The sequence below is a fragment of the Butyrivibrio sp. ob235 genome (genome assembly GCF_900109475.1).
GTDB lineage: Bacteria > Bacillota > Clostridia > Lachnospirales > Lachnospiraceae > Butyrivibrio.
Genome location: NZ_FOBE01000008.1, coordinates 1 through 115,343, shown reverse-complemented (window position 1 = coordinate 115,343; position 115,343 = coordinate 1). Strand labels below are relative to the sequence as shown.

Here is a 115,343-nt window from a genome sequence, read left to right as displayed (position 1 = left end):
AAAACTGATACCTTCAGCTCTGACATCTGTAAGGATTACCATAGACATTACCTGCTGTCCATTATTGATGAAGAGCTCCATGCTGTATCTGTCAAGAACAAGTCTAAGTGAAATCTCACCCTTATTTCCTGCAACCTTACATCTTCTCTGATGAACAATGGCTCTTCTGCTTCCTGAATGCTTTCTGTCTATCTTAACAATATTGTCAACAGGATCATATTCAATCGCTGAATAAGCCTTGCCATTATCAGCAAAACGAATTTCAAATTTTTTATATGAAAGTTCTGCCTGTGTAGATCTGACTCTTACTGTCATATCTACGCATCTGCCCTCAATACTTGAAAGTGAAGCACTATCAGAAATAAGTACATTCTGTCTGCTGATTCTTTTGCCGTAATAATTCTCTATCTCTCTGGCAGGCCACTGAATAAGTCTGTTATCCTTAATAGTTATTTCCCTTGGAATACTCATCTGGCCAAACCATGGGAAGTCATCGCGCCTGATTCCGCATGTATCCCAGTTCTGCATCCAGCCGATCATGACTCTTCGTCCATCAGGAGTCTTGATTGTCTGTGGCGCATAAAAATCAATACCATAGTCAACAGCCTGACAGTTTTCTTCGCAGAATTCTCCATTTTCATCGATACTTCCTATCACACACAAGGTTCCGTTTCCGTTGTGGAACTCAAGCTCTTCAGGGAGCATATCCTGCGGGCTTGTGAGAAGGACCTGTTTACCATCGTGGTTAAAGTAATCAGGGCACTCCCACATTACACCGAATCTGTGGTTGTTCTTGATAACAGTCTTATCATAGGACCAGTTAATACCGTCATCACTTACATACTGAAGTATCTGTCCGTCCTTATCAATGGTCTTGTTGCCAACAACCATGTAATACTTACCGTTTTCCTTCCACACCTTGGGATCTCTGAAGTCGAATTTTCCGGCTCCTTCAGGAAGGCTGTCTGCATTAATTACAGGGTTATTCTCGTATTTCTCATAATCAACACCATCACCTATAGCGATACATTGTGTCTGATACTCGCGGATTTCGCCGTTTTCATCCTCTTCTTTTCTAACGCCTGTATATACGAGAAGCTGCTTGCCGTCTTCCATCTCAATGGCACTTCCTGAAAAGCATCCAAACCCGTCATATTTTCCATCAGGCGCCATTGCACAGGGAAGATACTTCCAGCTGATAAGGTCAGTACTTTCTGCATGTCCCCAGTGCATAGGTCCCCATACTGTCTCATAGGGATAATACTGGTAAAACATATGATATTTTCCCTTATAGATGCTAAAGCCGTTAGGATCGTTCATCCAGCCGCATCTGGGTGTTAAATGAAAGAGGGGACGCTGCTCCTCAGGTATCTTTGCTTCCTTTTTTACTTCATATTCTCTTGCTTTATTTAACTTATCACTCATAATATTCCTCATTTACCATAAATCTTTATATCACTTGCGTCTGCATTTTCCATATTCAGCTTCCAGGTAGCTCCAACTGCTGAATAAATGCGGTTTGACAGTGCCTTTTGCCCGTCTACATAGATAACCACTATGTCTTTTTCAACTACAACATCAACCCGATATTGTCTGCCTTCCTCCAGCTTCATAGCCTGATAGTTGGGAAAAGCATTGTATGAAATGTTGTCCTCTTTATTATTTACAGAGATCTTGTACTCTTCTCCCTTTTCAGCATTGGAAAATACGAGATCGCATATTCCATCTGCCTGCATCGTAAGTTTATAGCTTAAATGACAGGTATCGGGTACATCTCCCAAATCAAGTGAACTATCTGCAGCTGCCTCAGATAGTATCTCCTTATTAAAATACTCATTATATTTCTCAGGCATGCACACCCCCAGTGTGCCATCCTGCAATTGTCTAAGCTCATATACCAGTACGCTTCCTGCCCATGTGTACATGAGGCCATCGCTTTCTCTCTTTTTGCGATCAAGAAAGCCGATCAGATATCTTTTACCTTCGTACTCACATGTTTTTGCTGCATAGAAGCCATTGCCGTCAAATGTGTCAATCTCCGGTTTCTCCCAGGGTCCGAAAAAATCAGACGCTGTTCTGTAGTAAACTACATTGTTCCAGCTAAAGACGAGATAGTATTTATCTCCAAGCTTGAACACATCCGGACATTCCATAAAATTAAGTTCTTTGCTTGTATAAAAATCACCCTTAAAAGTCCAGTTCTCTAAATCCTGCGATTCATAATATATGATCGCACTTTCATCTTCTGCTTCTTTTCTGGCGCCAACCAGCATGATATAGCCGTCATCCATCTTAATAACCTGAGGATCACGGAAATCATTGGTACTGTAGCCATTAGGAGCATGAATTATTTCATCATAATTCTTCTCATATTTTTTGTTGTCTTTACTTGTTGCGTGCATTAAGCACTCTTTATCAAGTCCGTAGGTGTCATAATAGTCATTATGACCTGTGTAAAAACAGTGATATTTCCCACTGTCATCCCTGATAAAGGAACCCGTTCCTATAGCAAGATCCTGAACTTCAGAATCCTCTGCGAATTTCAGAACCTCTCCCTTATCTTCATATGTAGTAAAATCCTTGGTAAAAAACTGATGAAGCGGGTGATAACCTACGCCATTGTGATCAGTTTCATATAAATAATTCAGATATACGCCTTTATCAGTTGAAAGAGCCATTACATCCCCAACGTAGCTGTCCTCTGCTCTTGGGAAAAGGCATTGCTCGCCCTTTTTATCAGCGCATCCGGTTAATAAACATAACATAATACCAAATAAAGCTATTGTTTTTCTTTTCATCTCTTATAAAAGAGGGAGGAGATAACTCCTCCCTCACCTTTCGCTTATCAAGCTAATCCCATAAGATGTAACAATGTGTATTACTTGTAGAACTCATCAAGGTACTTCTGATAGATTGCAAGGTAATCCTCAAGACCATAAGCATTAACCTGCTTGATGTACTCATCCCAATCTGCATCTGTAAGGCCGTTCATAACGAAGTTACTTCTGCTGGAGTTGATGAAGCTGATAAGATCAGTCTGGATTGTTGTAAGCTTCTCTGTGTCATCAGCTGTCATGAATACGTTAGGATATACATACTGGCAATGCATATCATCTGTGTAGTACTCTTTGATCCAGTCAAGACGATACTGAGCATCATCAGGACATGTTACATATACACCATAGTACTCATCAAGGATTGCAAGAGGTCCGCCAACTGCCTCAGCCTCACGAACTTCTACAGGTGAAGCATCGCCAAGAGGAGCATGCTTAAGCATCTTCTCACCCTTTTCGTTTTCGCCAAGCTCGAAGATATCGAACTCATCGTCCTCACCATATGTTCCCCAGTTGTTCTGAGGTGACTGGAAAGGATCATACATACGATCAAGCCATGCACATACGAATGCAGGGTTGTCGCACTTAGCTGTAACTACGCATCTGCCGCGGTCAAAACCTGATGTGAATGAACCGTTCATAGGTGTTACGTTCTTGGTATCAGCCTGAAGAGCTGCAAGAGGCTCATAGTCCTCAAGGTTGTCGATGTTAGCAACGTCCCATGTGAAGCATACGCCGTATCTGTGAGATTTTCCCTTAGCAACGTATGTTGACCAATCCTGTGTGAAGCACTCGGGATCGATAAGTCCCTCATCATAGAGATTATGAAGCCACTGCATACCTGACTTGAAGCCGTCCTGAGTAGCTGTGCAGATAACCTTCTTGTCATCTGTTACAGCGATGTGCTGTCCTATATCGTTATCACCATAACCTTCACCAAAACCGTTGATAAGAAGGCTGGGATCCTGATCGTTCATGATGCATGACATAGGGATGATATCACCCTCGATGCCAAACTCTGCCTGAAGCTCTGAAGCGTGATCCTTGAATGCCTTAAGTACTTCTTCGAACTCGTCTACTGTTGTAGGCTTCTCAAGTCCTAGGAAATCAAGCCACTTCTTGTTGATGTAAGTAAAGTTGTTACCTACTGTCTGGATAGCTGTCTTGTTGGAACCAAGCTGCTCGATCCAGGGAAGAGCCCAGATATGGCCCTCTGAATCCTCACACATTGTGCGATATTCAGGATACTTATCGAATACAGCCTTAAGATTAGGCATGTTTTTGTCAATATATTCTTCAACAGGAAGAATAACGCCCTGGTCTGCATATCTGATAAGATCAGAGTTACTGAATCCTGCATTGAATACGAAATCTGTAAGCATGTCCTTGTTAGCCATTGTCAGCTGAATCTTGTCTCCCCACTGATCGTTTGAAATAGCTGTCCAATCTACATGTACATTGGTCTCCTCTTCAAGTCTCTTGAAGATTGTTCTGTTGTTAGGCTCAGCCTCTGTTCCTGAAGGATAGCTGATTGTACCTGTGATAGTAACCTTCTCTTCAAGAGGAAAAGTGATGTTCTCAGCATCTACCTTAGCTGCACCACTGCCAGTTGAAGTCCCCTTGCCACAACCTGTGAGCGCACTTGCTGACATAGCAATGACAAGCGCTGTAGACAGTAACTTTGTTGTTTTCTTTTTCATTGTCCTCTCCTTTTCATTAGAAACTATTCAAACCTGTATAACAGGTGAATTAACGTTAGCCTTTAACTGAACCAACCATAATTCCCGAATCAAAATACTTCTGGAAGAACGGATACATAACTATCAAAGGCAAGCTTGAAATGATGATAGTTGCATATTTCAAAAGCTCTGCAAGCTGTGCTCTTTGTGCAGTACTCTGCATATCTGCAATCATACCCGGATCTGGCTCATTCTGAATAAGGATTGCTCTAAGAACGAGCTGCAAAGGCTGCTTACTTGCTGAATTCAGATAGATCATTGCATCGAAATAGCTGTTCCACATTCCTACGAACTGCCAGAGGATAAGCACTGCGATAAGTGGTGTACATACAGGAAGCAATATTCTAAAGAAGAACACCAATTCATTAGCTCCGTCCACATCAGCAGCTTCTCTAAGTTCGCTTGGAACACCTTTGTAGTAAGTTCTTGCGATGATCATGTTCCATACGCTAAATGATCCCGGAAGAATTACAGCCCACATGGAATCAAGAAGTCCCATGTTACTGATAAGAAGGTATGTAGGGATAAGTCCGCCTCCGAAGAACATTGTTATGATGAAAATCGTGTTGAAGATTGATTTTCCCTTAAAATCATCTCTTGACATAGGATAAGCACACAAAAGAGTTATAAATACTGAAATTACTGCAAACAGTACGGAATAAAGAATCGCATTGAAAAATCCCGTCCATATCTGTGAGTTGGTCATAACTCTCTCATAAGCTGTCAGTGTCCACTTACTGAAATCAAAAACAATACCTTTATTCTGAAGTGTTATCGGATCCATAAATGAAGCAACGATGATATAAACCACAGGTCCGATTATAGCCAGCACGAAAGCTGCAAGAATGATATATCCTACAAGAAGGAATATTTTATCTCCAAGAGAAGCTCTTGCGAACTCGCTCTTTTTATTTGATGTCTTAATCATTTTCTTTTTCCCCTTATAATCCCTGTCCATCGTTAAGCTTCTCAACTATCTTGTTAACCGCAATGAGAAGTATTACGTTTACAATTGTATTAAAAAGTCCTACTGCTGTTGAATAACTGTAGTCACCATTCAAAAGACCCTTCTTATATACATAAGTAGCTATGATCTCGGATGATGCAAGGTTCATGTCAGACTGAAGTGCATACGCTTTTTCAAAACCGATACTCATGATGTTACCTGCCTGAAGAATGAACTGGATAACTACCATATCCTTGATGGCCGGCCACTCAACTGCCTTGATCTGTTGCCAGATGTTAGCTCCATCAATCTGTGCTGCTTCCTTAAGCTCCTTACTTGCATTGGAAAGAGCTGCTGTGTACATGATTGATGCCCAACCGGCTCCCTGCCAGATTCCGCTGACGATGTAGATCGGTCTGAACGCTTCCGGAATTGTAAGGAAGTTGATGTTCGTTCCAAGCATCATGTTAAGCGGTCCTGTAACTGAAAGAAGGATTCTGACCATACCGCAAAGTACGATGACTGAAATGAAGTTCGGCATGTACAGTACAAGCTGTATCTTCTGCTTGATCTTGCTGCTCGATACTCTGTTAAGAAGGAGTGCTAAGATAATCGGCATCGGGAAACCCCAGAGAAGACCAAATACACTAAGCTTCAATGTATTTATGAGATACTGCATAAAGTCCGGTGACGATAAAAACTGTTGGAAATATTTAAGACCTACCCATTCGCTTCCAAGTATTCCTTTAAACGGGTTGTACTTTTGGAATGCGATCAGAATTCCTCCCATAGGAAGATACCTGAAGACGATTGTAAGAAGTAGTGCCGGTCCTAAGAAGAACACGTAAAGCTGCCAATGCTGCTTAACATATACCAGGGTGTTATGCATCGAATTATCTTTTACCTTTGTGTTCATGTAGTCCCTCCCAAGTTTTACATTTGCAAAATTCTCATTTGCATATGTAAAATATAGCACCCATATTTTCAGCTGTCAACATAATTATTTTACATTTGCACAATTAATATTTACATTTGACACTTTAATTTTTACATTTTATAATGATATAGGTGTCAAAAAGTCATAAATACCTACTATCTGGGGCACACCCATCTTTTGACACATTCATCTTTTATTTAGAAAGTGGAGACTACATTATGCCAGCAAAAGTCACCTTACAGGATATAGCAGATGCTCTTGGAGTATCCAGAAATACCGTATCCAAGGCTATAAATAACACCGGAGTTTTAGCTGAAGCTACCAGACAGAAAGTTTTAGAGAAGGCTATCGAAATGGGGTACAAGCAATTTTCTTATGCCAATTCCATTTCAGACATTACAAATCCTTTCAGTTCCCAGCCCAAGGCTTCAGGAGAGATTGCTCTCTTTTCAGGCAATTTCCTTAATAATTCTCACTTTGCTTCTACCATGCTGGATAAATTTCAATATGAAATTTCTATGCTTGGCTATAGCCTGACAATGCACCGGGTTGATCATCAGAATATAGAGTCAAGAACTCTTCCTCTCTCATACAGACCGGATAACACCAAGGCTATTGTATGCATCGAAATGTTTGATCACTCCTATTGTGAAATGTTGTGCAGCCTAGGATTACCTGTTCTCATGATAGATGCTCCCGTTGCAAGCTACTGGAGACCATTAAACGCAGATGTTCTGCTCATGGATAATTTTTCCAATATATATACAGTCGTTAATGACATGAGCAAAAAGGGAATTACCAAGATAGGATTTGTAGGCCAGGTCACACATTGCCGTTCTTTCTACGAGCGATTCATAGCCTTTAGGGAGGCAATGTATATCAATAATCTGAACTTTGACGAAAAATATTGTCTTACAGAGGTTCATCCTCACGGATTAGAATATAGAGAATACTTATTCGAAGCTCTTACGAAGATTCAAGAAATGCCCGAACTCTTTATTTGTGCCAACGATTTTGTAGCTCTCGATCTGATATCCGGCCTCAAGAGAATGGGAATAGAATGTCCACGTGATATCAAGATATTCGGTTTTGATGATTCCCCCGAGTCCAAGATCATGTCTCCTTCTCTCTCAACCAGCCACATACACAGCCAGATAATCGGTTATTCAGCTGCCAACCTTGTAATCTCAAGGATTGAGCAGCCTGATCTCAATTACAGGATAACCTATACAGAGACTGATCTTATTTACAGAGAATCAACACAGATGTAATAAAATGAAAGAAACAATGTCGCTTGCGACATTCTCGCGCCGTTGCAAGATGTCCGGGGGACATCTGCTTTGCAACGACCGAAGTGGAACGTAGACGCGATTGCTGAAGGCAACATATTCCTATCGCGCGATGTGCAGATCACTTGGCGAGGTTTTTTCGAGCCTAGTGAAATGTCATACACAGTAGTGCGCATCCATAGCGGAGCGCTTTTTATGATATAGGAATTTCGGAGAAATTTCCTATATCACAAAAAAGCTGGCCAATAAGCCAGCTAAAAAGTATCTTTTATGATATGTTCAAACATGTCAGCATCTGTTATAGTGATCAGAGACAGTCGAGAGCCTGGGATCTATTCTAGATGTGATCCCCTAACCGAGCCAAACGGCTGTCTTTTTAATTTGTTTTATCTATTGTCTTGACATAATGTGTTGCATACAGCTTCTCTATGTATTCATTTCCGGTTTTGCTAAACCTTAGCTGTACTATAGATTTGTTTTTCCTTCCCCACTGCTTATAAAAAGTAAAGCTTGGTTTCAGGTCATTCTTCCCAGAGTAGCGCTTCATTTCTTCAAGAACACCTGCTAACTTTTTCAGGTTGATCTTACAGACTTTTTCAAGATACGGGATCTGGCCATTACGCCATCTCTCATAATCCTCTTTTGACAGGATATCCAGATCCATAAGAGTCTGTACTGCTGTAGCGTAGCCTGTATTATTTACCTGCTGATACATAGAGCTGTTTACTCTGCTAATGAGTTGTGACTGATTCATTGTTTTTCACCAAGATACTTCATAAGAGTGTCAAGCCCCTCCATCGGAACACAGAATGTTCCATCTCAATCCAATCATCTATATATTGTAGTCGATTGGTTCTTTTGATGGAATATCTGGTATAAATATTCCAATTATTCCACTCATTCCACGGCTTTTTAGAAGTTTTTGTTGACATTTTGTTGATATTATCCGGTAGCAACCACTTGTTATGAATGTGGTTACATAAGTCATTTTTTCAAAAACTTATCTGCTATCTTCTCTAACTCTGCAAACTTAGAAGATCTCTTCACCAAATTTCTATTTTTATCTGGCTTGTTTGTCACCAGATCATACACTTTGTTTGCCCTATTCTCGATCGTATCAGCATGATCTCTGCACCATTTTAGCTGCTTTTGCATAAGTTCTTTATGATTTTTAATCTCGACAGCATCATTCTTGTGTATTGTTAAATCCACTTTCTGTATAACGCTATCTATAACAGGAATCATATTATTGATGTTAAGAACACCTATAAGTTTACTTGTTCCATCCTCATTTTTCTTACTATCATCAAAAATTTTGATAAAATCAACCTGACTTTTCTTGTTCTGGAATTTAGGTTTTGGCGAAGTAAGTGGTATACAGTAATGCCTGCCATTGAGAAGTACAACAACTCCAACAAATGGCCTGTTCTCCTTTCCTCTCTGCGGAGATATAGACATAACATTATCATCCGCATTGGACAAATCCCTGATATATTTTAAGTCAATGTAGTAAAAGTTCAGTTTCCTCAAGTAATCATGCTCCTTAATAACAAATAACGAGCTACGTCGCATGACGCAGCTCGTAAAATTCCTTTTCGCCGGTAGGGCTCCCGTCTTAATAAAGTTCCCATTTGTTTTATATGGTAGGGCTCCCATCTGATAAAGCTCCCGATTATTTTATATGGTGGGGCTCCCATCTGATAAAGTTCCCATTTCGCTTGGTAAGGAAACCAATACATCTCTTCGATGTAACTAAATACTAACATCTCCAAACATATGTTGCAATATCAAAAATACACAAATAATTTTCATTATAGTTAGACGTGATTACATTCCCCTATTGTCGTTAAACGGCTATGCGCTAACTTTGTGTATGCATCAATCCAGCCACGTTCTTCAGCAGTAGTATCAAGCTGACTTGAACAATAATCCAGGAATTCTTGATATCCCTGCATTGCCGATCTGTAATCCCCTGCATGATAGTAATTATCAGCCACCTCAAATAAAGCCTTAAAGCGCAGAGGATGAACATCGTTGTTCTCCCAAAACTGCTTATATAATTTACATGAATATGTATAATCGCCGGCCTTTTGGAGTTCCTGGGCTCGGATTAGTATGTCTGGAATATCTTTATTCATATTTCTTTCCACGCTATTTACCATTATTTCTTCGAATATCAGCAGTGTCCTGAACTGCCTTAGGCAGCCAATCTTCTTTGACATAATCAAGCGGAATAACCAACTCTTGAATTTTGTCATCCTTGCCAGGCCTCTTGATATCGTCTGGCAAATAATCCAGCCCGACCTCCCTTAAGCTCATAACACTATCATAAATCCATCCAACAGCTTGGTTATCACAATACAAGCAATAGCACCCAAACATCTTTTTTACCTTTACATCAAGCTCTATGAGTGCATCTAACCATTCTTGAACTATTTGCGGATCTTCATAAGCCATCTTATTCCCTCCGTAACGGTAACGCTATTACAGTTCTTTTCATAAATATTATATACTTTTACGCAACTGAAAACAGTGGTATATTGCGAGAGCATCAAATCTCACTATACGATATAGGAATTAGATTCTACCGACCATTACTTGCAGAAATGCTTCAAAAAAGGCATCATATAATTAGTATGTGGTTTTCATAAAATGAAATCAGGAGTAAAAGATGATCAAGCTTATTAAATCTGAGCTGTTCAGGCTCGGAAAATCTTTTTACAAGCATTTCATAATTGCATAAACCTTAGGTTCTATTCTTGTAATTGATTCCAACTAAATCCTCCAATCTATATGTGGATTATTTCCATCACTAAAGAAGAGCGGCACTAACTGGCAAATGTTATAGTTTCTTTGATACAAGATGCAGGATACAATAGCTTTCATCCTTGAACACTATATCCATTCTTTAAGAAAAAATCCAAATCACCGTTAGGAAATACTCCCTTTTCATCGGTTATCGCGATTACTTCTGAATACTCTCCGCGCAGATGCTGCTCCAGCGCTCGTAACGGTGCTGTCTTATAATCATATTCCGAATCTGACCTGTATATACATGTTATCTTTTCCCACACATCTTTTCTATCATAATAATGCCGGAACAATATGATTTTTGCTCAAATCTTACCTGAGGAAACGATTTCTTGATTTCCTCCACAACAAAATATATCTCATCATCATCCCAGTCACTGCCTTCTTCTGCCTTGCATTTTTCAAGATCTTCCCTTGTTTCAAATGCTACATCTCCAATAAGGATCTTTCCGTATTCATTTAACCTGTCTATTAGTTCTGAAAAGAAGCCTATCTTCTGTTCATCTGTAAGATGATGTAGGGAATAAGTTCCAATGATGAAATCAAACTTACAATCCTTAAGCTCTTGGACTAATCCTTTTGAAAAGTCTCCTTGATACAGATTCGCATCCGGCATTTTCTCCTTGGCCAGCTCAATCATTCGCTCAGAGAAGTCTTGACCATATATCACGCACCCATTCTCATAAAGCTTTGTAGTAAGTGTACCGGTTCCAAAACCAATATCTAAAACACAGGCATTCTCCTTGGTCATAACCTCTTGAAAAATACCGCCTAAAACATTCTTATATCCTGCAAACGGATACCTATCTTCTTCATCAGAAAGCCCTACAGCTGCATCATATCCATCTGCCCATAAATCAAAACCTCTATTATCTAGCATATACCCTCCGTAGATTCAGTTTCACCTATCTTGAATTCATACCACTCTTCATCTGTTTTCTTAAATCCTATCGATTCAAACATGCACTGACTCTGTGTATTAAAGGAATAGATATTAGCCTTGACTGTTTGCATGCCTTTTTCTTTCGCCAATCTCAGCATATCCTGAATGCAACTTCTTAGACTGGTATCTTTCCCTGTACATCTTTATCTGCTTTGTCAGGATATCCCTGTCAGCATCCCCATAGCATACAATTATGTTCGCGTATCTGTTGTCTTTCATTATCCTATCAGCCGTTTGATTATATCTTTTGTATCATCACTGAAATCCCTAAGATCATCCATGGTTATGACCTTGTACCTTAAAAGAGATACAAGATGATTGTAAAAGTTTGATCTGCTTATATCTGTGATCACAACTCCAGGATTCCTCTTGTCCGCTTTTAGACGCCCTTCAAGTGCCCAGTATTTATCAGACGAAAGCTTATCGCTGTTGAGGATTTCCTTATATTCCTCAACAAGCTTCCCCATATATGCTTCCTGCCACTCAGGAAGGTTCTTTCTAAAAAGTTTCCAGTCTTTTTCAGACAATCCTACCATATTTCAAGTCTCCATTTTTCTAAATTATTACTTACAATTTTAAGGTTGTAGTATGCGTTTTACAATAATGAAGCCATGAACAATTGATGAACGAAACCTCATAAAATCAAGGAAACTTATTCACAAAATGCGACATAAGGCGTAAAATGAGACCAACCAGGGCGCATAAGCCCGCAACTACACATTCTTATGGAGGTGAAAAAGTATGAATAAGCCAGAACTCGTTGAAGCTATGGCTAAAGAGACTGGCCTTAGCAAGAAGGACACAGAGAAGGCTTTAAAGGCTTTCATCGATGTTGTTTCAAAACAGCTCAAGAAGAAAGACAAGGTTCAGCTCGTTGGCTTTGGTACTTTCGAGACAGCTAAGAGAGCAGCAAGAAAGGGTAAGAACCCTCAGACTGGTGCCGAGATCAAGATCCCTGCTTCTATCGCTCCTAAGTTTAAAGCTGGTAAGGCTCTTAAGGACCTTGTAAACAAGAAGTAATCTGATTATTAACCAGTAACTATTAATAAAGCAAATTTAATCATTACAAATTCAGGCTGTTCACGAAAAAGTGGACAGCCTTTAATTTTGTTCTGATTTTAGTGCCTGTTGCCCGATCCAGAGCATATGAAATGGTCGAAAATTTTCTATATTTGCAACCGCTCTATTTTTTAATTAGATATGCCATTTTTAAGAATAAGCATGCTATTTAATTTCAATTTAGATAAGCACAAAATATACTTTTCGGCAACATTAAAAAGGCTGTTAAGCGGCTATTTTATGCGATTCTATAAAATTTAGATACACACTTTTTAAAAGAAAGTGCTATAATTATCTTGAATTTAGATAAAGCATTTTTTCTAAAAGGAGCATATTTAAATGGGAGAAATGGAACTAAAAAAAATAGCTATTCAGAACTTTAAGTCATTATATGATGTTACATTTGAACCGGGCAGAGTAAACGTATTTATTGGCACCAATGGTTCAGGAAAGTCTTCTGTTCTGGAAGCCATAGGCGTCCTCAGTGCTGCTATGACAGACAGAGTCAATTCAAATAGTTTGCAGAGAAAGGGTGTCCGCCTTAGCACTTCATCTTTGTATAAATCTAAATTTTTGTCTGTTGAGAAAGAATCAAAAACAGTGGATTTTTCTCTGGAATGGCAGCTGGATGGACATGATTATAATTATATAAGTCATCTTACGGTTCCTAATGATGATGATTCATGGAAGTATTTTGCAGAAAGCGTGTCTTGTGACGGGGATGCTGTCTATGGTCGTAGTAACAGAACCAGCGCCCAGCTTAATAACAAGATCGGTTATTTTACAATTTCTGAGTCACTTGCAGCAAAGGAATATACTACAGCGGCCAAATATATTGGAAACTATGGCATATATCAACCGGATACATTAACTCTTAGAGGAACAGTTGCGGATCCTGCACAGGCTAATCCCATTGGACTTAATGGAGGAAGACTTGCTGAGGCAATACAGGATCTTCTCCATGAGGATGGTGAGGAGTATATGTTTGGAAGCATGTTCATGGAAGACATGCTTGAACTGATTGACTGGGCATCGGAATTTAAAGTCAGTAAGCCTAAAAAAACAATATTGAATCCAGGGGTTCCGACCACTCAGCAAATAATAGAGTTTAAGGATAAGTACCTGAAAGATACTGCATCATTCACTGGCTACGATGCCAGCGAAGGTGCGCTTTATGTCTTATTTATGCTTGCACTTGCTATGCATGAAAAGGCACCAAAAATGTTTGCAATCGATAGTTTTGATCATGCCATGAATCCAAGACTTGCAAGAAAAGTTACGGAAATATTCAGTCAGAAAATAATCGAAGAAAATAAGACTGTATTTATAACAACCCATAACCCGCTCGTTCTTGATGGACTGGACCTATCCAACGATGCCATACGATTATTTACTACGGAAAGGAATAGACAGGGTCATGTTGAGATAAGGAGAATTCAGGTATCTGATAAACTTCTTGAGATGAACCAGCCATTATCCAGGCTTTGGATCAATGGAGTATTGGGAGGCGTTCCAGAGTTATTATGAGCAAAGTTATAGGAATTGTCTCTGAGGGTCCAACAGATTACCTTGTCCTAAAAGCGGTTATCGATAAGATTACCGGCGAAACCAACAGATATCTTTCCCTCCAACCGGAGCGGGATATGCTTGGTCGATTTGGCAATGGCTGGAAGGGCGTATGGAGATGGTGTGAGGAAACAGAAGAAATTAATACGCTGATGAAAGCGGTGCAACCTCAGATAGATGCCATTGTTATACAGATGGATGGTGACGTAATCCGCAAGGAAAAAGAGATTCACTGCCTTTGTGATTCAACAGCATGTAAATACAAAGGTACAGTTTTTCCCCTGTATTGCGATAAACACGATATAGAATGCCCTGCTGTAGTTCCGTGCAAAGATCATGTGGATGGAAGCATAGGCATAATGGAACATGGAGAAAATGTTCTTGCGCTAGCGCTCAAAGCTGATGATATGAGCCATATAGCAATCACTATACCATGTGACAGTACAGATGCATGGGTAGTCGCAGCATATGATGATTTGGATAATATTGAGGATTATGAGGATCCATGGAAGACAATTATAGCAAAAAAGAAATATTATCACGGAATACGTGTAAGAGGTGATAAGAAAAATGTACTTACATACGCTATTTTCAGTAATATGGTCGCTGAACGTTGGAATGAAGTGACTCAAAAATGCATATCTGCTATGAAATTGGATCAAGAAGTTAAAAGAATTCTTCTTAATGAAAATAAGTAAATCATTTGAAAAATTTAACGTGTGCGTTTTTGACCTTTTACATATACCTACGGCATATTCTTTTTTGACTATAATAAGTAATCATAGCCTTAGCATTACGCCAAGGCTATTGTCAAATTCCGTATAAAGCTGCAAACCCTTTATTTCCTACATTTATTATTGGCGCGCAAACTGGTACTTGCTCCAACAATTCACCCTCACGACCTCAGACATTACTATTCTGTCTCGATTATAAATCCTGATGATACATATCTGAGACAGGACACCTTTTCGTATAGCCCGATTTGATTTCATGGACAATAACAGTACTTGCATCCTCTATGAATATTGCCTCATCATACTGTTTTTCTTCAGCATACTCAATATCATCCTGTTCCTTTTCAGAAATAATATTTGCTTCTTTATGATGTGCAATATAGTCGCCTTGCAATGCCTTAGCTATATCACAGTACTCAGGCATGTAATAAATCAAAGTCCGCCACATATTAGTCAAACCTCTTTCAAAACAGTCTCTACGCATATCTGAATTCCTTTGGCGATTTCATCTATGCCAAGCTCAGATTTTGTTTCCGCATCAGATTCAGCTGGATTAGGTACATGGATAAATCCTGCAGAGATATCAAGAGTCTTTGCTTTTAAGTGATTCATTATCCTATAAAAGAGATCATTACATACATAAGCACCGGCTGAGTATGAAAGCTCAGAAGGTATTCCTTCTTTAGTCATGTTCTCTACCATCTTTGCTACAGGAATCGTTGAAAAAATGCCATCTGCACCTACAGAATCTATCTTCTCGAACTTAGGACTGTTTCCCTGATTATCCGGTATCCTTGCATCATCGATGTTAACGGCAATGACTTCAGGTGTGATCTTTGTCCTTGTACCTGCAACTCCAAGCATTATTATGGCGTCAGGTCTGATCTCATCTATTCTTTTTTCAAGTATCGATGCAGCCTCTCCAAATACTACCGGTAACCTGATTAACTCAATATCAGCTTCGCCTATTCTCTTAGGAAGCTGCTTTGCTGCCTCATATGAGGGATTTACCTCTGCTTTATCAAATGGCTCAAAAGCCGTAACGATTACCTTTTTCATAACTCAGCCTCAATATCCTTATTTTCCGTCCTCTTTCTGGTCTATCCGTCTTTTGTAATCAGAAAGCTCCTCTTCATCTGTAATATCATACGTAGCATCCGCTACTATGGCTGTAATCTTACCCCACTCTTTTTCAAGGCAGATCCCATCTACAGACTCTGTCTGATACAGCTCCATAATGGAATCATAGTTATATTCGCCGCTGCCATCGCTTGCTCCGTATCTCTGGAAAGATACATGATCGTCATACTTAATTATCATGTAGGTTTTATCTGTATCTGAGAAGAAAAACTCATATTCCTCTTCCCATCTCGTACGTTGTGATGTTTGCTGGCTGTTGGGGCATACAAGCCCAGTCAAGATCTTCATACTCCTGGTATTTTGTCTCGATCTCAGCGATTTCATTTTGGATGGAAGCAGTAGTATCACTATCAGATGATTCCGTTTCTTCCTTCGGGATAACTTTTTTGTTCAATCCAATTTCTTCGGCGTATTCACCAAGACGGGCCTGGATCTCGTCATCTGTGTTTTCATCTGCAATCACTTCAGATTCTGCAACATTTGCTACATCCGCTGCAGGCTCATCATTCTGATTGGTTTCTTCAACAGTTTTCTCTTCCGCATCAGCAGGCTTTTCCTTTTTGTCTATAGCACTACATCCATTCAAAAACATGCATGTTGTCAGCATTATCAATACAGTTCTTCTCAAAGTACGCATAATTCCCTTAATGTTTATCTCTTTCATTTCTCAAGTTGCCTTTCCTTATGATATGCCTCCCTCCGTGCTTAATTTATTTCCTATTCTTATAACAGATAAACCAGCACTTTTGTTGCAGGTATTAAAAAAAATATTCTTGTGACAAAGCTATAGGTTTTGATATAATGAGTGCCTTAGGGGACGCTGCAGTAATGCAGTTTGAAGAAAAGTTAAAGGGGAATATCAAAAATGAAGAAATATTTGGGAAATCTTTTATTTTTCATCACAGTGTTTGTAATGATTCTTTTTGGATGTACATCCATGACTTCAAAAGCAGCAACCACAATGAAACCTGCAGAAGATGTAAAGTTTGTTAAGGATCATGTTCATTTCAAAGCAGCTGAAGATGGCTACTACACTGTAATCCTTGAGTGCTTTCATGAAAATGGTGAGTACGGAAAAGCCGGATATTTTAAAGGTGTTACATGTGAAGCAAGAAAAGTGAACCAATTTTACAAAGCAAACGAAATTGTGGATTACTCTACATTTTTGTTTAATGAGCGTAATTACAACGTTTATCAAATCAACCTCCATGTAGTTTCCAGCAAAGAAAAAAAAGTAGGCTATGAATATATCAATAAATACAAAAATAATCCAAATTATGTTATTTCCACTTATACTACTCCAATTATCTCAAAAAGAATGGCAAAGCCACAAAATGTCGAGGTGAAATATTTAGACCCGGTGCAACATACCGACTATTTCAGATATAAAGTAAGTTGGAAAAATGACGGATGTTATCATATTGTAGAGACACCATACAACAGATGCAGTGTTGACCCCAGATTTAATTCTGTAAACGTCATAACAAAAACACCTATCTTTAGGGTAAGAACTTGCTCCAGCGATTTTAATGTATATAAGACTTCAGATCCTGCCATAGTTGATTTCACTGTTCCTTCTAATAGCAGTAATAGCAGTGATTCCGATAAGACTGCTCCAAAAGTGGAACGTGAGTCTGCCCTTCCAACAACAGTAACTGTCGATAACATCACCTATTATATTGATGTTAACGGACAGGCCACAGCAACAAAAATAGATTCCAAAAAGAAGGCTTCCCTTGATACCGTTACAGTCGACGTAAAAACCTATCCTGTTGTAGCCATTGCTGATAACGCATGCAAGAACAACAAGAAGATAACGACCATCACAATCGGCTCAAACGTTTCTTCTATCGGTAAAAAGGCATTTTTCAAATGCAAAAAGCTGAAAAAGGTAACCATAAAGGCTAATAAGAACCTTAAGATCGGCAAGAGTGCTTTCAAAAAGATCAACAAAGGCGCTACCATTAAGATTAAAGGTGTAAAAGGAAATACCAAGAAAAAGCTAGTTAAAGCAATCAATACGTAAATTGGTGTATGCTCAGCAACCGGCTGTTTTTCAGCCGATGCTTTCGCATAAAAAATAACAACAATTGTACCTTGAAAATATCAAAATCAGTTTTTGCAAAAAACTCAACCGACTGATTCATCCTTCTAAAAAACCATTCTTTAAGTCATTCCTGCAATGGCGCTCAGGTATCCTGTCAGCATTCGGGCATGATCCATTGAGTTGTCCCAAATGCAATAGCACCATGAAATTTCTCGAATTGCGCTTTAACCACAAACGTGTTTCTCTCGAAGACTTATATGAAAAGGCAATGGGAAAATGCCGTCCCAAGAGCAGAGCTCCATCTTCAAAAATCAGCAATGTTCCCTCGTATTCTTGTGCATGATAAAATCATGCTACAGGAGGAACAACCATGGCCAGTAAAGAACTAATTGCAAAGCTTAGAGAGAAATACATCCAAAATCCGCCAGAAGGCATGTTGGCGAATGAAATCCGCGAGATGGATGATGAAGACCTTCTCGACATGGATTACTTTATGCATGAAGATGATGAATTCTTTGACGAGGTAGATTGGTAATTAAAACCAACATACCTCCGCTTTGCGTGGCCCGGTCTTGTCCGGGCCTATTAATTCAAGGTTTCGCCGCAAGGCGAAATTTCCTATTAAACAAAAAAGCAGCCCCAAGATTACACTCATTTGGGGCTGTTTTTCACTAATTTTCATTATTTCATTCTTTACACAGTTTCGCACATTAGATATGAGTTCTTTTCTTAGCCAAAACAAATCTCGGTCCTTCTTTACCTGTTTCACCATTAGGAATAAAGCCCGCTTTTGACAGTACATTCATAGAAGGCTTATTGTCAGGATCTGTTTCAGCCTCAACTCGAGATACTTTATTCTGCGAAATAGCCTTTCAGTCTCAATTTTTATCATAATCTTTTTCGCCTTCCTTCTTAAACCAAAATGAATAATGATGCTTCTTTCTAAAGCCGAGCCTCTCATAGAATTCCATATCGGAAATGACGTAAGCTCTTTTTGCTCCAAGCTTTTTGGCTCTGCCCAGCGCTTCAAAGATAATAGCCTTAGCAACGCCTCTTCCTCTATATGGGGGAATAGTACATACAGGCTCAACATAAACATAGTCAGTCCCTGCCATATACCATAGCAGACAACATGCCACCATTTCTCCCTTTTCATTGACCGCAACAACACCTAAATCCTTGTTAAAATGCTTCCTGATCCTTGGAATGATTTCTTCTTCACGCTCGAATTCAACTTTATCATCTCCATGGTCAAATCCCTGCCAGAAGAGCCATTGAAGTTCATAAGCATTTTCCATCGGATCCGGGCAAAAGAATTTAAGCCCGTCCGGAAGTTTCGCTTCAAGCGCATCATCAAGCTTTCTCTCCATTATGATCTCATCCTGATCGGCAATTTTAAATCCCAGTTCTTGAACCATCTCTATCTCAGTGGGATTTTCATCACAGATTGCCATTCCAAAACCGGAATCGTCTTTAAGCTCATTGCAGGCATATTCCAGAACGGCCTGATATAAATCTTTATACTCCGGAAGAACTCCGCTAAAACCCTCGCCAAAATACATATCGTAAATTGCAGCGCCAACAATTTTGTCATCCACAATCCAAAGGCCAATGGAGTTCTTTAAGCTCTTATCAAATTCAGGATGTTCAATCATCCATTCAAGTCTCGCCCAGTTCCAGTTAATGTGGCTATCATCTTTCTCATTTAATGCGATGAGAAAACCACATAATGCATCATACTTGTCATCTGTGTAGTTCTTGAATTTAATATCAGTTCTCATTCTTTTTTACATCCTCTTTGATCTTTCCAAGGTAAATGCAATAGACAATTGCTACAACAATTGTAACCAGCACCTTTACTGCTCCATCAGGCAGAAAACCAATGTGTTCCTGATCAGCTATAATATAATACATTCCATCTGAAGATCATATGGCTCATCTTCCACATAGGATGAAATTGGGTCAGAACTGAGACGGAAACCCATAGCGGAATAGAAGTTTATCGTTTCCTCAGAAGAACAACAGGATGCATACAAGTCCCACTGGTCTGGATGCGCAAGGCACCCATCAAGCATTTCACCATATGCCTTCTTAAGTTCATCATCCTTTTCTGCCAGGATGCTGCTCTCCATCTGCTCTCTGCTGGCAGGATAAACCCTTATTCTATCTGTTTCCATTTTAATTCTCCAATTGTTAAACAAAAATCTGTCCGGGAAGCTTTAATTTCTCCTTCGGAGGGAATGTCTTGTCAAACTCCTCAACATCTGCATCTTCGACATAGTATCCCTTAGGGGTCTGATATACCCCTGTGATGCCATCAAGATATCCCGGGGTCAATTCTCTGCACAGGAAAAATGACGCATCCTCGCCCTCCGGAAGGTCATGGTATCTGATTCCAAACTTGCTTGCATAGTCAAATCCGCAGTGGCTGTAGAATCCGATATTTCCTTCAAAAAGAACTGCTCCAAATCCCATCTCTGTAGCCTTTTCAAGGGAATAATCCAAGATAGCCTTACCATAGCCTTTTCTCTTTAATTCCGGTGTGATTCCTATAGGTCCCATGGTAAGCACATCTATAGTTCTTCCATCATCTGCCTCAATAACAGTTTTCATGAACATGTTCTGCCCGATCAGCTTCCCATCCTGTTCCATAACAAAGTCAAGCTCAGAGATAAATGCTGGATCATCTCTGAGCACATGAATTACATAGTGCTCACTGCATCCGGGACGATAAACGTTCCAAAATGACTCTCTTACTAAGTTTTCAACGTCTCTATAATCTTTCTTTTCTTCTAATCTAATTGTGTAATTACTCATATTTTTTCTCTCTATTTTTCATCGTTAAGAAATTAAAAGCTCACCAATTTCTATATGGGGGTTTCTATATCTGGCAGAACTTTTCTCTCTATTATGGTGGATAGCATTATTAGGGCAGTTCTGGATACATGCTCCGCAGCTTATACAGCTCTTTGAAAAGAGTGGACGACCATTTTCAATATGTATATTTCCCATTGGACAAAGTCTTGAACATGTGCCACATCCCGTACACGCATCATTCACGGTAACTTCTTCTGTAATACCAATTCCTATAGGAAACTCATACTTTTTCTTGTGACTGCTTGTAATAAGTTTGCTTAAAAGCGAATTCCTTTTAACGTACTTTTTCTTTTCAACTATATCGCCCACTATCTGGTCAATTGCGTCCTGCTGCTTTTTGCTATCGCCTTCCTGTTTTTTCATGTCAGCAAAAGTAATGCAGTTCTCGCCCATTAAAACTGAATTAATATAGTCGAACTTTCTTCCATTTGCCAGAGTAATCTTGTTTACATCGTTGCAAACAGATCCGGCAAAACATCCGTAAGTTGCTATGGCGAAGAGATAGTTGCACTCCACCTTCAGTTTCTGCAAAAACTCCTCAATATATGGTGGTATACAAAGCCCGTAAACCGGAAATACTATACCTACAACATCATCTTTTATCTCATAGGTCCCCTGTTTGATCAGCTTGGGAATAGATAAACACTCTCCTCCCAAGCACTTGGCCACATACAAGCAATTTCCAGTTGAGCTGAAATACAAGGTTTTCATTCAATATCCTCCAAATGTGTAAAACATAAACTGTATAGTAACTATACCCTTTGGAGAAAAGAAAACATGAATTACACTGATTATTTTGCTTTTTACACGGATTTTGCTCTATTGATCCATGATTGCTAAAATCCATTACTGCGTAGCAGTGTACATACTTTTACAGCTTCAAAAAAATCTTCTTCTGAAATCCCAAGCGCATGAATATCTGGCCAGACTGCGTTTTTGTAGAACCCCAGTGCTTCTTTTACAAACTCATTGAAAAGCGCATAGGTTCTGGCGTAGTCGAAAACCGGAGGAGCAACTCTTGTGTTCATCCAATCTATAATTATGAAATTGTTTTTATCTGCGACAAGCTCGGTGTTATTTGGAATCATGATATTCAAGAAATGCATATCAAGATGACAGATGCAACTTTTTGTATTTTTTAGACAGGTATTCAATTACAGAAAGCGCTTGTGATCTTTCTTCGCCAGAAAGCATGTGGTCTGCCGTAACGCTAAGAGGAAGAATTGTTGTATCGCTGATATCTGCTTCGTGTACAAAGCGGAAGGCTTTTGCTAAAAGCATAAAGCCCTGCTCCGGAGCATTTTTAACAGATTTTTCCAACGGCTCGCCTTCAACCAAATCCATCTTGATTATATGTGGATCATCTGTGTCGTAATATTTTACCTGACAAATGCCAGCCCTATTCACGGCCTGCTGCTGTTGTTTTTCAAAAGCAATCCATTCAGCAGGATAGGATTGCTTATAAACCTTGTAAGCAAAACCATAATACAGAAAAACCTCTGCCTGGGCACCTTTACCAATAATTATTTGAGAACCATCAAAAGTCATTTACTAATTTTTCAACCTCTATCTCCGGCATTAACGATGTCTTTTTTCATATTGTCAGGAAAATCAGCAAGAATCTCGGTGTATTCACCGATGCCTGCTGCATAGATTCGCATTTTCACACCGGTTTTTCTGAATACGTAATTCAGCAGTGCTTTTCCGTTTTTTGGAGAGTTGTATGATGTCACAAAGCCGCTCTTTGCAGATTTTATTGTCCGATTACTGCCTTTCTCAGTGAGATATTTATCGAGTTCCAAAACAAACTCCTGATATTCAGCAGGTATATCATTCAAAAATAGCATAAATGTCTCGTGCATTCTAATCCTCCCCACTTGTCCAGGTCAGTTCTCCTCTATGTTTTGAATAGAATACAAACTCCTTATCGCGCTTTATTTCTTTATAGCCAAGCTTAGTATAAAAGCTATTTGTCCTGACATTCCAAACAGGAGTATCCAGTGTATACTCCTTTACTTCCGGGAACATATTCTCCACTTCCCGCATAATAAAGAGCCCATACCCTTTTCGAAAATGCTCCGGTGCAACGAATATCCTGCCAACATTTAAAACATCATTTTCCAAAAAAAGGATTGCTCCGCCAACAATGAGTCCATCATCTGTCAATTTATACAAATGCCCCTGCCGTGCCATTTTCGTATGAAATTGTAATGACATATATCCGGGAGGTCCTCCCGGTGATTCCGCACCGATCAGTACATCACTGTCAAATGCGCGCTTCGATATTCCATTCAATGAAAGCGCATCAGAAGTACTTGCCTTTAATAACTGTAAACTCATATTGACTCCTTAACTGACCAACATTCTGACTTTGAAGGTCTTTTCTTCAGCTATATATCTTATCTCGCTATCAGTCTGATTTATGAAATTCAGAACACTTCTGGTTCCTATTCCATGATTCTCCTCATTACTAAATGGGTGTCCTTCTGCATCCAGGACGATTTTATCTGCACATGAGTTGCTGATTTCTATCAAGAGCTGACTCTTATATCTGGCATTGATGTCGATTCTTCTCTCATTCTCTGGAACTTTTTCGCAGGCATGAATAGCGTTTTCAATAAGGTTGCTGATCACTATGGCAAGCTGCATCTCATCCACATTCAAATCAGCAGGTATAGTAGCAGATATATTTACTTTAATGCTCTTTTCTTCAGCAACTGCTACATAGTGTGTTATTGCTGCATTAAGCGTGGTATTTTCACAATATTTTTTTACTCCATGCGGTTCTTGACTTAGCCTTTCATTAAGACATTTAAGGGCTTCCTGTGTATTACCTTCCTGCAAAAGAGTTTGCAGAAGAGTCTCAAAATGTCTTCTGTCATGACGCATAACCCTGTCCTGTTGCATGATATTTTCTAAAACAGCAATATGCTCTTTCATAGCTATTGTTAATGTGTCTGGATTTGACAAAACATCCGTCATGAGAATCCCCCCTTTCACTATGAATTGCATTAAACTATATACTGATCCATCCCTGCTATCAGTACATTCATTGATATCTCCAGGCTTTCATCTATAGAAATCGGATTGCCAAAAGAATTGTGGATCTGAAGCATAACAAACCCCTCAAGGAAAGCTCTGTAGGTTCTAAGCAGATGATTGGCCACATCTCTTTCAATTCCCATGCTATCTGTCTGCCTAAAGAAAAATGAATACAAACCTTCTGTAGCTTCAAGTAAGGACTCATCCAAATACTTGTTATACCAAAGCATTGCCTCGAATACGCCGGGATTCTCCAAAGCAAACTTATGAAATGCCCTTCCGAAATTCGCGATGTTTTCTCTTGGATCATCCGAATCAATTCCTGCCACAACCTCCTCGGAAATCTTCTTCCAACCATAAATCATAAGCTTACGATGCACATCATCTATCGTCTTTACGTGGTTATATAAAGAGGGTTTTTTGATACCTAAATAATCCGAAAGTGTTGTAACGGTCAAATATTGTAGACCCTTTTCATTTGCTAATTCAGCAGCTTTTTCTATTATTTCTTCCTTAGACAATCCTGTTCTTGGCATATTTACTCCCATCCCATTTTACTAACAATGTTAGTTATCATTATACTAACATTGTTAGTTTTGTCAACCAAAAAACAGCGGGCATAAGGATTTTCTCCCTATTCCCGCAGATCAAGTTTAATGTCCTTTATAATTTTCTCTTTTCAATTATTCGCAATACATACATATTGTTCCATTTGATAACTTAAATCCGTTCTTTTCGTAAAACTTAGCCGCTGGTGCATACTCACTTGTATAAAGAACAATGCCTGCAAGGCCTTTTTCTTTACTGTAATCTTTAACCGCATTTAATAGTTGTTTACCTATTCCATGCCCTTGTCGTTCGGGAAGTACCGCCATCTCATTAATGTATATCTCTTCTTTGCTTCCGGAAATTTTACAAAGTGCGAATATACAACCTAACACTTCATCATTTTCTTCATAAACATATCCAACAAATCTTTTCTGTTCAAAAAAATCGCGAAGATATTCTGTTGCATTTTCTGCTGTCCAATCTATTCCCCAATGTTCCATGGGGAATGCTTTTGCATAAATCATGCCACATTGTGCTAAGTCAATGTTCTTCATAACTCTAATCATTTTGTTGTCCCACCATCAAGTTCTAATTTGTCTTAACCTATCATCAAAAATTCTTTATTACCATTGCTGAATAGTTTTCTTTTCCTGAAGTTCTGTTTCTGTTGTGCCAGCCCAGGCAATGAAGCTGATATATTTTGACTTTTCCAAATATTTCTTTTATCACCATATCCACCGTATCCTCCGTTAATCACCGCAACAATTCATTTACTTCATCCTTTCCTCCGGCTTTTTCTTTGAAAACCATCCACGGAATATTCCACCCTTTACTATGGAAATCACTGTAAAGAATATATCCGCAGCCAGAATGAACAGGAACGAAGGCAGCATTATTCTCGTGTAATGCTTTCCATATTCCTTCCCTCGATTAATATAGGAGGCTATCCAGATATCAAAGGTAATAATTCCACATCCAAAGAACAGAACCTCTGCTACATTCTTTAGAAAATTCAGCAAAATATTTCTGTCTAAAAAGTTTCCTGAATCAATCCCTGTAAGAATAAGGTTCAGTATCGTGACTGCAAAAACTACAACAATCATGATCCGCATCACATTCATCATGACTCCGCCGCCTATTCCTAAGCCACCGCACCACTTAATTTTACTCCTTATACAGAAGTTCTCCATGATCTGCATAAGTGGCTCATTCTGTCTGCCCTCTATAAAGCCATTATTTGCAATTGTATATACCCTGATCTTCGGGTTATTGCTTTTGCACCAGACTTCCATCTCCCTTAGAAATGGAAGTACATGAGATGGGACTCCGTCCACATAAAGCGGCATTGCAAAAACAACTGCATCCGCATCCTCAAGTTCTTTTAAGATATTCTCATAATCAGCCTTTGTACGGAGCTTCATTCTCTTTTTTGTTCCGGAAACAAAAATGCTTGTCATGCCGACGATAAAACCTGATGCAGAAAGCCTATTCTTGGGGCTGCAATCAATAAAAACCGTCTTCATATCTTCGATACCTCCAGGTCAGTGATATCATCCATAAATATAATTTCAGCAGACTGATATCCGTGGTTGATCCTGTTTCTCTCCACCATCAATTCCCACGTACTCTTTTCATTATCACTAATATCACCGTAGACTATTACCTTCCATGTGCCCTTTCTTCCGTACCTTAAAGTATGATGCATCTCCCCTCCGCGATATGTGCTCATGGGAGTTGATGCCCCAATTGACCTGTCAAGAATGTTCTTAACCTCCGGGCTGTATCCGCCGTAGCAATTCTCAGTGATGATCACAAGGTCATCAGCCTGTCCGATTACCCTGCACATTTGATGAAGAGAATCCATCATGCCACAGGTTGCCGGGTGTCTTGTCCAGCAGTCAAAGCACCCCTGGCAAGGTGCATACTTACCATCAGCCCATATCACATCCGAAAGCTTTGTGCTGACTTGCTTATGAAAATTCTCGTCAAGATCATGAATTATCATCCTCATATTTGTTCCTTCTTCACAACCTGATTATCTTCTGTTTTAACCTTTCAAAAATTCAAGAACAGCCTGATTAAACCTCCCTGGTTGCTTATTAGCTATAAAGTGATTGCGAAACTGGTATCATGTTTGTTAATGAGAGAAGAATCGGTCGCCCGATTCTTCTCTCCAAGACATGCATCAGTTATTTCCATCTTTCTTCTTCACGGGGATCCAGATTGCACTGTGATAATCCTTATCCGTCATTTCGCCATTTACACAGTCATACCATTCTGCAGATGCATTCCCGCAAAGTTCATAGTCCGGATTACCCGGAAGCCACTCATTGAAAATCTGTGTATTCAGGCTCTGCAGTGCCTCAGGAATAGGGCCGACGCAGTCAAATACTGCCCAGTCACCCATCGGAAACTCATAGACCACCATTCCTTCAGGAACTTCCCCTCCGACATACTTCCCAGCCACAAGATACCTAAACTTTCCCTCTCCGATATCATCGATGCAGACTCCATACTCTCCAATGCAGTTCTCTACGATAGCCTTCTCATAAGAATTGCCCGGAGCATTCCCGGCATAAACATTTGCTGCATACTTCTCGCAAATCTCATCCCAGAACTTTGGGATCTCCTGATAAGCAGTATCATTATCAAATATCTTTTGAAAACCGATAACCTTAAACTGGAACATTTTTGTAATTTTACAATTCATTTGATCGCCTCCTTGAACCTGTAGTTTTACAGTCAGTGGAAGGAACGTCCTCACAGCCGCCCCATCACGGACCTGTGATGGTGTTACACCGTGAAAGCGAGAAAATGCCTTTGTGAAGCTCTCAGGCGTCTCATAGCAATAAGCGTATGCGATATCGATTACCTTATCATCCGTATTCTTCAGATCCAATGCTGCCTGATACAGCCTGCGGTTTCTGATATACTCCCCGATTCCGTATCCGGTCATCAAGGAGAATCCCTTCTGAAGAAAGAACGGAGAAATATACACCTGATCTGCCACATCCTGCGCACTGATGTTGTCTTTCAGATGTTCTTCCATATAATCAATTGCTGTGCGAATGCTGGTAAGCCACTCCATCTTATACAATCTCCTACTCCGTTCCGGCCGTTGCTAAACATACACCAACGACTCGAAACAGCCTTTCCTTTACCCTGACACGATTAGTATATCTGGTCAGTAAGTACTCATCCTGTCATTTTCTGTTCAAATCTGTCCTATTTTCAGTCCGATTAACTTAAAATTGCTGATTTCTTTGTGCCAAATAGAAACGGTATAGCTTTATTGCTTCTGAAGCGTATCCATTATTTCGAAAATCTGCTCCGATAAAATAAGTAATGCCCACTTTCTCCAAATCTTCATAAAATGTACATCCTACAGCTCCGGCAGGCGAACCTGTTATTTTATCTTCAATCACATAAGCAAGATAATTCTTTCGAGGATCGTCCTCTCGCGCCAGATTTTGTGCTTCTATAATCCAGTCATCCATCCAGTAACTGCAATCTTTGCCAAAGCCTACATCATTCAAGCTCCCATCCAAAGCCATATGAATAAACGCCTCTCCATCCGGCAGTTCTATATCTCTAATTATCAATCTATCCGTTTCTATTACCATGTCGCTCACCTATAACTCCCTCATATCAAGCTCTTTCCGTATTCGTTCACATACTTGATCACATCATTCTTTTTATTAATTTTCTCAATTATTGACGTGTCCAATAAATTAAAAAAATCTTTAAACTGAATCTGCGAATTACTTCTTATTTTCTTAAGCATTTCAGTATCTTTCAGTTTTCTTTCCGCTTCGCTCCTAGGATATCCCTGCCCAAACGGTTCAGAAAAGAGCGCTTTTATTGTTTTATCAAAGTTTTCAACACTTGCCCAAGTATAATCTTCGCCCAATGGAAGTGAAATAGCATTACCATTATTGATCTGTGCAAACAGATAAGCGTCCTTTGGAGTAGGCGCATATCCACAAATTACTCCAGGCATACTGTTACACGCCAGCATCATTCCCTGTCCGGATGAACAACCGGTTACAATGAAATCAACAGCGCCGCTTGAAAGTAGCAAACCAACAAGAACCGAAACATCTATATAGGAGTACTTTTCCTGCTCATATAAAGTACAGCCAAAGTTTATGACTTCAGCATCTTCAGGGGCATATTTTTTTACAGTATTGAAAATAAGCTCATTTTTTTCAGCCTGAGAGCTCGCTTGAATTATTCCTATTCTCATAACGTCATCCTTAATGTATTTTGTGTTTACTTTTCACCTGCAATTCTGCAACAGATACATATCCTTTCTTAAGTATATCAATTATTTAAGGTATTGACGCTCTCTATAACTATTTCCGGTTCCGTCAGGTGAATATAATGAGTGCTTTTCTTAGCCTGGATCCATATTGCTCTTCTCGAATACCCTAAATACTCTTTCATGATCTCCTGCCACAGTTGTTCGATCCTGGCGGCAAAAGGACGGCTGTTTCCACCAAATTCCATGTTTTCCTTGATTGCTTCCTCAGATGAATGAGTCACAAGAATGATCGGAATATCAGGATATTTTTCCTTAGATACCATATTTTTTAACGATGCCTCATCGTGAGCTAGCCTATACTCTTCCCTGCATGTGCGTAGATGCGTGGTATTTACAAGCGAATTAAGGATATCCTCATTTTGCTCCTTGGAAAAATTGGCGTAATAAAAAGGCGGTGCCTGACACATCACTTTCTTTACAAAGCCTTTCATTCCAAGCTTAGTAAGCGTTTCTAAAAAAATAAAGTTTTTACTCTTATCTACTCCGGATTTTTTAAACTCCTTCGCAGTTAATTCCTTCTTAAATCTATTGTCTTCTGTAGTTAATGGGTCCAAAAGAATTAGTCCCTTTACCATCTCCGGATAGAGACCACAGAACTCGCTGGCATACAGTCCTCCCTGCGAGTGTCCTATTATCACCAGCTTTTCATCATGCGGGATTTCATCTAGGAGATTCATTAATTCTTTAGCAATATTCGTAGGCGTTCTTTCTTTATCACTCTTATCACTGTGATTTATCCCGGCTCTTTCATAGACAAGCACACCGTGATTCTCTCCAAGCTCTCTTGCAAGCGCTTCCCATTCAGCTATGCATGCTCCAAGGCCCATTTCTATTACGATATCTACAGTTTTACTTCCAAAAATCTTATAATTCATGATAGCATTCCTCTTTCCGATTCATCCTACCCTTATGCCCCACGCAGAAGACTTGCCTAATGCATTTCTCCCATCATTCTCAGTACTTTACCTGCACTCTGCAAGTGTTAATACATCACAGCCCTTTTTGGCATAATAATCATACATCTCAGGCAACTTCTTCAGATCATAGCTTGTCACACAATCAGATATTACATGCACAGTGTATCCGCATTTTGCAAGGTTATAGCTTGTAGATTTCACACACCCCGTTGCATCAGCTCCAGCGATATAGAACTCTTTTATTTCATTATTTTCAATAAAGTTCGAAAACGCCTCACAGGTGAGTGCACTTGCTTTTGATTTTTCAAAAATATTCTCTGATACTACATTTAATTCCGGGACCAGCTCAGCTCCCTTGCTGCCGGGTTTAAAGGTTCTTGTTTTCTCAGACAGATTAAAATGTTTTATATAGATTACGCGCATGTCATTTTCAGATGCCCAGTTAATAGCTGCATTTACACGCTCTATGATCAGTTTGTAGTTCTTCGTGATGTCGTTCTGAAGGTCTATAACAACCAATGCCTTGTTTTCCATAAATAATTTCCTCCTGATCTAATGGCTTATTTTTATACAGCATAACAAACAAACAGCTGTATCTTGCTCTTTTCACCAATTTGTATAAGTTTTACACTGATTTATTGCAAAAAAATGCACTGTGGGTTGTGCTCCACAGTGCATATTGTCTCTCAAATTCTTATATTTATTTCAACGTTTACAGAACACTAAATGCCATGTCGTACATTTCTCTTGCGTCATTTGTGTTTCTTATGTAGATTGGCTCATCCGGCTCATATCTTACATATTTTTCAACTTCCTCAATAAGAGCCAGGTAACATACTGCTAATGCATATCGTATTTCAGTCTCTTTTGAAAGAACTATCCTTTCTGTTGCAGTTTCATTATAGATATCCAGCTCTTTCTGTTTAGTTGACAACGGTGCTTTTTGCCCGCTACCAAGGGTTATGAAATCTGCTACAGGATCACCCCAAAAGCCTCGCTCAGGATCAATCCAGCAGATCTTGCCATCGTGATAAAGGACATTACTGTCCCACAGATCAAAATTCACCATTCGGCAAGGTATACTCATAAGGAGCTTTGCATGTTTATCAATATATGAAATAAACTTCTCCCCATCAGGGGTCTCGTATCCAAGAGCCTTACAATCCTTAACAAGATTACCCGCCATGGACTTTAGCGCATCATACCATGTATCGTGAAGTCCGGATTGTATGTAGCCAAATCTGTCATTTTTGATCCTGTGTATCTTGGCAAGCATTTCTATTTTCTGCTTCTGAACATTTTCATATTCATGATCCGAGAAATTCACAGCCCACAAAGGCTCTCCTTCCATCATCTGCATGATGAAGCAGTTACTCTTTACGATGCTTTTTGAAAAATCAGACACATATACTTCCGGGCAAAGAATATCTGTGTTTTCATGCATTTTCTCATACCAGAACACTTCTGATCCCATCATGTTTTTCTCATATGAAAGAACCGTAGCCCCCTCCGGAGGAGCTATCTTGAGGGCAAAACTCTTTCCGTCATCAAGCATTACCTTATATGCAGAATTGAACTCTCCATTACCAAGTGGTGCTATATCTGACACATTCCCAAGTTTATGGAATGCGAAAAGCTCCTTTATTTCTTCTAGGGTTGCTTCATATTTCGTTTTACTCTTGATCATTATTCAGCCCTCTCTCTTTTTCCCACTCTGTACGCGTAATAGCATATGCGTAAGATATTTCATTCTTTGGATCAGGGTATTCTTTCACTTTTTTCATACCATTGGCCATAGCTGTTGAGTAGGAGCCAATATTGGTATACTTCATATAAGAGTAAATCTTATCATAATCTGTATTCTTAAATGCCCAGTCTCTGCATGCGCGCGCAGCTTCTTTTGCAAATCCCTGTCTCCAGAATTTCTTGTTAATGTGGTAGCCTATTTCAGGTAGCAATTCTCCATCAATATTCTGGATTGTAATACCACAATCGCCTATGAATTCCCCTGTATTTTTAAGTGTGACTGCCCAAAGGCCAAATCCATAGGTTTTGTAATTATCAAGATTCCAGGTTATCCATCCCATTGTCTTCTCTTTATCAAACGGGGCCGGATAATGCTGCATAGTCTCAGGATCAGATAATATTTCATACCAGGAATCAAAATCATCTACTGTGAATTCTCTGAGGATCAATCTTTCCGTTTCTATTTTCATGGTAGCCTCCCTGATTATTCATGCTAATCAATTATTTTTTTGGCCATTTACAGATTCCCACCTCAAGAGCTCTTTCTTCCTTCAGATGAAAATCTGCATATTTACAATACCAGCAGCCTTTCAAGCTTGGAATTGCATCCTCTCTTGGAGTGTATGCAGGGCAGATATCTTCTGGCCACACACTTCCGTCTCTCTTAAGAATATCATAATTGTTTGCTTTATTATCCATTGCATAGCAGCAAAGAAATATATTCCCAGCCTCAAAACCTTAGTCTTAAGATTCTGAGAAGCCACGCAGCCGCCATGCTGAGCCAGTCATATCCCGGATAGACAAGGGGCGAAAACACGACCATAGCCGTATATGATAGCAGACTGATTATTCCGCATATACCAAGCTTTGTTAATTTCATAATGTGGCTCCTGTTCTGGGTTTTGTCTTAGTAGGGTGTGCATTTGAAACAAATATCATGGCATCATATGATTCATGTGGATTTCTCCATTCCCTGTAGGTATAAGGGATAGCTTTCATTACTATTCTATTAAGTCCTCCAACGGACTGATCTCCCAGGTTTCCCAAGAATATATATCCATTAATCTGAGCTGCAATGCGTGAATCATCCGGAACCTTCGAAAAGTCAAGCAAACATACGTCATTCCCACTCTTATATGCTGCTTTTGCCAGGGGATCATGCGAATATGCTGTGAAGGTTGTACGCTGCTTCTCATTCTTTGGCATATTGCAGGTTGTTTTATAAAAATCTGTTCCTATGCTGAAATATGCATCCCTGCCAATCTCATCCGCAAGAATGTTTCCCATAACCTTATCTTCTCCGCCACGGAATGTTCCAAATTGTTCCATATGTCCGTTATGTCCGGACAGGAAGACCATCTTGTTGCCAAGCTGTTCTTCCTGATCCAAAATCCACATCGCATTCTCTGCCATAAAGCTGTCACGAAGTCCAAATGAGCCTGTAGGATTTTTTTCATATTCATCAAAAAGCCTGCTGTTTTGTATAAGCACATCTGCATAATGCGCTGCTGCCTGATAATGATTTTCTAACAAAAGGTCTCGTACTTCTGTAAGAATCTTTTCTCTGTCTTCCAATCTAAACTCATCCGAATATTCAGTTCCATCCATTAGCTGTTCAAGCTTGGTGGTACTGATTCCACATTCTGTCAGCGCTTCAATGACATATTTAAACTCATATTCTTTATCCTGCATGTCGAATCCATAGAATCGTATATCCTGTCCTTCTACAGCCGTCTCATTGTAAGATCTCATCCAGGATATGAGATCTGCCATCTCATCTGTTCTGTAAATCTGAAATCCAAGAGTTTCGGTTGCTTCTTCCAAAGTTCCCTCCCCTCCATGGATGTAACGGTTTATAGCTTCACAGCCACCGGTGTCTGCCTCCAGAACAAATGCTCTTATTCCTTTGTTTTCTACCATGTCCTGAAATACAAGTTTCTTTAGTTCCTGAAACTCCTTGTTACCGTGTGTTGCTTCACCAAGCGCAACAATACGAGTACCTTCAGGAACATCTATACTGGGAAGTTTATCACCTGTGATTTTCTCTGCATACTTTGCAAATTCATCTATATCCGCGCTTTTCCCTGTGCTAAATCCTCCAAAATGGCTATACACAAGACCGCAGACTACCATTACCAGCAACACAGTAGTCGTAATGATCACTCCAATAGGTTTCTTTTTTCTCTTTTTCAACTCAGTCACCTCCATTCCAAAAAATACACTACTACAGAGAAAAACAGACCTTATCAATTACACTGATAAAGGTCTGTTTTACACTTACTTTTTTGTACGAAATAGGCAAAAAACTCTTTTGTTCAGCTTAGTATTTTCGCTAGCTATTTTCCTATAACCCACTACATATCATATTGAAACATCGATCGAACCCCCATCTGAAACCGGAGCTGCCATTGCAGGCATTGATACGGTTGCCCCCTGCACTACCGGGCTTCCAACCGCTGCAGAAGCTGACTGTCCACCTCCCATACCGGGAATACTTCCGGCTTTTCCAAGCTCATGCTTGATCATATCTTTAAGATATTCCATATTTGCTTTTACTATAGCCTTGTTTTCTGAAGCCCTGTGCTTTCTCTTTAGATCCTCAAAATCCTCTTTGCTCATATGCGGATCTACCACTTCCATATCTTCAAGCATCTCCATGGTTTCTTCCAACTCTTCCAGTTCTTCCTCACCAAATTCAGAGATCATCTTGTTCAGGTCTGCCATCATTTCATCCGAAACATCAGCCCCACTCTCTTCTATCTGCGAGAGGACATCCTCCAACATCTCCTCGCGCTCATCGAAGATTTGGTCTTCTTTCTCAGTGATCTTTTCTTCCTCTGCCTGTGTTATGGCACTCTGAATACCCCGAACAGCATCTTCCTGTTCGTCAAGGCGCTCATCCTGCTTCTGCGCACGGGCCACCATCTCTTCCAGTTCCAGATGATGTTTCTTTTTTCTTGCCACCATTTCCATGCGCTTTGCATGGGTTAAAGCAAACTGTAGTTCCTCAGGATCACCATCCCCCGCAGAAATCTTTCTCTTTATCTGCGTCACAACTCTTTTTGCTGCCAGTACTGCCTGCCCGGCACTGTTTGATGTCTTGGCACTCTGTATTTTGGATGCAACCTCTTTATAATTATAGGTCGGCTTAGGCGCTGTCTCTTCCTCTGCTGCATCCGGGGAACCGGATGATGTCAGAAAATCATTTATTTTTTTATTATTCTGATCTTGCTGAGAATCCTGCTTCAGTGAGCGTATCATCTGACGCATCTGCTGTGATAATCCTTTTCTATCATCAACCTCATTGTCTGTTCTTTTGTCAAGGCTTGATACAAAAGAATTTACCGGCATCTTTCCCATAATTGTATTCTTCATGGCTCCGTCAGTCTTCTGAGCATAGAGATTCCCCTGGGCATTCTTCATGTACTGTGAACTATATAGATTATTCGCAATAAATGATATATTCATGCCGTACCTCATAACATGTAGGAATCGTATTTATACGATTCCTCTCGCGCCAGCCGCACGCTGCATAGCAGCAATTTCCACCGTGCGGCTGTGTGCATAAAACATCAGCCTCTGAAATCTATCTTTGTTCCTACCATCTGCTCGGCCTGAGTCATAACTTTTCCGGATGCATTATTGTATGAGTATGTCTGCACCTTGGAGAGAAGTTCATCCATGGAATCTGCTTCGAATGTTACATATTCCTCGTTATCTGTGATCTCAGTTTCTTCTTTATCAGTATCTGCTTTTTCTGCTTTTTTATCCCTGGCTTTTTGGATACGTTCCTCCTGTGCCTTCTTTTCTGCTTTCTTCCTTTCCTGCAGTTTTGCAGCCTTTTTCTCTGCAGCTTTCTTCTCGGTGCGCTTCTTCTGAAGGTCAGAAGTCTTATTTACTGTAGCAAAGAAATTCTCTTTTCCATTGGAATCAACACTCATTCCAAAGTTCTTTACACTAGCTCCGCTGCTTGTAAGTCCCATCTTAGCCTCTGACATCTTTGTCTGTGCCATGGCAATGATTCCCTCATATTTTTTGCGATATGATTCATCCGTCGCCATCCGCTCAAGCTTCTCTTCATCTATAAGGACTACCATTTTGTTGGCATTGCCATAGGAGGCAGCATTCTGCTGGACCTGTGCTTTCATGTCCTTGCTTACGGCAATGAACTCCATATTATGATATTTTGATTTCAGCGAATTATAGTAGTCCTTTGCCTTATCGGAAAGCTGCACATCTCCAATAGTCATCCCATATTCAGTTTTTCTGGGCACAAGTGAACTCGTGGTATCTATCGGACTCCACGCTTTTGTTTCTACTTTAGCCTGCTGAGAATTTTTTGCTGAACCAGCCTGATCTGCCCTACCTGTATCAGGAGTCTTAGATACTCCTGATTTCTCGTTATAGACACTCTGATTTATCTGCTGATATGCAGAAATACCATTAATTCCTGTCATACTGATCTACCTCCTTGTAAAAAAGCCGACATCCATTTCATTCATATATATCTAAAAACGCATAGTAAGACACTTATCCATTTCTTATATTTTTTATCGTCTTAACTACTGCTTGAATGTACCCTTAAATTATTAAAAAAGTATAAAGTTCTTTGTACCCTCATTGTTGTACGAAAAAAGGCCTTCAGAAAACAAATCCTGAAGGTCTTCCATCCAAGAGCTGATTTTCAGCTTCGTTTATCATTCCCTGATCAATCATCATTAGGAAATCCTCAAGCTTTTTCCCTGAAACTTCATATCCATTATCTTTTTCCATTTCTACCGCAACATATTTTTTGCCAAGCATCAATGAGAAGAGGACTCTTGCTACTTCTTTGATAATCCTCATGATATAGTCTTTTTCATCATCAAATGTCATAGGTCACCTCCGTTAATAATCGGAGCTGCATTACTTGGTATGCTTTGACGATATTGATGATAACAGCCTCAGAACTCCTAATGAAACTGCAAATATTACAATAAAGAATAACAGAGAGTACTTCAGTTCCTGCCCGGGAATAGCCTTACTTAACATAAAGAAAAATGCAACGGTAAAAACTATCGTGCATGCTAAGCTACTGATAAGGTCTTTTTTTAATGTATCCCCGTTGCTCTTAGGATAATTCCATGCCCCTGCTCTTACTATCAGCATCAGGTAAGCCATCCCGCCAAGTAGCACTGCAACCGTCTCTCCTATAACCAGTTTCATATCCATATAGGCAATCATCTGAATCAATATGGCTATCGCACTTATGATAAAGATGGTAACAAATCCATAATTACTTGCTTTTACGGCTGCCTTTTTCTGTTCATCAGTATACTCTGCTACAGTTTTAAGTGTTTCCTTTAATTCTTTATCCATCTCGCTTTTCCTTTCTCCATTTAGAAGCTCCTTGACATCGATATCATAATAATCTGCAAGCTCTATCATGATAGAAAGATCCGGCATGTTTGTTCCAGTCTCCCACCGTGATACAGTCCTGCCAGAAACATTTAATATTTCAGCAAGCTGCTCCTGTGTTAAGTTTTTCTCCTTACGAAGTACCCGTAAGAACGCTCCAATTTTCTGTGAATCCATTAGCTCCTCCTTTCACTCACAGAATATAGAAAGCTGTCTAATACAAACACGACACAAAGCGAGAAATGCCGTTTTTATGCTATTAGACAGACTTGTCTAATACATTATAGCCATAAAAATAGCAGTACACAATTTAATAAATCATGTACTGCCATACGTTCACTTCATGCCTGAGCTTTTCTTATATCAGCAGTATCCTGAACTGCCTTCGGAAGCCAATCTGCTTTGACATAATCAAGCGGAATGACCAATTCTTGGATTTTGTCATCCTTACCAGGTCTCTTAATATCGTCTGGTAAGTAATCCAGCCCAACTTCCCTTAAACTCATGACACTATCATAAATCCAGCCAACAGCTTGGTTATCGCAATACAAGCAATAGCACCCAAACATCTTTTTTACTTTTACAGTGTCATGATCTCATTAAACATTGTATTTCCTCCTTACTATTTGTCCGAGAAACAGGCGCAAATACCATTGCTGTACTTTTTTTCCAAAGAAGAAATGCCAAAGGCATTCCCAGAAGCTCAGCAATTATAAAGCTCATCCACACCATATTCAGATTACCAAAACTACTTGCCACTAATGCAAATATTAAAGGAAGCAGTGCCTGTCTAAGCATAGTCAGATACATGCTCTTTGTACCTAGAGATAACCCCTGAAGCGCAGCTGCAATGACAAGATTGATAATTGATAAAAGATATGCTACTGCGAGAAGCCTGATTGCAGGCACTCCTATAGTCAGCATATTTGAAGATGCATCAAAAATCTCCAGTACTTTTACAGGTAGTATTTCCAGTATCAGAAAGAATACTGCATAAAACAGCAGTCCATATCCAAATGCCCATTTAACTGCGTCGTTTACCCTGTCTTTCTTGCTTGCTCCATAGTTATAAGCAACTATCGGAATTAGCCCATTGTTTATGCCATGTACTCCCACAGTTACAACGCCGTACATGCGCGTGCAGACACCGTAAACGGCAACAGCTGTAGATGAGAACCCAAGGAGTATTGAATTCATTCCAACATTCACGAATGAAGTAAGTATCTGTACTACTGTAGACGGTATTCCCACACTCAGAATCGCACGAATGCTTTCTTTGTCCGGACGAAGCGTGAATGCAAATGGTATTTCCTTATTCCATTTCCTGTTTATAAGGACACCTGCAATGAGCCCAACGCACTGCCCTATTACTGTTGCTATAGCAGCACCCGTAGTTTCCAGACGTGGAATTCCAAACATTCCAAAAATAAAGATCGGATCCAGAATCAGATTTGTTATAGATGCAGCAGATAATGTGAAAATAAACAGAGTAGACTTACCGCTTGCTATTACAAAACGATCAAACACCCACTGTCCCATCTGCCCAAATGAGAACAGCATACAGATGGTAAGATACTGTCTTCCATAAGAAGCAATGGCTGCGTTTCCACCAGACTGCCAATCATAATATGCATTAACAAAAAGCATACATACAACCGCATTTATTATCCAGGAGCATATTGCAATGAAAATTGCAGCACTGGCCGTCTTTTTTACCTTATCAGGTCTTTTTTCTCCAAGAGCTTTTGATATTACTGCATTCAGACCAACAGCGTTTCCAAGCCCCAAAGATGATACGATCATCTGCACGGGAGCAGCTAATGAAAGCGCAGTAAGTGCATCCTCTGATATTCTGGAAACAAAAATCGAATCAACAAAGTTGTAAAGTGAGTTTATAAGAAGGCTGAGCATAAGCGGGATTCCGGTTCCAAGAAGAAGTCTGCTCATCTTCTGCGTTCCCATGATATTTTCTGTTTTATTTGAAATTTTGCTCATACGGCACCTCCTTTGTGTTCTCCTAATGCAATCATATTATGGCCATTTGCTATAATCAAATACTTGTATTGGATATCTTGCTATAATAATATTGAATAGGAAATACTTTTTAGGAGGCTCACATTATGGATATCCGGATTATGCAATATTTTCTTGCGGTAATAAGAGAAGGAACTATTTCAGGAGCTGCAGAAGCTTTGCATGTGGCGCAGCCATCACTTTCAAGACAAATGCGGGAATTGGAAGAGGAGCTGGATGTAATATTATTCGAAAGAGGAAACCGTAGAATAACGCTGACAGAAGAAGGTTTAGTCTTAAGAAAACGTGCTGAGGAGATGATAAGTCTCATGCAGCAAACAGAGGATGAACTTTCACAGGTAAAGAATAATACCACCGGAACAATCAGGATAGGTGCAGGTGAGTCCTGGGCATTTCAATATATTGCCCAGGTTGCCACAGAACTCACACATGAATATCCCGGTATAAAATTTAATGTAAAAAGTGGAGACTCTATTGATCTTATGGATGAACTCGGAAAAGGGCTCCTTGATTTCGCACTTGTTTTTTCTGATCCTGATCCGAGCATCTATCAGTTTGTAACGCTTCCGGGAGCAGATATGTACGGAGTACTAATGCGAAAAGACAGCCCTCTCGCCAAAAAGAAAACACTCACTATGCAGGATCTCCTAAGTGAACCGGTTATCATTTCCAGAGGGGCACAAAGACATTTTTCCTCAGATGAAGTGTTGTCAAAATTGAATATAACAGCCACCTACAATCTTGTATACAACGCTTCAGTAATGGTAAAGGAAGGAATGGGCTATGCCATCACTTTTGACCGGCTGATAAATACTTCCGGAGAATCGGAACTTACCTTTGTTCCTCTAAATCCAAAGATTAAGATTCATGGCAAGCTGATATGGAAGAAGTATCAGATATTATCACCATCAATAAAAAAATTCATTGAAAAAATGAATGTCATATTATGATTGGCGCGCATTGTATGAACCCCGCCATCTATTCAGCTGCCACCCTCTCACCCTAATCCTACATCCAGCGCCATCATGAGTATGAATCCCAGGGCAAAAGAAATTGTTCCAATATTCGAATGCTCACCCTCGGACATTTCCGGGATTAGTTCCTCTACTACGACATATATCATGGCTCCTGCTGCAAAGCTCAAAAGATATGGCATCAGAGGAATAAAAAATCCTGATGCAGCAATGACCAAAAGCGCACCTATCGGTTCAACAATTCCGGACAGAACGCCATAAAGAAACGTCTTTCCCTTAGGAACACCCTCACCTAAAAGCGGCATTGAAACAATTGCTCCCTCTGGAAAGTTCTGTATAGCAATACCGATTGCCAGCGCCAGAGCTCCTGTAAAAGAGATCGTGCTGTTTCCGTAAAGCCAGCCAGCACATACTATTCCTACTGCCATTCCTTCAGGAAGATTATGGAGAGTGACCGCCAGGACAAGCTTTGTTGTTCTCTTTAGCCCGCTCTTTGGACCTTCCTCGTTTTTATCCAGATGCATGTGAGGCGTCACCATATCCATTACCAGAAGGAAAAGCATTCCTATCCCGAATCCGACAGATACAGGAACAAACCCAAGCTTTCCCATATCTGCTGTCTGATCAAGTGCAGGAAGCAGGAGGCTGAAAAAAGATGCGGACACCATCACCCCCGAAGCAAAGCCTGTCAGCGCACGTTGCATCTGCTGGCTCATCTCTTTTTTAAACAAAAATACACTGGCAGCGCCAAGCGCCGTTCCAAGGAATGGAATGATGATTATATTCCACATATCTTGTAGCTCCTTTCCTTTAGTAATGTCATATTTAAGTCTTATCAGGCCAGGGAACAACAATTTCAGCATTGGGTGGGTAATCTCTTTCTTGTTCCATTGTCCCCTGTTTCCCACTTACTATATTATGCCTTTTTGCGGCACATTCGTAAAATTACATAAAATCCATAATTCTTATTGAGGTATCCCCCAAAAAAACAAAATATATATTCTCTTTAAAATCACTATATATCTCGGCTTTTACTACCTGTTCCGAAGACTCTTCTTTTTTCACAACCTTGCCAAGCACAAGTAATTTATAAGACTATTCTCGCTAAAACCAGAGTTCACCTTTCCAACATCACGATATATTCCGGTGTTCCTTCCTCTGGTTGTCTCTTCCCGTTGAGTTTAAATCCATGTGTCTCATAAAACCTGACGGCATCTACATTCTTTTCCAAAGTCCACACAAATTTTACATCAAACTTCTCTTCCGCAAACTCTAGCAGCTTAGAGCCGATGCCTTGTCCCCAAAAGAAGTAATCCACATATAATTCAACGATCTCTTTTCCTTCCAGATGGATCATTCCTTTAACTATGCCATCATCATATACCCAGACTTTATCCAGTAGTTCAGGAGCTCTGAATTCATCAGCGACCCTGAATACTTGCAACTCGTTAAAAGAGTAATCGTCGTTATGAAAGATTGATCTGTACTTTATTCTCTTTGTAAACACCAGGATTTCGGCAATCCTGGATAAATCCCTGAGTTCTGCTTTTCTTATCACGTTTCTGTATCCCCCTTACCGATAGATTGCCTGGTCAATGTCCATTTTCAATTGAGCATCTGATGTCATGACATCAACATCGACATACCTTCCAAGCTCAATGGCATCACCAAGGTCGAGCTTCTCGGAATACTGCCAGATTACAAAGTCCTGCACCGGAAAAAAGAAGGTATTTCTGATCCACAGCGGATTTTCTCCGATTTCTCCTCTTAAATACTTGAAATAAAAAGTCTGCGTGGTGTAAATTACGGGCTTTGTTCCATACTCCTCTTCCATGAGTGCTGAGAGTTCTTTTAGCTTTGATATAACCAGTTCTTTCTGAGGTGGATTCTTTCGCATATCACCGTACCACTCTACGTCAATTGCTGGGATCAGCTCCATTTTATATTCTTTTACAGCTTCTCTGAAGTTGTCCATCTGCGTCTCTGATGAGCTTTCAAGACTTAGGAAATGGTAAAATCCGTAGTTGATATCAGTCTTAGAGACACCATCATAATTGTCTGCCAGTTTTTCATCCACATAGCCGCTTCCCTCGGTCGCCTTTATATAAGCAAAAGAAATGCCATGCCCTGAAACCCTAGGCCAGTCAATATTCCCCTGATGATGAGATACATCTATTCCCTTTATTGAATATCTTTTTGAAGCTACAGGGGCCGATACAGCTATCATAAAGCAAATCAGTGCCGCAAAAATCAAGCCCCCCACTACCAATGCTGTCTTTCGTGGTATTTTCATATATGCCAGACCTTTCTACCTGATCCTATTATTATACAGCTAATCGCCATTTTGTATTGGATTTTGGATCATAGTAGAGTCGTATTACTCTTTTCATATTCATAACAACAATCAGGCACTCAAAAACGAAGGTGTAATCTCCCACAAAAATACCGTCTTCCGTTGTGTGCGTGCCCTTTTTCTCGCTCTCTCTGTAAGCCTTTATAGTATAAGTCTCATATTCCCCATCATCATTCATAAAGCGCAGACGCAGCGGAATGATGCTTCCATCCGCCTTGTGTTCGCTGATAACATCCACTTCATCAATGACTCTGCTCATAACAAAATCTCCTGAATCTATATCCATCAAATCATCAATAGGATTATCCCCGTCAGCTATATTTTCCCTTTTAATCAGGTCTCTGTTCTTATAAGGGACATCTTCCGAGATCAGACGCTCTTTTTCTCTCAGTGCCTCCTCAAAGCCCTTAAGCGCCGAAAAGGGCATGAACTGGCTTGCCCTGTCTGCTCTTGGCATAAAACGCGCCTCCTACTTTTTGTGTCCGCCTATCTGGGCGTTTCTGGCTATCGAATTACCGGCTTCATATAGGTCCATCCCCTTTAAGACGGCATTTTTCCCATAGCGGGACTTTATCCGGTTCACCGACCTGGTCACCTTCCTGTCCTTCTCCATAACTTCGGGATCAACAAAAAAGCTATACTGCTCAAAGCATTCGTCAAGTACGGAATTGGCGCTGAGAATAACTCTCCTTATCGGTACTATCCTGTTGGTAGTCTTATAGTAAAGCCTGACATAAGCATCCATCAGTATCCGGTAGGAATTTGTCGTAACCTGCAAGGTCATATTCCCGCCGGTAGATGGATACGTTCCTGCGCTGTAGCCTATATAAAGCGAGACATTATTGCTGACCACATGCGCCGCAACCATATCAAGCGAGAGCTCGTCCGCCATCTCCTTCACTATGATCACGGCTTCATCAAAACTGTAATCCCTCATCAGTACCTGCCCGCAGGAAAGAGATTTGGAGCGGGTTCTATAGTTTTTGATGTCCTTCATGGTGCAGGATTCCCGTCCCCATGCATGGTCTATAATGTACTCCGCAAGAACTCCGAACTGTTTATACAACAAGTTTTCCGGATAAACCGCGATATCTCCCTGGGTATACATCCCAAGCGCGTTGAGCCTTCGCGCAGTTCCGGGGCCGATGCGCCAAAAATCGGTGAGCGGCCTGTGTGTCCAGAGCCTCTGTCTGTAGGATTCCTCGTTGAGCTCCGCTATGAAGTCCGGAGAATGCTTCGCCAGTATATCAAGGGCCACCTTGGCAAGATACAAATTAGTACCGATGCCACAGGTAGCCCTTAGTCCCAGCTGTTCTCTTATGTCGTTCATGATGCTCAGTGCCAGGTCATGGGGCGATAGTCCGTAAAGCTCCAGATAGGCAGTCACATCCAGAAAAGATTCGTCGATTGAGTAAACATGTATATCTTCCTTAGCGACATAGCTCAGATATATCCCATAAATATCCGCGGATACATCTATATATCTCTGCATCCTGGGAGGCGCTACGATATATTCCAAATTCTTGGGAATCTCATATATCCTGCAGCGGTTCTTAATTCCAAGGGCCTTCATGGCGGGCGTGATGGCCAGACAGATAGTCCCCTTGCTGCGCTCCTTATCAGCCACAACAAGAAGAGCCGTCATGGGATCCAGCCCCCTGTCCACGCACTCCACACTGGCATAGAAGCTCTTTAGATCAATTATGAAATATGTTCTCTGCTCTCTATCCATAGGCATACCTTTTCAAAATATCGAATGTATGTTCCGAACTTTTGTTCATTAATAATATACCCATCGAACGAATGTTTCAAGCGAACAAAATATTAATTTTTGATGAACGGATTTTTTAGCGACAGTCACTAATCCATGTCAAGATATGCGCCCTTCATCGGACTTACCACATGCTCTCTGAAAAGTCTCAGCACACCTTTTTGGTATTTACCGCTGCGCGGTTTCCAGTTTTCCTTTCTGTTCTGAAGGATTCTGTCAATCTCCTCCGGAGACCTCCTTTCACCCTTTATTCCGATTATATTAAGTTTCCTCTCTCTGACATCAAGCTCGATGAGATCGCCCTCTTCGATCTCTCCTCGCTCTTCCATCCCGTCCCAATCCTTAGCGGATCAAGTTCAGGAGCCACTTTTCTCATCTGCTGACTTTTCAATTCCATGTCCGACCTCCGGATTTTCCGATATTCCTACGTAATTTTTGATGTAGCCCTCTTTAAATAATCCTGTAGCCTGCCTTATCAAGAACCTCCTGCGCAAGCTCGAAATTCTCGGCCTTAACCAGAATATAATCCGTATTAAAAGTCGAAACAGCGAAGATTCCTATATTGTTCTTGGCCAATACCTTGGATATCCCCGAGAGAATTCCTATGAGTGAAAAATCGAGTTCTCCCTGTATTCTGAAGCACTTCCAGCCATCGTTTCGTTCCACCGTATTTTCGGGAACCGTCTCGGTCCGGCACACGAGAGAAATCTCCTCATCTGTTTTTCCCACGAAGCAAAAGTCCTGCTGTAAATCTATCTCAGAAATATCCTTAACCTTGCATACTGTAAAATCATATGGTAACCGCAATAATTTCATAATTACACCAACCTTTCCTTCACAAGATATTTATCTTCGTCATATTACAAATTGCTGACAATATAGTTCCAGATTGCCGTTGTGGGCTTGGGATTGTAATGTATTCCGTCGGGCGATATCTCTACATTGTTCTTAACATAGGAATATACGTCTATCACCTTCACGCCGTGAGCACTTGCCCATCCGGTGACACTCTGGTTAAAGGCGATCATTTTTTCATTTGGATAGTTTGCGACATCGAATTCGCCGCTGAGGGATTCATCCGCAGTAGGGCCTACTGTACAGATAACAACTGTTTTTCCCTGGCTTATCAGACTTTCGTATACAGACTCGTATAAAGCCGCATCGTTGTTATCATTGCAGCCAAGCCATGATACCAGCGTGTCAAACTCCCCTGTGCCATAGCGACCGATAACATCAGTGAGGTATGCACAGTGGCAGCCGTCTTTTGCAAAAACCCTGATTCCGCTGGCATCATAATCGTAGATTTCCTCTGCATTTCCATCAAACATATCAACTGTTCTTGAATCTCCCACAAAGAAGATTCTGCCATAGCCGGTGCTCTCCTCTTTAGGAGTCTCCTCCTCGGAAGTAGCCTCGGTTGCTTCGTTTTGTGCTTCATTTTGTGCTTCCTCTGCGGGAGCAGCCTCTTCCTTCTCAGAACCGGCTTCATCGCTTTCAGTCTCGTTTTCAGAAGCTGTCACAGGCTCGTCAATATCATTATCAAAATTGCTCTCAACCCCTGAAGGGCTCTGGCCGGAAGGAGTTGCCACGCCGGATGATGACGGTGACGAATCATCACCTATACTTTCAGGCTCGCTCATGTCCGGCGCGTCACTTTCAAAGCTTGTAGACGGTGATCCGGTATCACCGAAATCTTCCGATGCATTATCGCTTGAAGGGGCTTGTGCAAAATCGGATGCCGGAGCACTGCTGTCGCTGCCATCGTCTGTGGCATTCATTGTCGGCGTCTCATCGGCGCTCTGATCTGAAACCGTTTCGGTCTCTGAAGGAGTGGGCAGAGCCGGTCTTTCGGTGCTTGTACTGTTTCCACAGCCTGACATGATCAGGCATGCTGCTATCAAAATAAATAATCTTTTTTTCATACCAAATGTCCTCTTCTTTTTCAAAACTTTTTAAACAGTATATCACATCGCAATATCTGCCACGATAAAGCCTATAAATGGTTAGCAATGTATACCGGCGATAAATACACTATTTATGTGTGGTACAATACTTACCATGTGAAAAAAATCAAAATAAAAATATTAGGGAGCTATCATGAAAAAGAGTATTTTAATTGGGCTATTGGCAATCAGTTTGTCTGTTTTATCAGGTTGTGGCCAAAGCGCTGCAGAGAAGGAAGCCGCACCGGCTGAAGCATCTTCGCAGGAGGCGTCTTCTGCGGAAGAAACTGTATCTGAGACAGAGGCAACTGCCGAAGAAAATACTGAGGTTGCCGACGGAATCGCAGAAGCAATTGAGCAGGAAACCTCCTATACCGAGGAAGCTGACGTAGCAGATGCCGATGAGAATGCAACCGACACTGAAGATAAGAGAATCGCCGAAGCTGAAGTCGGTGACCTTGTACTTCCCAAGTACACTGCCCTGAGAACGGATGAGGCTTCAGGTACCGTAGAACATATCTCATATCCCGCCCACGACTATGCAGGGGACGGCCATGAGATCACAAAGGAAGCAAATATCTATCTTCCTGCCAACTACAGCAGCGATAAAAAATATAATGTCCTGATTCTGCTGCACGGAATCGGCGGCAATGAAAACGAATGGGGATTGGATAAGAAAACTTCCAGAGTTAAAGCACTGATGGATAATCTTGCTTACTACGGAGACATTGATCCCTTCATAGTTGTAACACCCAATGGCAGAGCCTGTGATCTTGAAGGCGAAGGCAGTTCCGGAATAGACGGATTCTACAAATTCGGCCAGGAGCTTCGAAACGATCTGATTCCTTACATTGATTCACACTACAGCACCTATGCTGAATACAGTGAAGGTTATGATTTGTCCGAAGCAAGAGCACACAGAGCCATTGCCGGCTTATCAATGGGCGGTATGCAGACAATAAATATCGGAATAGGCGAATGCCTCGATATGTTTGGATATTTTGGAGCCTTTTCCGCAGCGCCTACCAGCAAAACTGCGGCCCAGACAGCTTCTCTTCTTAAAGACAATACTTATCCCATATACTATTTCTACAATATATGCGGATTACAGGATAGAACAGCCTATTCAAGCGCTTCAGCGGCCGCAAAATCACTGCCCGCTCTCTGCGATCAGTTTGTGGATGGTGAGAACTTCATGTGGCAGGAGCTTAACGGCGGCCACGATTTTCACATCTGGTATCTGGGCTTCTACAATTTCGCCCAGCTGGTATTTAAGGCGGAGTCTTGATTTCCCGTTAGAGCCCGCCCATGGAGCGAAAAAAATCGACTACTGATTTAGTAGTCGATAGTTACAAGCAATCCGTTACCTGATGCTTCTGAAACAGTGTACTTTTCCGGTACACTGTTTTTTAATGTGTCCGGAACAATTGCAAAGGGTTCTACTCCCAAAGCCTCTCCTTCCGTAATCTCCTCAAGTGAATACGGATCATCGGAAAGCTCCAGATCTGTCTGTATCAGATCCACAAAAGGCAGCTCATAGATCTTTTTTGCTACCGCAATAAGCTTATCAACCTTTTCACGGTCATATACTATCTTGTGGTCCTCCGCCTTTATAAGATCATCCTCGGGAACAATAATATTTATTGTAAAAATCCCCTTCTCCGGCTGATTCAGTATAAAGCTTCTGACTTCGGAAAACCCTTCCAGGACATGCACAATCTGTATATAATCATTCCCGGCGTGTTCCTTAAAAGCAAGCCGATAGTTATCTTCCAGCTTCTTCTGATTGCTATCCATGAGTTCATCATAAGGTATATCCATGAACGGCCAGTACTCGCCAAGAAGATTCAGCCCCGCCGTCGGCAAAACCTTGTAAAAGTCCCTAAGAATAGTATCGTATATATGGTCTCTGTTACATTCAGAGACCAATGAAAAGTATGCCGGCATGCTTTCCCCCCTCGCTATGCATACAGTCTCTCTCATCAAAAGCTTCAAGATTGACTGGCATTCTTATTAAATTTTTTAGCCTATTTATTCATTATACGATATATAAATGTAAGTGCAATTCCCAAAATTGATAAAATCATTGCTGCATAATAAGCTGCCACATAAGTACCCTGCATACTGTAGATTCTGCCTATGATTATCGGCGCAAAAAATCCTGAAAATGCAAAACCAATAAACATAATTCCATAATTTACGCTTGAATACTTTGCACCGAATTTCTCGTTGGTAAAACCGGGATATATTCCCATAAATCCGCCAAAACATATACCTATGATGCAAATTCCCGCATAGAGAGTAAATGCGCTACCCTCTCCGGTGATTATAAGCATGAAAAGGCCAACGATCGAGCAAAAAAGCAATATTGTAAGTGTATTTATCTGCCCGATAAGGTCAGAGATAAATCCTCCGAGAATTCTTCCACCTGTATTGAAAAGAGCCAGAACAGATACAACCACAGCGGCTGCCTGCGGACTCATAAGCACCTGATTCTGCGCAATCGGGGAAGCCTGCGAAATGATCATCATACCCATAAATGCGCCGCAGCACATAAGCACCATCATTACGTAGAATTCCTTGGTCTTAAGCATCTCGCTCCAGGTATAATCCTTAGCTTTTGATGCTTTTGTATTATCGGAAAGAGGTGCAACATACCCTTCCGGCACAAAGCCGTCCGGACAGGGAAGGATCAGTAATGATGCGGCAAATACAATAATAACAATCGCTATTCCAAGTATCTTAAAGGCCATTGTTACATCCATTTTGGAGATGATTGCATTGGCAATGATCGGAACCAGCACTGAGCTAAGTCCATAAGATGCAGTGGCTATACCACCGACCAGTCCCCTTTTATCCGGAAAAAACTTAACGCAGTTGCTGACTGTGCAGCCGTAGGTCATACCCATGGCAAGTCCGCAGCATATACCAAATCCGAAAATAAGTCCCGGAACAGATCCCGCAAAACCGCAGATAAGAAAGCCCAAACCAAACCAGATTCCGCCTATCATAATTACAAATCTCGGTCCGATTGTCCTTACAAGCTTTCCGCCGCCTATCATGGTTATAGGTCCAACCACATTTGCTATGGAGAATACTATGGCAAGACTACTTGCTGTTACGGCATTGTCTCCGCTAAGTCCCTGTACCGCTGAAATATGCTCCGCCATAGGAGATGCAAAAACGCTCCAGGCATACAGTGCACCTATACAAAGGTTAATCAGGCAACTTGCTATTAATACCAGCCATCTCCGACTTGTTAAATTCATTTTTAATCCTCTTTTCGTCTAAAAATTACATGTGTTTTTCAACAATGAGTCCCACCGGTTCATCCCCAAGGGAATGGACGTGGAAATATCCCTCGCCGTAGGGCGGTTTAGGATAGGAATACTTATAAAATTTTTTATTTTCGGTATCTTCCAGACATTCTGCCATCCTCTTCAAGACGTCTTTTGTAAGAAGATTCCCGTTATGTGATGAGATATAATAGTCAAAATCAAGCTCTAAGGCCTTTTTAACCGTTTGGAGCTCCTCCTCCACAGTTCCGTGATTCTTGAAAATCAGACTGATTATCGGAGAGAGCGCATCGCCGCTAAGAAGCAGCTTTAATTCCGGAAGTAATATTCCAATCGAACCGTGGCTATGACCGGGAAGGTCAATGATCTCTCCGTGAATATCTCCGAGGTCAATTCGGTCAAAATCAAGCTCTGCAATCTGCTTCCAATCCCCACAACCAAATACAATACCTTGTGTATCGTCTTGTATATTATCTTCCATCTCACTGACCCATTTATTCAGCAGTTCCTCATTATAGGTATCCAGGATATTTCTGTCCTTTTGGGACAGATAAACCTTAGGAAAAAAGCGGCTTCCGCCAATATGATCAAAATGACCGTGACTGCATATTACAAGGAGCGGCAGATCTGTTATCTTTCGCACTTCTGCATGGATATCATCAACTCCGCAACCTGTATCGAATAAAAGGGCTTTTTCGCTTCCGATTATAAGGCTGGTCCCGCTTTCAAACCTGTCCTCAAGTATGTATATTTTTCCTGAGATTTTAGTCGTTTTTATCATTTCTTAAGTATAATACTTATCAGCTTTTTCTGGAAAGCATCCACTCCGATACCCACATAAACAACACCTGCTATCATTGCAGCCCCGATCTGGAGCGGAAGTGTGCCGATATCAGCTATTGCCATGGGTCCCATTATCGTAAGACCTATTGCCCATCCGCAGAGCCATGCCGGTGTGAAAATGAACTTTGGCACACTCTCGCCGATGAGAACCGCAAGACCACCCATCACAAACAATGTACAATACAGCTCAACATTGGGATTAAAGCTCAGCTTTTCCATTATAAAAATCGCGATAACCGCCCAAATATCGCCGCACAAGAATCCGATAGCTATTTTAAGGGCATCTGATGCCTTGTTTCCGTTCGCTACATAGAGTCCCGCACATATAAGAGCTACCGCACCGGTGGTGATACCAACCATGGGTGAGAGGACTGCCCAGATAGGCGGAAGCAGCGCTATTCCCAGCGCCAGTGTCAATTTGTTTATTGTTTTTTCGTTCATTTGTAACTCTCTTTTCGTTCTAAAATGAATCAGGCTCCGACTCCTTATTTTCATAAAGCATCGAAGCCTAATAAAGATTATCGATTATTCAAAATCAAAGCCTGTAAAGCAGGGCTTTCCTGTATAGTGCTTTATCTCCTCTTCTCCGTTAAGAGCGCGGATTGCACCTGCAGCCATAGCTTCCATCTCGAATTCTCCGGGATAAGCAAATACCGGTGCAATAAAGGAACAGGTATCTGTAATCTGTTGTACAAGATCCTTGTTATGCACCATTCCGCCTCCGAGAAGAATTCCGTCCACTTTGCCGTGAAGAACGGCTGCCATGGATCCGATGCACTTTTCGATCTGATAAATCATTGAATTCCAGACCATTTCAGCGTACTTATCACCGTTCGCAGCACGGTTTGTAAGTTCAATAGCATCTGATATTCCTTCGTGGCTTACAAATCCGCCGGACTTGGTAATAAGCGGCTTTACATCAGCTACGCCGAGGTTATTCTTCTTCATGTAATCAAGGAGATTGGCAACGGATATGCTTCCGCAGCGCGTAGGAGCCATCGGTCCCTCTCCGCCTACGATATCAAAACCGTCTACCATTTTTCCCTGTCTGTGCGCGGATACTGAGATTCCGCCGCCGATATGGCATACGATGTAGTTTGCTTCCTCATATTTTTTATGAAGAACGTTCTTGCTGTGGCGAATTGCTGTCTCCTTGAGGTTGAGGGAATGGAGGTGTGCGAGGCGATAAACGCCCTTGATTCCTGTCATTCTCGCAAGATCCTGATACTCATCAACATCCGGAGGATTTACTACCATCGCTTTAGCGCCGTTTTTGGATGCAAACTCATGAGCTAGCTGCGGTCCGAGTGCTGCAGGATGGATAACGCCGTTTGCCATGGTTCTGGCATGCTCCAAAATCAGATCGTCCACTTCGTAGGTACCACCCTCCATAGCGAAAAGTCCGCCGCCACGGCCTACAAACACGTCCACATCATCGATGGACTGACCTGCCTCCTTAAGGAGGTCAAGGATCATATTTCTTCTGTAGGGAAGCTGATCACTTATGGTCTCGTATTTTGCAAGCTCAGCTGCATCGTGAGATACATTCTGGGTATAGAGACACTCTTCACCCTTAAAAAGCGCGATTTTGGTGGATGTAGAGCCCGGATTTATTGTGAAAACCTTGTATTCTTTCATTTTTTCTTCTCTCCTGCCGCTCTTACTGCGCTGATTACGATATTGCCCTTGATCTCGGATACCGGTGCACTTCTGGAGCAATCACATACAACCTTGTTAAAGCCCTGAAGCATCGGACCGTAAGCATCCGCCTTACCGAACTGCTGAATGAGCTTAACTGCGACATTACCTACGTTAAGATCGGGCCAGATAACAACATTTGCCTTACCTGCAACCTTGCTCTCTCTGCTTACCTTCTTCTTGGCAACATCCGGGTTAATAGCAGCATCAAGCTGGAATTCACCGTCAATTGCAAGGTCGGGACGAAGCTCGTTAGCAATTTTTACTGCCTCGGTAACCTTGTCGATCAGCTCGCCCTGGCCGCTTCCGCAGGTGGAATAGCTGACACATGCGCATCTGGGCTCCCAGTCGAGAAGTGACTTAACAGTATCACAAGCTGAAATAGCGATACTTGCAAGCTGCTCGGGGTTGGGATTGGTGCACACTGCACTGTCACCGATTGCAAGAAGTGATCCCTCGCTTCCATCAAATCCCGGAATATCGCAGAGTCCGATACTTGAAACTGTTGCAAGACCGGGCTTAATGCCGATTATCATCTGTCCTGCAAGAAGAACGTCACCTGTCGTATAGTCAATTCCCGCAAAGGTAACATCCGCTTCGCCTGCAGCCTGCATAACCATTGCAAACTGGAGCTTATCCTCCATACGACGTCTGAGTGCCTTCTCCTTAAGTCTTGTCTCGGGAAGCGCTGTGTATTTCTCAACAAGAAGGGCCTTGTACTCCTCGTTGTTTACGTCAACGATCTTGAACGCCTCTTCCTTGTAGCCTCTCTCCTTGATAGCAGCCTTAATCTCTGCTTCATCACCCACCAGGATAGGTATGATATATCCTTCGGTGCCTGCCTCATAAGCTGCCTGCATCATCTTTTCATTAAGAGCCTCAGGGAATGCTACTCTCTGGGGATCCAATTTAGCTTTTTCAAAAATCTTATCAATTACGCTCATTTTCTACCTCTCATAAATAGGCTCGCCTTTACAGCGAGCCCAAAATGTTTTACATCTCTTCTTCAATAAGATCGATGAGATCAGAGATTGTCTCGCAGGCACTTGCATCAGCAAGCATAAGAGCTACGTCAAGCTCGTTCTCAATCTCTGAAACGAGAGCTACCATCTGAACTGATGCTCCGTTTAAGTCTGTCTTGAAGGATGTGGATTCTGAAAGCTCAGAAACCTCCTTCTTGTAGGACATTGCTACCATGTTTAATACCTGATCTAAAATTTCCTGTCTGCTCATTTTTATTCTCCTTTTTTTCTTGTCCCCTCATCCGGCACTTCGTGCCACCTGTCTCCGCTCCGCTTCGGTCCGCGCTGAACCGACGGTCTACGTTCCACTCCGGTCGTTGCTAAGCACTCGTCCCCCGGACGAGTAGCAACCCCGGACGTCGAGCGCCCCCAAGGGGAAAGCTTTAGCTGAGGTACTTCTCATCCAGATCGAAGATTACGGTCTTGAAGCCGCCGTCACGATCTATTATTGCTGCATGTATATCGAGGGGAAGCTGTTTGGAAAGCTCCTCACGATTCTTTTTACTGATTCCGCGTACAACTGCGTTAAGTCTTGTGCCCTCTTCGAGCTCGACCTCGCCGTATGCGAATTTGCCCATTTTCTTGTATTCGGGCTTTGAGGAAAGTGCTGCAGGAAGTACGATGGAGTGAAGCTTAGCCTTTCCGCTTATCTCGTACCACTCTGTCTCATAGCTTCCGCACTCGTTACAAGCATATACGGGCGGGAACTCAACATGTCCGCACTTGGGGCACTTACGGCCCATAATTTTTCCTTCTTCCAAAGATGTGTAAAATTTCTCAACTATTTTCTCTAATTTGATAGCCATGGTCTCATCCTCCCTATTAATCCATTGTCCGAATGATGATAGCGGCTACGTTCTGAGCACCGCCGTATCCACGGAGCATTGTTGTTTTCGGCAGTTTCTTAACCTGGCGATCACCGCACTCATTCCACATCTGCTTGCATGCCTCGTACATATCTGCAAGTCCGGATGCTGCGTGAGCGTGTCCGAAGGAGGTTCTTCCGCCGTTTGAGTTGATCGGCTTGTCACCGTCCCATGCAGTACGTCCGTCGCAGATGTACTTCCAGCCTTCGCCGTAGGGAAGGTATCCTGCGATCTCAGCAGATACAAGGTGAGATGTGATGATGAAGTCATTTGCAAAGAACAGATCAAGATCGTCTCCTGAAAGTCCTGTTGACTCATAAACCTGCTTTACTGCTTCCTCTGTTGCGCGAACCTCGAAGTGAGGTGTTGTTGCCTCACAGGCAGCACTTCCGATTCCGAGAACCTCGATGGGCTTATGCTTTAAGTTCTTTGCAATTTCCGGAATCTTTTCTGTAGCACATACGATACATGCTGCAGCACCGTCGCACTTAAGCTCAAGTCCGCCTGCTCTGAGGAAATCACCCATCTTCGGGTTGTAGGGTGAGTTCATGTATTCATCAAGAGTCATGCCGGCTTTTTCAGCGAGCTCCTCATAGGTTGTTCTCTCGATAGCAAGCGGGTTTACAGATGCATTACGTCTGTTATTTATACACATTGCATTGAGTGTGTTATTCATATCCTCAGCAGAGATGCCTCTTGTGCGGACATACCACTCTGCAGCGTCATCATAGATGAGCTCCTGACCTGCCATAAGGCTTCTGGTGTAGGTTCTGTCATAGAGCCATGAAGTAGTCTTAAGGAACTTCTCCATTGTCATCTTGTCACGCTTATAAGGGTGCTTGGGTGTCTCAACATTATCGGCAGGGCTCGGTGTAGAATCACCGAACTCAACGGCACCTGTAAGAACACAGTCATATTTTCCTGATGCAACCGCATTTACAGCCTGCTCAATTGCAAGATAGCCTGTGCAGCAAGCCTCTGAGTGGTGAATGGATCCCTTGCCCTTCATTCCGAACCAGTTGGCGATCTGAACGTTGGGGGTAAGGTAGTTTGAACCGTTCAAAGGGCTCGCACAGCCGTGGAAGTAGAAATCAACATCCTGAGGGTTAACTCCGGCATCTTCCATAGCCTTAAGTGCGGCATAACCAAACAATTCGCCTTCTGTGAGGCCGTTTGTTTCTTCATTATCTACGGTGTACATAAAGGGTGTACAACCGACACCGATTATGGACACGCTTCTTGAATAATTTCCAAATTTTTTCATGTTATTAACCTCGTTAATTATCTTTTACATGGAATGGGTTTTGTGGGGCACTTAGGCTTCTGGGCACCTGCCATAACTATTGCATCCTCGTCACAGGCCTCCATACACTTGCCGCACAGCGAACACTCATCCATAACAATTACGTGAACGAACTTATTCTTTCCGAGAATTGCGTCGTCTTCGCAGACATCCATACACTCGCCGCATCCTACGCACTTACTTGCAAGGATATGGTAAGTCATGAACTTCTTGCAGACACCTGCGCGGCAGCCCTTCTTGGAGATATGCTCATCAAAAATCTCTCCGTAACTGCCAAGTGCCTCCTTTACTGCATCTGCAATATCTTCGCCATCTTCGCAAAGGGACTGGGTTTTCATCATCTCGGCAAGGTCTTCCATAAGAGCCTTGTCCCCGCTTCGTCCCTTCTTCTCGGTAATATCTTTTAAGATCATCTCCAGCTGTGTGATTCCTTCGTATCCAAAAACACATTTGCCACAGTTCTGGCAGGGATGGCTCTGGACTTCCTTAAGAAGGACATCAACCACGCACTGATCTTCTTTTAATTCTTTGATCTTATCTGCGCTACTCATCTTTTCCTCCTTAATACTCGTTCCAAAGCTTAACCTTGGTTATTGTCGTTCTAAGATCACACTGCAGACATCTTCCGGCTTCGCACTTAGCCTGGTCGCAGGTAAGAGGTTTCTCAATCGCTTCAAAACTGCATTTTCTCTTGTCTGCTTCCATAACCTCAGCTTCAGTTCTTGTAAGATCCGCAAAGCCCTCAATCTGTCCGATGTATTTCTCGGGAGCCTGTCTTTCCACCAGAACTTCGCTGATATCGCCGTCTCCGCCAAGGAATTTATCGATTGCCACAGCGGCATCTCTTCCGCCCGCGATAGCCTCAATAACAGACTTTGTGCCTGTAACCACGTCGCCTGATGCAAATACACCTTCTACACTGGTTGCACTGTCCTTAGCTGCAATGTAAGGTCCGTGTGTCAGCTCAACGCCCATCTTGTCTGTTCCCTCAGGCTTCTGACCTACAGCAAAGATTACATTGTCGACCTCAACTATCTGATTTGAACCTTCTTCGAGCTCGATGATAGCCTTTCTGTTTTCATCGAAGTAGAACTTGTTTACCTTCTGGATCTCTACTCCGGTGGCTTTGGTATCACCTGTTATCCTAAGGAAGGAATGCGCTGCGTGAAGGATTACACCTTCCTGCTCACCTTCCATTCTCTCCTCCTCTGAGGAGGTCATCTGCTGAAGATTCTCAAGACAAGCTATGTGCACTTCCTTAGCACCCTGTCTGATTGCGGTGCGGGCACAGTCATAAGCAACGTTACCGCCGCCGAGAACCATAACCTTATCACCAACAGGAAGCGGATTGCCCTGTCTTGCAGCCTTAAGGAAGTCTGCATTCACATATACGCCCTCAAGGTCATTTCCTTCGATCGGAAGCTTGGTTCCCTGATGTGTTCCTATGGATACCAGAACCGCATCAAAACCGCTCTGAAGAAGCTTTGCGGGCTCTTCACAGGCTTCGCCTGTCTTTAAGGTAATTCCTGCTTCAAGAATCGTATCAATCTCTCTGTCTAAGAGCTCATCGGGAAGTCTGTATGCAGGGATGCCGTAGCGACACTGTCCGCCTGCCTTCTCATTTTTCTCGAAAACAGTGACCTCGTGGCCTTTCTTTGCAAGGTAGTAAGCAGCTGTAAGTCCGGAAGGGCCTGCTCCGATAACGGCAACCTTCTTGCCTGTGGGAGCATCCTTTCTGACGTTCTTTTTCCACTCACCGCTCTCATTCGTAGCAGCTGCTCTCTTAAGTCTGCAGATAGATACAGGAGAATTGAGCTCTCCTCTCTTACACTGGCTCTCGCAGTTTCTTGTGCAGACAGATCCGAGAGTCTCCGGGAAAGGCACCTTTTCACGAATAATGGCTGTCGCCTTATCAAAATTGCCTTCCTTCACAGCTCTTATATACTCAGGAATATCGATGTGTGCAGGGCAGGTACTTCTGCAAGGTACAACGTTTTCATCATAGGTTCTCTCGGGTTTCATCAAATGGAATGCATCCACAATTGAACCTGTGGGACAAACCTCAATACATGCGCCGCAGAATCTGCAGCCGGCTTCCTTGAGGGACTTGCCCTCCGGGATTCCCGCCCTGATACCCATGTCGGTCTTGATGTAATCAAGAACCTTAACACCACGCATATCCTGGCATGCTCTGATGCAACGTCCGCATCTTACGCATCTTGTGAAGAGATGCGAAATCAGCGGATTGCTCTCATCATTCGGAACTGCTCTCGATTTCTTTCTCCAGCGCTCCGGGCTTACTCCCATGTACTGATACATTGACTGAAGCTCACATTTTCCGTACTTGGGACATCCTGTACAATCAGCGGGGTGCGTAGCAAGAATCAGCTCCATGGCTGTTTTTCTTACCTTTTCGGCCTCGGGGCCATTAACCGTGACCTTCATGCCATCAGTCACAGTCGTTTTACAAGAGGGCACAGCCCCCTCCACTCCGTCAATCTCAACAGAGCAGAGGCGACAACCTCCCTTTGCTTCCAAATCAGGATGGGAGCAAAGGTGCGGAATAAAAACGCCTGCTTCAAGGGCGGCATCAAGAACGGATGCGCCTTCTCTTGCCTCAATTTCTTTTCCGTCAATAAAAATCTTCATCTACCTGTAACCTCTGTTTTTATTCAAAATCATCAAAGTTCTCGGAACCTGCTGATGCATTCTCACCTGCGATACGTCCACTGTTAAGGCAGAATCCCATTGTGTTTCCTGAAAGGATGAAGGGATAGCTGTCTCCGAAGATGTTGCATGCATCTGTTCCTGCTGCATAAAGGCCGGGAATAACCTTTGCATCCTGTGTGAGAACTTGTGTCTTGTGGTTGATCTTTACGCCGCCGAGTGAGCCGTATGCACCAACGTTCTCTCTGCAAAGATAGAAAGGTGCCTTCTCGATGGGCTGCATATATGCGCGATCCTTCTCAAAGATCTCATCAAAGCCGTTTGCGCACATCTCGTTGTACTCTTCAATCTGTGCTACAAGGCCCTCTACATCGATGCCTGCCTTCTCAGCCAGCTCCTCGATTGTATCTGCCTGTACGATAGGCTCATAACCGTTTGCAAGGTCTGCGTTCCACTGCTCATCGAAGTGATCGAAAAGATCATGAGGATGTACGTGAGAAACGATATCGGGACCCTTTTTCTTATACTTTTTAAGCATCTTGCTATCGAAGATTGAATAAGCAACCTTGCCGGGCTGTGCTGCGATTGCGTTACCTGTGAAGGTTGTGTTTGCAATCTGATCCTCGGGCATGAATCTCTGTCCGTTTCTGTTTACCCAGAGGCAAGGCTGACGGAAAGCACCGTCAAGGATGAAGTGGTTCATGTTGTCGGGAAGCTGATACATAAGCTCCATGATGCAAGGCTCGTGGCCTGCGCCTGCTTCCCATGCCATCTTGATACCATCGCCCTTCATTCCGGGAACAGCGAAGTTGTAGATTGTGTTGCCATACTCGAACTCTGTCTGCTCCTTGATCATCTCTGGGTTATCACCGAAACCGCCTGTGCAGATGATTACTGCATTTGCTCTTGCTTCGATCTCTTCACCGTTCTTGTCAACTGCGATTACACCTACAGCTGCGCCGTCCTCCATGATGATCTTCTTAACGGGAGTCTCGAACTGGAAGTCTACGCCAAGTTCCTTTGCTCTCTCTGTCATCTTCTTTGTCATAGCTGTTGCACAGCGAGGGCCGGGCATTCCGCCATCCTCAGGCTTTACAACGTGCCATGTGAACTCACCGTCTGAGTAAGCTCTTGTAGCCTCAGGAGCACTGAATGCTCTCTGAACGCCTACGAACTCAACGCCCATATCCATGAGCCAGTCGATTGTGTCACCTGACTTGAAGTAGTAATCTCTTACCATTCTTGCGTCTACACGATAGTGAGTGAAATACATGTGCTTTCTGAAAGCTTCACCGGGTGTAAGAGCAATCATGTGATCCTTCTGAATTCTGGAGCCTACGCCGAGAGGGCCCATACCCATGTTTGCTGCACCACCTGTGGTGGATGACTTCTCAAAAGTGATTACGCTTGCGCCGTTCTCGGCTGCCGCAATACTTGCTGCAAGTCCTGAAAGGCCTGCTGCTACTACGATTACATCTGACTGTAACTGTTTCATTTTTACTTACCTCCAAATAATTATTCGTTGCCACAAATACTTTCTGTCATTTTTTCTGCCAGACGGTTCCAAAGGAAGGAAACAATGTATCCGACGATATAGATCGGAATGAATGTCGTTGCCATTCCGATAAAATATGCAATGATAGGTGCATGATTCAGAATAACCACATTAAAATATGTAAGAATCAGGCTGTTGATCACAACATATGTAAGGTTCACAACTGCGTTGATGCAAAGACCAAAGGGAAGTGTATTCGGCTTTGTCTTGCAGAAATTCGCAAATCCGATTCCCCATCCGACACAGGGAAGTGTCACGCCAACCACAAAAGACACTACATAAGCAATAAGGAAATTGATTAAAAGCAACTGCGGTATAACCGTGTGAATCGCAAGCAGCTGTGCTGTAAGTGAAATAGCAAGTGCTATCGGAATGTTCATAATAAGCGCATTCACTGCGCGATATTTAAAACTCTTTTTCATTGCCATATCCTCCGAAAAGTATTAGATTCCCTTGAAATTCTTCTCTTTATATCTGATGATCTTTTTACCTACAATCTCTCTGTTCTCGGGATTTCCGAAGAATCCGCCCTGAGTATGTCCGATCTCCTCAAGGTGTCTAGCTCTTCCCTCAACAGTTGTACGATCCTTCAAGAGGCCATCCTCCTGAATAACGAACTTCCACTTGCCGTCCTCTGTCTGCTCGAGGTTTCCGCCTGCGCCGCAAACCTGGCACTCGATAGGATAGTGAAGGCCGTCCCACTGAGGCTCACCGAGAACAAGTGCATTTGAGTGGCAGTTCGGGCACCATCCCATGTTCTCGTCGCCGAGCCATTTTCTCTCCTCTACGGGAGTCTTAACAGCTTCGATGATGTTTTCACCCATCTTGTGTGCTCTTGCGATGAGCTCGTCATCAAGCAGGCACTGTGCGGGACCGGGAACTCTTGTTGCAAGGATCATGTCTACAACCTTCATGTCAGTTGTGAACATTGTTGCCTGAAGCCCCTCGAGAGCCATTGACTGCCATGCTCTGGTTGATCCGCCTACTGAGATAAGACCTGCAACCCTGTCTCTGTGCTCGATGGCACCGATTGTCTCAAGGAATGCTGTCTCGTAGCTAAGACTTCTCTGTGCAAATGTCAGATAATTGGCGGATGGCATAAGATCATATGTAGGAACTGAATAGATAACCGCATCCTGACTAAGAAGGACATCCATGATCTTTTTCTTATCGTCCTTATCATCAAGTACGCATCCTACGTTCTTGCCCTGTGACATACCGATGGTGCAGGATGTGCATCCGGTACAATCCAGAATGTTGTAATCCCTAAGATTGATCATAGTTACTTCTGCGCCGGCTTCCTCACATGCAATGAGTGCTTCCTTTAAAAGGATCTCACTGTTGCTGTTCTTTCTTCCGGCTGTAACGCCCATTACTTTGATACTCATAAAAATTCTCCCTTTTTCCTTTTAATTCAGAATTCGCTCTGATAGTTAAGAATTTATCATTCAGAGTTTCCCTTTACATCCAACAGCCATTGAGTAAAATCTCAAAATAATGTATACTTTTTCCGACGTTTGTCGGATGCAACGAAAATTTACTTAAAAAACGGGAGATAGCAGTAAAATGGCTTATATTTCAGATATTCTGGATGCAATAGAGAAAAAGTACGATTTAAAAGTGCATGGAAACTATCAAAAAAGGCATTCAATTGACGGAATACGTTTTTTTAACGAAAATGATGCCAACATTGAGCATCTGATGCCGAATATTTTGTATCTTGCAGATTACAAAACCTTTGGAAAGGCGGAGGTTTACGGCGATATCCTTTTCATAGGAACCGGTCAGAACACTCCTGCCTCGGACTCCCTTTATATAGAAGAAGAACTGAACATATTAGAGTTGTACAACCTTATGGAGGATGTAATTCTGGCATATCAAAACATAGATGTGCAAAAGCGAAGTCTTTTCAGTATCCTGCACAACGGCTACGGTATCGACGCCCTCCTTCAGACGGCATACAAATACCTCAATAATCCTGTCGTGGTATGTGACAGCAGTTATGGAATTCTGGCATCCTTCCCCGATGTTTCCGAGGATAAGAACCTGGAAATAAAGAACAACAGACTATCCGTCAAAGCTAAATACTCCGAGGATATGGAACAAAAGAAAGTTACCGAAAGAATCTACCACTCGGTATATCCCTTCGCCGTGAAGCTTGAAGAAAGCGATTTTGACTGGATATTTGAAAGCATAAGAATAAAACACGCAGTTGTGGGCTATATTTGCGTAAGATGTAATGAACGCGAACACACAGAAAGTGATCTTGACCTCATTCACTCCCTCGCCCAGATGGTATCAATACAGCTGCAAAAGGACGACAGTTACCGAAATCCCCAGGGCATCAAATATGATATGTTCCTGCGGGATCTTTTCGGGCGCCACTATGATGAAGAAACCGCTGTGAACCAGCTGTCGCTTCTGGGAATAAAGCCGAAGGAATACTACTACATCATTGCCAGCAGCTTTACCGCCACCTCCCGAAGGCTTATGGCTTACCATATCTATATCCAGCAGCTTTCCACCATCTTTTCAAACAGTGTGACCGGTATCTTCGGTAACCGTTTTATAACTCTTGTTTCCACATCAAAAATGGAAGCCATGACTCCAAAGACTGAAAAAAGGCTGAAAACCTTCCTTACTATGAATCACATGATAGGAACCGTAAGCTATCTTTATGACAAATTGAGTGAAAGCTCCGCCTATTTCAGCCAGTGCCAGGGACTTTTGTCGCAGAGACTCCCTGTTTTTAACGAATCACCCATTATTTATTACCGTAATTACTACTTAAAACACATACTTAGCTCCGCGAACAAAGAATCAATGGTCCGTGCCTCAATCCACCCCTCCATCAAGTTCATGAAAAAACATGACGAGGAGCACGGAACGAACTACATCAGCACTCTGGAAACTTATTTCGACAATAATAGAAGCGCACCTGCCACAGCAAATGCGCTTTTCATACACAAGTCCACCCTCTTCTACCGCTTCGACAAGATGAAACAGCTCTTCGACATACGCCTCGATGACAAGGACGCCCTCTTCGCCTACGAATACTCCCTAAAACTGCTGCAGTAACTTCGCACGGCAGACCCCATGGCCCGGGCGAAGTTATTTGCCTCAGGTGGTTTGGATGCTGGCGTGGGTGTGGAGACGTTTTCTCTGGAAATAGGTGTAGTAGCGGAGCCAGGCGGTGACGCCGCTGATAAGCCAGACGATTCCGGAGGAAAGCCAGATACCGGTCGCTCCGAAGCCGAGGTATGAGGTCAGAAGGAGCGGTATGGTGAATCTTCCGATGACCTCTATGACACCGTTGAACAGTGAGAAGAACGCATCTCCTATGCCGGTCAGGACTCCGCGAACAACATAAATTAATCCGAGCGCAAGATAGAACAGACTTGTAATCTTAAGTCCGTCAGCACCAAGAGTTATAACCTCCGTATCAGTCACAAACATACTGCAAATAGCTCTTCCGAACAATTGCATTGTAAATACCAGAATAGCTGTGAATACGGCCATAATAACAAGACCGCTCTTGTAACCCGAATAGACGCGGTCGTTTCTTTTTGCTCCGAAGTTCTGTCCGCTGTAGGTCGCAAGGGATGCTCCCAGCGTTGCATAGGGCTGATGAATAAGCTGCTCTATCCTGTTTGTGGCTGTAAAAGCTGCCACTACAGTCGTTCCGTAGGAATTGACTATTCGCTGAACCGCCATGGCTGAAATCGCAATGAGTCCGAACTGGATCGACATGGGCACTCCAAGGCGAACAATCTTGTAGGTCATATGCATTGATATCTCGAAGTCTTCCTTCTCAAAGCGGAAATATCTGTTGGTTTTGTATGCATATATTGCACTTAGTACCACAGAAATAAACTGCGCCACAACAGTGGCAAGAGCCGCGCCCTTGATTCCAAGTCTGAAAACGCACACAAACACAATATCAAGCACGATATTTATAACAGTTGATATTATCAGGAAATACAGTGGTGTTCTGGAGTCTCCGAGCGCACGCAGCATTGAAGACAAATAGTTGTACAAGGATACAAACAAAAGTCCGATACACATAAAGCGCACATATAATATGGCATCTCCTATGATAAGCTCCGGTGTTCCCAGAAGTTTAAGCAGATGAGGTGCAAGAAGGAATCCCAGCGCTCCGAAAAATATCGGAACCAAGAGCATAATAAGGCCTGTGTTAACTATACATCTTTTCACCTTGCTGTCTATGTGGGCTCCGTAATACTGCGACACAACAATACCGCCGCCACCTCCGATACCGTTGCAAAGCGCAAAAAACAGGAAAGTTATGGAGCTTGTGGCACCGACAGCGGCAAATGCATCTGCTCCGACAAATCTTCCGACAATTATCGAATCGGCGAGATTATATATCTGCTGGAAAATGTTTCCAATCAGTGTAGGGAGGGCAAACACCAGGATGTGTCTTGCCGGATTCCCTGTCGTCATATCTGTTATGTTACTTTTCATAATATCCTACTCCATCAAAATAGCCCTATGCAGGGCGGGCATCAGAGAGTATCTGAGCCGTATACAGGTGATAGTAATCACCCTTTTTCTTCATAAGTTCCTCATGTGTACCGCACTCGGTGATACCGCCATCATTGATATACATTATCTTGTCACAACCTGTAATGGTCGATAAGCGGTGCGCTATTATAAAGCTGGTTCTGCCGGCCAGCATAGCATTCAAGCCTCTCTGAAGGTCTTTTTCCGTCTGAACATCGATACTGGACGTGGCCTCATCCAGTACCATAATTCTCGGATCCGAGATAAGTGTCCGCGCAAAGGAGATAAGCTGTTTTTGCCCCTGAGACAGAAGTGCTCCTCTCTCCTTAACCTCTGTGCGATATCCCCGGCTCATGCCGCTGATAAATGTGTGTGCACAGACAGTCTTCGATGCTTTTATTATCTCTTCCTTAGATGCATCAAGTTTTCCGTAACGTATGTTATCCTCGATAGTTCCCGAGAAAATGAAGCTATCCTGCAGCATTATACCCATCTGTTCCCTAAGAGATTTTAATGTCACCTTGGAAATGTCCTGTCCGTCGATAAGAATTCTGCCGCTATCAACATTATAAAATCTCGATATAAGACTTACGATAGTGCTCTTGCCTGCTCCGGTTGGCCCCACAAGTGCGATGGATTCCCCGGGCTCCACAGTAAAGGACACATTATGCAGAACTTCTTTTCCTTCTTCATAGGAAAATGAGACATTCTGAAATTCTACCCTGCCCGTTACAGGCGCAAGCTCGATTGCTCCGGGCTCATCCGTAATAGTCACGGGCTCATCCATAGTCTCAAAGATTCTCTCCAGATACGCGATATTATTGATGAAGCCGTTAAAAATGTTTCCAAGGTTCATGATCGGCTGCCAGAATCTGGACGCATAGCTTGATATGGCAACAATCGTTCCGAGACTCTGGTGACCGTTTGCAAATATCACAAGTCCGAAGAAGTAGATGGCTGCTCTTACAAATACCGAGATGGTATCTATTCCGGGCCATACTGATGTACTGTAGTATATGGCCTTCATCCAGGTTTTTCTGCAGTCATCCGAAAGGTCCCTGAAAATCTTTGCATTTTCGTCCTCTCTGGCAAATATCTGTGTAATTCTGGCACCAACGATATTTTCCTGAAGATACGCATTCAGATTCGAGTTTTTATTGGAAACCATCTGCCATGCCCGGCGCTGCTTATTCTTGATCCAGAACATGAAAATCATGAGCACCGGAACGCCCGCCAGTACCACGAGACTAAGCTGAACATCGACGTAAAACATGAAAATTACAATAAATATGAGGTTCAGAATCTCAAGTACGATATTGATAAGACCGTTACTTAGCATGTCCGAAACCGAATTTACGTAATTGACCACCCTTACCAGTATTTTCCCGTGCGGTCTGTCATCGTAATACTGAAAAGGAAGCTTTTGCAGGTGCTCAAACAGATCGTTCCTTATCTGATAGATGATATCCTGGCTCACATTAACCATTATTTTTGAGCGCACCAGTGAAAAGAAGATGCTAAGTGCATACAAAGCAGCCGATATTATAACCAGCCTAAAGAGCAGCACTCTGTTCCCGTCAGGAATCGCCACATCCAGTGCATTACGCACAATAACGGGATTCACAAGGGCTGTGACCCCGGCAATCGCCGACAGCAAAAACGCCACAAGCATCACACCAATATGCTTTTTAATATATCCCGATGCCCTAAGGAGATGCTTTATATCAAAAGGCTCCTCTAATAATTCATCCTGTTTATATGTATTTCTGGCCATCTGTTATGCCCCCATCTGAAGCTTTACAAGCTCCGCGTAGTATCCGCCAAGTTTTATCAGTTCCTCATGTGTGCCCCGCTCAGTAATCTCACCGTTTTGCATGATTAGAATCTGATCCGCATCCTTTGTCGTGGATATTCTTTGGGCAATGATTATCTTCGTACATTTAAAATCAAGATCCCGCAAGCTATCCTGAATTGCCTTCTCGGTCTCAAGATCAACCGCCGAGGTCGTATCATCAAGTATAAGTATCGAGGGTCTCACCGCCAGTGCTCTGGCAAGAGAAATTCTCTGCTTTTGTCCGCCCGACAATCCGACTCCCCTCTCTCCGACAATCGTCTCATAGCCCTCAGGCATCTTTGCAATAAAATCGGAAGCCTGAGAATATTTCGCGTACTTCATGACATCCTCTTTACTTAGCAGCTGATCTCCGTAGGCGATATTTCCATCAATAGTGTCTGAGTAGAGCAAAACATCCTGCGTCGCAAGTCCGATATTTCTTCGAAGCTGATGAAGTGCAATATCCTGCACATCCACGCCGTCAACAAGCACGCGGCCTCCCGTCGGTTCGTAGAATCTGGGAATAAGATGTATAAGCGATGTTTTTCCGCAGCCCGTCTCTCCCATAATGGCCACAGTCTGCCCCGGCTCAGCGGTAAATGATATATTTTTCAAAACAGGAAGCTTACCGTCCGAATACTGGAAGCTCACATCCCTGAACTCGACCTTGCCCTCAAATCTGTTGGGCATAAGGGCCGTGTATTCCTTGTCCACAATCTCCGGCTCTGAGTAGTAGATTTCCATGACCTTTACAGACGCCGCCGAAAATCTCTGGAACTCGTTCATGATATTTCCAAGCTGTCTCATGGGATTGGCGATGGCCCAGATAAGTCCGGAAAAAGCCACATATTCACCCATTGTCATCTGATTGCCCATAAGGAAAAGTCCGCCTACTAGCAGCAGAATAATGGGAAGCAGGTTTGCAAAGGTTTCAACTATCGGAAAATATCTAAGCCAGATCATAGCTGTCTTCTTATTGGTGTCACGGTAGTCCCTGTTGCATTCATCAAAAGACTCTATCTCATAGTCTTCCCTGGCAAAAGCCTTAACCACGCGATTTCCGGAGATATTTTCCTGCGCCATTGTGTTCATTTTGGCCAGTTTTTCCCTAAGGAGTGCATGCATAGGCGCAACCTGCAGTTTAAAAGCCATTATTATAATGAAAATCAGCGGAGCTACTGCGAGAAGACAGAGCGCCATTTTCCAGTTCATGAATAAAAAATAGATTCCGACAGCCAAAATAAGCGAAAACGCCTCAACCAGCATTCTCACAACCCAGGCAATCATGTGCCTTACGGCATCCAGATCACCGGTAACTCTGGTCATGAGGTCACCGGTCCTGTAGGTGCTGTAGAACTTCATGTCCTGTCTCTGAATCTTGTCATAAATGAAATTTCGCACTCTGAAAAGGACTCCCTGGGACACCACTTCGTATCCCACGCAATCCGCGTACACGATGATACACCTTAGAATTGTGAAGAATATCATCATGAAAATAAGCCTGTAAAACTCATCGGAATGAGCACTGAAATTGGCTCTCGCCTCAGGTCCCGAGAGGAATTTGTCTACTATCTGTGATGAAAAATACGGAACCGTCAGCTGCATCATGTTGTATAAAAATGTACCGGCAACGGAAACGATATACAGCGCCTTATATCCCTCCATGTTATCCCAGAGCCACTCCAATCTGGTTCTTGGAAACTGCCAGTCTTTATCTGCATTTTTCACTTTAAAGTCCAACCTTTCATAGAAACGTTAGTTGTTATTTAACCACTATGCCAATCATAAAACTATAAATATTTTGTCATTCGGTAATTATTTTTTGTTTTCCTCAAAAATGTTTTATACTATTCATATGGGTAAAAATAAAAAGGAGGGTTACAGCATGAAAGCACTTTTTATCGGTGGTACGGGTACCATCAGTATGGGAATAGTAAGAAGACTGTCGGAGGATCCTCAATGGGAGGTATACCTCTTAAACAGGGGAAATCGCAAGGGCGATGTCCCTTCTTCAGTAAAACAAATAACAGCTGATATATATAATGAAAGCGATGTCGCAGAGAAGCTCTCCGGCATGGATTTCGATGTGGTAAGCGATTTCATCGCCTTTGATGTGAAGGCCGTGGAGCGAGACTACAGACTCTTTAAGGATAAAACAAAGCAGTACATCTTCATCAGCTCTGCTTCTGCCTACAATAAACCCGCAGCAGGCTATATCATAACCGAAGGAACAACTCTGGCGAATCCGTATTGGGAATACTCCAGAAACAAGATCGCCTGCGAAGAATTTCTCATGAAAAAATACCGCGAAGAGGGCTTCCCCGTAACCATAGTAAGGCCCAGCCACACCTACGACGAGAGACATATTCCGCTCGGTGTGCATGGCAAAAAAGGATTCTACCAGGTTATAAAGCGCATGCAGCAGGGAAAACCCGTCATAATTCAGGGCGACGGATCATCTCTGTGGGCTGTTACCTTTAACAGCGATTTCGCGATCGGCTTTACCGGTCTCATGGGCAACAGACATGCCATAGGCGAGGCTTTCCAGATAACAGGTGACGAGATCCTTAGCTGGGATCAGATATATCAGACTATTGCTGATGCTCTGGGCGTAGAACTAAAGGCTTACCATGTTTCATCCGATTTCTTAAGTGATGTAGGTGAAAAATACGACATGGATTTCGAAGGAAGTCTTCTCGGAGACAAAACCGTATCCGTTGTTTTTGACAACAGCAAGCTAAAAAGACTCGTTCCGCAAATGACTACCACTATTCCCTTCCATAAGGGAGTTCGTCTGGCAGTTGATTACGTCCTCTCTCATCCTGAGGAATACGAGGAAGATCCGGAATTTGACACTTTTTGTGATAAAATAATAGCCGCAATTGAAAAGGCGAAAACAGAAATATAAAGAATTTTGAATGAATTTTAAAGGTAACACGAATGGAAAAAGAGATTTTTGACAAAGAACAACATCATTTACAGGAGACATACGACAAGCTTCTCAAGATGAAAAACGATCTCGAGGAGCAGATCGCAGCCCTCGATGAAAAGGCGCTGGACGACAAGAATGATATCCGCGATAACATACGTTTCGATTACGCGGACATCGAGACCACGATGGAAACCCTGGCCGAGATCGAGGTATGGAACCGCTATATCGATACTTACAACGTAGAGAGCAATTCTCTTGGAAATCGTCTCACAAGCGTGAACAAGCTCCTCGAGTCTCCTTATTTTGCAAAAATCCAGCTTCAGTTCGATCCATCCGAGGAACCTGAAAACTATTACATCGGCCGTGCTGCCATCTCCGAAAACGGCTATGACCAGATGGTGGTTGACTGGAGATCTCCCATTGCCGAGGTTTACTACAATCAGGAGAGCGGCCACACTCACTACACCGTTGAAGACAGGGAAATCCCTGTTGATCTGCAGCTTCGTCGCCAGTTTGATCTGCATAAAAATAAGCTTCTGGCCTATTTCGATACACAGATTGCGATTGAGGATCCCATGCTCCTGCAGTCGCTCTCCCAGACGCACTCCGACAAGATGCAGGCTATTACTGCAACCATTCAGAAGGAACAAAACACCGTCATCCGCTATCCCGATGTGCCCATGCTCCTTGTAAACGGTATCGCCGGAAGCGGAAAGACCTCTGTTTTGCTGCAGAGAATTGCGTATCTGTTCTATCAAAAAAGAAACACTCTCCGCCCCGACCAGGTGTGCCTTATGACACTGAACCCGGTATTTCGTGAGTATATTGACAATGTTCTCCCGGATATGGGCGAGACAAACCCTCTGACACTTACCTGGCGCGAATTTCTTCAGATGGTGCATGTTCCTTTTTCCGATGATGAATACGACTACACCGAAGCGGAGAATCTTCAGAAGATACACGACGTACTTCCGACACTGACGCCCGAGGCTGCGGATTTTTATGAAATAACGCACAAGGGCAATCTTGTTATGTCCAAAAAGGAAGTCCTGTCCGTAGTAAATAAATTCAGGAAATTCCCCATGGGAATACGCCTTATCCAGACCGTATCCGATGAACTTGAGCACAAGGTCAAGAACTCTCTTCGCCACCTTGAAAAAAATGATAACGAAAATGCCTCCGGAAGCATGGCAAAGTCCGATCAGGCAGAGGATAACCGCGCAGAGAACGATTTTGGCGGAGCACTCTCCAATATCAGACGCTGCAGGTGGGTAAACGCCCTCCATGTTGCGAGACGCATCCTGGGTAAAACCCGTGTAACAGCCGCAGAATGGCTCTATACAAGGATGGAACTTACCGGCATATGCGATCGTAACATGCGTTATGTTATGGTTGATGAGGTGCAGGATTACACAAGGGCACAGATGATGGTCTTTGCAAAGTATTTCCCGAATGCCCGCTTCATGCTCCTTGGAGATGAATTCCAGGCAATTCGTGAAGGTACGGTTACTTTTGCCGAGCTTAAGGAGATGGCAGAAGCAGATAAAAAGCGCTTCACAGAGCTTCCTCTCATGACGAGCTATCGAAGCTCACCTGAGATCACCGATATGTTCGCTTCCATTCTGCCTCCGGAGAAAAAGATGATGATTTCCTCCGTAAAACGCCCCGGCGAGCCGGTTTCGGTGAAGGTATGCAGTTCGGATAAGGAATACCTGAAAGAACTGACAGCTCTTATCAGTGAATATGAAAAAAAAGAAGGCCTTACGGCCATAATCTGCAGAAACGAATATAGGCTTGAACAAATTTCAGCTATGCTAAAGGATAATTCTCCGCAAATAATAACAGGGCACGATGCCCTGCCTAAAAGTGGTGCTTTTCTTTTGGAGCTTGCGCTTGCCAAAGGTCTGGAATTCGACCATGTAATTCTGCCCGACGCCGATTCGGAGTCGTATCCCGATGACGAATCCGGCAGACACTGCCTCTATACAGCAATGTCTCGCGCAACGCAGCATCTGTCGATTCTGTCAAACGGAAAACTCTCCGCCATTTTGCAGGAATAATCAGTTTTTACTCATCCTCTTCCATGTCATAGCTTATCTCATCGAGCTCTGCATGGAAGAACTCGCACCAGCTGTACTGGTTCATATAGTCGCCCATGTACTTATACTTGGAATCCTTCTTCTTTTCAAGCCAGTCATAGAGGTCACATTCAATCCTGTCCTTTGCTATGGCAAGGCTTCCTCGCTGTTTCAGGATAATTCCATCAAGCTTAAGCTTCTTGAAGGTGTTCTGAAGATCCTGACGAAGGTTACACAGGTATGACAGTTTCTTTTCGGGATCTCCGTCATCCTCCCAAAGGGATGCGATTATTTCTCCGTTTGTAGTCTGCGCACCCTTGTTATTTATGAGAAGCGCTACTATCTCTTTGGTTCTTTTGTATTTGAATTCAACAGGTTCCCCGTCAACAAATAACTCAAAATTGCCAAAAGTCTGGGCAAAAACTCTCTTATATTTCTTTCGTATCTCAGGGTATCTGAGGGATTCGAGCTCACTCTTCACCTGATCCTTAGTGCCCGGCTTTTTGATATATCCGCTGGCATGAAGCTTCATGGCTTCATAGGCCTGTTCTGTGTGATTAGTGAGATAGATAAGATTGATATAAGGATTCAATTCCTTTAAGTATCCGCCAAGATCTATTCCCCCAAGTTCAGACATTTCTGTCTCCAAAACCGCAACATCCATCTCCGTCTCACGAGCCGTAGCGAGTGCGGCCAGCGAACTGTCACTTGAAAACAGCGTCGCATCCGGAGACACTGTCTCAATAATCTTCTTTATTTTTTTCAGGGACTCCTTGTCCTCATCCACAGCTAATATGTTCATCACTGACCCCCCAATGTCATTGAAACCGATTTTACACTCTGGCTCTTCCTCTGCTCTGCAGTCATATGAAGAGGATCCGCCTCTCCAACCACCAGTGTTTCGCCATCATTTAGTGCCGCATCGTGTAAAGGTCCCGCATTCATATCGGAAAGAACAAGTGCTGCAAATCTGTCGTAGTTGTCCTCGTCAATCACCGGAAAATGATATTTCATCCGGTACCAGTGCTGTGGATCATAGCCAAGAGAACCAATATAGAGCCTGTCAGCCGTATCGGCAACCTCATCAACTCCCGCCTTTTCACCGGGCGCCAGCCCCGCTTCTTCGCAGAACAGCATTGCATAGGCCTTTAAAATCCTATCCCTTACTGTTTCATCACTTCCGCTTTTGTTTTTTCGACCGGTAGGCGTATCCATTATCTTGTAATAGAAGTCCTGCGCCTCCTCACTTTCATCAAAGGCGAGAATCGCATCATAGAGCTCTTTCTCGCTGATATTACCCGCTATAGCCATGTTTCTTTTCTTTCCCCCTTCTTCATAAGATTTATTTTCAAGAAACCACTAATTTTTTATTGTCCGAATTCGACATAACCGATGTCTGCGACACCTGTTTTAAATACGGCAGCTCCTTCTTCATGTCACTCCTTACGCTCCAGTGCCAGAAGAACTCACCAATAAAAAGTATTTTATGAACAAAATCCTCAAATAATATCGCCTGTAACAGCCTTTTGGGAGAATATATCCTTCTGCTGGCATCGATATTTTCAAGCTGAAGCTCGTACGGAGTCATGTTCTTTGGTCTGTGTACCGCATTTCCGTTGTACTTATCCCACCTTGTATGAAGAAGCTTGTCTTTATTCTTCTCATAGACCGGAGTGCCCGGCACAAAGTACATGCACTGGATAAGAACGCCCTGGATATGATTTTTTATGACAAAATCCGCAAGCTCCTTGCCGCAGCCGACCTTCTGATTATCAGATCCCAGAATAAAAAGTCCTCTGACACTCATTCCATGTCTCTGAATATTCCTGATCGACTCCTCTATCTCGGTCTTGGTCGACTTCTTGTGATATGTCTTGAAGGAATCGTCGTCTATGAACTCAATTCCCATATCGAGCTCGAAAAAACCCGCTTTCTTTAGAAGTTCAAGCATCTCGTCGTCAAATCCGACCTCGTACCTGGCCTGTATGTTGAAGCGATATTTTATTCCGCTTTCGATTATCTTGTTTAAAACAGCTATCGCCCAGTCTCTGTCTGCAAAGAAATTGTCATCCGTAATCCACAGATCCTTTAAAAGCCTGAGCTTTCCCTTGTGAAAGAAGTCGATTGAGTATTTGATATCCTCAACAACATTTTCGGGAGATCTTTTCCTGACGCAATGACCAAAGTGTCTCACAAGAGCACAGTAATCGCAGTTGTGCGGACATCCCCTTGAGGCATGCACCTGGGGCCAGATGGTCATGTGCCCCACCATCTTCCTGTAATTGTGAATGAGGTCCCTGTCGGGGATAAGATCAAGATCCGTCGGAGGTTCCGGCATACCTGTATTTACAAGCTCATCGCCGCGCAGATAGGCATATCCCTTACCTGATGGCTCTTCTCCGCGCTCGATTGCCCGTATCATAGGCATTATTGTCTCATCGCCCTCTCCCAGCATCACATAATCGCAGTGCTGTACTGCCTCCTCATAATTCATCGAGGCATGAAGGCCTCCTAGCACAACCTTTGCGGAGGAATTTTTCCTGAAAAAATCGGCAAGTTCATAGCCCCTTACCGCAGCAAAGGTAAATATGCCCAAAAAGATAATGTCTGCATCAAGCACATCATCATATTTAATCTTCGAAATTGATTCACTGTACATATATGTATCCGGAATCTCTTTCTTTACTATTGTTGCAAGCGTGTTAAGCCCGACGGAAGGAGTCCTTATATACCTATCGTAAACAAAATAGTTTAGAATGGTCTTTTTATAAGGCCTGTTCCCCGGTTCTATAAATCGTATCTTCATCCCAATGATTTTCCTCTCAATTCCTATACAGTAAATAGTAAGCAAAACAACCGCTTTGGTCAAACATATTATCAGCATCTGTTAAAAACCTATAAATTACCTCTTATTTCTTTATTAAGAAATGTGCTTCGTTAACATTTTCCCGTCAAAATTGGATACAATATTATTGATACTGTGACCTTTTGGGTGATGATGCTATGAATACAACGCAGAAACCATTAAAGCGCAGCATAATCCTATTCATGTTAGGTTTTCTCACAACGCTGTGCGTATTATTCAGCATAATTACATACCAAACCTTCACGACGGCAATCTATCGTTCATATAACAAGCGAATGATTGACATTGTTAACTATGTCTACAGCCATATAGATATAGAAGATCTGTCAACCTGCGTTGAAACCGGTGTTGAAACCGAGAAATTTATCAAACTTATCACCTTTATGGATTCCATCATGGAGGATTTTGATATTCATTACCTCTATATTGTAAAACCGGTGCTGGATGGTGACAGGAAGGGAATGATGAACATCATATCCGCAGATACCGCAGAGGGAAGGGCAACCGATCCCGACGGCTACTACCTGGGTTATATTCTTTATGATGTTTACGAAGAAAAGGATCTTTATGTATATCAGGATGCACTTGATAAAAACACCATATCCTTCTGTAAAAATTTCACTACCTGGGGATATGACTACACTATTTCCAAGCCTTTGATCAACAGCAAAGGCGAACATTTCGCCCTTTTGTGTGTGGATATCGAGGTGGAAGATGTGCAGCTCGCTATCAGAACATATACGGTACTCTGTATTATCCTTATTCTCATACTTGGTATAGCATTCTCAATTCTTTTCATAATATGGGCAAATCGCAGCATCACAGAACCCATCGGACGTCTGGAAAAAAGTGTCTCGGCCTTTGCCAAGAGCAGTCATTCCCAGACGGATCCCAACCTATTGATATATAACGATCCACATATCCATTCAAAGAATGAGGTTGAATCTCTGTCTGAAGCCATAGGCCAGATGACAGAGGACATGCGCACCTATGCAAGCAATATTCTTGAAGCTCAGGTTCAGGTTGAGGACATGAAAAACCAGGTAAACTATATGGATACCGTAGCCTATCAGGATGCCCTTACCCACGTTAAGAACAAGGCCTGGTATGACAATGTTGCCATGCGTGTAGATCAGGATATAGACTCAGGAACCGCAGAGTTCGGAATTCTGATGGTTGACCTTAATAACCTGAAAAAAATCAACGATACCTATGGTCATGAGCACGGAAATGACTATATTTTCGGTGCCTGCCACAAGCTCTGCGTTGTTTATGAACACTCGCCCGTATTCAGAATCGGCGGCGATGAATTCGTTGTTCTTCTGGAAAAAAGTGATTATGAAAACAGAGACAGTCTCCTTTCCCAGATCAAGGAAGTTTTTGCCGACACCGCAGTAGATGAGCACCGAAGCCCGTGGCGACGCTATTCTGCCGCTATAGGTATGGCCATATATGATAAAAATACCGACCGGTGTATAAATGATGTATTTAAACGCGCGGATAGTATTATGTATCAGGATAAAGTAGCTTCAAAAGCCGCCAGAGAGTGATTTTTAGGGCCTCCTCCACCCCTCTGAAAATATTTTTCAAATTTTTTCGTGAAAAATGCAAAAAAATTTCGCATAAAAACACAAAACGTTGTATAATATAGACAGATATTCAAATATTCTGTGAGGAGGATTTTGAAGGTTATGAATAGAGCAAGAATGCAGATTCTTTGGACATGTCTGTGTCTGATTCTGACGATCACATTCTTCGTTGGAGGAAATGCCATTATAGGCGGTGCCTGGCTGATGGTATTCTTCATTCAGGTTGGAATGACCGTAATAACCATACAAAACCTGAAAATGGAATGACAACTGAATACAAAACTGAATACAGTTCATACGATAGAAAAGAGAGGCTTTTAAGTCTCTCTTTTCGTTTGCGGATATTTTTGGCTAATTATAATAATGCAAAATACTCTCCGAAAGAATATAATATCTCTAAAGAAAATCGGTGGATTATACCACTGTATTTTGTGGTTTTTTATGGGGAGATAATTATATATGGGGAAAAAAGTTGAAACGGGGTTGTTACTAACTGTTCTTTCAGGTGCTACGCTCCTGATTGTCTATATGTTATTTCATAATCTCGGTGCAGGATATCTGATTTCAACCGACGAAGCCTACCATGCGACAAACGCATATGAAATGTACAAACAGAGCAACTGGATTGTAAACACTTACAAGTATGCTGCGGACTATTTTAATTCCAAGCCTCCGCTCTGCCTTGATATGATGGCTATATGCTATAAGCTTCTCGGTGTGTGCAATTTTGCGGCGCGCTTTCCATCTGCAGTTGGCGGTCTTTTAACGCTGCTTGTGGTCATCCTGTTTTTGATCAGAAGAGATAATCTCTATTCAGCGGTTCTGTTTCCGTTTATATTTGCGGCATGTACACCCTTTTTTACATTTCACATGTACAGAGCGGCGGAGATGGATTCCTTCTTTAATCTCTTTTTCGTGATTGCCATGATCTCGCTCTACGAAATCATGTATAACCCACGTTTCATGTACTTATACGGCATCTCCCTGGGCCTCGCCTTCATGTGCAAGGGACCTCATGCTGCTCTTATCTTCATGATCGGGCTGTTATACATTCCGAGGATTCGAGAAGCCTTCAAAAAGCCGTCAAGAGTGGTTATATCCGCTTTTCTTGCTGCTCTTCTTCCGATCGCATGGATGGTCAAGCGCTCGATGTTTGATGGAATGCAGTTCATAGATACTCTTATGTTCGGCGAGACAGTCGACAGAGTAAGCACATCCGACGAGAGCTTTTCAAAACCTATCATAGATTTCATCGGATCGAATGTGATGCAGCTTTTCATCATCACAATAATTGTTGCAGCTGTGGCAATGGCCGTTATAAGGCTCCGTTCCGGCAACAGATCGATAACGGTTGTTACGATTTTTATTAAGGAAAACTATCTGCTCCTTGTATGGACAGTTCTCCCGGTCATGTTCTTTGCAATTTTGAAGAGCTACCTTGACTGGTATATATACACCTCCCTGCTTGCCCTGTGTATCTTAGTGGCAAGACTTGGCGGAATTGTTATAGAGCATCTTGTGAGGAAAAATCCCACAGTGGCAGTTATTACCACAGGCCTTATCGTGGCTGCTTCATTTTTCTTCATCGTTCCCTGCATTAAGAATGATATCAATCTTGCGGGAACGGGCGGGCATCCGGTCGATGAATTCACGCAGGATATGCTTAATTTTGCCGCCCAGTACGGGGATGAATATGCGGGAAGAAACGTATATCTTCTCTCTGATTTCAGACAGTACTCGAAGCAAGGGCACTGGGAATGCGAATATGTCGCGCCCGCCGAAATGTACTGTGATTTCGTTGCTGTAGACGGAACATTGGACAATTTCCTTAGTGATGACGGTTCACTTATCATTGTTGACAAGGATCTTTGGGATAAATACTCATCTGATCTTACCGGACACGTTATTTTACAGGACAATTCATATCTTATCTTCAGTACGGATATGTATTAGAATATAAACTGATTTTTTCAGTCAAGTTTAGAGAGGAATTATATTTTTATGGAAAACAAATCATTTGGGGGATATCAAACCTACGGTAACAGCGCCTATCAGGCTGCACCGGTTGCAACAACTTATCAAAACAACGGCAGTTCTGCAATGCAGAAACAGCCACAAGAGATGGGAATGGTCGGAAGTGTTCCATTTCCTGTGGATAAGTCCATTCCAGGCTTTGAAATAAATGAAAACACCGTACTTAGTCCTTATGACGAAGATATGTTTGCGGAAGAAACAAAGAGCAAAAAGCCGATTTATTTGGCCATCGCCTGCTCTGTAGCAGCACTTGCTCTCGTAGGCATCTGTGGATTTTCCATTTTTAATTTTAGCTCTAACCGCACTGTTACTCCGGCGGAGCCCGTTGCCGTTACTACGCAGATTGTAGCCAAGGATGTCAAGGATATGACTCAGGGCGAAAAGCAGGCCATAAGACAGGCTCAGGATCTACTTACTTCCGTTCCTTACTCCAGAGAACATCTCATCGAGGAACTTCAGGACAAATACTATGGCTTTTCCGAGACGGAAGCTACTGTTGCCGTTGATTATCTTGAGGCCGAGGGACTTGTCGACTGGAACGATGAAGCAATCAGATGGGCAGAAATACTGCTTGATGGTGCTGCTTATTCCAAAGATGGACTAATGGAAGACCTTTCTGAAGGTTATATGGCTTTCACTAAAGAACAGGCCGAATACGCAATGAACTACATCGAAACCAACAAGAAAGCCGACTGGTACGCAGAGGCAAAAGAAGAAGCTGAACTCTACGTAGGGTTATTTGACGATGTTACCCATGACGATCTAGTTAAATTTCTTGTGGACGGTTACTCTTTCACCCAGAAACAGGCTGAATACGCGGCAAAGAGCGTAGGATACTAAACCGCCAGATATCTGTAATGCAGCCACCGGAGGATAACATGAACGAATCGGATGAACGTTACAGCACTGCTGAAGATGCTATAATTGATTCCTTTTTTCTTCTGATAAGGGAGAAGGATCTGGAAAAGATAACGGTAGCTGACGTGATTCAGAAGGCAGGGATCGTACGCAGCACCTTCTATAATCACTATGAGAATATTCCTGCCCTTGTGACCGCTGCAGAGGACAAGACCTTAGATGATATTTTTCGCATGATGGAGAGCTTTCATCCCGAGAACGATCACGATATGTGCAAATCTTATTTCCTTGCGATATGTAATTACACCAGGAATAATCCGTTTCTTGCTAATCTCTTAGAGAGCGCTCGCGGTGACACATTTTTTGAAAAAGCCATGCATATGTTCCATCGTTACGTAACAAGCGTTACCGATGAAACTCACGCAGAGAGCGCGTCCAGGGACAATTTTTCCTATCTTATCGCGGGTACAATCGGCATTACCATCGGTATATTACATAAATGGATAGCGGAGGATTTTGCATCCCCCGCTGAAAATATCGCTGATATTATGACCAAAATGTTCCTTGGCGGCGTTTTACCATATCTGAAATAATTTGTATTTATACTGCCGCCATTATCTCTCCCACTGACATATCGGGATGTTCCACACCTTTGAACAGTATGCGCATCAGATAGTAGTTGAGAAGCTCCACGTCTTTTTCCGTGAGGTCCGCTGTCTGATAGTGGTATGAAAAATTAAGACCTCCGTCCTCCGTATGTGATACCGTGAGATACAATTTTTTGGTGGCTGCGCCGTTTGCAAACCACTTCGTATGCATCGGGATATCCTTTAAAAGCGGATTATTAAGCTTTACCGGCATGGGCTGATAGGTTAGAAAACAACTCTCGTAGGTAGTATGTGCAGGCGTGTGATAGCGCTTTTTTATCTCCTTTTTTATTAGCTCCGGATCATAGCTGTTGAACATATACACCTTGTTCTGCATGTTCTGCACTTCATCCGCTGCCGCCGTGAATTTCGTATCGCCGGATATCACGGTTCTGCAGGGGAACATGATGGTTCTGCTTCCGCCTGACATCCAGTCGTTTCTGGATAGTCTTCTGGCAATGAAATTCTCCACGGTTATATCTTCCTGCCCTCCATTTTGCTTGGAAAGGTAGGTCCTAAGCCCAAGTAAAAGCAAATTGGTTATGGTCAGGTTATGCCCCTCGCAGAAGTCAAACAGTTCCTTTGTGGGATTAGCGTCAAGCTTGTAGTCCTTAACCGCAACAAACAACTGCTTTCTTTCAATATCAGCCGCTCTTAAATTCGGGTTTTTGTGCTTCTTTCTTGCTTTTTCAAGGACAGCACCGCCCTGTATATCAGAGTATAAGGGCTCTCCCCATTTATCCAGCATACTCCCCCAAAACTGTTTTGCTCTCTCTACTCTCTTTTCATTGGATGCCTTTGTCAGGTCCCTCTGCAGGGCTTCCTCATAGTCCACCAGATCGGCAGGGAACTCTGTACCGAACTTATAATGAGTATAGAGCGCCATAATGTCTCCGGTCATGACGAATATTCCGCAGGAATCGATGAGCCTGTGATCCATATGTACAAAGAAGCCGTTGTAACCCTCGGGAAGTTTTGTCAAAAACACTTCGCACATTGGGATATCATCGCCGTCAAAGGTCTTGTATGCCCATTCCTGCATTACGGCATCCGCCTCCTCCATTGTCAAATCAGACAAATCCCTAAGCGGTATGTCTCTGTCATCCTTTTCTATCAGATACTGCTTAACATCCCCGTTTTTATCCGCCTTGGTAAATCTGATTCGCATACAACCGTATCTCTCCATTTCCAGACGGATGCATTTTTTCAGAAGATCAAAATCAATCTCCACCTTGAGTGATGCAATAAAGCTGAGCCCCGATACCTGCTGTGTCCCATATTCCTTTATCCATCGGTAATGCATGTTCTGTGCTGCTGTCAGCGGATATTTCTTAGTCATAACGTCCCTCCTCATACCTCATTTATGAGAGAAAAGTTATCACAATCCTCCTCGCCATTCCATACCCTCCCCGACTTAACAAACACTTCTCATCAAAATGACCGATATCTTCCATCCATTCGGATAGGATGATATTATAGGAGATAAGAATAGTTTTAGGGGGAATAGTTAAAATGAAGCTCAATTATAAGCGGACAATACTTATCGGATTTGCTTTTATGTCCATCTGCGCCTTCTGGCAGTTTTATGACAATGAAATCCCAAAGATACTAACCTATCATTTCGGGCTCGGCGAGACCCTTACGGGCACTATTATGGCCTTTGACAATGTTCTGGCACTATTCCTTTTACCCATGTTCGGAACACTCTCCGACAAGGCTAATACCAGACTGGGTAAGCGCATGCCATTTATTCTTATCGGAACCGTCCTGTCTGTAATTTTATTCCTTTCTCTCATATATATTGCTCATGTCAGTACTAATCTTCAGCTTTTTATCTATATACTGCTTTTGCTCCTGGTTGCTATGGGCATTTACAGATCTCCGGCCGTATCACTGATGCCTGAGCTGACCCCCGCAGTGCATCGAAGCGGAGCCAACGCCATCATCAACCTTATGGGAACCCTTGGCGCAGTATATACACTTATAATGATCAAGGTTTTCCTTAAATCCGCTGCAGTCGAAGCAGAAACAAATTACACCCCTCTGGCCATAGCAATTGCGGCCTTTATGGTGATTACAGTTGCTATTCTTTTCTTTACGATTCCCGAAAAAAGGCTCATGTCCGAGGTCCGTGAGGGTGTTGAGAACTTTGACGGAGATGACGTGCGTGAATTAACAGGAAAAGATGAGGATGAAGCCTATCAGAACGCAGGAAAACTTTCCCGAGACGTATTCAGAAGCCTTACCTTGTTGCTTTGCTCCGTATTTTTGTGGTTTACAGCCTACAATGCGGTAACTACTGCTTTTTCCAGATATGTAACAGAAGTCTGGGGACTCCGCAACGGAGCCTACGCTGACTGTCTGATGATAGCAATGATAGCAGCTGTTCTTTCATATATTCCCGTGGGCTTTGTTTCCGCCAAACTTGGTAGAAAAAAGACAATACTCATAGGTATAACACTAATGAGCATCTGTTATCTGTCTGCAGCTCTGATGCCGCAGTATAACGCTTCTCTGAACTTCCTGTTCGCAATTATCGGAATAGGCTGGGCCGCGATAAATGTTAACTCCTACCCCATGGTCGTGGGCATGGGTGAGAGCCGCGTCATTGGCAAATACACCGGTCTGTACTATACCTTTTCCATGGCAGCCCAGGTATTTACCCCGATTTTTTCCGGATTTTTGCTTGAGCACGTATCCTACAGAACTCTGTTCCCCTATGCATTCGTCTTCTCCTGCCTGTCCTTTATTACCATGCTCTTCGTTAAACACGGAGATGTAAAGCCCACAGCCAAGAAGAATGTGCTGGAACACTTTGATGTCGACAACTGATTACCAATATTTCTGATAACAGGTTACTACTATGAAGAGACTATTTAATCAAAACTGGAAATTCCTGAAAACTCCCGCAGGCACTACCTTTGATGAGGCTCATAAGTGCCTGGGCGATTTTAACGATGTGGAGATTCCTCACGACTGGATGATAGAGGACGATCAAAGTCTGTATGCGGACGCAACCGGGTGGTATTTAAACCACTTTGAAGCTATGGACGAACGGCGTCTCTTTTTCGTCTTTGACGGAATCTATATGGACAGTATTGTATATATAAACGGGCATGAAGCCGGTGAATGGAAAAGCGGTTATTCCCAATTTGTTCTGGATGTAACGGACTTCGTAGTTCCCGGCACCAATGAGATTCTTGTCGCTGCAAGATGCAAATATCCCAGTGCCAGATGGTACACAGGTGCCGGTATATACCGCAATATCTGGCTCTGCGACTACAGTGATGTTTTCATCCCGGAAAATGGCATATATGTACATTCAAGCAAAATAGGCGAAAGCTATCTTCTGGAGATTTCTACGGAGATTTCCGGCCTTAAGAAATCCGATGAAAATGAGAATGTCTATGTCAGACACAGATTGTTTGACAACGATGGTAATGAAGTACCTATCATGCCCCAAATCAACAAAGATGAAGAAGTTCACACCTACAGACGCTTTATTGTAGATAATCCCAAGGAATGGAGCCCTTCCTCTCCTGTACTTTATGAACTCCTGGTAGAGTTATACGCAGGCGTCGATGTGGATACATCAAATCAGCACACATATCCGATTCAGACAGAGAACGTCAGAATCGGTTTTAGAAATATTCGTTTTGACAACAATAGGGGCCTTTTCATAAATGATAAGCATATAAAGCTAAACGGTGTCTGCCTGCATCACGACCTTGGTGCCCTTGGCGTCGCCTTTAACAAAGGTGCAATGAAAAGACGCCTTGTTCAGCTGCAGAAAATGGGCGTAAATGCCCTCCGTCTTACTCACAATGTCTATGATCCCGCCGTACTTGATATGGCTGATGAGATGGGCTTTTTAGTGCTCTCCGAGTCTCTGGACATGTGGGAACGCTCAAAAACCGATTATGATTTTGCAAGATTTTTCCCCGACTGGTATAAAAAAGAGGTTGAAAGCTGGGTCAGACGCGACAGAAATCACACAAGTGTATTCATGTGGAGTATCGGAAATGAAATATATGACACCCATGTGGACAGCAGAGGTCTTGAGCTTACTATCATTCTCCGGGATGAGGTCAGAAAACACGATCCGCTAAGAAATGGTCTTGTTACCTCCGCTTCGAACTATATGGAATGGGAAAATGCGCAAAAATGCGCCCCGGAACTCGATGTTGTGGGATATAACTACCTGGAACGCTTATATAAAAAGCAGCACAAAGCCAACCCCGAATGGATAATCTTCGGAAGTGAGACTTCCTCCATCGTTCAGAGCCGCGGAATTTACCATTTCCCGCTCGATGAGCACCTAATTAAGGAATCTGACCTCCAGTGTTCCTCCCTGGGAAACAGCATTACCGAGTGGAGTGCAAAAAGCATGGAAGCCTGCGTCTGTGAGGATAGAGATATGGAATTTTCTCTCGGACAGTTCCTCTGGACAGGCTATGACTACATCGGAGAGCCTACGCCCTATGAGACGAAAAACTCTTACTTTGGCCTGATAGATACCGCAGGCTTTTTCAAGGACGCCTATTATGTCTGGAAATCCGCATGGGTAAACTGCAAGGACGATCCCTTCGTTCACATTTTCCCCTACTGGGATTTTAATGAAGGTCAGCGCGTTGATGTGCGCGTAGTCAGCAATTTACCCTTTGTAGAGCTGTTCTTGAACGGTAGAAGTCTTGGCAAACAGGAACTAACCCACGCACCCGGGGCCGGAAATCATATTATCGCCGATTACAGTGTGATTTATGAAGAAGGCGAACTTCGCGCTGCCGCTTACGATGAAGAAGGAAAAATCGTTGCCGAGACCGTAAGACGCTCTTTTAAGGATACCCATGCCCTTAATGTGACAACGGAAGATGCCGGTGATCTCATTTTTGCTGAAATAAGTGCAGTGGATGAAGACGGAAATCCTGTCGAAAACGCGCGTGACTACGTAAAGGTAACCGTAGAAAACGGGACTCTTGTAGGTTTTGATAACGGAGACAGCACCGATTACGACAGCTACAAAGCTGATACGAAAAGGCTTTTTGCAGGAAAAGCACTCGTTATTGTAAAGAAAGAAAGTACTCTGGATGCGGAAGGCAGTTGTATAACAAACTCCGTTCCGAAGGTTGTGCCCTCTCTCCTTCCGGGAAGTGATATCAGAACTATAAAGCTTAAAGTCTGTGAGAAAACTTCCACAGATAACGGCATATATACACTGACTCCGGGCAATAAAATAATCACCGTCTCTGCCGAAGTATTCCCCGAAGGAGCAGATGACAGCGATTTATGTTTTAGAATTCTTAGCAGAAATCGCGGCGAGACAACCATCGCAAAGGTTAGACAAGACGGCTGTAATGCGATAGTTGAAGCCCTTAGCGACGGCGAATTCGTTCTTCGATGTGAAGCCTCAAACGGTGCCAATGAAGTAAAGGTTATTTCAGAACTTGATTTTAAGTCAGTTCATTCTGATGAACAGTAAAAGGAAAGCGAGTGGCACAGCTCACCATAAACTCATAACTAAACGGGAAGCTCTCAATATGCCACCCATCCATGAAGGAGTTTTCCTCTCTGGGATCTAGGAAAAAGCCGCTTCCTATCGCCTTTAGAACTGCCTCTACAGAGGTCCAGGCCTTCGCCCAGCGAAGCTTCTCTTCGGGGCTTTGAGGCTCTTCGGCAGCTTTATCGCAGCCGGGATTCTCTTTTTCTCGCATACTGATAAGTTCATCGAAATATGCGACCGGAAGAATACGCTTAAGTACAGAAAGCGTGAGTCTTTCCGTGCTCTCAATATCAACTCCGACAGGCACTTTTGATACGGCCAGCACCACATAGCTGCCGGCATGTGACAAACTAAATTCCTTGGACTTATCACTCAAAAACGGCTTCCCGTGCTCCCCAAAGGACAATTGCTCATCTTTGGTCACTCCGAGGACCTTGGACAATATGTATCCGGCACCAAGTTCCTGCATTTTTACGCTCTCTACCTTAGCTCTGCGGTGTTTATCTGCGTAATAGGGTGCAATACCTTGTACAATATTGTCTTCCCGGCCCTTCAGCCGCTCTGTATCCAGTATATAAATATCTACGCTGTCTTTCATTTAAACGCATCCCACTTATATTTGCATGAAGGATTCCATATGATCCATGAATAAACTCCGTTCTCATTAACAGCCCTAATCTGATCCTGTATTTCTTCTACTCCGTAATCTCTGTATTTTGACAGATAAGATGCTGTAAATCCCTGAAGCCAGGGGCGTACCGAAGCTTGCTGTCTTTTTCCAAGCGGATTGACCACTTTAAGCTCGGCATCGGAGTATTTCATGGCCGCATCCACGGTCTCATAGGGATGAAGATCTGGATAATCAAGCCCCATAGAACCCTCGTAGTAATGTGAAGGATAGATCATTGGCGAGAGATACTCGCAGTTCATGGAAAGCCAGGAGTATTCCTGCCCTACAATGTCTCTGTCAACCTTGGAGCCCATCGCTGTTCCGAATACATCAAGCGAAAGCGGCATCCCCTCCTTTTTGAGACTAAAATGAGCATCGCGGACGAATTTGTAGATAGCACGGCGTCTGCCGTAGCCATTCATTCCAAGATCCTCTTCCTTTATCCCTGTGGGAAATCTCACATAGTCATACTGAACTTCATCAAATCCGGCCTTTTTACAGCCAAGAGCTACTTCGATGAGATAGTCCTTTACTTCTTCGTTCTCGGGATCCATCCAGGAAAATCCCTTGCTATCCTCATATAATTCACCGGATGCCTTTTTCAGAACCCATTCCGGTTTTATATCATCGATTAGAGGATCCCTGAAGGCAACGCATCTTGCAATCGCATAGATTCCATGCTCATGAAGTGTGTTAATAAGTCCCGGCATATCTCCTACAAGAATATCCTTTGTCCCAAGAGAATCCACAAGTTCTGAATCCATGTCGAACACTATGTTGCCGTCATCATTTTTAACATCTATTACCACTGCGTTTATGGATGTCTCGTCTATATGAGTTATGATTTCATCCATCATATTCTTCGTGCCTGCAACAAAGGCACTCACGTATATTCCATGGATTTCACTTTCGATATTTTCATTATCCTCCTCTGCAGCCACATTAAAGCCGGTACCGCAAAGAAGGCTGGCGCACAGCGCGCCGCATAAAAACCTTCTGCTATTGTTAATCAGTTTCTTAAATTTCATCTCAGCCTTCCTGCATTGCCTGCTCAATAGCGTAGGAAAGCTGGTCGGGACAGGATGTACTCTTCATTCCGCATCTGATGCCGCGAAGCTTGGCAATGGCATCCTCTGCCTTCATACCCTCCACGAGTCTTGATACACCCTGAAGATTACCGTTGCAGCCGTTTGTAAAGGCTACATGCTTAATAATTCCACCCTCAACGTCAATATCAATCTGTGTGGAACAGGTTCCTTTTGTCTTGTAAATCATTTAAAAAACTCCTTTAATACTTTTTTACTTATTCTGCTGTTATATCAGCACCGAAATACTTCTCCGAAATCTCTTTCAGTTTTCCTTCTTCCCTGAGCTCCTTAATTGCCCCATTAATCGCCTCACGAAGAGAATCGTTGTCAGAGCCCTTTGCAAGCGGGATCGCATACATTGTAACTTCCGGATCAACAGCAGCAACCTTAAGCTCTGTTGTTCCTGTTGTATTGAAATAATCCTGAGCAGAAGTATTGGCATTTATTGTAGCATCTACAGTGCCGTTAAGGACAAGTGTCATTGTCTCACCGAGCGTATCCACATTTGAAACGGTTGCACCATGCTCTTTTCCCATAGCCTCATAGGTGGAACCTGCGGAATTCGCTGTTGTATGGCCGTTTAAATCGTCAAATGAAGTGATAGTATCATTTGTTGCCAGAGTAACAACCACGGCGTGGTCGTAAGCATAAGGCTCGGTAAAGTCATAGGTTCCCTTGCGGTCGTCAGTGACATCAACTCCGTTAGCCATCATATCAAAAGTGCCGGTGGATACTCCGGTAAGGCCTCCGTCAAAGGCAACCTCCTGGAAGTCCGCCTCTACGCCGAGCTTTTCGGCAATAGCAGCTGCTACTTCAACGTCGAAACCGACGAGCTCATCTGTGGTCTCATCGTGGTAGGTAAAAGGTGCCCAGCAGCCTTCCGTAGCAACCGTGATTTTTCCTGCCGCCTTGATCTTTGCAAGGTGATCATCTCCGGAACTTGTCTTTGCTCCTCCGGCTCCCTGTCCGCAACCTGCGACAAAAGTTGTAATCATCACTGCTGCAAGCATCATAGAAAGATTTTTCTTCATTATTTTCCTCCTGTTCTTGTTAAATATGAATAACCAATTCTGGTACTACCCTGTAATTCTCAGGAACTCTCTGGTCTTTTCCTCTCTGGGATTCTCGAAGATATCCTTAGGACTCCCCTCCTCGACAATAACGCCGTCTGCCATAAAGACAACCTTGGATGAAACCTCCTTTGCAAAGCCGATCTCATGAGTCACAACTATCATTGTCATGCCGTCATCCGCAAGTCTTCGCATTACTTCCAGTACCTCTGCAGTAAGCTGGGGATCCAGTGCAGAAGTCGGCTCGTCAAAATAAATTATGCTCGGATCCGTAGCCAGTGCTCTTGCAATTGCCACTCTCTGCTGTTGACCGCCGGAGAGCTGCGAGGGATATTTATCCACGTGTTCAAGCATTCCAACCTTCTTAAGGACGTCCAGAGCCTTTTCCTTTGCCTCTTTTTGCGGAATATGGCGTGCTGACGTAAGTCCCAGAGTGACGTTCTGAAGTACTGTCTTATTTGCAAACAGGCAATAGTTTTGAAAAACAAAGCCCGTATGCTTTCTGACAGCGGCCATTTCTGCTTTACTTACCTTTGAAAGGTCGTATGTAGTCCCATTAAATAACAGCTGTCCTTTATCTGCTTTTTCCAGAAAATTTATGCATCTAAGGAGCGTGGTCTTACCTGAACCCGAAGCCCCGAGAACAGATACCACATCGCCCTTTTCAATCTTAATATCAATGCCCTTTAGCACATCTCCGGCGCCAAAGGTTTTATGTATGTTTCTAACCTCTAATAAAGCCATCTCTAACCCCTGTTATTTCCTTACGCCGTAGCTGCCAAGCGCAAGCTCTCCTCTCTTTTGCACATAGGTCAGCACGGTGCAAAACAGCAGATAAACTATGGCAACCTCAATGTACAACGGAAGATAATTATAGGACTGTCCCGCAATTTGCTTGGTCCTTGTAAACATCTCAACCACAGTTATGCTTGATGCAAGCGACGTATCCTTAACCATGCTGATAAGAGCATTAAACAGCGACGGAAAAGCCGTTCTGAACGCCTGGGGCAATATGATATGCCACATTATCTGCATATAGTTCATCCCCACGCAGTATCCTGCCTCAAGCTGTCCCGCAGGAACAGCCTCCATGGCGGCCCTTACTGTTTCTGCACTGTATGCACCTTCATTTATCGTAAAGACTATCACCGCCATAACAAACGGATTGGAATGAATTCCCAGAAGCGGAAGCCCGTAAAAAGCAACCATCAACTGAACGAGGAGCGGTGTTCCTCTGATAATCCAGATGTAAAACCGGCAAATCTGCCTTGCTACCGGAACCTGCGCGTATTGTACCATCGCAACAAGTACCGAGAGAATTGTTGATAGTATAAAGGCCAGAGCCGCCAGCGGTATTGTAACCTTTAAACCATATTCCAATATTTTGGGAAAAGAGCTGATGATCAGCCCCAATGTATTTTCGTCAAACATTATCCTACTATATTTCCAATTTTATATTTTGTGCAATCTTTTTAGTTACAATATATTACGCACCATATTGTGCGTAAAGTCAATACCTTTTTATTATACATAAAAACAGGCAAAATGTATGTCTACATCTTGCCTGTTCTATTAATTTGTTTTGATATCCATCAGTGAACAACCACCGGTGTTCCGACATTTACTCTGTCAAAAAGTGCTACTGCTGTATCATGCGGCAGGTTCACACATCCATGGGATCCGTTAGTCTTGTATATCTCGCCTCCGAAGGAACTTCTCCAGGATGCATCGTGAAGACCTATGTGACAAGGATTAGGTGTGAACTGCATCCATCTGTCAACCCATACATTCCAGGTAGGTCCTACCAGATTCTTACCTGCAATATGAGACTGAATCGTATAGGTACCTCTTGGTGTCCCGTTTCCACGATTAGGATTGCCGGATACTATAGGTGACTGAAGTGCAACCTGACCATTTTCATAATAGGTCATGCACTGTCCGTCTATATCAACATCCACATAGGTGCTGTACGGTAATCCATTTACCGGTTCGTTCGCCGGTGCTGCTTGTTGCGTAGGTGCTGCCCCACCCGCAAGCGCTGCCTGATACTTTGCAGTATCCTCCTGTTGGTTCTGGGATCTTCCCTCTTTTACGCCATATGTTATGTAATGATTGTAAAGAACGGCGGGATCATTTCCCAAGGCTGCCACTACATCAGGATACTTATTAGCATAAAAGTTCGCATCAAAGCCATCTGCCGATACACTGACCTTAGCTGTGAGAAATATCACGAACGTTAATGCTGCCAATGATAAACCAATTATTCTTCCACGCATTACTAATCCCCCTCAAGATAGAAACACGATATTATGTGAATAAATGTATTTTATCACATTAGCGCGAGAAAAACCGCTATTTTATGCTTTTTTTATAGAAATTACCTATATTCTTCAAATACTTTCATGAGTTCCGGATAAGGCGTTTCAAACGTTTTTCTGTCAATTATTCCGAAGTTTTCTCCGTCTCCGTTAAACTGACCGTTATCCCACCATACACAGGGAATATTCTTTGCTCTCGCCTTTTTCAGATAATAGCTGAGCCATTCTACTCTGTCTGCTTCGTTGTCCTTGTTCACAGCACCGAATTCACCGATTATAACCGGTACATTCTTGAAGAATATAATTCTCTCAATATCAGATAAAAGCTGGTCGAGATCACCATGATCGTTGTCATAGGTGGATCTTCCGGGGCTCTCAAGGGCAAAGGTATAAGGTGTGTACGCGTGAACCGAAACCGCTACGCAGTCGTCCTCGGGAAGCTCAATAGCTCTGAGACAATTACCCTGTGAGCTTGCTGCATATCCGGGGAACATAATAAGACGCTTTTCATTATTTCCGCCTGCAGCTCTTATAGCCTCATATCCTGCCATATTTACAGCATTTACGACTTCTCTTCCTTCCTTGTCACCGCCGTTCCATTCCACGTCAGTTCCGACTTTTCTGGGCTCGTTCTGAAGCTCGAAAATAAGGTGCGTATCATAATCCTTGAATCTCTCGGAAACCTGTGTCCAGATTGAAGCGAGTTTCTCAGAAGCCGCATCCTGATTGTCATAGTAAGGATAGTTCCAATCCTCATGGTGAACATTAATTATGGCATATGCACCTCTGCCATATACGTAATCCACAACCTCCTGAACACGGTCCATCCATGCAGAATCGATATTGCCCTCTTCATCGATGTGATCCTTCCAGGTGATCGGAATTCTTACAGTGTTGAAACCAAAATCAAGAACTGCATCGATCAGCTCCTGTGTAGTCTCGGGATTACCCCAGCAGGTCTCCTGCTTTGACGGCGGATCGCTTATCTTAATATTTGAATCATGTGCATCAAGAGTATTACCGAGGTTCCATCCTATAGTCATGTCATTGACAATTTCCCATGCAGGTGTTGTAGCCACGCTGTCCTCCTCTGCCGAATCCGTATCTTCAGTTGTTTCTTCTGCGGCTTCTACTGCTTCATCTTTGCTTTCATCCAAAACTACTTCTGTAGATTCCGCAGTAGATTCCGCAGTAGATTCTGCAACTTCTGCTGAATCTGCGGGTTTAACGGAGTCCTGCGCAACCGTTTGCGCACCATTGCCTTCGCCTGTTCCACTTCCGCAGCCTGCGGTGGATATCATAGTTACTGCAAGCAGCAACGCCATTACTTTTCTTTTCATTTTCTTTTCCCTTTCCACAAAATATTACTCTGACTAAAACAGCCAGAGTAATAAAGTATCCAAATATCAATATACGCCAATGTCTAGGAAAAGGGTACCATTTTCATGTTAAAAATGACATTATTCTGACATCAGGTGATTTTTATTATTTATCAAAAGCGAATGTCCTTTGAAACGCATTTATGGCCCGTAAGCTCAGCAGAACGTGCATCAGGCTGAGATACACCGGCAAATACCTTGAAGCTGTCTGAGAAAATCTTTCTATTTCCTTCATCATCAACGGAGGTAAATGCTCTTGCGCTTATATGAACAGTAATCTCCTTCTCCTCGCCTGCGCCGAGACGAACTCTCTTAAAGCCGCAGAGACAGGGATTCGGGATCGCTTTATCAAAACCTGTATCCTGAATGTAAACCTGTACAACATCCTCTGTTTCAACGCTTCCATTGTTAGCAACTGTTATTTTTAAATCAGCCCCGTAACATTCAGAATTATCAGCTTTATTAAATGTGTATTTAGTATCTTCAGAACTTGTTGTAACTGCCTTATCACATAAGGTAACATCCATATCTTTCACGCTGCAGTCACCGTAGGTAAGTCCGTATCCGAAGGGATAGAGAACCTCGCCCTCAAAGTATCTGTAGGTGCGGTTTTTCATGGAATAATCCCTGAAATCCGGAAGATCTGCAGATGAATTGTAGAAGGTCACGGGAAGCTTTCCTGAAGGAGAAATCTCACCAAACAGTACCTGTGCTACTTCTACGCCGCCTCTGGCGCCGGGATACCAGGTCTGAAGCACTGCTCCTGCACGCTCCTCGGCTACAGAAAGATCAATCGCACTTCCTGACATGTTAACGACAATTGTAGGCTTGTTGCAATCAAGAACAGCCTTAAGAAGCTGTCTCTGTGAAAGAGGAAGATTCAAATCTATCTTGTCACCTGAAGCGAACTGGTTACCTGTATCACCTTCTTCACCCTCAAGAGTCTCGTCAAGGCCGACAACTACAACTACTACGTCGGAATAATCTGCTACAGTCTTAGCCTCGGAAAGTCTGTCGGGCTTATTGGGATCCGCAAGTCCGCTTACATTCTCCTTCCAGAGATCACAGCCCTCTGAATACATAACACGTGTATTTTCTCCGACCATGTCCTGAATACCCTCAAGAACAGTGATATATCTTGAAGAAGTACCATGGTAATTTCCGACAAGAGCAGATCTTGAATTTGCATTGGGTCCGATTATGCCGATGGTTCCGATTCCGTCCTTTTTAAGCGGCAGAATTCCGTCGTTCTTGAGAAGAACCATACTCTCAGCTGCAGCTCTCTTTGCAACCGAAAGATGCTCTTTACACTCAACCACCGTGTAAGGAATCTTGTCATACTCGGTCTCATCAAACATTCCGAGAAGATATCTTGCAGTGAAAAGTCTTTCACAGGATGCTGTTATAACGCTTTCATCCAGCATCCCTGCGCGATATGCATTCATTACTTTCTGATAGGTACATCCGCAGTTAAGATCGCAGCCTGTCTCAAGGGCAAGCTTTACTGACTCCTCGGGAGCACCTGTCACCTTGTGATTTTCATGGAAATCTCTGACTGCCCAGCAATCGGATACATAATGACCTTCAAAGCCCCATTTTTTCCTGAGATAGCCGTTCATCAGCTCCTCATTGGCACAGCAGGGCTCATCGTTTGTTCTGTTGTATGCGCCCATAACAGCCTCAACACCGGCTTCCTTTACACATGCCTCAAAAGCCGGAAGATAGGTCTCCTCCAGGTCCTTCTTGGAGGCGATGGCATTGAAATGATGACGCTCTCCCTCAGGTCCCGAATGCACTGCAAAGTGCTTGGCACATGCAGCAGCCTTCATATATTCTCCGTCGCCCTGGATACCCTTTACAAAGGGCACAGCCAGTCTGCTTGTAAGATAAGGATCTTCTCCGTAGGTCTCATGACCTCTGCCCCATCTGGGATCACGGAAGATATTTACGTTGGGCGCCCAGAAAGTTAGTCCCTTGTAAATGTCTCGGTCCTCTCTCTTGGACTGCTCATTATATTTCGCACGGCCCTCAATAGCGATAATCTCACCTATACACTGCATGAGTTCTTCGTCAAATGCAGCTGCAAGGCCGATTGCCTGAGGGAACATTGTTGCGGTACCCGCACGGGCTACTCCGTGGAGCGCCTCATTCCACCAGTTATATGCAGGTATCCCCAGCCTGTCTATAGCAGGGGCATCAAATTTGAGCTGCGAGGCCTTTTCCTCAACAGTCATCTTAGCTACAAGCTTTTTAGCTTTTTTTCTTGCCTCTTCTCTGTTCATCTCATCACCTTTCCCAATAACACTTGTTTTTTATCACTCCACAACCCCAAATCCAAGAATTGTAAACTTCTTTCTCTCATCGCCCTTTGCCATGCGAACTTCTACTTCGTGTGTCTTATTCTCCTCTTCATTAAGGATTATCAAAGGATTACAGTGTGTCCATCCGTTAATATGAGGATCGGCATCAATAGCCTTTTTGCCGTCCACGTACACTTCGGCGGTTCCGAATATATTCTCTCCGGAATCCTTTGATACGATAAGAAGCTTTTTACAGTTTATCTTCATGCAAAATGGTTCCGGATTGTCACTTTCTCCATCGTAATACCAGTTATAAGGGAATTCCGGCACGGGAACCACTTCACTGTCCATTTCAACCATCTGAAGCATCTTATCTGTTCCCGAAAAAGCGCCTACCTGTACTTCTGCGCTTCCGGGATTTTCACGATCAATAAGGAATACTTTTTCAAAATCAGCTCCAATCGCAGGCTTTCTTTCAAGAAGAGCTGAATCTTCCTCAGACTCTGTACTGCTTACGGATTCTCTTGTCATCTCCATCAGGCAATCGCACATAACCTGATGTCCGAGGTTACTCGGATGATAGATATCATAGAAAAACTGCTTCTTGGAAATAACTCTTCCCTCGCCGGGCTTTAAGCCAAACTGAGGAGTTACCGCATCAAGAACGCTCACCATCGGAAGGTCATAATTTGTTCCGACAGGTGAAAGTCTGTCCTGAAGGTTCCAATCGTAGGAAAATACTGCGAATAATAAAATAACTGCCGGTTTCCATGGTAATGCAAGGCACTTTCTTACAAGACTCTCATAGCATACGCCCTGGGTCTCATCTCCCTCATCGTTAACGGCAAATTCTATTACTATTAAATCGGGTTTTTCCTTACCGTCACGGAGAACATCTCTCTCGAAACGAATCATTCCAAGCTCGGAGGGCGTTCCGCCGACGCCTGCTTTTATTAGATTTACTGCACCGCCGTTTGCGAATTCTTTCTCAAAAGCATCAGCATATATTCTTGCGTAGCATTTTTCATGAATCGGAATCGCGCCAGCACCCTGAGTTATTGAGCCACCGATAAATGAGAGTGTCACATCCTCTCCTCTCTTCGCTTTATCGATCACGCTGCGAAGACGCAGGAGATTGCCCTTACTCATTACGGACTTGGCAATCATTTTCTTATATGCATCAGATTCAAAATCTACTGCGCTGTCTGAAAGCTGCTCAGGCGCTTCGAATCCATCGTGCAGATAAAAGCACACATCTGCCATAGCCTGTATGCCCGATTTTTCAAATTCAAAGCGGATCTGTCCCGGTACGGTATCTGTGTCATACCATGTTATCTCGGTAAGATCTATAATCTGCTCTGAGCCGTCAGCCACAAACTCTTTGCTTACCATTGTTGCGGGATCGCACTGGTTTGCGCCATACATCTGAAATACGAAATTAACCTTCTCAGTCTTTGAATCTTCCGTAACGGATACACCTATGCTGTGTACAAGCTTCTTAAAGCCCTCCGCAGTCCTTAACATATCGAGGAGCTTTTCATCCGTTACATTACCTGTCAACTTCGCAGAATCGGGAAGTCTGCCGCTGTCTTCATAGATAAACTGAATTCCTCTTCCATCCGGCTGAGGTGCCGCAAATATTCCCTTGTCCTGCATTATGTAAAAATATGGTCTTTTCTTTGTTGGATCCTTAGGGGCTACCGGCCCCTTTCTTTCTTCGTTACTCATGCTGTCCTCTTTTCTATCACGGCCATCTGCCCGGCCTGGGTTTGTTAACACTTATTATCCCTGAGCTCTCGAGATTTCTGAGAAGCAGTAGTCTTGCCTCTCCGACCTTCTCTGGCTTTAACATGTAAAAACTGTAGGTTTCTATTAAGGAGAAGAGATTTCCTGTTCTTCCCTCAATTTTGAAGTTATTTATACCCATAGGCACATATTTCTCCCAGATCATCTCCGGAGAAACAAAGGTTGAATACTCCTGAATAGTGTATATACAATTCTTATCGCCGTATTCACAGGTCCAGGGCTTTATGGGCTTTTGTTTATCCTTGGGAAGCTTTCTGTTCTCAAGGGTTGTTCTCTGATTTATTGCAATATTTTTGTAGTGATCGCCTCTGCGCTTACAATCAGGCACGCAACAAGCGTTTATGAGCACTTCCAGCTTTTCCTTGTGCTCTACTTTCTCTAATAAATCCCACTTGTTATTTAAATTGTAATCAAGGACCACATACTTATAATCCTTGTTCATTTCCTCATTCAAAGCTTCAACATCACGAATTTCCTTGCAGGTTGTGCTGTTGAAATGATAGGAGGAATATTTTTCCCTCAGATACTTTTCCAATATTTCCGAAAAAACAAGGACCTCATTCATTCCGTTATCGCCGACTTCCATGCAGAAGTTACAGAAAGGATCATCCAGGTCATCTTCGGTCAGAAGTGGATTTGTAAAAGTGTACCTGATCGGTATTCCCTTTGCGTTGATGCTCTTTACCACATTTTTCACGAATCCTGCATCACACTGATCGTTCCCCAGGAATCTTCCGCCATTCCAAAGCGCAAGCGGAAATGCTCCGAAAAATGATGCTATTTCAACACCTTCCCTGAAATACTCGGGGTGCTGTTCCAAAAGACTGATCCAGAACATATTTAGCGGATAATTGTATCTAAGTCCCGGAAGATGAAATTTTACCTTGTTCATAACTAATACCTCTGAAAAAATATGGGGCGGCCAAAAGTTCAGCCGCCCCTCTGATTCTCCACTTATCGAGTTAAGCAGAAATTATTTATTTGCATCGTCGATGTATGCCTTCCATGTATCAGCAATAGCCTCAACCTGCTCAGAAACTACACAACCGGGTGTGATGTTCCAGATGAAGTCTGAACCAATGCTCATGTTAGGAATCATGCCGTGATAAGCAATTGTGCCGTACTGAGGCTCTGACATCATTGTGATTGTCTCATCAACAGCTCTTGTATCGAAGATACCGTTACGTGCTGTAGAAAGGAATCCGTTGAAGTCTTCATAGCCTTCAGGCTGATTTGTCCAAAGATCCCAAGCAAATGCAAGTTTCCAAGCCTTCTCCTCATCATAGCAAGCAGGAATAGCTACCGGGTTGTTTGTCCAAACGTTGATGTAATCCTTGCCCTTAGGTCCCTTCGGGAACATTACGAAACCGAGTTCGTCTGTCATATCCTCAAGGAAGTTGCCGGGTGTTCCAGCATACTCATCCTCTACAAGGAATGCTGCCTGGCCGTTAATGAACTGCTCTTTGTAGTAATCCCACTCAGCGCCTTCAGGATTAGCCTTCTCAGCATCATAGTTATCAAAAATCTTTACTGTCCACTCAAGAGCTTCAAGAGTCTCAGGGCTCTCAAGGTCATATGTGTACTTACCGCTGGAATCCTTACCAACAATGTCGCCACCGTTAGAGAAGATTGCCTGTGTTGTCATAACACCTTCGTTAAGTGTCATACCGTAAATATCGATAACACCGTCGTTATCTGTATCGCGCTGAACCTTGGAAAGAAGATCCTCGAAAGCATCCCATGTCCATGTTCCGTCTGCCTGCATATCATAGATTGTCTCAGGGTCGATACCTGCATCTGTAAGAAGTCTCTTGTTGAAGTATACACCTGTTCTGGGCTCTGACATGCCAGCATACATAGCGTAAATCTTGCCGTCTTTGCCATACTGCTCATGCAGTCTGTTCTTCTGGAACTTATCCTTGCTGAAATCAAGGCAGTCAAGTGTAGAAAGATCATACATAAGTCCGCTTGCCATAGCAGATGTGATAGCCGGATCATCACGAAGGATCCAGAGATAGTTCTCGTCGCCGCCTGTTGTAGCATAGTCAACGAAATCTGCAGGTGTTGAACCCCAGTCAGAAATAGCCTGCTGCTTAATTGTGAAGTTGTATGTCTCCTGAATCCAATCTCTGTACTCCTGCTGAGCTTCCTCATAATCGTTAGCGGGTTCAGCCGGGTCGCCTGACCACCAGTCACGAATGATGATTTCCATACCGCCGAGATCGATAGGGTTACCATCTGCATCTGTCTTTACTTCAAAGAGATCACTGCTCTCCTCAGCGTCAGCTTCTTCAGCATCGCCAGCATCCTCAGATTCAGCATCTGCTGTCTCCTCAGCTGCTTCTGTGCTCTCCTCAGCTGTAGCTGCTGTGTCCTCTGTAGCCTCTGTGGAAGTTGCTGTTGTTGCATCTCCCCCGTTAGATGTAGCGCCACAACCAACAGCACTCATTGTCATTGCTGCAAGTGTAATAGCAGCTGTTACTTTTTTGGTTAATGCCCTTTTCATTTTTGTCCTCCTTTTGTTTTGAGATTTGAAAATCTCATTTTAAAGTTATATAGAAGCCATCTGCCCCGGCGCATTCCCGGGTGCAACCAGGGCAAATGGGCATTCCCTGATAAGAAAAATATTTTATATACTCTCCCACCAACGCGGTGCGAAGAGATTTTTTACATCTTGATACCTGTGCTTGCAATACTCTCTACGAATGCACGCTGTGCGAAGAGATAGAGAATGATGAGCGGCATAATGATCATCAATGTACCTGTCGCAAGGATACAGTTTGAATAAGCTACTGAAATTGTAGTCTTAACGCCGTTGATACGCTGGATATAGGCACCCAGGCTATCAATGATACGTGAAAGGCTTGTACTTACAAGCTTTGTGTTTCCAAGGAACAATCTGGAATAAAATCCATCTGTCCACTGCCAAACGAAGGCAAACAGGAAGCATGATGTAATAGGCGGCTTAGCCTGCGGAAGCATGATTCTTACAAAGGTCTTAAGCATTCCGCATCCGTCAACATATGCAGCTTCTTCAAGATCGATAGGAAGTCCTCTGAAGAACTGTCTGATGATGAATATGTACAGACCATTTTTTAACCCCATACAGCCTGCGCTCATCAGATAGTAAGGAATAGCTGAACCCCTCAGGTTTAATGTGCTTCCCGTTGTAAGCTTAAATAGGCCGAGAATATCAAAGAATCTGAAATGCAGATGCAGTGAACTTGCTATTGTCTGCGGCGGGATAAGGATTACCAGAATAACACAGGCAAACCATATCTTCTTAAGCGGGAAGTCGAATCTTGCAAATCCGTATCCTACAAGTGTGCAGACCGTGATCTGCAAAAGTGCGATAGTCAGTGCTACAATAAGTGAATTCACAAGAGCCTGACTGTAATTCATGAGCTCAGCAGCAAGTCTGTAGTTCGCTGTTGTAAAGTGCTCAGGAATCGCAATAACGATAGGATTGTACAAATCCTGCTCAGTCATGAAGCTGACTGATATTTTATTCAGGATGGGCTGAAGTATCATGAAGCACATTCCGAAAAGTAGAATGAATCTTACAATACTAACACCAACATCCATTATACGCTTTTTTAGGAGATATCCGCCGGAAAGTTTGTTTCTTTCCCAAAAAGTTTTCTGGGAATGATCCACATTTTTCTTTTTTTCCGCACCGGCTCTCATTTTCTGTGCTAATGCCATATCAGTCATAGTAATAAACTCCCTTCGAGATAACAAGAGATGTAATTCCGACAAATGCAAGTACTACAATGAAGTATATCCAGGACATTGCAGACGCATTACCATACTGCAACTGGTCAACCATTACCTTCTGGATTTTTTCGATAACTCCGTTATCGGAACGCATACAGAAATCAACTACTGTATAGAGCCAGTTTACGAGGAAAAGTGAACTGATCATCGGGAAGGTAATCTTCCAAAGACTTTCCCACTTTGTACATCCTTCGATATCAGCAGCCTCATACATACTGGATGAAATGCTCTGAAGACCTGAAAGAAAGATAATGATCTGAATACCTGAAGCAATAGCAACATCATAGATATTGTTAATAACTTCAAATACCTTTTCATAAGCTCTTACGCCGATGCCGGCAGTACGAAGTATACTTTCCATAGCAGCCGTTACGCTTACGCCCTGAGTTGACTGTTCAATTGTCTGTGCAAGTGCTGCCATAAGCTGGTTGTTTGACTCAAGTCCAACGATTACACCTGATGAAAGGATAACCGGAAGGAAGAATATCGCTCTTACAAGAGCACGTCCTTTGAACTTCTGGTTAAGTATCAGTGCTACGAAGAAACTGAATACTATGATAGCCAGTGAGTAAACAATCATTCTTGATAACTCTTCAACCAGCAGTCTTGTAAACTCAGGATCTACTCTGAAGGCATAGATATAATTGGCAAGACCAAGCCAGGTTGTTTTGAAATCACCTGCTCCCAGCTCAACATTGCAAAAACTCATCTGAAGAGACTGCCTTAAAGGATTTATCATGAATACCAGAAATCCGATTACGAAAGGTGCAATAAATGCATAACCGGCTTTCGCTTTTCTCTTCTGCAGTCCTACAATTTTCTTTTTTTGCTTCTGCTTTTCCATAAAACCATTTCCTCTCATCTGACAACCAGATAATCTCTGGCAGGAACTGTCTTTCCGTCCGGTGTCTGTACATCACTGTATCCGTAGTTTACATAGACATTTGTTCCGTCTGCATATTCTGTACGGGATAAATCCTCAGTGATATTCTCGTGATCAACCATTTCCTGATTGAAGGTGTGTCCGAGTTCTTCATTATATCTTGTATAGATCTCGACCATCTTGTCCTTCCAGGAATCGTATGTAGCACCATAATAATCGGTGTACAGTGTCTTCTGTGTGGCGAATGAAGTTTCCTTCATAAATGTGAAGTATAAGCCTGCGCCGTACTCAGCACTGTAAAGAACTTCATTTTCCTGATTACCGCCGACATTTATTGAATCGCCGGTATAATTAACTTTTCCATGTACAGCAAGCTGATAGAAAGGTACGCACTGATCAAGGATTGTGTACTCACTTCCTCTGAGATCCATGCCTGTAACCATGCTTGCATAAGGTACAGCATAATCGTTACCCATGTTGATCATTATGGGTGTTCCCTCGGACTGAATCTTCTTGAATTCCTCCTCCTGAAGGGATTTAACAGTCTGTCTGCTGTGGGTGTTCTTTCTGTAGAAGTCTGAAGAAAGATCCTTACCCATATCCTGAAAGCTCACGCCTGCATTGTAAGTCTTTACTGCCTTTGCAAATTTATCTGCAATATTCATAGCAAGGTTTGTATGAAGCAGATAATACAGATGATCTGAATTTTCTCTCTGTGCATAGGTTATATGGCTATAATCATAAAGCTTAGCCTGCTCTTTACTGATGAGCTTGGCTGCATCTCTGTATGAGAAAAATCCGTCAAGCAGGTTGGATGAGTTAGCATACTGAGTGATTCCGTTAAGGTAAATTGTGGAATCTGTCTCTTCTCCGACCTTTGCAAGGTTCTTAAGATCCTTCTTGCTTCCAAGACTGCCAATCGGCTTAGCCTTTTTAAGAAGCTTCTGGTCAACACCGCCGTTGCACCATCCGGTAAGCTTAACTGACATGTTCTTGACTCCGCTTGCGCTGAGATCCTTTATCATATCAGCTGCTTCTTTATAACTTGTGAGTTTAAGCGGTCTCTTAACCGGTACACCGAGAATCTGTCTAACCTTATCAATAGCTCCGACAATTTCAATTGCTACAGGAGCGCTCTCATCATTGTTAACTGCAAGAGAATCGCCATATTTGTTATCGAGATATGTACCATACTCCTTGGCCATATCCACATAATTTCCGGAATTGATGAATGTATATCTTCTTGTCAGAGTCTCATCCGGAAGTGAAGGAACATACTCGTACACATCACTGTTTGCGATATCACCAACGTCGTACTGCTCTCTCTGACATATGCTGTATACTGCGTTTACATAATTGTAGCTGTTATTTTTTCCACTGATGTCAGCCTGGATTGATGCATAAGGGCTTCCTTCTTCAAGTATGCAGATAAAGGAATCATCCCCTTCAGCTACACCAAATACTCCGTAATATGCTCTGGTGTTATGAACAACCGCATCTCTGCTAAGACACATATCCCAACCGTATACATTTGTATAATAGCTGCTCTGTGATGTCTTACCATTGTTGAAGTTAATGGTTGCTCCGCCGCCCTCAGGCACAAACATATAGCCTTCTTCGTCTGTTCCGCCTGCTCCGAAATACGGAAGAGGTGTAAGAGTATAAATCGGTGAATCTTCTTTATATGCAAGGTCCTTCATGGGAACCTCAACAACAAGGTCATTTCCGTCAAGCTTGTAAACAACGCTTACATTGAAGACCGGCTTGTCAGAGCTCTTTACTGAAAGGTCCTGAGCCTTATCTGCAAGGAAATCATCATAGGTATAACCTGCAGCTTCAAAGGCAGCCTCCATCTTCTTTCTAACGTTCTCCTTGGTTTTATCACGAAGAACATAGATTACATTGTCGGCAAGAGCAGGATAATTAGCTAAAAGCTCATCCTTATTATCCTTTTTACCAAGCTTATTGATATCATACTTCTTGTAATACTGCTGGATGAAGTTGACATCACCTTTATCCATCTTATCGAGCCATGCATCAAGGCTATCCTTGGTGATTACCGGAGGAATAACATATTCCTTAATTACATCACCGAGTGAATAATCAACTCTGATGGAATCACCTTCCTGAGTTATGTTATATATCTGGTTTGATGTACTGTAAGCATAGGTGTTATATGTTGTTTCAAGTCCGGTTACAACCGCATATGACATGATAAGCGGTGACTGAAGATTTGCCTTTTCCTCAGGAAGTGCAACACTGTCATTTGCTGCATTCTCGGGATTTGAGCGCCATACCTTACCGGTTTCCTTAACTGTAACAGTAAACTGTGTGGTAAGTGGATCCATCTCAAGCTTGAGCTTATCATTCTCTACGATAACCGGCTCCGCATCCTCACCGCCTTCATATGAATATGGCGCGATCGCTTCACCCGTATCACTGGCATTTTTATGATTTATTATGAAAATTACGGCAGCAAGTATCAGCGCACATATTATGACCGGAGCCGCAAGGCTCTTTACTATCTGTCGTATTTTTCCGTTCTTTTTATCCTTCATGTCTGCTCCCATCCGTAATTCCTATAGTCGGAACAAAAATTCCTTACCCAGAGATATGAAATAGGATACTCCCTGAGATATCATACTGAAGAAGATCATCAGTATGAAGATCATTACCAGCATTGAAAATAGTGTTGCTACTGTAAAAAGCAGGTTCTTTCCTGCTGAATACTCATGAATCTGTCCCATTGCCGCTATAACCAGAAGTGCTGCCCAAACCAGGGATATGGCACTGACCATGGCATAAAACTCAGCTTCATCAACAGTTACAAAATTACTGAAGATCATCAGCGGGAACTGTACAAGCGGATAGGGTGTAAGTGCATAGCATGTAGCCATGTAAACCTGTCCCAGACGTCCTTTACCATCAAACAAAGTGGTAAGTCCCCAGTTTCCTACTACCCACAAACTCAAGGGGAATAGGATACTTGCTATGTATAAGAAGATATTCAGATCTTCCCAGTAAACAGTCATAAATATGAAACTTGTATATCTCAGCTTCAGTATTCTTATAAGTACCGTTGCGATCAGTATTGTGTTAGCTGCTGCGTAAGTTCCTCTCTTTTCGTGCGTAAGATCCCAGAATCCGTCAAGCGGATGAGTGATGCAGTATAGAGCAAACTTCAGCGAGTCAATATATCGATCATATTTCTCTTTTGTGATAGCTGCCATTATTTTTCTCCGTCCTGTAAATTCATGAAAATATCTGCAGTGTCAATCTCATGTCTGATTTTCTTGATTCTTCCGGTTCCAAGAGGAATAAGGAATAATGCCAGAATAACAATTACAATCCAGACAATATGATCTTCTACCCATTCCTTACGGTACTGCTTATAAGCTTTGGAATAATTATCATCGTCATACTTGAGCTCGAAGTACTTCATAGCTTCCTTATAGCGCTTCTGACGAAGAAGTGATCTTCCTATTCCAATATATGCAAGATCGTAGTTACCGTTCTGCTTCATTACTTTCTCCCAGGACTCACCAGACTCGGTGTACTTACCCTGGTCGAACTGCTCTACTGCGTTGTATACTGTCTGTCCAAACTCTGTAGGTACGAAAACCGTGATTGAGTTGTCCAGCGCATCCACTACATAAAGGTCGTGACCTATGCAGTCAATTGCAGTAGGCTTTCTGAAATATCCGTTCATATTACCGTTTCCACCGTAGCAGAACACGATATTTCCCTGATCATCATATCCGAAACATCTGCCTCTGTTTCTGTCGAGACAAACGTAGATATCATTCTCCATGACAGTTACGTCAGTAAATACTGAAGGTCCTTCATATCCACCACCGGAACCCCAGTAAAGATCTCCGAGGATTCCCCATTCTCCGTTATGTACAAGAATGTCACTTCCAACGAGGTTGAGCTTTCTGACTGCATTGTCAGTTTTGCTTGCCTTATCTTCATTTATGGCAGTTGTTGCATATATAAAGCCTTCATAATCCATGAAGATATTTTCATACTCTGTAGGAACAAAGGATACCATCTTCGCTCTCTGTTCCTGAGAAGCAAATTTCTTCCAAATGTAATCGGTCCAATCGAATTTAACCGGTGTAGCTCCGACAAATCCTGAAAAAGTTCCGTCATTTTCATATTTGATAAGACCTTTGTTGATTCCGGTTGCTATGCAATACACACGGCCCGCTGAATCAATTGCCAGTTTCTTGGGCTGGAATACAAGGCTCGGATCAAGAGTATTGTCATCGGGCTTTGTGAATTCCATCACGTAATTTAAGTCTTTATCAAGCTTTAATACTCTGGCGTTGCCCTGATCGGCGATATAGAATTCTCCGCTCTCCGAAATAGCCACATCCGTGGGATTGGAGAATGTCTTTACCTCACAGTCTCCCTCGAATGAATCTATGATTCTGACCAGTTCAAGCTTTTCAGCGGAATCTCTCTTAAGTTCAAGGATACGGTTATTACCGCTGTCACAGAGGTATATCATGTTACCGTAAGCAAAAATTCCGTCCGGGCTGCTTAAGTTTTTATCAAGTCCCAGGTCTGATGCGGTAAATACCTTACAAACTGTATAGAAATCAGGGCTTTCCTGAACATCTCCCCAATAATCGTAGTTATAGGTATATCCGTATTCACTTGCGTATGTCGTTAAAGGAGTGGCGGTTATTACCACAAGTCCTGCCAGAACAGCAGCTGCTCCCTTTACGATTTTTTTCATAGTCTGCATAACTAACACCTTTCCAAATATGGTATGGTAATGTTCTTCATCAGTCCTTAAGACCTGAACTAGCCATTGTCTCGAGGATCTGGCTCTGAGAGAATATAAAGATGATAATCGGTACGATCATTACTACAACCAGTACGGCTGCACCCTGACCTGTTCTTGCGATACCACCGCTCTGAATCTGCTGAAGGGCAAATACCAGAGTTTTCTTTTCTTCGGAATAGATAAAGGTTGCCGCTCTGTCGTTCCAGAGTCTCTGCACCGAGAAGATGATAAGTGTCATCCACGCCGGTTTAACGTTCGGCATTACTATTCCTGAAAATACCTTCCACTCATTTGCGCCATCAATTTTTGCCGCTTCAATAAGTGAAGTCGGAAGGCCTTCCATAAACTGTTTCATAAGGAAGAGTCCCATAGGTGCTGCAAACGCAGGTATTATGATTGCCCAATAGGTATCAATCCATCCAAGTTTGTTCAAAATAATGTAGTTCGGAATTGCTGTTACATAACCTGTGAACATCATGGCTACTGTAACCAGTTTGAAGAATGTCTGGTTTCCGGGGAATTCATACTTAGCAAGTACGAATGCCGCCATAGATGAAATGATCAGGTGTCCGAATGTTCCTACAAATGTGATAAATACTGTATTAAACAGGTATCTTGAAAAGGTTACCCAGGATTTTCCCATTGTTACAAACAAATCCGAGAAGTTATCAAGTGTCGGATGCTGAGGGAAAATCGTAGGCGGGAACTTAAACAGTTCATCAAGAGGCTTCAGCGCACTACTTACCGCATAAACGATCGGGAAAACCATTACCATGGCAACCAGTACCAGGAATAAGTAAAGGAAAAAGTCTCCTACGATTGAACGGTTAGGTTTCCTTCTCTTTATCAGCTTTTTACGGTAAACCTGTTCTTTCTCTTCTTTTTCAATTTTTTTCTTGCTGCTTAATTTACTCATGTCAGGTTCCCACTCTCCTCAAGAGACTTTGAATTGCTTTGTTACATAAGATCATCATCAAAAACAGAATTGTTGCTATAGCACATGCATATCCCATTTCAAATCTTGAAAAACCGTAGTCAAACAGGTGAGTAACGATTGTTCTTGCTGCATAATCGGTACTGGGATATCCGCAAAGAGCCATTGTGACTTCACATACGTTGAATGCCTGTGTTATTGACATAACGGCACCGAACATAAGCATGGGCTTCATGTTGGGAAGTGTGATGTACCAAAGCTCCTGCCAACGGTTTTTTACACCATCCATGTAGCCGGCTTCAAACTGAGATTTATCCACGCCCTGGAGACCTGCCACGAAGGAAAGGAATCCTGAGCCAAGACTCATCCAAAGGATAACTCCCATACAAACCGGTAACATGTACTGCGGATTGATGAGCCATAAGATCGGCTTGTCAATAATTCCGACATTCATCAAGAATGCATTTACATAACCGTATGCATCACCTCTGAAGAATACAGAGAAGATAACATAACAGTTTCCCGCGATCGACGGTGCGTAAAACAGCATGACTGCTATACTTCGTACCCATCTTGGCAATTCGTTAATCAGCCAGGCAAAAAGGAAGGACATTATGTAGCCAAGCGGTCCGGTAATTACTGCAATCAACAGCGTGTTCTTCACACCGATTAGGAAGATGTCGTCCTGCAGAATCAGGCTGATGTAATTCTGCAGACCGATGAATCGCGGAGCTTCCAATATGTTGTAATATGTAAAACTAAAATATATGGATGCCACAACCGGAAAAATATAAAACATGGTGAATAAAATCGCATAGGGTGCAAGAAAGAGATAGCACATTTTTCGATTTTTCGCCTTTTTAACTGCCACCCGCGCTTCATGTTTGCGCAGGGTGAAGTATTTTTGAAGATACTCTTTCATTCTTTCTCTCCTAAATATCTCGGATTTCTGTGCCCGTACCGGTCTATTCTTCAACCGGCATACCAAACTCTTTCCTCTTCTTTACAATCTCTTCATCTATCAGGATCGAGTAGTCAATGATTGTCTCTCGTGAGTCAACCTTTTCATTTATTACCTTACGTATCGCGTTGGAGATATGACGTCCGGTGAAGTATCCGCCGGGAACCTCTCTGATTCCAACTGTCTGATCCCACTGATCATCAAGTACTTCTATGTCTTCTGCGCTCCAGGACAGATTCTTAAATGCGTCTCTGTTTGCTGTAGCATATCTTGCGGAAGAACCGAGGAGAGCCTCTATTTCACGGCCAAATCTGATCTGTGTATCAGGCTCAGCCCACCACTTCATGAATTCCCATGAATTTTTTCTGAGCTCTTCATCCTCTTCCTTGATCATCATTGTTGCACTACCGGTGATGAAATCTGAGCGGTCAATGCTTCCATCGGATTTCTCTGTTCCGGGTATAAGTGTGAAGTCCCAAAGACCTCTTATCTCAGGTGCTGATACCATAAGTGTGTTATATGTTGAATAAGGTGCTACACCTATCGGCATCTCTCCCGATCTGAATCTACTTACGAAATCATAGATAACCGGAAGACCATAATCGTTGAAATATCTTACATAATCATCAAATGCCTTAACGCCTGCCTCGGTATTGACGGTTGTCTTTGTACCATTATCGTTGTACATATCGCCGCCATACTGGTAAAGCAGTGAGAAGTACATTGAAAGATCAGGTGTGCTTGACATGATAGCGGTTGAAGCTGTTGCTGAACCACTGTTACCTGCTGCGGTAGGTATTCCGACTGAGAGGTTGCTGCCCTGAATTGTGGGCATCATCTCTATAAGTTCCTGCCAGGTCTGCGGAGGCTCAAGTCCAAGCTCTTCAAGTACGTCTTTTCTATAGAACATTACGTTGAAGGTCTGTGTCTCCGGAATTCCGTATACATGTCCGTCAAGTCTGTACTGCTCATATGAGCTCTCGGAATAGTGAGCAAGAACATCTTCCCATCCCTCAAACTGTGTAATATCTTCTGCAGCACCACGAAGTGCGTAGTTTACAGGCTGGTCGGCACCGACTGAAAGAACTACGTTCGGTCCTCTTCCTGCAAGTACTGCGTTAAGCAGCGCATCAGGTGCAACGATTTCTACGTTAACCTTTACTCCGCTCTCAGGTGTAAAGGTATCATCTACCATTGACTTAAGAATTGTACCCTGATCACGTCCTGTAAGTATCCAAACCTTAACTACTTTATCTGATCCGTTTGCATCATATACATCACCGACTGAATTGTAATCAACGAAGAATGATGCTACGAAAGACTTAATCTCATGTCCGCTCTTTGAAAGGAAGTTTGCCTTGTCTTTCTTAGGCTGTACTCCGGTACCTGATACTACCAGATAATCGATATCCAGTTTTGTATCACTCATGTTCAGTGATGCGGTACCAAGTGCTGTGATATTATCCTTAAATGCTGTAAACTCTGTGGTTATCTTCTGAGGCTTTTTGCAGAATCTCTCAAGCTGCTGCGCTACTGTCTGCGCTGATGCTATCTGATCTGCTTTCTGTCCACTGAATGCAACCATGTCATCTACTATCTTATAGAGACGCTTGGATTCAAGATCCATAGCTTCCATAATTTCAGGATAGGTCTTTTCAATATGATAATCTCTGTAAATATCAGGATTTGCTCCTGTATATACAAGTACTCTTCTGTAAATCTGGTTGAGTCTGTAGGTTGAATCCTCAAGCTCTTCAAGGATCTCACCAAGTCCTCCGAGGGTAGCCTCAAGTCTTACTGTATGTGTACCCTTTGTGAGGAAAATGTTGTAAGGTGTTCCGTTTTCATCTGCAAGTGTTAAGCTGTTCCAGTCGTTTTCGAACGGGAATGACACCTCGTTAAGCTCATCAAAAGGAACCTCGCCATCAATAAGCACTCGTCTGCTTGATACAGAACCTCTTGAGTAATTCTGACGTCCCTTAATCATCAGGTTGTATAATCCATCCTCAGGAACCTCAACATCCCACTCAATCCACTGTCCGGAACTTCTCCAGCTGTCACCACCGACATAGTTAAGAACTGTATGTGTAACACTGTTGGGAACAGTTGTCGGTGAAGATCTGTCATATTTTGCATATAATGAAGATTCTGATCTTAATGTTGAATCTTCACCCTGTACAGTCTGAATAAATGTCTTGGCTGTATCTGAACCGTCCTTGCCACCAACCTCTGCAGAATACTCTGCGTATGTCTTGGGCTGTTCAATTGCCTTAACCTGAAGTTTTGAAATAAGCATCGGCTCATTTACCGCTTCGAGTGTGAGTTCATTCTCTCCCTGTTCAAAGTAGAACTGATAAGGTTCTGTAATGAATCCCATGTCATCTCTAAAGTATGCACTCTGCCAGTCAAAAACCTCTGTCTGTGTAGGTCTTATCTCATTACCCTGGTTATCTACTTTAACATCACCGCCATCAGTCCATATTCTTGTGAATGTGATGTTTCTTGCATCCTCGAAAGGCGCTTCCCCATTGATCAAAACCGATCTCTCTGCCGGAACTCCTCTGGATTCGGGAAGGAAGTAGTTAACATAGAGGTTATACAATCCAGCCTTAGGTACATTGACCTTCCAAGTCACCTTGGATCCTGTCTCTGTGTAGAGAGCTTTCTCTACATCTCCCTCCGGACTGTCCTCCTCATGAACATCTCCTTCGCTCTGATTATTATACAGATCAATATCTATTGACTCACTCGGTTTATCTGCATCTGCATGTCCATTCAGGTAAAGTGTGTAGGTTCCTGTCCTTTCCATACCTTCAACATCAACCGAAAGATCTGATCCTTCATATTTATTATGGAAATCATCCACATCTCTCATCGACAGAAGTACGCATATTCCAATCAGAACTGCTAAAACGCCGACTACAATTAAAATTGTTCTGGAAGTCTTTTTCATGTTATCCACCAAATTCTTTTATTCCGAATCTGTCTCTGCAAATACCCAGAAACTCGGTTTAGGCTCATATTTACTATCAAATAGAAGCGGACATTGTGACTGTCCCGATTTATTACCACCGCCTACATTGGAGCGGAACTGAAGCCATGAATACTTATCAATGGTTCCCCAGAAAGTCATTCCTGTCACTTTTGCGGTTCCGGCTTTCTGTGCTGACTTAAGTACATAATATAGAAGGTTGTATTGCTTTCTGTTCTTCTCGTACTCAGCCTCAACCGATGCCGGATCGCTGCTGTCATAAGAATCACTGGCCGAAAGATCCCACTCAGTGATCTGAATATTTCCAACCGCTTCTCCGTATGCTTTTACAGAAGTCTCAAACTCAGCTGTTGAAGGACCGCTTACGCTGTAATGTCCCTGCATACCCATCGCCGTAAGTCTTGTTCCCTCTCCGGGAGCACCCTCCTCAGCTTTTACCGCTTCGAGAAGCTTTAAGATTCCACTTCTCTTCTTGGCATTACACTCGTTATAATCGTTGTAATAAAGCTCAAGCGACTCAGGTGCATATTTATTTGCATATTTGAAAGCATTTATAATGAAGCTTTCGTTCTGATATACGTGCCACCAGCTTGAGTTGCCGCCATGTGTATCCTCTGAGAGATCTTCATCCGGCCTCTCCGTATCCGTTCTGTAGGTTCCTGTCGAATCGGAAATCGCTTCATTTACAACATCCCAGCCATAGAACAGATCCTTATATTTACTGTCTTCGCCAACAAAATGTTCAAGCACTGACTTTATGTACCATTCCTGGCGCTTATCCATCTCTTCAGCTGTCACATAAGGCTTTTCCTTATCATAATCCTCATGGAAGAACCACTCGGGAGTCTGTGAATGCCACAGTAAAACATGTCCTCTTACCTGCAGCGCCTGATCCGGATGAGTTTCGTTCCATTTAAGTATCTTGTCGAGAATCTTCTCGGGATTCTTAAAAGTAAGAACCGGAACTGTTATCGTCTCGCCGTTAAGCTCGGCTTCTTCCGTTCCCGGACACTTTCCGTTGCTGTATCCGAACAGCGAATCCGGCTTCAACTCATTTCCAAGTGTTACACAATTAAAATGCTTGGTTACTATATCCCAAACGCTCAGATCCCAAGGCTCCTGCCCTGTTATTGCACATCCGAACCTGCATCCCATTGTTTTTTCAACACTGTCCTTTAGTGCAGGCAACTCTTCCTCCTCGCTCTCTTTAGCGCTATCATCGTTTTCTTCGTCGCTCTTTTCCTCTTCAGCTTCTTCTGCCTCCGTTTCTTCTTCAGCACTTTCTTCTATATTAGAAGCTCCATTATTATCATCTTCATCTGCAGTGTCTTGCTGCTCATTATTTGAATCATCAGATGTTGCGGTTATCTCCTCCGCATTATTTGTCTCAGTAGTGCTTCCTACAGGGTTTTGTCCGCATCCTGTACCGATTATTGCCGCTGCCATCAGTAATGCCGCGACGTCAACCCTTCGGCGCTTTATAAGATCATATTTCATCCCGAAATATTCCTTTCTACTTCTCAAAATTTGCTAAAAGTCTTAAAAGCTGTACTGTTACTAAAGTTTAGCCGTTTACAGAATAATATGCTTATCATATTTTGCTTTTCCATACGCGCTTATTGCTAGACACTTCCCAAAAAACGGAGTCACTTTTTGTTAATATTATACAATACTGTATTTTTACATGCACCCCTTTTTAATAATTAGTTTATATATAGAACATATTCTGTTCATAATCGCAAAATGTGGGCTACAACTTTGAGCAAAATTTTTCTTCTTTGTTGTTGCTATTTAATTCTCACTTATTGCTTTTTTAAGTCCAAATTTTGTATGCATTTCTTGTACGCATTTCACAAACTTGCTAAAATAGGGCTTTTTCTATTTACTATATCCAGCAATATATGCTAAAGTACGGAAATATAAGATTGCGTTTCGCAATAATTGCGTATAAATAGCAAATATCTATTTGTCGAATATTGGTTTTATAACTAAGAGGGTACTATGAAGAACAGCAAGAAAAATCTCAATCTTAACTTTTATCAGCAGAATACCGATTTCAGAAACAGGGTCATGGTCGCCGAAAAGGAAAACAGTATTTTCCCCAAGGATGCGTCCGTTCGCATCTGGTATAATGTCGAGACCAGTGATTATCTGCCCCATTGGCACGATGCTATGGAAGTGATCATTCCCATCGATAATTATTATGATGTGGATATAGATAACGAGCCTCATCACGTGCTTCCCGGAGAAATTCTCATGATTTCTCCCCGTAAAATGCACCATCTTCATGCTCCCGAGAGCGGAGCTCGCTTCATATGCCTTTTTAATGTAGATTTCTTCTCACAGGTCAAGGACTATACCGGTATGCTGTTTGTAAAAAACAGCTGCATTCACATAACTCCCGAGAGTTATGCGCCTGTTTACAGCGAAATCTATGACCTTTTCACACAGATTTGGAACGAATATTTCCAGAATACGGAATTTTATGAATTTTCAATTTATGCTAATCTCCTTCAGGCTTTTACCCTGTTAACCAGATGTCAGCTCAACCAGATTCATCTGTTTACTGAGAGCAGCCCGAACAAGAGGAGAGATTATTTCACAAGACTTAACGGCGTTCTTGAATATATTGACGAACATTATACCGAAGACCTTACCCTTGATGAAGTTGCTGATTTCAGCGGTTTTTCAAAGTTCCACTTCACCAGACTCTTCAAAGAGTACATGAACAGCACCTTTTACGATTATCTTATAGGTCGCCGCATCAAAGCCTCTGAAATCCTGCTCTCACAGCACGATCTTTCAATAACAGATGTTGCTCTTCAGGCCGGATTTTCGAGCATTTCTACCTTTAACAGAACCTTCAAGGCCAAGAAAGGATGCACTCCCGGAGAGTACAGAGCACTCTTCAGCCATAACAAAAATGACGCAGCGGATGCCAATGAGCAGGCAATTGAAAAAGACTCCTTTGCTACAAGTATAATTTGATTAAAGAACTACTATTAAGAATCCAAACAGGGAAACGCCCATATAAGCGTTTCCCTGTTTTTTAATACACCTCATATTTAAATTCTGAAAATGCAGCTTCTCCGCCGATGTTCTTTTTACTAAACATAAACAGCGCGAATCTACAGCCGGTAAAGTGCGCCAGAGTGAATTTAAGACTCTTTGAAAATGGAATCGGATTGAAATCTTTTTCGGAAAGCTTCCTCCAGAATACCGTCGCATTACCGACAGGTGCAAAGGTATTTGCATCTATTCTGAAAGCATAAGCTTTATCATTTCCCAAAAATTCTCTGCATTTCTCTACTTCTTTTCCCTCCTCGTTGGAGATAAGAAGCAGCTCGTTTCCCTTTTCTGTCTTTTCAACGGCAAGATAGCAGTATTCTTCACACAAAATGCCGATTCCGGCCCTGTCACCATCCTTTAATCCTTCGACATTTACAATAACACTTGCTCTGCTTCGAGGCAGCGTCATTCTCTGCGTCAAAGAGTTTATCGCCTTATCAAACCTCTCACAAAGCCTGTCGGTTTGTATGAGAAATCTTTTCTTTTTTGTGTCCTGCTTTACAAGAGACATCTCCGGCTGGTGATTGAACTGCCAAAAGCTCTTCATGCCAAAGCAGTCATATTCCCGCTTTTCAGTTTTTCTTCCATCAGTCACATCAGATATCTTCCCGCTTTCGCTAAAATCATCGCTTCCGCAAAGCGGCAGATATTCATAGCCGGGATCTGCATTGCACAACTCTATCTCTGCAGGAAGTCTGCCATTTTCCTCTATAAACGGAACTGCTCCCTTCCATCGAAGCGGCAACAGGAACGGTGTTCTTCCGGCTCCGCCCCTATCCTGAAAGAGCATTGTAAACCAGTGTCCGTCCGGAGTATCCACTATACCCCCCTGGGCAACTCCCTGTCCGAAGTATCCCATATCGTCGCAAAATATCTCTCCCCCACGAAATTCACCTTCAAGAGAAGATGAAACAAAATAATTCTGCGTTCTCATCCATCTGTCCGGCAGAGAATGTACCAGGAAAAGATAGTATTTATCATTTATCTTGTAGAAGTGGCACCCTTCATATGAAAGAAAATTATTGCCTTCCTCCTTCACAAGCACCCTCTGAAGTCCGCCTTCCTTGGGTCCCTTGAGGTCACTGTCAAGCTCAACCAGCTTTATCTCCCTGTTACCAAATGCGATAAAAACCCTGTCATCATCAAACAAAATGCTCGCATCATGATAAAAACCTTCAATATATTGCTTCTTCCATGGACCTGTAATTGAATCCGCCTTATACAAATACGTCTTTTGCGTGTCATTAGCGCAAAAGCTCAGATAATAACTACCGTTATGATATCTGAGACACGGAGCCCACATACCTTTTCCGTAGATATTCTCACCATCCGCAAGTCGCTGTCCAGGCGTATCATCAAGCCTGTCATATACATAAGATGCGTGTTCCCAGTGAAGCAGATCATATGATCTCAATATCTCACATCCCGGAAAAAAATGCATAGTTGTAGTGGCCAGATAGTATACATCCCCAACACGAATTACATCCGGATCCGGATAATCCATCGGAATTATAGGATTTATTGTCCCTAAGGAAACCTTCTCTTTAATCATTTCACAAATCTCCATGAATGTAATTCATATCCTTCTCCGGCAAAAGTAAAGAATACATCGTGTACTCCGCTCGGGGTCTTATCCAAAGAGACAAACACATCAGCTACCTCGTTGTCCTGTTCCTCCACCGGAACATAGGCAAGAACCTCACCGTCCGGTCTGTCCAGGCTCACGCGGATAGCACCTGATCCATTGCCGCCGACTTTAAGACAGATTTCAAAAGGCTCTTCATTTCCAAAATCAGCTCCGCTAACGCCAATCCAGCTTCCATCACTCATCCCAGTGACAATCATATCACCCGAACCGCATCTCTCTGCCTCTTCACCATATTGCACAGTGTCTATTCCGGCAGAATTTGCCATGGTCACTGCCTTTACCTCATCATACGGATTAAGGTGAGAAAGCTGTACAACTCCGTTTCGGGTTCCCTTTGAAACGGACGGACCGCCATTTTCAATCTCAAGTACATCTATATTTGTACTTCTGTATCCGCCATTCATTCCCATCGCTTCCTCAAGAATGCGGGCATGATATGTGATATACCAGTTTCCCTTAAACTCAAACATGCAATGATGGTTGTTTCCGCCAAGTCCAAAGAAATGCTCAGGATTTCTTAAAACAGGCTTATAACGCTTAAACGGTCCCATAGGTGAATCGGACACAAGTGTTACGATTTCTCCCTGCAAATAGCCTTCCTTCTCCTCATCTTCTGGCGTCATGCTAAAATTTGAGCAATATGAATAGAAATACTTCCCGCCCATCTTATTGATTCCGGAATCCTCAAACAGGAAAGGAACATTCTCAATAGGCTGAGGATCACAAGCAAGACTGATCATATCGTCGCCAAGTTTTACAACTCTTGCCGTACCCGGATTTGCAGCCATTTCAAGAGAAGGAACACCGCCTCCTACATATAAATAAGCGCTTCCGTCATCATCCATTAAAACTGCGGGATCAAAAAGCCATGTAACCTCCGCGCAGTTAGGTGTCTGTCTGGAAATAAGAGGCCCATTAATAGGATCCGTAAACGGACCTACCGGACTGTCCGCGGACAGAACTGCTATTCCATTTCCATTATTTGCAAAATAAAGGAAAAATTTGTCTTTTCCATCAATATTTTTATATGCCGCAGCTGGAGCCCAAGAATTAGCACCCCAATTTGCCGCACCGGTCTCTGATGCCGCATAGACAGTACCATGATCGGTCCAGTTCACAAGATCCTCGGATGATACAACACATATTGTATTAATATTGCTGTATGTATTTTCCAAAAGCTTGCCATCAGCATCATACATAGGCTTATCTCCTGTCATATACAGATAAACCCTTCCGTCGTAAACAAGCGCATACGGATCTGCACCAAATCTCTGCGTCATAACCGGGTTATGCTCAGACAGACCCTTTACCGCTTTAGAAAGTTTTATATTAGCAAAAACTTCCTTCATGTTCATTTCTTCTAAAACCTGCATTACTGCCTCCCAAATCTTGCGAAAACCGCAAATCCCTATATTTATACCAATCTACAATAAATTTTATTGATAACAGGCATTACTTTCCACAAACTAATTGCTGATTTTTTTGCATAAATTGCGTAGTGCATAGCAATCTTTAGAAAACAAAAAGCAAGATTCGCATAGACCTCGGAAATCCAATATAGCTACAATC

General features: G+C 42.7%; 117 protein-coding genes and 1 pseudogene (1 of these 118 running past the window's edge). 19 read left to right on the top strand and 99 right to left on the bottom strand.

Annotated features, from left to right (window positions below; all coding sequences use genetic code 11):
- From BMW61_RS08420 to BMW61_RS08400, 5 genes are all read right to left on the bottom strand, one after another.
- Window positions 1-1,425: the 5' portion of a glycoside hydrolase family 32 protein gene (locus BMW61_RS08420; RefSeq protein ID WP_091820957.1), read on the bottom strand. The gene continues 57 nt to the left of window position 1, outside the view; only the first 1,425 of its 1,482 coding nucleotides appear in the window; it begins with the start codon at window positions 1,423-1,425; its stop codon lies beyond the left edge, outside the window.
- A gap of 8 nt (window positions 1,426-1,433) precedes the next feature.
- A complete protein-coding gene (locus BMW61_RS08415) occupies window positions 1,434-2,765 on the bottom strand; it encodes a family 43 glycosylhydrolase (protein ID WP_175475140.1) in 1,332 nt (443 codons plus the stop codon).
- 113 nt (window positions 2,766-2,878) lie between these two features.
- The gene (locus BMW61_RS08410) at window positions 2,879-4,534 is read right to left on the bottom strand and encodes an ABC transporter substrate-binding protein (RefSeq protein ID WP_091820952.1); all 1,656 of its coding nucleotides are present in this window, start codon (window positions 4,532-4,534) and stop codon (window positions 2,879-2,881) included.
- A gap of 55 nt (window positions 4,535-4,589) precedes the next feature.
- The gene (locus BMW61_RS08405; RefSeq protein WP_091821004.1) at window positions 4,590-5,501 is read right to left on the bottom strand and encodes a carbohydrate ABC transporter permease; all 912 of its coding nucleotides are present in this window, start codon (window positions 5,499-5,501) and stop codon (window positions 4,590-4,592) included.
- A 13-nt stretch (window positions 5,502-5,514) separates the two neighbouring features.
- Entirely contained in the window at window positions 5,515-6,435 is a 921-nt protein-coding gene (locus BMW61_RS08400; RefSeq protein ID WP_026498195.1) for an ABC transporter permease, read from the bottom strand.
- Window positions 6,436-6,674: 239 nt separating this feature from the next.
- Here BMW61_RS08400 and BMW61_RS08395 point away from each other — a divergent pair, with 239 nt between their 5' ends.
- A complete protein-coding gene (locus tag BMW61_RS08395) occupies window positions 6,675-7,727 on the top strand; it encodes a LacI family DNA-binding transcriptional regulator (protein ID WP_022763191.1) in 1,053 nt (350 codons plus the stop codon).
- A gap of 394 nt (window positions 7,728-8,121) precedes the next feature.
- On the opposite strand, the gene BMW61_RS08390 is transcribed toward BMW61_RS08395, so the two are convergent.
- The 7 genes from BMW61_RS08390 to BMW61_RS08360 all read right to left on the bottom strand — a co-directional run bounded on the left by BMW61_RS08390 (window position 8,122) and on the right by BMW61_RS08360 (window position 12,035).
- Window positions 8,122-8,499 carry a hypothetical protein gene (locus tag BMW61_RS08390; RefSeq protein ID WP_091820950.1) on the bottom strand — a complete coding sequence of 126 codons (378 nt, stop codon included), beginning with the start codon at window positions 8,497-8,499 and terminating at the stop codon, window positions 8,122-8,124.
- A 230-nt stretch (window positions 8,500-8,729) separates the two neighbouring features.
- Window positions 8,730-9,275: a type III toxin-antitoxin system ToxN/AbiQ family toxin gene (locus BMW61_RS08385; RefSeq protein WP_242876671.1), complete on the bottom strand. Its 546-nt coding sequence runs from the start codon at window positions 9,273-9,275 to the stop codon at window positions 8,730-8,732.
- A 287-nt stretch (window positions 9,276-9,562) separates the two neighbouring features.
- Window positions 9,563-9,907: a tetratricopeptide repeat protein gene (locus tag BMW61_RS08380; protein ID WP_175475139.1), complete on the bottom strand. Its 345-nt coding sequence runs from the start codon at window positions 9,905-9,907 to the stop codon at window positions 9,563-9,565.
- Window positions 9,897-10,202, bottom strand: a complete 306-nt coding sequence (locus BMW61_RS08375; protein WP_026528436.1) for a hypothetical protein — start codon at window positions 10,200-10,202, stop codon at window positions 9,897-9,899. The genes BMW61_RS08380 and BMW61_RS08375 overlap by 11 nt, the downstream gene beginning before the upstream one ends.
- 601 nt (window positions 10,203-10,803) lie before the next feature.
- Window positions 10,804-11,436 (bottom strand): class I SAM-dependent methyltransferase, encoded by a 633-nt coding sequence (locus BMW61_RS08365; protein ID WP_091820943.1) that lies wholly within the window; start codon window positions 11,434-11,436, stop codon window positions 10,804-10,806.
- Window positions 11,437-11,550: 114 nt separating this feature from the next.
- Window positions 11,551-11,718, bottom strand: coding sequence for a hypothetical protein (locus BMW61_RS21860; protein ID WP_175475138.1), 168 nt, complete (start codon window positions 11,716-11,718; stop codon window positions 11,551-11,553).
- On the bottom strand, window positions 11,718-12,035 hold the full coding sequence (locus BMW61_RS08360) for a multidrug transporter (protein ID WP_091820942.1): 318 nt from the start codon (window positions 12,033-12,035) through the stop codon (window positions 11,718-11,720). Before BMW61_RS08360 ends, BMW61_RS21860 begins: the two co-directional genes overlap by 1 nt.
- 205 nt (window positions 12,036-12,240) lie before the next feature.
- On the opposite strand from BMW61_RS08360, the gene BMW61_RS08355 reads away from it, so the two are divergent.
- From BMW61_RS08355 to BMW61_RS08345, 3 genes are all read left to right on the top strand, one after another.
- Window positions 12,241-12,519, top strand: coding sequence for an HU family DNA-binding protein (locus tag BMW61_RS08355; RefSeq protein WP_091820939.1), 279 nt, complete (start codon window positions 12,241-12,243; stop codon window positions 12,517-12,519).
- 378 nt (window positions 12,520-12,897) lie between these two features.
- Complete coding sequence (locus tag BMW61_RS08350) at window positions 12,898-14,085, top strand: AAA family ATPase (RefSeq protein ID WP_242876669.1); 1,188 nt, start codon at window positions 12,898-12,900, stop codon at window positions 14,083-14,085.
- Entirely contained in the window at window positions 14,082-14,822 is a 741-nt protein-coding gene (locus BMW61_RS08345) for a hypothetical protein (RefSeq protein ID WP_091820937.1), read from the top strand. Before BMW61_RS08350 ends, BMW61_RS08345 begins: the two co-directional genes overlap by 4 nt.
- Before the next feature lie 229 nt (window positions 14,823-15,051).
- Here the strand turns inward: BMW61_RS08345 and BMW61_RS08340 are convergent, their stop codons facing one another.
- The 4 genes from BMW61_RS08340 to BMW61_RS08325 are packed head-to-tail and all read right to left on the bottom strand — an operon-like array spanning window position 15,052 to window position 16,662.
- On the bottom strand, window positions 15,052-15,306 hold the full coding sequence (locus tag BMW61_RS08340) for a hypothetical protein (RefSeq protein ID WP_139176254.1): 255 nt from the start codon (window positions 15,304-15,306) through the stop codon (window positions 15,052-15,054).
- A gap of 5 nt (window positions 15,307-15,311) precedes the next feature.
- On the bottom strand, window positions 15,312-15,917 hold the full coding sequence (locus BMW61_RS08335; protein ID WP_091820933.1) for a pyroglutamyl-peptidase I: 606 nt from the start codon (window positions 15,915-15,917) through the stop codon (window positions 15,312-15,314).
- An 18-nt stretch (window positions 15,918-15,935) separates the two neighbouring features.
- Window positions 15,936-16,178 carry a hypothetical protein gene (locus BMW61_RS08330; RefSeq protein WP_091820931.1) on the bottom strand — a complete coding sequence of 81 codons (243 nt, stop codon included), beginning with the start codon at window positions 16,176-16,178 and terminating at the stop codon, window positions 15,936-15,938.
- A gap of 31 nt (window positions 16,179-16,209) precedes the next feature.
- A complete protein-coding gene (locus BMW61_RS08325) occupies window positions 16,210-16,662 on the bottom strand; it encodes a hypothetical protein (RefSeq protein WP_091820929.1) in 453 nt (150 codons plus the stop codon).
- A gap of 201 nt (window positions 16,663-16,863) precedes the next feature.
- Here BMW61_RS08325 and BMW61_RS08320 point away from each other — a divergent pair, with 201 nt between their 5' ends.
- Both BMW61_RS08320 and BMW61_RS21855 read left to right on the top strand, forming a co-directional pair.
- On the top strand, window positions 16,864-18,024 hold the full coding sequence (locus tag BMW61_RS08320) for a leucine-rich repeat protein (protein WP_091820927.1): 1,161 nt from the start codon (window positions 16,864-16,866) through the stop codon (window positions 18,022-18,024).
- Window positions 18,025-18,415: 391 nt separating this feature from the next.
- Entirely contained in the window at window positions 18,416-18,580 is a 165-nt protein-coding gene (locus tag BMW61_RS21855) for a hypothetical protein (RefSeq protein ID WP_175475137.1), read from the top strand.
- A gap of 343 nt (window positions 18,581-18,923) precedes the next feature.
- Here BMW61_RS21855 and BMW61_RS08310 read toward each other — a convergent pair whose 3' ends face one another.
- The 31 genes and pseudogenes from BMW61_RS08310 to BMW61_RS08175 form a co-directional block, all read right to left on the bottom strand.
- Window positions 18,924-19,826, bottom strand: a complete 903-nt coding sequence (locus BMW61_RS08310; protein WP_091820925.1) for a GNAT family N-acetyltransferase — start codon at window positions 19,824-19,826, stop codon at window positions 18,924-18,926.
- The gene (locus BMW61_RS21850; protein WP_175475136.1) at window positions 19,816-19,959 is read right to left on the bottom strand and encodes a hypothetical protein; all 144 of its coding nucleotides are present in this window, start codon (window positions 19,957-19,959) and stop codon (window positions 19,816-19,818) included. The genes BMW61_RS08310 and BMW61_RS21850 overlap by 11 nt, the downstream gene beginning before the upstream one ends.
- Window positions 19,944-20,222, bottom strand: coding sequence for a hypothetical protein (locus tag BMW61_RS08305; RefSeq protein WP_091820923.1), 279 nt, complete (start codon window positions 20,220-20,222; stop codon window positions 19,944-19,946). Before BMW61_RS08305 ends, BMW61_RS21850 begins: the two co-directional genes overlap by 16 nt.
- 16 nt (window positions 20,223-20,238) lie before the next feature.
- The gene (locus BMW61_RS08300) at window positions 20,239-20,862 is read right to left on the bottom strand and encodes a GNAT family N-acetyltransferase (RefSeq protein ID WP_091820921.1); all 624 of its coding nucleotides are present in this window, start codon (window positions 20,860-20,862) and stop codon (window positions 20,239-20,241) included.
- A gap of 24 nt (window positions 20,863-20,886) precedes the next feature.
- On the bottom strand, window positions 20,887-21,633 hold the full coding sequence (locus tag BMW61_RS08295; RefSeq protein WP_091820919.1) for an EFR1 family ferrodoxin: 747 nt from the start codon (window positions 21,631-21,633) through the stop codon (window positions 20,887-20,889).
- Between the two features lie 125 nt (window positions 21,634-21,758).
- On the bottom strand, window positions 21,759-22,010 hold the full coding sequence (locus BMW61_RS08290; RefSeq protein WP_091820917.1) for a hypothetical protein: 252 nt from the start codon (window positions 22,008-22,010) through the stop codon (window positions 21,759-21,761).
- 19 nt (window positions 22,011-22,029) lie between these two features.
- Window positions 22,030-22,470 carry a hypothetical protein gene (locus BMW61_RS08285; protein WP_091820915.1) on the bottom strand — a complete coding sequence of 147 codons (441 nt, stop codon included), beginning with the start codon at window positions 22,468-22,470 and terminating at the stop codon, window positions 22,030-22,032.
- Between the two features lie 11 nt (window positions 22,471-22,481).
- Window positions 22,482-22,784 (bottom strand): hypothetical protein, encoded by a 303-nt coding sequence (locus tag BMW61_RS08280; RefSeq protein ID WP_091820913.1) that lies wholly within the window; start codon window positions 22,782-22,784, stop codon window positions 22,482-22,484.
- A 1-nt stretch (window position 22,785) separates the two neighbouring features.
- On the bottom strand, window positions 22,786-23,262 hold the full coding sequence (locus BMW61_RS08275) for a GNAT family N-acetyltransferase (protein WP_022763206.1): 477 nt from the start codon (window positions 23,260-23,262) through the stop codon (window positions 22,786-22,788).
- Between the two features lie 9 nt (window positions 23,263-23,271).
- Entirely contained in the window at window positions 23,272-23,904 is a 633-nt protein-coding gene (locus BMW61_RS08270) for a sensor histidine kinase (protein ID WP_175475134.1), read from the bottom strand.
- 29 nt (window positions 23,905-23,933) lie between these two features.
- On the bottom strand, window positions 23,934-24,500 hold the full coding sequence (locus tag BMW61_RS08265; RefSeq protein WP_242876667.1) for a TetR/AcrR family transcriptional regulator: 567 nt from the start codon (window positions 24,498-24,500) through the stop codon (window positions 23,934-23,936).
- 147 nt (window positions 24,501-24,647) lie between these two features.
- A complete protein-coding gene (locus BMW61_RS08260) occupies window positions 24,648-25,079 on the bottom strand; it encodes a GNAT family N-acetyltransferase (RefSeq protein ID WP_091820907.1) in 432 nt (143 codons plus the stop codon).
- Between the two features lie 43 nt (window positions 25,080-25,122).
- On the bottom strand, window positions 25,123-25,251 hold the full coding sequence (locus tag BMW61_RS22710) for a hypothetical protein (protein ID WP_278295916.1): 129 nt from the start codon (window positions 25,249-25,251) through the stop codon (window positions 25,123-25,125).
- Between the two features lie 32 nt (window positions 25,252-25,283).
- Entirely contained in the window at window positions 25,284-26,036 is a 753-nt protein-coding gene (locus BMW61_RS08255; protein ID WP_049946133.1) for a hypothetical protein, read from the bottom strand.
- Complete coding sequence (locus BMW61_RS08250) at window positions 26,033-26,524, bottom strand: hypothetical protein (protein WP_091820905.1); 492 nt, start codon at window positions 26,522-26,524, stop codon at window positions 26,033-26,035. The genes BMW61_RS08255 and BMW61_RS08250 overlap by 4 nt, the downstream gene beginning before the upstream one ends.
- Window positions 26,525-26,698: 174 nt before the next feature.
- Entirely contained in the window at window positions 26,699-27,601 is a 903-nt protein-coding gene (locus tag BMW61_RS08245) for an AraC family transcriptional regulator (protein ID WP_091820903.1), read from the bottom strand.
- 157 nt (window positions 27,602-27,758) lie between these two features.
- Window positions 27,759-28,136 (bottom strand): GNAT family N-acetyltransferase, encoded by a 378-nt coding sequence (locus BMW61_RS08240; protein WP_242876676.1) that lies wholly within the window; start codon window positions 28,134-28,136, stop codon window positions 27,759-27,761.
- Window positions 28,137-28,156: 20 nt separating this feature from the next.
- Window positions 28,157-28,759 (bottom strand): RpiB/LacA/LacB family sugar-phosphate isomerase, encoded by a 603-nt coding sequence (locus BMW61_RS08235; protein ID WP_091820899.1) that lies wholly within the window; start codon window positions 28,757-28,759, stop codon window positions 28,157-28,159.
- Between the two features lie 77 nt (window positions 28,760-28,836).
- Window positions 28,837-29,712, bottom strand: a complete 876-nt coding sequence (locus tag BMW61_RS08230; protein ID WP_091820897.1) for an alpha/beta fold hydrolase — start codon at window positions 29,710-29,712, stop codon at window positions 28,837-28,839.
- Between the two features lie 87 nt (window positions 29,713-29,799).
- Window positions 29,800-30,288 carry a cysteine hydrolase family protein gene (locus BMW61_RS08225; protein ID WP_091820895.1) on the bottom strand — a complete coding sequence of 163 codons (489 nt, stop codon included), beginning with the start codon at window positions 30,286-30,288 and terminating at the stop codon, window positions 29,800-29,802.
- A 178-nt stretch (window positions 30,289-30,466) separates the two neighbouring features.
- Window positions 30,467-31,441 (bottom strand): phosphotransferase, encoded by a 975-nt coding sequence (locus tag BMW61_RS08220; protein ID WP_091820893.1) that lies wholly within the window; start codon window positions 31,439-31,441, stop codon window positions 30,467-30,469.
- A complete protein-coding gene (locus tag BMW61_RS08215; protein ID WP_091820891.1) occupies window positions 31,428-31,970 on the bottom strand; it encodes a GNAT family N-acetyltransferase in 543 nt (180 codons plus the stop codon). The genes BMW61_RS08220 and BMW61_RS08215 overlap by 14 nt, the downstream gene beginning before the upstream one ends.
- A gap of 31 nt (window positions 31,971-32,001) precedes the next feature.
- Window positions 32,002-32,199, bottom strand: a complete 198-nt coding sequence (locus tag BMW61_RS08210) for a hypothetical protein (protein ID WP_091820889.1) — start codon at window positions 32,197-32,199, stop codon at window positions 32,002-32,004.
- 31 nt (window positions 32,200-32,230) lie between these two features.
- Window positions 32,231-32,380 (bottom strand): hypothetical protein, encoded by a 150-nt coding sequence (locus BMW61_RS21845; RefSeq protein ID WP_175475133.1) that lies wholly within the window; start codon window positions 32,378-32,380, stop codon window positions 32,231-32,233.
- Complete coding sequence (locus BMW61_RS08205; protein WP_242876665.1) at window positions 32,377-33,702, bottom strand: erythromycin esterase family protein; 1,326 nt, start codon at window positions 33,700-33,702, stop codon at window positions 32,377-32,379. Before BMW61_RS08205 ends, BMW61_RS21845 begins: the two co-directional genes overlap by 4 nt.
- Before the next feature lie 159 nt (window positions 33,703-33,861).
- The gene (locus tag BMW61_RS08200; protein WP_091820885.1) at window positions 33,862-34,968 is read right to left on the bottom strand and encodes a hypothetical protein; all 1,107 of its coding nucleotides are present in this window, start codon (window positions 34,966-34,968) and stop codon (window positions 33,862-33,864) included.
- A gap of 104 nt (window positions 34,969-35,072) precedes the next feature.
- Window positions 35,073-35,957: a DUF6033 family protein gene (locus BMW61_RS08195; protein WP_091820883.1), complete on the bottom strand. Its 885-nt coding sequence runs from the start codon at window positions 35,955-35,957 to the stop codon at window positions 35,073-35,075.
- Between the two features lie 211 nt (window positions 35,958-36,168).
- Window positions 36,169-36,375: pseudogene (locus BMW61_RS08190) on the bottom strand (DUF6483 family protein); the annotation flags it as partial.
- A gap of 30 nt (window positions 36,376-36,405) precedes the next feature.
- The gene (locus tag BMW61_RS08185) at window positions 36,406-37,074 is read right to left on the bottom strand and encodes a helix-turn-helix domain-containing protein (RefSeq protein WP_091820881.1); all 669 of its coding nucleotides are present in this window, start codon (window positions 37,072-37,074) and stop codon (window positions 36,406-36,408) included.
- Window positions 37,075-37,238: 164 nt separating this feature from the next.
- Window positions 37,239-37,403 carry a hypothetical protein gene (locus BMW61_RS21840; protein ID WP_175475132.1) on the bottom strand — a complete coding sequence of 55 codons (165 nt, stop codon included), beginning with the start codon at window positions 37,401-37,403 and terminating at the stop codon, window positions 37,239-37,241.
- Window positions 37,404-37,485: 82 nt separating this feature from the next.
- Entirely contained in the window at window positions 37,486-38,892 is a 1,407-nt protein-coding gene (locus BMW61_RS08175) for an MATE family efflux transporter (protein WP_091820877.1), read from the bottom strand.
- A gap of 125 nt (window positions 38,893-39,017) precedes the next feature.
- Here BMW61_RS08175 and BMW61_RS08170 point away from each other — a divergent pair, with 125 nt between their 5' ends.
- Complete coding sequence (locus tag BMW61_RS08170) at window positions 39,018-39,881, top strand: LysR family transcriptional regulator (RefSeq protein WP_091820875.1); 864 nt, start codon at window positions 39,018-39,020, stop codon at window positions 39,879-39,881.
- A 47-nt stretch (window positions 39,882-39,928) separates the two neighbouring features.
- Here BMW61_RS08170 and BMW61_RS08165 read toward each other — a convergent pair whose 3' ends face one another.
- The 8 genes from BMW61_RS08165 to BMW61_RS08130 all read right to left on the bottom strand — a co-directional run bounded on the left by BMW61_RS08165 (window position 39,929) and on the right by BMW61_RS08130 (window position 45,951).
- On the bottom strand, window positions 39,929-40,696 hold the full coding sequence (locus tag BMW61_RS08165) for a ZIP family metal transporter (RefSeq protein ID WP_091820998.1): 768 nt from the start codon (window positions 40,694-40,696) through the stop codon (window positions 39,929-39,931).
- A gap of 326 nt (window positions 40,697-41,022) precedes the next feature.
- Window positions 41,023-41,463: a GNAT family N-acetyltransferase gene (locus BMW61_RS08160; RefSeq protein ID WP_091820873.1), complete on the bottom strand. Its 441-nt coding sequence runs from the start codon at window positions 41,461-41,463 to the stop codon at window positions 41,023-41,025.
- Between the two features lie 15 nt (window positions 41,464-41,478).
- Window positions 41,479-42,198 (bottom strand): GH25 family lysozyme, encoded by a 720-nt coding sequence (locus tag BMW61_RS08155; protein WP_081667829.1) that lies wholly within the window; start codon window positions 42,196-42,198, stop codon window positions 41,479-41,481.
- 31 nt (window positions 42,199-42,229) lie between these two features.
- Window positions 42,230-42,715 (bottom strand): hypothetical protein, encoded by a 486-nt coding sequence (locus tag BMW61_RS22415; protein ID WP_044929133.1) that lies wholly within the window; start codon window positions 42,713-42,715, stop codon window positions 42,230-42,232.
- Between the two features lie 12 nt (window positions 42,716-42,727).
- Window positions 42,728-43,990, bottom strand: a complete 1,263-nt coding sequence (locus tag BMW61_RS08145) for a Y-family DNA polymerase (RefSeq protein ID WP_022763346.1) — start codon at window positions 43,988-43,990, stop codon at window positions 42,728-42,730.
- A 128-nt stretch (window positions 43,991-44,118) separates the two neighbouring features.
- The gene (locus tag BMW61_RS08140) at window positions 44,119-44,358 is read right to left on the bottom strand and encodes a dihydroxy-acid dehydratase domain-containing protein (protein WP_139176249.1); all 240 of its coding nucleotides are present in this window, start codon (window positions 44,356-44,358) and stop codon (window positions 44,119-44,121) included.
- A gap of 121 nt (window positions 44,359-44,479) precedes the next feature.
- A complete protein-coding gene (locus BMW61_RS08135; protein WP_091820870.1) occupies window positions 44,480-44,845 on the bottom strand; it encodes an ACT domain-containing protein in 366 nt (121 codons plus the stop codon).
- Window positions 44,846-44,889: 44 nt separating this feature from the next.
- The gene (locus tag BMW61_RS08130) at window positions 44,890-45,951 is read right to left on the bottom strand and encodes an SGNH/GDSL hydrolase family protein (protein WP_091820868.1); all 1,062 of its coding nucleotides are present in this window, start codon (window positions 45,949-45,951) and stop codon (window positions 44,890-44,892) included.
- A gap of 175 nt (window positions 45,952-46,126) precedes the next feature.
- Here BMW61_RS08130 and BMW61_RS08125 point away from each other — a divergent pair, with 175 nt between their 5' ends.
- Complete coding sequence (locus BMW61_RS08125) at window positions 46,127-47,260, top strand: alpha/beta hydrolase-fold protein (RefSeq protein WP_091820866.1); 1,134 nt, start codon at window positions 46,127-46,129, stop codon at window positions 47,258-47,260.
- A 47-nt stretch (window positions 47,261-47,307) separates the two neighbouring features.
- Here BMW61_RS08125 and BMW61_RS08120 read toward each other — a convergent pair whose 3' ends face one another.
- The 14 genes from BMW61_RS08120 to BMW61_RS08055 form a co-directional block, all read right to left on the bottom strand.
- Window positions 47,308-47,919: a hypothetical protein gene (locus BMW61_RS08120; protein ID WP_022763351.1), complete on the bottom strand. Its 612-nt coding sequence runs from the start codon at window positions 47,917-47,919 to the stop codon at window positions 47,308-47,310.
- A gap of 80 nt (window positions 47,920-47,999) precedes the next feature.
- On the bottom strand, window positions 48,000-49,241 hold the full coding sequence (locus BMW61_RS08115; RefSeq protein WP_026498178.1) for an L-lactate MFS transporter: 1,242 nt from the start codon (window positions 49,239-49,241) through the stop codon (window positions 48,000-48,002).
- A gap of 25 nt (window positions 49,242-49,266) precedes the next feature.
- Window positions 49,267-50,049, bottom strand: a complete 783-nt coding sequence (locus BMW61_RS08110) for an MBL fold metallo-hydrolase (RefSeq protein WP_091820864.1) — start codon at window positions 50,047-50,049, stop codon at window positions 49,267-49,269.
- Window positions 50,046-50,552 carry a DUF1097 domain-containing protein gene (locus BMW61_RS08105; protein ID WP_026498176.1) on the bottom strand — a complete coding sequence of 169 codons (507 nt, stop codon included), beginning with the start codon at window positions 50,550-50,552 and terminating at the stop codon, window positions 50,046-50,048. The genes BMW61_RS08110 and BMW61_RS08105 overlap by 4 nt, the downstream gene beginning before the upstream one ends.
- A gap of 84 nt (window positions 50,553-50,636) precedes the next feature.
- Window positions 50,637-51,749, bottom strand: coding sequence for a butyrate kinase (buk, locus tag BMW61_RS08100; protein WP_022763355.1), 1,113 nt, complete (start codon window positions 51,747-51,749; stop codon window positions 50,637-50,639).
- Window positions 51,746-52,753: a phosphate acyltransferase gene (locus BMW61_RS08095; RefSeq protein WP_091820862.1), complete on the bottom strand. Its 1,008-nt coding sequence runs from the start codon at window positions 52,751-52,753 to the stop codon at window positions 51,746-51,748. Before BMW61_RS08095 ends, buk begins: the two co-directional genes overlap by 4 nt.
- Before the next feature lie 49 nt (window positions 52,754-52,802).
- Window positions 52,803-53,042 (bottom strand): acyl carrier protein, encoded by a 240-nt coding sequence (locus tag BMW61_RS08090; RefSeq protein ID WP_022763357.1) that lies wholly within the window; start codon window positions 53,040-53,042, stop codon window positions 52,803-52,805.
- Window positions 53,043-53,214: 172 nt separating this feature from the next.
- A complete protein-coding gene (locus BMW61_RS08085) occupies window positions 53,215-53,637 on the bottom strand; it encodes a Zn-ribbon domain-containing OB-fold protein (RefSeq protein WP_022761269.1) in 423 nt (140 codons plus the stop codon).
- Window positions 53,638-53,653: 16 nt separating this feature from the next.
- Window positions 53,654-54,961, bottom strand: coding sequence for a thiolase family protein (locus BMW61_RS08080; RefSeq protein WP_091820860.1), 1,308 nt, complete (start codon window positions 54,959-54,961; stop codon window positions 53,654-53,656).
- Between the two features lie 17 nt (window positions 54,962-54,978).
- Window positions 54,979-55,551: an NADH-ubiquinone oxidoreductase-F iron-sulfur binding region domain-containing protein gene (locus tag BMW61_RS08075; RefSeq protein ID WP_022761267.1), complete on the bottom strand. Its 573-nt coding sequence runs from the start codon at window positions 55,549-55,551 to the stop codon at window positions 54,979-54,981.
- 10 nt (window positions 55,552-55,561) lie between these two features.
- Window positions 55,562-57,649: an FAD-dependent oxidoreductase gene (locus tag BMW61_RS08070; RefSeq protein ID WP_091820858.1), complete on the bottom strand. Its 2,088-nt coding sequence runs from the start codon at window positions 57,647-57,649 to the stop codon at window positions 55,562-55,564.
- A 19-nt stretch (window positions 57,650-57,668) separates the two neighbouring features.
- Window positions 57,669-59,162, bottom strand: coding sequence for an FAD-dependent oxidoreductase (locus BMW61_RS08065; RefSeq protein ID WP_022761265.1), 1,494 nt, complete (start codon window positions 59,160-59,162; stop codon window positions 57,669-57,671).
- A 20-nt stretch (window positions 59,163-59,182) separates the two neighbouring features.
- Window positions 59,183-59,644 carry a hypothetical protein gene (locus BMW61_RS08060; RefSeq protein WP_091820856.1) on the bottom strand — a complete coding sequence of 154 codons (462 nt, stop codon included), beginning with the start codon at window positions 59,642-59,644 and terminating at the stop codon, window positions 59,183-59,185.
- A gap of 21 nt (window positions 59,645-59,665) precedes the next feature.
- Window positions 59,666-60,610: a flavodoxin family protein gene (locus BMW61_RS08055; protein ID WP_022761263.1), complete on the bottom strand. Its 945-nt coding sequence runs from the start codon at window positions 60,608-60,610 to the stop codon at window positions 59,666-59,668.
- A 178-nt stretch (window positions 60,611-60,788) separates the two neighbouring features.
- Here BMW61_RS08055 and BMW61_RS08050 point away from each other — a divergent pair, with 178 nt between their 5' ends.
- On the top strand, window positions 60,789-62,300 hold the full coding sequence (locus tag BMW61_RS08050) for a PucR family transcriptional regulator (RefSeq protein WP_091820854.1): 1,512 nt from the start codon (window positions 60,789-60,791) through the stop codon (window positions 62,298-62,300).
- A gap of 42 nt (window positions 62,301-62,342) precedes the next feature.
- Here BMW61_RS08050 and BMW61_RS08045 read toward each other — a convergent pair whose 3' ends face one another.
- Genes BMW61_RS08045 through BMW61_RS08035 form a run of 3 tightly spaced genes read right to left on the bottom strand, consistent with a single transcriptional unit; the run spans window position 62,343 to window position 67,308 of the window.
- Entirely contained in the window at window positions 62,343-63,707 is a 1,365-nt protein-coding gene (locus BMW61_RS08045) for an MATE family efflux transporter (RefSeq protein ID WP_091820852.1), read from the bottom strand.
- Between the two features lie 25 nt (window positions 63,708-63,732).
- Window positions 63,733-65,520, bottom strand: a complete 1,788-nt coding sequence (locus BMW61_RS08040) for an ABC transporter ATP-binding protein (RefSeq protein ID WP_022761260.1) — start codon at window positions 65,518-65,520, stop codon at window positions 63,733-63,735.
- A gap of 3 nt (window positions 65,521-65,523) precedes the next feature.
- A complete protein-coding gene (locus BMW61_RS08035; protein ID WP_207650180.1) occupies window positions 65,524-67,308 on the bottom strand; it encodes an ABC transporter ATP-binding protein in 1,785 nt (594 codons plus the stop codon).
- Between the two features lie 157 nt (window positions 67,309-67,465).
- Here BMW61_RS08035 and BMW61_RS08030 point away from each other — a divergent pair, with 157 nt between their 5' ends.
- Window positions 67,466-68,488, top strand: a complete 1,023-nt coding sequence (locus tag BMW61_RS08030) for an NAD-dependent epimerase/dehydratase family protein (RefSeq protein WP_091820850.1) — start codon at window positions 67,466-67,468, stop codon at window positions 68,486-68,488.
- A gap of 32 nt (window positions 68,489-68,520) precedes the next feature.
- Window positions 68,521-70,572, top strand: coding sequence for a HelD family protein (locus BMW61_RS08025; protein WP_091820848.1), 2,052 nt, complete (start codon window positions 68,521-68,523; stop codon window positions 70,570-70,572).
- 7 nt (window positions 70,573-70,579) lie between these two features.
- Here the strand turns inward: BMW61_RS08025 and BMW61_RS08020 are convergent, their stop codons facing one another.
- From BMW61_RS08020 to BMW61_RS08010, 3 genes are read right to left on the bottom strand one after another with little or no spacing between them, the layout of a single operon-like run.
- Complete coding sequence (locus tag BMW61_RS08020) at window positions 70,580-71,392, bottom strand: response regulator (RefSeq protein ID WP_026498169.1); 813 nt, start codon at window positions 71,390-71,392, stop codon at window positions 70,580-70,582.
- On the bottom strand, window positions 71,392-71,901 hold the full coding sequence (locus BMW61_RS08015) for a hypothetical protein (RefSeq protein WP_022761255.1): 510 nt from the start codon (window positions 71,899-71,901) through the stop codon (window positions 71,392-71,394). The genes BMW61_RS08020 and BMW61_RS08015 overlap by 1 nt, the downstream gene beginning before the upstream one ends.
- Window positions 71,902-71,938: 37 nt before the next feature.
- Window positions 71,939-73,396 (bottom strand): B12-binding domain-containing radical SAM protein, encoded by a 1,458-nt coding sequence (locus BMW61_RS08010; RefSeq protein ID WP_091820994.1) that lies wholly within the window; start codon window positions 73,394-73,396, stop codon window positions 71,939-71,941.
- Between the two features lie 197 nt (window positions 73,397-73,593).
- Between BMW61_RS08010 and BMW61_RS08005 the strand changes: the two genes are divergently transcribed.
- From BMW61_RS08005 to BMW61_RS07990, 5 genes are all read left to right on the top strand, one after another.
- A complete protein-coding gene (locus BMW61_RS08005) occupies window positions 73,594-75,006 on the top strand; it encodes a GGDEF domain-containing protein (protein WP_091820846.1) in 1,413 nt (470 codons plus the stop codon).
- A gap of 141 nt (window positions 75,007-75,147) precedes the next feature.
- Window positions 75,148-75,312: a hypothetical protein gene (locus tag BMW61_RS21835; RefSeq protein ID WP_022761252.1), complete on the top strand. Its 165-nt coding sequence runs from the start codon at window positions 75,148-75,150 to the stop codon at window positions 75,310-75,312.
- A 192-nt stretch (window positions 75,313-75,504) separates the two neighbouring features.
- Entirely contained in the window at window positions 75,505-76,998 is a 1,494-nt protein-coding gene (locus tag BMW61_RS08000) for an ArnT family glycosyltransferase (protein WP_091820844.1), read from the top strand.
- A gap of 48 nt (window positions 76,999-77,046) precedes the next feature.
- The gene (locus BMW61_RS07995) at window positions 77,047-77,919 is read left to right on the top strand and encodes an Ltp family lipoprotein (protein WP_091820841.1); all 873 of its coding nucleotides are present in this window, start codon (window positions 77,047-77,049) and stop codon (window positions 77,917-77,919) included.
- Window positions 77,920-77,957: 38 nt separating this feature from the next.
- Window positions 77,958-78,530 (top strand): TetR/AcrR family transcriptional regulator, encoded by a 573-nt coding sequence (locus tag BMW61_RS07990; protein WP_022761249.1) that lies wholly within the window; start codon window positions 77,958-77,960, stop codon window positions 78,528-78,530.
- 7 nt (window positions 78,531-78,537) lie between these two features.
- Here the strand turns inward: BMW61_RS07990 and BMW61_RS07985 are convergent, their stop codons facing one another.
- Window positions 78,538-79,923 (bottom strand): condensation domain-containing protein, encoded by a 1,386-nt coding sequence (locus tag BMW61_RS07985; protein ID WP_091820839.1) that lies wholly within the window; start codon window positions 79,921-79,923, stop codon window positions 78,538-78,540.
- 173 nt (window positions 79,924-80,096) lie between these two features.
- On the opposite strand from BMW61_RS07985, the gene BMW61_RS07980 reads away from it, so the two are divergent.
- Together BMW61_RS07980 and BMW61_RS07975 are read left to right on the top strand one after the other, a co-directional pair.
- The gene (locus tag BMW61_RS07980; protein WP_091820837.1) at window positions 80,097-81,416 is read left to right on the top strand and encodes an MFS transporter; all 1,320 of its coding nucleotides are present in this window, start codon (window positions 80,097-80,099) and stop codon (window positions 81,414-81,416) included.
- 31 nt (window positions 81,417-81,447) lie between these two features.
- Window positions 81,448-84,063, top strand: a complete 2,616-nt coding sequence (locus BMW61_RS07975; protein ID WP_091820835.1) for a glycoside hydrolase family 2 TIM barrel-domain containing protein — start codon at window positions 81,448-81,450, stop codon at window positions 84,061-84,063.
- Here BMW61_RS07975 and BMW61_RS07970 read toward each other — a convergent pair.
- The 21 genes from BMW61_RS07970 to BMW61_RS07870 form a co-directional block, all read right to left on the bottom strand.
- Window positions 84,035-84,682, bottom strand: a complete 648-nt coding sequence (locus BMW61_RS07970) for a 4'-phosphopantetheinyl transferase family protein (protein ID WP_091820833.1) — start codon at window positions 84,680-84,682, stop codon at window positions 84,035-84,037. The two genes, BMW61_RS07975 and BMW61_RS07970, sit on opposite strands and share 29 nt — an antisense overlap.
- The gene (locus BMW61_RS07965; RefSeq protein ID WP_091820831.1) at window positions 84,679-85,782 is read right to left on the bottom strand and encodes a putative glycoside hydrolase; all 1,104 of its coding nucleotides are present in this window, start codon (window positions 85,780-85,782) and stop codon (window positions 84,679-84,681) included. Before BMW61_RS07965 ends, BMW61_RS07970 begins: the two co-directional genes overlap by 4 nt.
- Before the next feature lies 1 nt (window position 85,783).
- Window positions 85,784-86,029 carry a TIGR03905 family TSCPD domain-containing protein gene (locus BMW61_RS07960; protein ID WP_026498163.1) on the bottom strand — a complete coding sequence of 82 codons (246 nt, stop codon included), beginning with the start codon at window positions 86,027-86,029 and terminating at the stop codon, window positions 85,784-85,786.
- A gap of 28 nt (window positions 86,030-86,057) precedes the next feature.
- Window positions 86,058-86,873, bottom strand: a complete 816-nt coding sequence (locus tag BMW61_RS07955; RefSeq protein ID WP_022761243.1) for a transporter substrate-binding domain-containing protein — start codon at window positions 86,871-86,873, stop codon at window positions 86,058-86,060.
- 45 nt (window positions 86,874-86,918) lie between these two features.
- The gene (locus BMW61_RS07950; protein WP_022761242.1) at window positions 86,919-87,656 is read right to left on the bottom strand and encodes an amino acid ABC transporter ATP-binding protein; all 738 of its coding nucleotides are present in this window, start codon (window positions 87,654-87,656) and stop codon (window positions 86,919-86,921) included.
- A 12-nt stretch (window positions 87,657-87,668) separates the two neighbouring features.
- Window positions 87,669-88,343, bottom strand: a complete 675-nt coding sequence (locus BMW61_RS07945; RefSeq protein ID WP_022761241.1) for an amino acid ABC transporter permease — start codon at window positions 88,341-88,343, stop codon at window positions 87,669-87,671.
- 161 nt (window positions 88,344-88,504) lie between these two features.
- The gene (locus tag BMW61_RS07940; RefSeq protein ID WP_022761240.1) at window positions 88,505-89,188 is read right to left on the bottom strand and encodes a L,D-transpeptidase; all 684 of its coding nucleotides are present in this window, start codon (window positions 89,186-89,188) and stop codon (window positions 88,505-88,507) included.
- 101 nt (window positions 89,189-89,289) lie between these two features.
- Window positions 89,290-90,570, bottom strand: coding sequence for a glycoside hydrolase family 5 protein (locus BMW61_RS07935; protein ID WP_091820829.1), 1,281 nt, complete (start codon window positions 90,568-90,570; stop codon window positions 89,290-89,292).
- A 152-nt stretch (window positions 90,571-90,722) separates the two neighbouring features.
- Window positions 90,723-92,891 (bottom strand): glycoside hydrolase family 3 C-terminal domain-containing protein, encoded by a 2,169-nt coding sequence (locus BMW61_RS07930; RefSeq protein WP_091820827.1) that lies wholly within the window; start codon window positions 92,889-92,891, stop codon window positions 90,723-90,725.
- Between the two features lie 33 nt (window positions 92,892-92,924).
- Window positions 92,925-94,637, bottom strand: a complete 1,713-nt coding sequence (locus tag BMW61_RS07925; protein WP_091820825.1) for an SGNH/GDSL hydrolase family protein — start codon at window positions 94,635-94,637, stop codon at window positions 92,925-92,927.
- Window positions 94,638-94,653: 16 nt separating this feature from the next.
- The gene (locus BMW61_RS07920) at window positions 94,654-95,607 is read right to left on the bottom strand and encodes a hypothetical protein (protein WP_091820824.1); all 954 of its coding nucleotides are present in this window, start codon (window positions 95,605-95,607) and stop codon (window positions 94,654-94,656) included.
- A gap of 81 nt (window positions 95,608-95,688) precedes the next feature.
- A complete protein-coding gene (locus BMW61_RS07915; protein ID WP_091820822.1) occupies window positions 95,689-97,221 on the bottom strand; it encodes an ABC transporter substrate-binding protein in 1,533 nt (510 codons plus the stop codon).
- A gap of 161 nt (window positions 97,222-97,382) precedes the next feature.
- Window positions 97,383-98,429 carry a carbohydrate ABC transporter permease gene (locus BMW61_RS07910; protein ID WP_242876664.1) on the bottom strand — a complete coding sequence of 349 codons (1,047 nt, stop codon included), beginning with the start codon at window positions 98,427-98,429 and terminating at the stop codon, window positions 97,383-97,385.
- Complete coding sequence (locus BMW61_RS07905) at window positions 98,422-99,336, bottom strand: carbohydrate ABC transporter permease (protein WP_026498156.1); 915 nt, start codon at window positions 99,334-99,336, stop codon at window positions 98,422-98,424. The genes BMW61_RS07910 and BMW61_RS07905 overlap by 8 nt, the downstream gene beginning before the upstream one ends.
- 14 nt (window positions 99,337-99,350) lie before the next feature.
- Window positions 99,351-101,933: a DUF5696 domain-containing protein gene (locus BMW61_RS07900; RefSeq protein WP_139176247.1), complete on the bottom strand. Its 2,583-nt coding sequence runs from the start codon at window positions 101,931-101,933 to the stop codon at window positions 99,351-99,353.
- Window positions 101,934-101,954: 21 nt separating this feature from the next.
- Entirely contained in the window at window positions 101,955-102,605 is a 651-nt protein-coding gene (locus BMW61_RS07895) for a YIP1 family protein (protein WP_022761231.1), read from the bottom strand.
- Complete coding sequence (locus tag BMW61_RS07890; RefSeq protein ID WP_022761230.1) at window positions 102,605-104,128, bottom strand: hypothetical protein; 1,524 nt, start codon at window positions 104,126-104,128, stop codon at window positions 102,605-102,607. Before BMW61_RS07890 ends, BMW61_RS07895 begins: the two co-directional genes overlap by 1 nt.
- Window positions 104,129-104,168: 40 nt before the next feature.
- Complete coding sequence (locus BMW61_RS07885; RefSeq protein WP_091820819.1) at window positions 104,169-105,086, bottom strand: carbohydrate ABC transporter permease; 918 nt, start codon at window positions 105,084-105,086, stop codon at window positions 104,169-104,171.
- Between the two features lies 1 nt (window position 105,087).
- Entirely contained in the window at window positions 105,088-106,026 is a 939-nt protein-coding gene (locus BMW61_RS07880; protein ID WP_022761228.1) for a carbohydrate ABC transporter permease, read from the bottom strand.
- Between the two features lie 43 nt (window positions 106,027-106,069).
- A complete protein-coding gene (locus tag BMW61_RS07875; RefSeq protein WP_091820816.1) occupies window positions 106,070-109,018 on the bottom strand; it encodes an extracellular solute-binding protein in 2,949 nt (982 codons plus the stop codon).
- An 18-nt stretch (window positions 109,019-109,036) separates the two neighbouring features.
- On the bottom strand, window positions 109,037-110,554 hold the full coding sequence (locus BMW61_RS07870; protein WP_091820814.1) for an endo-1,4-beta-xylanase: 1,518 nt from the start codon (window positions 110,552-110,554) through the stop codon (window positions 109,037-109,039).
- Window positions 110,555-111,058: 504 nt separating this feature from the next.
- Between BMW61_RS07870 and BMW61_RS07865 the strand changes: the two genes are divergently transcribed.
- Window positions 111,059-112,045, top strand: a complete 987-nt coding sequence (locus BMW61_RS07865; protein ID WP_081646678.1) for a helix-turn-helix transcriptional regulator — start codon at window positions 111,059-111,061, stop codon at window positions 112,043-112,045.
- A gap of 61 nt (window positions 112,046-112,106) precedes the next feature.
- On the opposite strand, the gene BMW61_RS07860 is transcribed toward BMW61_RS07865, so the two are convergent.
- Entirely contained in the window at window positions 112,107-113,678 is a 1,572-nt protein-coding gene (locus BMW61_RS07860; RefSeq protein WP_091820812.1) for a glycoside hydrolase family 43 protein, read from the bottom strand.
- A complete protein-coding gene (locus BMW61_RS07855; RefSeq protein WP_081667827.1) occupies window positions 113,675-115,147 on the bottom strand; it encodes a glycoside hydrolase family 43 protein in 1,473 nt (490 codons plus the stop codon). The genes BMW61_RS07860 and BMW61_RS07855 overlap by 4 nt, the downstream gene beginning before the upstream one ends.
- Between the last annotated feature and the right edge of the window lie 196 nt (window positions 115,148-115,343).

Coding starts and splice junctions, on each gene's coding strand:
- BMW61_RS08375 (WP_026528436.1), bottom strand. CDS start 10,202: ATGGCTTATGAAGATCCGCAAATAGTTCAAGAATGGTTAGATGCACTC.
- BMW61_RS08260 (WP_091820907.1), bottom strand. CDS start 25,079: ATGATTAGAGTTATGAAGAACATTGACTTAGCACAATGTGGCATGATT.
- BMW61_RS08090 (WP_022763357.1), bottom strand. CDS start 53,042: ATGAGCAGACAGGAAATTTTAGATCAGGTATTAAACATGGTAGCAATG.
- BMW61_RS21840 (WP_175475132.1), bottom strand. CDS start 37,403: ATGAGTTTAAGGGAAGTTGGGCTGGATTACTTACCAGACGATATTAAG.
- BMW61_RS21860 (WP_175475138.1), bottom strand. CDS start 11,718: ATGAAAGACAACAGATACGCGAACATAATTGTATGCTATGGGGATGCT.
- BMW61_RS08020 (WP_026498169.1), bottom strand. CDS start 71,392: ATGAACATATTAGCTGTGGATGAGGACAAGGAGTCCCTGAAAAAAATA.
- BMW61_RS07920 (WP_091820824.1), bottom strand. CDS start 95,607: ATGAACAAGGTAAAATTTCATCTTCCGGGACTTAGATACAATTATCCG.
- BMW61_RS21845 (WP_175475133.1), bottom strand. CDS start 32,380: ATGAAATTAACAAAGCTTGGTATATGCGGAATAATCAGTCTGCTATCA.
- BMW61_RS07945 (WP_022761241.1), bottom strand. CDS start 88,343: ATGTTTGACGAAAATACATTGGGGCTGATCATCAGCTCTTTTCCCAAA.
- BMW61_RS07980 (WP_091820837.1), top strand. CDS start 80,097: ATGAAGCTCAATTATAAGCGGACAATACTTATCGGATTTGCTTTTATG.
- BMW61_RS08300 (WP_091820921.1), bottom strand. CDS start 20,862: ATGAGTAATTACACAATTAGATTAGAAGAAAAGAAAGATTATAGAGAC.
- BMW61_RS08070 (WP_091820858.1), bottom strand. CDS start 57,649: ATGAAGATTTTTATTGACGGAAAAGAAATTGAGGCAAGAGAAGGCGCA.
- BMW61_RS07860 (WP_091820812.1), bottom strand. CDS start 113,678: ATGATTAAAGAGAAGGTTTCCTTAGGGACAATAAATCCTATAATTCCG.
- BMW61_RS08175 (WP_091820877.1), bottom strand. CDS start 38,892: ATGAGCAAAATTTCAAATAAAACAGAAAATATCATGGGAACGCAGAAG.
- BMW61_RS07940 (WP_022761240.1), bottom strand. CDS start 89,188: ATGCGTGGAAGAATAATTGGTTTATCATTGGCAGCATTAACGTTCGTG.
- BMW61_RS08140 (WP_139176249.1), bottom strand. CDS start 44,358: ATGGAAGAGCGAGGAGAGATCGAAGAGGGCGATCTCATCGAGCTTGAT.
- BMW61_RS08125 (WP_091820866.1), top strand. CDS start 46,127: ATGAAAAAGAGTATTTTAATTGGGCTATTGGCAATCAGTTTGTCTGTT.
- BMW61_RS07995 (WP_091820841.1), top strand. CDS start 77,047: ATGGAAAACAAATCATTTGGGGGATATCAAACCTACGGTAACAGCGCC.
- BMW61_RS08055 (WP_022761263.1), bottom strand. CDS start 60,610: ATGAGTATCAAAGTAATGGGCGTTACAGCCGGAAGAAAGAACAGCAAC.
- BMW61_RS08340 (WP_139176254.1), bottom strand. CDS start 15,306: ATGTGGCGGACTTTGATTTATTACATGCCTGAGTACTGTGATATAGCT.
- BMW61_RS08185 (WP_091820881.1), bottom strand. CDS start 37,074: ATGGATTCACAGAAAATTGGAGCGTTCTTACGGGTACTTCGTAAGGAG.
- BMW61_RS07930 (WP_091820827.1), bottom strand. CDS start 92,891: ATGAACAGAGAAGAGGCAAGAAAAAAAGCTAAAAAGCTTGTAGCTAAG.
- BMW61_RS08065 (WP_022761265.1), bottom strand. CDS start 59,162: ATGAAACAGTTACAGTCAGATGTAATCGTAGTAGCAGCAGGCCTTTCA.
- BMW61_RS07895 (WP_022761231.1), bottom strand. CDS start 102,605: ATGGCAGCTATCACAAAAGAGAAATATGATCGATATATTGACTCGCTG.
- BMW61_RS08335 (WP_091820933.1), bottom strand. CDS start 15,917: ATGAAAAAGGTAATCGTTACGGCTTTTGAGCCATTTGATAAAGCAGAG.
- BMW61_RS08255 (WP_049946133.1), bottom strand. CDS start 26,036: ATGAAGACGGTTTTTATTGATTGCAGCCCCAAGAATAGGCTTTCTGCA.
- BMW61_RS08000 (WP_091820844.1), top strand. CDS start 75,505: ATGGGGAAAAAAGTTGAAACGGGGTTGTTACTAACTGTTCTTTCAGGT.
- BMW61_RS08050 (WP_091820854.1), top strand. CDS start 60,789: ATGGCTTATATTTCAGATATTCTGGATGCAATAGAGAAAAAGTACGAT.
- buk (WP_022763355.1), bottom strand. CDS start 51,749: ATGAAAGAATACAAGGTTTTCACAATAAATCCGGGCTCTACATCCACC.
- BMW61_RS08410 (WP_091820952.1), bottom strand. CDS start 4,534: ATGAAAAAGAAAACAACAAAGTTACTGTCTACAGCGCTTGTCATTGCT.
- BMW61_RS08295 (WP_091820919.1), bottom strand. CDS start 21,633: ATGAAAACCTTGTATTTCAGCTCAACTGGAAATTGCTTGTATGTGGCC.
- BMW61_RS07935 (WP_091820829.1), bottom strand. CDS start 90,570: ATGAAAAGAAAAGTAATGGCGTTGCTGCTTGCAGTAACTATGATATCC.
- BMW61_RS07970 (WP_091820833.1), bottom strand. CDS start 84,682: ATGAAAGACAGCGTAGATATTTATATACTGGATACAGAGCGGCTGAAG.
- BMW61_RS08010 (WP_091820994.1), bottom strand. CDS start 73,396: ATGAAGATACGATTTATAGAACCGGGGAACAGGCCTTATAAAAAGACC.
- BMW61_RS08030 (WP_091820850.1), top strand. CDS start 67,466: ATGAAAGCACTTTTTATCGGTGGTACGGGTACCATCAGTATGGGAATA.
- BMW61_RS08225 (WP_091820895.1), bottom strand. CDS start 30,288: ATGGAAAACAAGGCATTGGTTGTTATAGACCTTCAGAACGACATCACG.
- BMW61_RS08215 (WP_091820891.1), bottom strand. CDS start 31,970: ATGAAAATAGAAACGGAAAGATTGATCCTCAGAGAATTCACAGTAGAT.
- BMW61_RS07880 (WP_022761228.1), bottom strand. CDS start 106,026: ATGAAAGAGTATCTTCAAAAATACTTCACCCTGCGCAAACATGAAGCG.
- BMW61_RS08285 (WP_091820915.1), bottom strand. CDS start 22,470: ATGACTTTTGATGGTTCTCAAATAATTATTGGTAAAGGTGCCCAGGCA.
- BMW61_RS08025 (WP_091820848.1), top strand. CDS start 68,521: ATGGAAAAAGAGATTTTTGACAAAGAACAACATCATTTACAGGAGACA.
- BMW61_RS07905 (WP_026498156.1), bottom strand. CDS start 99,336: ATGGAAAAGCAGAAGCAAAAAAAGAAAATTGTAGGACTGCAGAAGAGA.
- BMW61_RS08390 (WP_091820950.1), bottom strand. CDS start 8,499: ATGAATCAGTCACAACTCATTAGCAGAGTAAACAGCTCTATGTATCAG.
- BMW61_RS08265 (WP_242876667.1), bottom strand. CDS start 24,500: ATGCCAAGAACAGGATTGTCTAAGGAAGAAATAATAGAAAAAGCTGCT.
- BMW61_RS08165 (WP_091820998.1), bottom strand. CDS start 40,696: ATGTGGAATATAATCATCATTCCATTCCTTGGAACGGCGCTTGGCGCT.
- BMW61_RS07875 (WP_091820816.1), bottom strand. CDS start 109,018: ATGAAAAAGACTTCCAGAACAATTTTAATTGTAGTCGGCGTTTTAGCA.
- BMW61_RS08085 (WP_022761269.1), bottom strand. CDS start 53,637: ATGGCTATCAAATTAGAGAAAATAGTTGAGAAATTTTACACATCTTTG.
- BMW61_RS08120 (WP_022763351.1), bottom strand. CDS start 47,919: ATGCCGGCATACTTTTCATTGGTCTCTGAATGTAACAGAGACCATATA.
- BMW61_RS08110 (WP_091820864.1), bottom strand. CDS start 50,049: ATGATAAAAACGACTAAAATCTCAGGAAAAATATACATACTTGAGGAC.
- BMW61_RS21835 (WP_022761252.1), top strand. CDS start 75,148: ATGAATAGAGCAAGAATGCAGATTCTTTGGACATGTCTGTGTCTGATT.
- BMW61_RS08040 (WP_022761260.1), bottom strand. CDS start 65,520: ATGGCCAGAAATACATATAAACAGGATGAATTATTAGAGGAGCCTTTT.
- BMW61_RS08250 (WP_091820905.1), bottom strand. CDS start 26,524: ATGAGGATGATAATTCATGATCTTGACGAGAATTTTCATAAGCAAGTC.
- BMW61_RS08145 (WP_022763346.1), bottom strand. CDS start 43,990: ATGGATAGAGAGCAGAGAACATATTTCATAATTGATCTAAAGAGCTTC.
- BMW61_RS07865 (WP_081646678.1), top strand. CDS start 111,059: ATGAAGAACAGCAAGAAAAATCTCAATCTTAACTTTTATCAGCAGAAT.
- BMW61_RS21855 (WP_175475137.1), top strand. CDS start 18,416: ATGGCCAGTAAAGAACTAATTGCAAAGCTTAGAGAGAAATACATCCAA.
- BMW61_RS07955 (WP_022761243.1), bottom strand. CDS start 86,873: ATGAAGAAAAATCTTTCTATGATGCTTGCAGCAGTGATGATTACAACT.
- BMW61_RS08245 (WP_091820903.1), bottom strand. CDS start 27,601: ATGGAGTGGCTTACCAGCATTCGCACAGCAATTGATTATATGGAAGAA.
- BMW61_RS08395 (WP_022763191.1), top strand. CDS start 6,675: ATGCCAGCAAAAGTCACCTTACAGGATATAGCAGATGCTCTTGGAGTA.
- BMW61_RS08320 (WP_091820927.1), top strand. CDS start 16,864: ATGAAGAAATATTTGGGAAATCTTTTATTTTTCATCACAGTGTTTGTA.
- BMW61_RS08005 (WP_091820846.1), top strand. CDS start 73,594: ATGAATACAACGCAGAAACCATTAAAGCGCAGCATAATCCTATTCATG.
- BMW61_RS08270 (WP_175475134.1), bottom strand. CDS start 23,904: ATGACGGATGTTTTGTCAAATCCAGACACATTAACAATAGCTATGAAA.
- BMW61_RS08220 (WP_091820893.1), bottom strand. CDS start 31,441: ATGATCAAGAGTAAAACGAAATATGAAGCAACCCTAGAAGAAATAAAG.
- BMW61_RS08280 (WP_091820913.1), bottom strand. CDS start 22,784: ATGCACGAGACATTTATGCTATTTTTGAATGATATACCTGCTGAATAT.
- BMW61_RS08365 (WP_091820943.1), bottom strand. CDS start 11,436: ATGCTAGATAATAGAGGTTTTGATTTATGGGCAGATGGATATGATGCA.
- BMW61_RS07915 (WP_091820822.1), bottom strand. CDS start 97,221: ATGAAAAGGGCATTAACCAAAAAAGTAACAGCTGCTATTACACTTGCA.
- BMW61_RS08230 (WP_091820897.1), bottom strand. CDS start 29,712: ATGAATTATAAGATTTTTGGAAGTAAAACTGTAGATATCGTAATAGAA.
- BMW61_RS08210 (WP_091820889.1), bottom strand. CDS start 32,199: ATGGATAATAAAGCAAACAATTATGATATTCTTAAGAGAGACGGAAGT.
- BMW61_RS08015 (WP_022761255.1), bottom strand. CDS start 71,901: ATGGCTATAGCGGGTAATATCAGCGAGAAAGAGCTCTATGATGCGATT.
- BMW61_RS08135 (WP_091820870.1), bottom strand. CDS start 44,845: ATGAAATTATTGCGGTTACCATATGATTTTACAGTATGCAAGGTTAAG.
- BMW61_RS08080 (WP_091820860.1), bottom strand. CDS start 54,961: ATGAAAAAATTTGGAAATTATTCAAGAAGCGTGTCCATAATCGGTGTC.
- BMW61_RS08130 (WP_091820868.1), bottom strand. CDS start 45,951: ATGAAAAAAAGATTATTTATTTTGATAGCAGCATGCCTGATCATGTCA.
- BMW61_RS08310 (WP_091820925.1), bottom strand. CDS start 19,826: ATGAGAACTGATATTAAATTCAAGAACTACACAGATGACAAGTATGAT.
- BMW61_RS08360 (WP_091820942.1), bottom strand. CDS start 12,035: ATGGTAGGATTGTCTGAAAAAGACTGGAAACTTTTTAGAAAGAACCTT.
- BMW61_RS07990 (WP_022761249.1), top strand. CDS start 77,958: ATGAACGAATCGGATGAACGTTACAGCACTGCTGAAGATGCTATAATT.
- BMW61_RS08290 (WP_091820917.1), bottom strand. CDS start 22,010: ATGATTCCAAATAACACCGAGCTTGTCGCAGATAAAAACAATTTCATA.
- BMW61_RS08235 (WP_091820899.1), bottom strand. CDS start 28,759: ATGAGAATAGGAATAATTCAAGCGAGCTCTCAGGCTGAAAAAAATGAG.
- BMW61_RS08415 (WP_175475140.1), bottom strand. CDS start 2,765: ATGTTATGTTTATTAACCGGATGCGCTGATAAAAAGGGCGAGCAATGC.
- BMW61_RS08350 (WP_242876669.1), top strand. CDS start 12,898: ATGGGAGAAATGGAACTAAAAAAAATAGCTATTCAGAACTTTAAGTCA.
- BMW61_RS08325 (WP_091820929.1), bottom strand. CDS start 16,662: ATGAAAGAGATAAACATTAAGGGAATTATGCGTACTTTGAGAAGAACT.
- BMW61_RS07870 (WP_091820814.1), bottom strand. CDS start 110,554: ATGAAATATGATCTTATAAAGCGCCGAAGGGTTGACGTCGCGGCATTA.
- BMW61_RS08240 (WP_242876676.1), bottom strand. CDS start 28,136: ATGGTAATAGAAACGGATAGATTGATAATTAGAGATATAGAACTGCCG.
- BMW61_RS07855 (WP_081667827.1), bottom strand. CDS start 115,147: ATGCAGGTTTTAGAAGAAATGAACATGAAGGAAGTTTTTGCTAATATA.
- BMW61_RS07960 (WP_026498163.1), bottom strand. CDS start 86,029: ATGATTTACAAGACAAAAGGAACCTGTTCCACACAGATTGATATTGAC.
- BMW61_RS08275 (WP_022763206.1), bottom strand. CDS start 23,262: ATGAGTTTACAGTTATTAAAGGCAAGTACTTCTGATGCGCTTTCATTG.
- BMW61_RS08400 (WP_026498195.1), bottom strand. CDS start 6,435: ATGAACACAAAGGTAAAAGATAATTCGATGCATAACACCCTGGTATAT.
- BMW61_RS07965 (WP_091820831.1), bottom strand. CDS start 85,782: ATGAAATTTAAGAAACTGATTAACAATAGCAGAAGGTTTTTATGCGGC.
- BMW61_RS08060 (WP_091820856.1), bottom strand. CDS start 59,644: ATGAAAAAGAGTTTTAAATATCGCGCAGTGAATGCGCTTATTATGAAC.
- BMW61_RS08195 (WP_091820883.1), bottom strand. CDS start 35,957: ATGACAGGAATTAATGGTATTTCTGCATATCAGCAGATAAATCAGAGT.
- BMW61_RS08095 (WP_091820862.1), bottom strand. CDS start 52,753: ATGAGCGTAATTGATAAGATTTTTGAAAAAGCTAAATTGGATCCCCAG.
- BMW61_RS08075 (WP_022761267.1), bottom strand. CDS start 55,551: ATGAGTAGCGCAGATAAGATCAAAGAATTAAAAGAAGATCAGTGCGTG.
- BMW61_RS08200 (WP_091820885.1), bottom strand. CDS start 34,968: ATGAATATATCATTTATTGCGAATAATCTATATAGTTCACAGTACATG.
- BMW61_RS21850 (WP_175475136.1), bottom strand. CDS start 19,959: ATGTATTATATTATAGCTGATCAGGAACACATTGGTTTTCTGCCTGAT.
- BMW61_RS08345 (WP_091820937.1), top strand. CDS start 14,082: ATGAGCAAAGTTATAGGAATTGTCTCTGAGGGTCCAACAGATTACCTT.
- BMW61_RS07975 (WP_091820835.1), top strand. CDS start 81,448: ATGAAGAGACTATTTAATCAAAACTGGAAATTCCTGAAAACTCCCGCA.
- BMW61_RS07910 (WP_242876664.1), bottom strand. CDS start 98,429: ATGACTGATATGGCATTAGCACAGAAAATGAGAGCCGGTGCGGAAAAA.
- BMW61_RS07890 (WP_022761230.1), bottom strand. CDS start 104,128: ATGCAGACTATGAAAAAAATCGTAAAGGGAGCAGCTGCTGTTCTGGCA.
- BMW61_RS08115 (WP_026498178.1), bottom strand. CDS start 49,241: ATGAATTTAACAAGTCGGAGATGGCTGGTATTAATAGCAAGTTGCCTG.
- BMW61_RS08330 (WP_091820931.1), bottom strand. CDS start 16,178: ATGATAATTAAGTATGACGATCATGTATCTTTCCAGAGATACGGAGCA.
- BMW61_RS07925 (WP_091820825.1), bottom strand. CDS start 94,637: ATGAGTAACGAAGAAAGAAAGGGGCCGGTAGCCCCTAAGGATCCAACA.
- BMW61_RS07950 (WP_022761242.1), bottom strand. CDS start 87,656: ATGGCTTTATTAGAGGTTAGAAACATACATAAAACCTTTGGCGCCGGA.
- BMW61_RS08170 (WP_091820875.1), top strand. CDS start 39,018: ATGGATATCCGGATTATGCAATATTTTCTTGCGGTAATAAGAGAAGGA.
- BMW61_RS07985 (WP_091820839.1), bottom strand. CDS start 79,923: ATGACTAAGAAATATCCGCTGACAGCAGCACAGAACATGCATTACCGA.
- BMW61_RS08105 (WP_026498176.1), bottom strand. CDS start 50,552: ATGAACGAAAAAACAATAAACAAATTGACACTGGCGCTGGGAATAGCG.
- BMW61_RS08305 (WP_091820923.1), bottom strand. CDS start 20,222: ATGGAAACAGATAGAATAAGGGTTTATCCTGCCAGCAGAGAGCAGATG.
- BMW61_RS08155 (WP_081667829.1), bottom strand. CDS start 42,198: ATGAAAATACCACGAAAGACAGCATTGGTAGTGGGGGGCTTGATTTTT.
- BMW61_RS08355 (WP_091820939.1), top strand. CDS start 12,241: ATGAATAAGCCAGAACTCGTTGAAGCTATGGCTAAAGAGACTGGCCTT.
- BMW61_RS07885 (WP_091820819.1), bottom strand. CDS start 105,086: ATGAGTAAATTAAGCAGCAAGAAAAAAATTGAAAAAGAAGAGAAAGAA.
- BMW61_RS08045 (WP_091820852.1), bottom strand. CDS start 63,707: ATGAAAAGTAACATAACAGATATGACGACAGGGAATCCGGCAAGACAC.
- BMW61_RS22415 (WP_044929133.1), bottom strand. CDS start 42,715: ATGCCAAGAGCAGACAGGGCAAGCCAGTTCATGCCCTTTTCGGCGCTT.
- BMW61_RS08405 (WP_091821004.1), bottom strand. CDS start 5,501: ATGATTAAGACATCAAATAAAAAGAGCGAGTTCGCAAGAGCTTCTCTT.
- BMW61_RS07900 (WP_139176247.1), bottom strand. CDS start 101,933: ATGAAGGATAAAAAGAACGGAAAAATACGACAGATAGTAAAGAGCCTT.
- BMW61_RS08380 (WP_175475139.1), bottom strand. CDS start 9,907: ATGGTAAATAGCGTGGAAAGAAATATGAATAAAGATATTCCAGACATA.